The sequence below is a fragment of the Rhodoferax sp. EU05-FHT12H12 genome, assembly GCF_058791215.1.
The window spans coordinates 888,319-1,000,501 of record NZ_JBYTDI010000001.1 but is presented as its reverse complement, the minus strand read 5'-3'; the positions used below and the strand labels follow the sequence as shown (position 1 = coordinate 1,000,501).

Sequence of the window (112,183 nt, the reverse complement as noted above, 5' to 3'; positions counted from 1 at the left end):
TTCCCAGGGTTTGGTCAGAAAGCGGTAGATGGAGCCTTCGTTGATGGCGTCGGTGACAGATTGCAACTCCGTGTAGCCCGACAGCACGATGCGGACGGTGTCCGGGTGGCTGGCCTTGGCGGCCCGCAAGAACTCCACCCCGGTCATGCCGGGCATGCGCTGGTCAGAAATGATCACATCCACCTTCTGGGTGGCCAAAATGTCCAGGCCCTCCTGGCCACTGCTGGCGGTGAGGATGTTGTGCCCGTCGCGGCGGAACAGGCGCTTGAGCGAGGCCAGCACATTGGCTTCATCGTCCACCAGGAGCAGGGTGCGCTGCGGCTTTCTGAACCGCAGCAACTCGCTGGGCAGTTGCAGCGGTTGGGCGAACAGCGTTTCCATGGTCTGGGCCGGTACCGAGCGCGAAAAGAAGTAGCCCTGTATTTCGTCACACACATTGGTGCGCATGATTTCACACTGGCTCTCGGTCTCCACCCCCTCGGCAATCACCTTCAAGCCCAGGCCATGGGCCATGGACACGATCACGCGAACAATCACGATATCCGTGCGGTTGTTGGTGATGTCGCGCACAAAGGACTGGTCGATCTTCACCTTGTCAAACGGAAAGCGCTTGAGGTAGCTCAGCGAGGAGTAGCCGGTGCCGAAATCGTCCAGCGACAGGCGCAGCCCCATGGCCTTGAGCTCCTTGAGCAGCGCTTCACTGTGCTGCACATTCTCCATCAAGGCGCTTTCGGTGATTTCCAGGTAGATCTGTGACGGATCAATCTGGAAGTCGTCCAGCGCGCGCTTCACCTGCAGCAACAAGTCGCTGTCCTGAAATTGCAGGGGCGACACGTTGACCGCCACATGGGGCACCACGATGCCTTTGCGTTGCCAGTTCTGGATGTCCTCGCAGGCTTTGCGCAGTACCCATTCGCCAATTCCGATGATCAGTCCCGACTCCTCGGCCAGCGGTATGAAGTTCGCCGGTGGGATCCGGCCCAACTCGGGGTGGGTCCAGCGCAGCAGGGCCTCCATGCCGCTGATCTGGCCCGTCTGCAGGTCGGCCAGGGGCTGGTATTCCAAGCTCAGTTGGTTCAGCGCAATGGCGTTGCGCAAGGCCTTGGAGAGATGGTCATGCGCCATCACCTGCTGGTAAATGCTTTCGTTGTAAAACTGGAAACTGCCCCGGCCATTGGCCTGCGCGCGGTGCATGGCAATTTCGATGGCATTGAGCAGTGCAGGGCAGTCCGTACCGTTCTCGGGGTAGTTGGCAATGCCGATGGTGGCGCTCAGGGTCAGTGTTTGCCCATTCACCTCATAAGGTTGGCCCAGTTTCCAGAGCAGGCTGGTGGCCAGGTGTGCTGCGCCTTCGTTGTGTGTGCCAGGCAGCACCAGTACAAATTCCTTGCCGCCCATGCGGGCCAGCGTGTCCTGTTCGCGCACCGATTGCTGCAACCGCTGTGCCACCTGCTGCAGTACCTGGTCGGCGGCGGCGTAGCCCAGCGTGTCATTGATGGTCTTGAAGTGGTCTATGCCCACCATCATCATGGCCAGCGGCTGTTCGGCACGCTGCACCATGCTGATGGCGTGTGCGGTTCTGTCCTGCAGTAAGAAGCGGTTGGGCAGGCCGGTGAGCGGGTCGAAGTGGGAGAGCCAGTTGATCTTCTCCTGGTTGGCCTTTTGCTCGGAGATATCGCTGAAGGTTCCCACAAAGTTGCAGACCTCGCCCCCTGCATCGCGCACCACGCTGATCTTGAGCCATTGGGGATATTCCACCCCATTTTTACGTCGACTCCAGATTTCGCCCTGCCAGGTGCCTTGAGTCCTGACCGCGTCGGTAATGGCTTGGTGAAAATCGTCGCCATGCCGCTGCGACGCCAGCACCCGCGGCTTTTGCCCAAGCACCTCCGCCTGCGTATAGCCCGAGATATCGGTGAAGGCCTGGTTCACCAGCACCACACGGCCTTTGGCATTGGCCACCATGATGCCTTCCAGCCCTTGGGCGAAGACTTGCTCGGCCAGTTTCAGCATGGACTGCTGGGCCTTGCGCTCGGTGATGTCCAGGTGGGCCACCACCGCCCCTGCGCCCTCGGTGCCCAGGGGCGTTACGCTCATGCTGAACCAGCGCTCCTGGGTTGGGCTGTTGCACGGGTATTCCATGAAGAAGCTGGGCACACGCCCCTGCAGCACTGCCCGGATGCCGTCGCGGGCTTTCTGGCCGTTATCCGTTGCATCGGTTCGTGGCAGGTGGCGGGCCTCCAGATAATTGTCGCCGGGCCCTCCGCGTAGTGTGATGCCCTCCGGCGCACGGTTCTCCGTACAGAAACGCTGCCAGGGTGCATTCACCGCCAGGATGGTTCCCAGCGTGTCCAGCACCGCAATCTGGGCCACCACCGAATCCAGAATGGCCAGGCTGAAAGCCTGGCTGCGGCGCAACGCTTCCTCGGCCAGCTTGCGTTCTGTGATGTCGAGGCGCACACCCATGAGCCGCAGTGGTTTTCCATCAGAGTCCCGCTCCAGCACCCGGCCAATCACATGCACCCAGCGGTAGTTGCCATCGGCATGCAGAAGGCGGCCTTCGTACTGGTAGTTGTCCGAGGCCTTGTCCAGCGCGGCGCGGATCTGCGCCTCAATACCCGCGCGGTCCTCTGTGTGCACTCTGGACAGCCACAGGGCCCGGTCTCCCGGGCCTTCCTCGGGGGCATAACCCAGCATGGTGTAGTAGGTGGGCGACGCATACCAGATGTCGTGTTCGATGTCCCAATCCCACACTCCCACCGAGGCCGCGTCGGTGGACAGTTCAAAGCGGCGCGCCATGGTCTGCAGCCGTGCGGCGCTGTTGACGGTTTGCTTCCACGTCTGGCTGAGGAAATAACACAGGACCAGCACGGCGGCGGAGGCAGCGGTCCAGATCGTTGCAGCAATCCAGGCCAAACGCTCCCACGGTGCCAGCAGCAGCGGGTGCGAAATGCCAACCACCGCTACCAACTGGGGGTACTCGCGCAGTTGCCGGTAAGAAAACATGCGCGTCACCTGGTCGATCGGGCTGACACTCTGGAAATTGCCATAGGTACTGGCTGGCAGCAACGACTTGAAGAGCGGCCTGTCCCCCAAACTAACCCCCATCGCGGTAGCGTCAAATGGCGTGCGCATCATCAGCACACCCTCTTTGCTGAGGAGGGTGATCGAACCCTGGTCCCCGAGGTCGATACGCTCCCACAGCTTGTTCAGGTACTGCGGGTTGAGCCCCATGACCATCACGCCAGTGAGCGTTCCATTGGTGCTGCGCAGGGGCCGCACTGCATTCAAATGCCATTTGCCAGACACCCGCCCCTGTACTGGGGGGGCCAGGTAGAACCCCGTGTCTGCGCTGTGGCGGTAGCGCTGAAAATAGGCACGGTCCGCCAGGTCGATGCCGATGGCGTTGCCGCCCGATTCGTACTGCACCTGGCCGTTGGCATCCAGCACCACCAACTCGGACACAAAAGGGATCTGGTCCCGGCTTTCGCGCAAGGCAATACCGGCGGTGCGGTGCGTCAGGAGACCCCTGGTTTGCAGGTCCGCCAGTTTGCTGGCGGCCAGTTGCAAGCTGATGTCTACCGCTTGCAGAGAGCGTGTGGTTTGCTCCTCAATACCCAGCGCAAAAGACTCCGTCAGCTTGGCGCCTGCCTCCAGCGTCTGGGTGCGCAGGTGCAAAAGCACAAGTACCAGTCCAATCCCCGAAAACACAATGGCCACCCACGCCACCCACATGATTTTGAGTTTGACGGGGCCACGTCTCTGTGATGAATCGGAGAGTGTGCGGCGCGGGGCGCTAGGGTAGAGATGGATCATGTGCCGCTGGTTAAGCCATGGTCCACAGTCTAGGGGTATTACCTGCAAAAACCAAGGACACAAGGGTGCGATTCGTCTACGGGGTTTTACTAGCTATCTTCGTGTGATTTAACTCTGGGTTGCTATAAATATAGTAGCTGTAAGCGCAATAAATGCGGGGGCTAGAGGCCAATTCTTCTTAGATTTCCCAGAGGGCCTGCATGGTGCTCTCGAACGCCCGGGCGATGCGGTCCTGCTCCACATGGCGGCCTGCATGCACCAGCTTGTGGCCTGCCACGTACACCTCGCTGAGGGCCGACGTGTTGGTCGCAAACACCAGCGCGTCCAGCCGGTGAGTGGCGGGCACGCCCAGCAAGCCCGGCGTTTGCACATCCAGCACCAGCGCGTCGGCACGTGCGCCGCGCGTCAGTCCCCATACGCGCTGGCCCGCTGCGGGGCCACCGGCGTGCAGTGCCGCGTCGAACAGGCGCGCGGCCGTGGCTGGTTGCTGCGTGGGGGCGGCGGCCACATTGCGCTGCTGCAGGCGCAGGCGCTGGCCGTATTCCAGCCAGCGCAGTTCTTCGGCCCATTGGCGGTTCACATGGCTGTCCGAGCCCACGGCCATGGGCACGCCTGCGGCTAGCCAGGCGGGCAGGTCGGCAAAACCATCACCCAGGTTGCCCTCGGTGCTGGGGCAGATGACGATGCCCGCGCCACTGCGCGCCACGGTGTCGATCTCGGCTTGTTCGGTGTGGGTGGCGTGCACCAGCTGCCAGCGGGCGTCCATGGGCCAGCGCTGGCCCAGCCAGGCGATGGGGCGCTGGCCGGTGGCGGCCAGGCAGTCGCGCACCTCCTGCATTTGCTCGGCCACGTGGATGTGGATGGGCATATCCGCATCCCCCACCTGGGCGAGCAGCGCGTCGATGGAGTCGGCCGAGGCTGCGCGCAGCGAGTGGATGGCCACGCCCGCATTCACCCGTGGGCGGCCGCCGGTTTGCACCGTGGCCTGCAGTCGGGCAATCACGTCGGGTGTGCCGGCAAAGCGGCGCTGGTCCGGCCGCAGCGTGGGCTGGGCAAAGCCGGCGCGCTCGTACAGCACGGGCAGCACGGTCAGGCCCAGGCCGGCGTCAGCGGCCGCGTCGGCCACGGCCCAGGCCATGGTGGCCTCGTCGGCATAGGGCTGGCCGTCGGGCTGGTGGTGCAGGTAGTGGAACTCACACACCTGCGTGTAGCCGCCCTGCAGCAGCTCCACGTACAACTGCGCCGCCACGGCGCGTAGCTGTGCGGGTGTGATGCGCAGTGCCACGCCGTACATGCGGTCGCGCCAGGACCAGAAGTCGTCTGCTGCCGACTCGCGCCGCTCGGCCAGACCGGCAAACGCGCGCTGGAAGGCATGGCTGTGCGCGTTCACCAAGCCCGGCAGCACGGGGCCCGGCAGCACGGTGGCGTGGGTGGGCGGGGTAGGGACGTTGGGCGTGATGTCGGCCCAGTGGCCTTGCGTATCCACGGCCAGGCACACGTTGTGTTCCCAGTGGCCATTCAGCCAAGCCTGCGGCGCCCATAAAAGTTGTTCGCTCATGCGGGCCTCCAGCTCACCAGGGTTTGCACCAGCGCCCGCAGCACCGGCAGCACGGCTGCTGCACGCGCAGGGTCTATGGCGTAGGGCGGCTCCTCGGCCATGTAGCAGCGCCAGCACATCTCCAACTGCACGGCATGGATGTCTTGGTCCGGGCGGCCGTAGTGGCGCGTGATGTGGCCACCCTTGAAGCGGCCGTCCACCACCTGGCTGAAGTGGCTTTGGTTTTGCAATACTTTCGATAGCTGCTCGCGCAATGCGGGCGCGGCGCTGCTGCCATTTACCGTGCCCAGGTTCAGGTCGGGCAACTGGCCGTCAAACAGCCAGGGCAGCACCGAGCGGATGCTGTGCGCGTCAAACAGCACAGCGTGGCCATGCACGCTGCGCAGGCGCTGTAGTTCGGCGTTCAATGCATCGTGGTAGGGGCGCCAGTAGGTGTCCACCCGGCCCGCAATCTCGGCCTCGCTGGGCGCCTGGCCTTCACGGTACAGCGGCTCGCCGCTGAAAAAGTGTGTGGGGCACAGCTCGGTGTTGTTCACGCCGGGGTACATGGGCGCGTTCTCGGGCGGGCGGTTCAGGTCCACCACGTAGCGGGCGTAGCGCGGCACTATGGTGCCGGCGCCCATGGCGCGCACAAAGGCATACAGCGGCTCCAGGTGCCAGTCGGTGTCTTCGGTGGCCAGCGCGCGCGGCACCAGGCGGGCCTGCAGGTCGGGTGGTATCTCGGTGCCCACATGCGGAAAGCTCACCAGCAGCGGCGTGCTGCCGGGCGTGAGGGTGAAAACGGGGTGTGTCATCACGTGCGCTCCAGTCCGCCCACCACGGTGCGGCGGCAAGGGTTGTGGCCAAACCAGTAGGCCAACTCGTTGGGGTGTTCCAGGTCCCACACGCAGAAGTCGGCGCGCTGGCCGACTGCCAGCGTGCCGCGGTCGTGCAGGCCCAGGGCCCGTGCGCCGTGCACGGTGGCGCCGCGCAATGCTTCTTCGGGCGTCAGGCGGAACAGCGTGCAGGCCATGTTGAGCATGAGCAGCAGCGACAGGCCGGGCGAGGTGCCAGGGTTGTGGTCGGTGGCAATGGCCATGGGCACACCGTGGGCGCGCAGGGCGGCTATGGGCGGCAACTGCGTGTCGCGCAGAAAGTAATAGGCGCCGGGCAACAGCACGGCTACGGTGCCCGCGGCTTGCATGGCGCGGATGCCGGACTCGCTCAGGTGCTCCAGGTGGTCGCACGACAGTGCACCAAACTCGGCGGCCAGTGCGGCACCGCCCTGGTCGCTCAACTGCTCGGCATGCAGCTTGACTGGCAGGCCCAGCGCGCGTGCGGCTTCAAACACGCGCCGCGTTTGGGCAGGGGTGAAGCCAATGTTTTCGCAAAACGCATCCACGGCATCCACCAAGCCCTCGGCCTGCAGCGCGGGCATCCAGGCGCAGACGGCGTCCACATAGTCGTCGGTGCGGCCCGCAAACTCGGGTGGCACGGCGTGTGCACCCAGGTAGGTGGTGCGCACTGTCAGCGGCAGCGTCTGGCCCAGCGTGCGGGCCACGCGCAGGCAGCGGGCCTCGTCCACTTCGCTCAGGCCGTAGCCCGATTTGATTTCCACCGTGGTCACGCCCTCAGCCATCAGGCTTTGTGCGCGGCGCGTGGCACTGGCCAGCAGCTCCTCGTCGCTCGCGGCGCGTGTGGCGGCCACGGTGGAGCGGATGCCGCCGCCGGCGCGGGCAATGGCTTCGTAGCTGGCGCCCTGCAGCCGCTGCTCAAACTCGGCCGCGCGCTGGCCGCCATAGACCAGGTGCGTGTGGCAGTCCACCAGGCCCGGTGTGAGCAGGGCGCCGCCCAGGTTGTATTCGTCTTCCACCTGCTTCATCTGCGTGGCCGGCAGGGCCGATGCTTCGCCCACCCACACAATCCGGTCGCCTTGTGTGAGCAGCGTGCCGTCCTCCATCCACCCCCATGGTGTGCTGCCGTGCAGGGTGGCCAGGTTGGCGTTGCGCCAGAGGGTGAGGGCGGTCATGCGTGGCCTCCGATGGTGGTGCTGGATGAGGAGAAACCCAGCCAATAAGCGCACAGGGTGTGGGTGCTGTCGTCCGCCACAAACTGCCAGGTGGCGCTGCGCGGCGCGGCATGCCACAGCAGCGTGTGGGCGGCCAGGTGCAGCGTTTGTGTGCCATCGCTCCACAGCCCGGCCTGGCAGGTGTAGAGCCCGCATTCGCCCAGCGTGGCAGACCAGCGTTGGCCCGGCCGCACCACCTGCATATGGCCCTTGCCCTGGCGCACCATCAGGTTCAGGTCTTGCGTGGGGCCGTCCAGCAGGCGGCATGGCGGGGCCTCGGCGCCGTCAAAACACAAGGGCGCGTCGCCCGCGTGCAAGGGTTGTTCGCAACCGAGCTGCAGTGCCACGCCTGCCCCCTGCAACACCGCAAACCAGCGCTGCACACCGGGGAAGGCGGAGAAGGGCCCGTCCGCGTCAATGTCGGCGCGGCTGATGCGCAGCTGCCAGTGCGGCCCGGCAGGCCAGGCCAGCAGCTCGCGCGTCTGCCCGCCGCCATTGCGCCAGGGCTGGGGCACGCAGTCGTGTGCGTGGACGAGGTGCGGCTTCATGGCTTGAACTGCCCGTGGATCTGGTAGCGCGCACCGGGGTGCACCAGGCGCGCCAGGGTGATGGGCACATCACGGTTCATGGTGCGGCGCACGACGATGAGGCAAGGGTCTGCGGGCGTGATGCCCAACAGCTCGGCCTCGTGGGTGCTGGGCGGGCCGGCCTCGATGGAGTACTGCGCCTCCCACAGCGGGGCCACGGCCAGCAGGTAGTGCGTGGGTGTGGTCTGGGTGAAGTCCACGCCCAAATAGTCGGGTGCGCAGGCCGGGTTCACATAACGGTCTTCACACTGCAGGGGCACGCCGTTTTCGTAATGCACGATGAGCGTGTGGAACACCGGCGCCCCCAGCGGCAGGCCCAGCTGCTGGGCCAGGCCATCGGCCGTGGGCTCCGCGCGCGACAGCACCACACGTGCCTGGTGCTGGTGGCCGCGCGCCAAGATGTCTTCGTGCAAATCGGTGATGGTGAGGGTGGACGACACACGCGCCAGGTGTGCGGCAAAGGTGCCCACACCTTGCACGCGGGTCACCAGACCTTCGGCCTGCAGCTCGCGGATGGCGCGGCCCACCGTCATGCGGCTGACCTGGAACTGCACCACCAGCTCCGATTCGGATGGCATCTGCGCACCCGGCGTCCAGCGGCCGTCCGCCAGGCCTTGCTTGAGGAAATCTTTGACGCGGGTATAGGGTGCTTGGGCCATGGGATAAATTCTAGTTGCATAGACATGTCTAGACAAGTAGACTCCGCCGCATTCTTTGTTGTTTGTGAGAGAAACCCCATGCCCACCTCCAAGACACCCGCCCAAGCCCACTCCGTGCGCGCACCGCGTGGCACCGAGTTGCATTGCAAGAACTGGCTGATCGAAGCCGCCTACCGCATGCTGCAAAACAACCTGGACCCCGAAGTGGCCGAGAACCCCGACGCCCTGGTGGTGTATGGCGGCATTGGCAAGGCCGCACGCAACTGGGACTGCTACGAGGCGATTCTGGAAAGCCTGCGCCACTTGAATGAAGACGAAACCCTGCTGGTGCAAAGCGGCAAGCCCGTCGGTGTGTTCCGCAGCCATGCCGATGCCCCGCGTGTGCTGATTGCCAACTCTAACCTGGTGCCCAAGTGGGCCACCTGGGAACACTTCCACGAACTGGATAAAAAGGGCCTGATGATGTACGGCCAGATGACGGCCGGCAGCTGGATCTACATCGGCAGCCAGGGCATCGTGCAAGGCACGTACGAGACCTTTGTGGAAGCCGGCAAGCAGCACTACGGTGGCAGCCTGGCGGGCCGCTGGATCTTGACCGCGGGCTTGGGCGGCATGGGCGGCGCGCAGCCGCTGGCCGCCAGCTTTGCGGGTGCATCGTCCCTCAACATCGAGTGCCAGCAAAGCCGCATCGACTTCCGCCTGAAGACCCGCTATGTGGACGAGCAGGCCACCGATCTGGACGACGCACTGGCCCGCCTGGCCCAGTACACGGCCGAGAAGAAAGCCGTGTCTATCGCCTTGCTGGGCAACGCGGCCGACATCTTGCCCGAGCTGGTGAAGCGGGTGAAAGCTGGTGCTACTGGCGGTGTGCGCCCCGACATCGTGACCGACCAGACCTCCGCCCACGACCTGGTGAACGGCTACCTGCCCAGCGGCTGGACCGTGGCGCAGTGGCGCGCCGCACAGGCGGACGACACGCAACACGCCGCGCTGCGCCTGGCCGCCGCCAAGAGCTGCGCCGTGCATGTGCAGGCCATGCTGGACTTTCAGGCCATGGGCATTCCCACCGTGGACTATGGCAACAACATCCGCCAGGTGGCACTGGACCAGGGCGTGCAGAACGCGTTTGACTTCCCCGGCTTTGTGCCGGCCTATGTGCGCCCGCTGTTTTGCCGCGGCAAGGGCCCGTTCCGCTGGGTGGCACTGAGTGGCGACCCCGAGGACATCCGCAAGACCGACGCGAAGATGAAAGAGCTGTTCCCCGAAGACAAGGCCTTGCACCGCTGGCTGGACATGGCCGGTGAGCGCATCGCCTTCCAGGGCCTGCCCGCACGCATTTGCTGGATTGGCCTGGGCGAGCGCCACCGCGCGGGCCTGGCCTTCAACGAGATGGTGAAAAACGGTGAACTCAAAGCCCCCATCGTCATCGGCCGCGACCACCTGGACAGCGGCAGCGTGGCTTCTCCCAACCGCGAGACCGAAAGCATGCAGGACGGATCGGACGCCGTGAGCGACTGGCCCTTGCTCAACGCGCTGCTCAACACTGCCGGTGGCGCCACCTGGGTCAGCCTGCACCACGGCGGCGGCGTGGGCATGGGCTACAGCCAGCACAGCGGTGTGGTCATCGTGGCCGATGGCACCGATGCCGCGGCCAAGCGCCTGGAGCGTGTGCTGTGGAACGACCCCGGCACCGGCGTGATGCGCCATGCCGATGCGGGCTACGACATTGCCGTGCAGTGCGCCCAAGAGCAGGGCATGAACCTGCCCATGATTTCGAAATAGAAAGCACCCCTGAATCGCCTTCGGCGCTACCCCCTCAAGGGGGCGACACCAGCAGCCTGGCAAAGCCAGTTCTGCGGTGTCCCTGATACAAACCTATTCTCCGGACACATTTATGACGCAACTAATCCTCAACCCCGGCAAGATCTCGCTCGATGAGCTGGGCCTGATCCACGCGGGCGTGTGCCAGCTGAGCCTGCCCGAGTCCGCCCGCGTGGCCATGCGCGCATCACACGCGCTGGTCAAGGCCGCGGCCGATGGTGACGCGCCCGTCTACGGCGTCAACACCGGCTTTGGCAAGCTGGCCAACAAGCGCATCGACAAGGACCAGCTGGCCACCTTGCAACGCAACCTGATCCGCAGCCACAGCGTGGGCGTGGGCGAGCCGCTGGCCGCGCCCATCATGCGGCTGATGATGGCCACCAAGGCCGCCAGCCTGGCGCGCGGCTACTCCGGTTGCCGCGAACTGGTGGTGGACACGCTCTTGGCCGTGCACAACGCGGGCCTGGTGCCTTTTGTGCCCGCGCAAGGTTCGGTGGGTGCATCGGGCGACCTGGCGCCGCTCTCGCACATGACGCTGGCGCTGATGGGCGAGGGCGACATGCTGGTGGACGGTGTGCGCGTGCCCGCGTTGCAGGCGCTGCAGAAGGCCGGCATTGCCCCGCTGGAGCTGGAGGCCAAGGAAGGCCTGGCCCTCATCAACGGCACGCAGACTTCCACCGCGTTGGCGCTGCACGGTCTGCTGGCTTTTGAGCCGGTGCTGGAAGCCGCGTTGCTGATTGGCGCGCTGACGCTGGACGCAGCGCGCGGCAGCGACGGCCCGTTTGACCCGCGCATCCACGCCGTGCGCGGCCAGCCCGGCCAGATCGATGTGGCCCAGTACTACCGCGAGCTGCTGGTAGGCAGCCAGATCCGCAAGTCGCACGAAGAGGGCGATGACCGCGTGCAAGACCCGTACTGCCTGCGCTGCCAGCCGCAGGTGGTGGGCGCCTGCCTGGACCAGCTGCGCCACGCGGCGCGCGTGTTGTTGATTGAAGCGAATGCCGTCACCGACAACCCGCTGGTCTTCCCCGACGATGGCGCGATGATTTCCGGCGGCAACTTCCACGCCGAGCCGGTAGCCCTGGCCGCGGATGGCATGGCCCTGGCCATTGCCGAAGTGGGTGCCATTGCCGAGCGCCGCATTGCCATGCTGATCGACAGCGGCGTGTCGCGCCTGCCGCCTTTCCTCACCGCCGATGCGGGCCTGAACAGCGGCTTCATGATTGCGCACGTCACCGCCGCCGCATTGGCGTCCGAAAACAAATCCATGGCCCACCCCGCCAGTGTGGACAGCCTGCCCACCAGCGCCAACCAGGAGGACCATGTCTCCATGGCCACCTTCGCCGCGCGCCGCCTGCAGGGCATGATCCACAACACCGCGCACATCCTCGGCATCGAACTGTTGGCTGCCGCACAGGGCATTGAGTTTTTGCGCCCGCTGACCAGCTCACCCGTGCTGGAAGCCGTGCACGCGCTGCTGCGCAAAGACGTGCCCGCCCACCATGTGGACCGCTACCTGGCGCCCGACATTGCGCACGCCACCCAGCTGGTGCAAAGCGGCGCGGTGGCCAAGTTGTTGAAACCGCTGGCTGGTTTGCCCACGTTGTGGATTCCGGGTTGATGTGGATTTTGCTATTAAAACAGGAGCTTCTTGCGCATATTCCACGGGGGCTAGAGGCCTATTTCTTATGTAAATAGCACTCCGTCCGCCTCTTGCGCGGTCCGCACGCCCAGCGGCACCACGCACAGGCGCACGCCATCCAGCGTGAGCACCAGGCCCAGCTGACCACCCAGTTGAACCATGCCACTGGCGATGGTGTGCGGGGTGGTGGCGGCTGGGCTGACCAGCGCCGGCTGGTGTGCCACCGCGCTGATGGGCGGGTGCCGCAGCATGGCCCACAGCACGTGTGGGTCGCGCAGCTGCAGCGCCTGCAGGTAGAGCCGGAAGACGGTGTCTTCGCCAGGCTCGCGCTCTGGTGGTGTGGGGCCATCAGCCGCACCCCGTGCCTGGCGCAGCCGCAGCAGTGCGCGGCGCAGTTGCTGCCGGTTGGCGGCTTCGGTGTGGCCGCTGGCCTCGGCAATTTCAGCGTGGCCCACGTCAAACACTTCGTGCAATAGCAATGCAGCGCCATCTTCGGGTGCCAGCTGGGCCGCCAGCAGGCGCAGGGCGCGGCTGGCTTCTTGCGCCAGCGCAGCGTCCATCTCGGCGGAGGGCGATGCCTGTTCCGCATCCGCAGTCCCCATGGCCTCCAGCCACTGCTGCATCCAGCTGCGGCGGCGCAGGCGGTCGATGGCCAGGTTGCGCACCACGGTCAGCAGCCAGGCCTGGGCGGAGTTGAGTTCGCCCGGGTTCGTCTCCAGCGCGCGCACATAGGCGTCTTGCACCGCGTCTTCCGCCTCCGCCGTACCCAGCAGGCGGGCGGCGGCGCGCACCAGGCGGTGGTGGTCGGCAGGGTGCGGGGCGCCTGGCAGAGGGGAGAGGGGGCGTGCGTCGTACATGGGGGCATGGTGCCATAGGCAGATTGGGTTTGCCGTGTCACGAAAACTGCCCCGCGTTCGTCAAGGCAGTTCAACCACCAGGAGCCCCCATGGACACCCCAGACACCGCCGACACCCCCACGCCCGCCAGCGCCCCCGAGCCGCGCACCTCCTACCTGGAGGAAAAGGCCTTCAAGTCCCGCACGCTGCTAGTCTTTGGCAGCGTCACCGACGCCATGGCCGCCGACATCACACGCCGCCTCATCGCGCTGGACGCCGACAGCGCCGAGCCCATCGACATGCTGGTCAGCTCGCCCGGCGGCCACCTGGAGTCGGGCGACGCGATCCACGACATCGTGCGTTTTATTGCCGCGCCGGTGAACATGGTGGGTACCGGCTGGGTCGGCAGCGCCGCCACACACTTGTATTTGTCGGTGCCACGCGCGCGGCGCTACTGCACGCCCAACACGCGCTTTTTGATCCACCAGCCCAGCGGCGGCTCTGGTGGCCCGGCCAGCGACATTGCCATCCAGGCGCGCGAGATCGTCAAGGCGCGTGAGCGCATTGCCCGCACCATCGCGCGCGAAACCGGCAAGCCGCTGGAGACCGTGCTGGTGGATATTGAGCGCGACTACTGGATGTCGGCCGACGAGGCGGTGGCGTACGGGCTGGTGTCACGCATCATCGAACGCAAAACCGAACTGCGGGGTGCTTGAGCCCGGGTGTGCCAACACATCTGGTACAAAGGGACGACATTGTTTTTTTGAAAGGCCCGCCATGAACACCACCTCCCCCGTCGCATTGGTCACCGGTGCCGGCACCGGCATTGGGCGGGCCGTGGCCCTGGCGCTGCTGCAAGCGGGCTACCGCGTGGTATTGACCGGGCGGCGGGCCGAGCCGCTGAATGCTGTGGCCCAGGCCAGCGGCACCGACCGTGCCCACCCGGTGTGTGCAGACGTGAGCCAGCCCGAATCGGTGGACCAGCTGTTTGCCACCATCCAGGACAAGTTTGGCCGGCTGGATCTGCTGTTCAACAACGCAGGTGTGGGCGCCCCCAAGGTCAACATCGAAGACATCACGTTTGCGCAGTGGCAAACCGTGGTGGACGCCAACCTCACGGGCTCCTTCTTGTGCGCACAAGGCGCCATCCGCCTCATGAAGAGCCAGACGCCCCAAGGCGGGCGCATCATCAACAACGGCTCCATCTCCGCGCACGCGCCGCGCCCCCACTCTGCTCCCTACACCGCCACCAAACACGCCATCACCGGCCTGACCAAATCCATCTCGCTGGACTGCCGCAAGTACAACATCGCCTGCGGCCAGATCGACATTGGCAACGCGCTCACCGAGCTGTCGGCCCGCATGGCCACTGGCGTACTGCAGGCCCACGGCGAGGTGGCCGTGGAACCCATGATGGATGTGCAGGAAGTGGCCGACGCCGTGCTGCACATGGCCCGGCTGCCGCTGTCCACCAACGTGCAGTTCATGACCATCATGGCCACCAACATGCCCTTTGTGGGGCGTGGCTAAGGTCGCTCACACTGCGGCGGCGTCCACCTCACCTTTGGCGTAGCGCCCCGGCGGAACGCCTACATGGCGTGTGAAGGCAACGCCAAAGGCGCTGACGGAGCTGTAGCCCACGCGCGCTGCAATCTCGGCGATGGCGAGCTCGCGCTGTCGCAGCAGCTGTTGGGCCAGGGCCATGCGCCAGGTCTGCAGGTAGTCCATGGGCGTGACACCGACCGTGCGGCTGAAGCGGTCGAAGAAGGCCGAGCGCGACATGGCGGCTTCGCGTGCCAGCTGCGCCATGTTCCAAGGCGCTGCGGGCTGCGCATGCATGCTGCGCAGCGCCAAGGCGAGCTTGGAGTCCGACAGGCCCCGCACCAGGCCCGGTGATGCCGCCGTGCTGGCGCTGGACCGGAATGCTTCTATCAACAGCACCTCCAGCAGGCGGGCCATCACGATGTCGCGTGCGGGCCGCTCGGTGCGGGTTTCGTCGCCCAGCAGCTGTACCAGAGTGGACAGGCGCGGTTCGCTGCGCACGTGCACCCACTGGGGCAGCAGCGGCACCAGCAAGGCGGCGTCTGGCGAACCCAGCACGCAGTTGCCCACCAGCATGCGCACGTCCACCGCGCCCTCGGGGTCGCCCACGCGCGCACCGCCTGGCATGGCGGTGATGGGCGTGGTCACCACTTCGCCCGCGCGGGGCGGCAGCCGGTCCAGGCTGGAGGTCGCAAAACTGCGCGCCGCGGGGATGAGGGCAAAGTCGCCTGCGTTCAGGGTGATGGTGTCGCTGTGTGCCGGGCCGTCCACCGTGAGCTGGCAGCTGCCCTCCAGCACCACAAAGTAAAACGGCCGGCCCATCTCGGTGCGGCGCACTGCCCAGGGCGCCGAGGCCACCACCACTTTGGAGAACGGTGCTCCCGGCTGCAGCAAGGACACAACTTCTGCCAGCGGATCAACCATATTGGATCATCTCAACAAATAAACGGACATTTAAGCATAGTCAGTCCGGTTTACGGCACGTATCGTACGCAGCTCTTACCCCAAGGAGTTGTTGATGTCTGCCATTTCCACTGTTCTCATTACCGGGTGTTCGTCGGGCTTTGGCCTGGAGACGGCCCGTTTCTTTCTCGACAAAGGTTGGCGCGTGGTGGCCACCATGCGCACCCCGCGCGAAGGCCTGTTGCCCCCCTCCGACCGGCTGCGCCTGCTGGCGCTGGACGTGACCGATGCTGACAGCATCCGGCGTTGTGTGGAGGCGGCCGGCCCCATCGACGCCCTGGTCAACAACGCCGGTGTGGGCTTGCTGGCGCCGCTGGAAGGCATGGCGCTGCCCAGCGTGCGCGAGGTTTTCGAGACCAACACCTTCGGCACCATGGCGATGACGCAGGCCGTGCTGCCGCAGTTCCGGCAACGGCGCGCGGGGGTGGTGGTCAACGTCACCTCCAGCGTCACGCTCAAGCCGCTGCCGCTGCTGTCGGTCTATACCGCCAGCAAGGCGGCGGTGAATGCGTTCACCGAATCGCTGGCGCTGGAGTTGGAGCCCTTTCACGTGCGCGCCCGGCTCGTGTTGCCTGGGCGTGCGCCCAGCACCCGTTTTGGCGACAACGCCCACCCACGCATGGCAGGCAGTACCCATGAGGCCTACGCCGACTTCACACAACGCGTGTTCGCCGCCGTGCGCGACACCGCCACACCGGTGACCTACGCGCAGGATGTGGTCGAGGCTGTGTGGCGCGCCGTGACCGACCCGGCCGCGCCCATGCGCATCCCCGCGGGTGCCGATGCGGTGGCCTTGTCGCAGGCCTGATTGCTATCAAAACAGAAGCTGCTCGCGCATATTCCACCTGGGCTAGAGCCCTATTTGGCTTGTTTTTGCGCGCGGAGCGTCCAGGCCTGGAAGACAAAGCCGGCGAGGAAGATGACGACCCAGGCCAGCAGCGTGCCCTGCACCAATGGGTGCTCCGGCCCGCTGGCCAGGGGTTGCCCGGCGGGCAGGCGGGTCAGCGTCTCGTTGATGCCCGGCACCAGCGTCAGGAAGAAGCTGAACGACAGGCCAAAGGTCGCCAGGTAGGGCCGCGCCCAGCCCAAAAAGGACAGGCGCGGAATCAGCAGGCTGCCAGACACCGCCAGCAGCGCCAAGACGCCCAGGGCGTGTCCGGGGTTGAAGCCGCCGGTGCTGGACAGGCCAAACGCGGTGAGCACCGCAAGCAGCAGTCCACCCAGGTAGACCTTGCCGGACCGCGTGGCCGGTTGGATGCTGCGGTACTTGGCAAAGCTGTAGAGGCCGGCCACCACAGGCACCAGGCTGATGGCGGTGTGGACGATGCCCAGGACGGAAAGAGGGTTTGGCATGGCGAGGTTTCCTATCTATTAGTTGGTAGATTGATGAGGTAAAAAAACGAGGGAGCGACGAACTGCGGAATGCTCAGGGAGACGTCAGCCGGCGCAGCAGCGGCTGAACGATGCGGGGGAACAGGTCCGGCTCACCAAACGCGCGGGCCGAGAGCATCGCGCCGTGCACGGTGGCCATGAAGGTTCTGGCTTCTTCTTCGGGCGTGGCCTGCAGGAAGAACACTTTTTGCGCCGCGCCGCGGGTCAGCACCCCTGTGAGCCAGGCGCTCAATTCAGAAAAATGGCCACGTACTTCGTCTGCCACCTCGGCAGGGATGGCCGGCAGCTCCGCCGCCAGCATGGCGCAGATGCAAAAGGGCAGACTGCCATCCCGGATACAGGCCGACCAGTAATCCGTGTAGGCCTGCAGCTGCGCCACAGGGGCGGGCACCTGCTGCTCCAGCGCCGCCACCCCGGTGCGGATCTCTGCGCGGTAGCGCACCAGCACCACACGCACCAGCTCCGCCTTGCTGGCAAAGTGGTGGTGGATGCTGGGCTTGCTGATGGCCACGGCAGCCGACACATCGGCATAGCTAAACCCGTTGTACCCCCCAGCCGCCAATAGCGACCGCGCGCAGGCAACAATTTCGGCGGCTTTGGGGGAGAGTTCGGTGTCCATGGCGCGTAGTCTACCAACTAGTAGGTTTGTGCGTCAAGCACTTTCTGAGAAACGCCACCCGCAGGCGCCTTTGTGGTGGTGAATGCGTGTTGCAGATGCGCACGCAGCCGCACGATGTCGCCCTCAATATCGGGCTGCTTCATCACATCGAAGCACGAGAAGGAGGGCACGATGTCCATCCCGCAGAACTTGTAGTTGGCGGTGTTGGTGATGAGCACATCGTCGACTGTTCTGCCCTCAAACAGCTCCTGGCGGGCGTCTCCGAAGGCTTCAGCCGGGGCGTTCCAGGTCAGGGACATCATGTACTGCCTGCCCTGCAGCAGGCCGCCAGAGCCATACTGCTTGCTCGGGTCTTCGCGGGTGCGGCCGTCGCTGGCCAGGAACACGCCTTGCATCAGGCTGGCCGTAAACACCTCGTCGACATACTTCTTGTAGATCCATGGCATGCCGAACCAGTACACCGGTGATTGCAGGATGACGACGTCGGCCCAGAGGTGGTGCTGGACTTCGGCGTTCACGTCATAGCCTTGCTCGATGTGGGTGTGCCGTACCTCGAAGCCGAGCAGCCCCATTTCGTCTGCCAGCACGCCGGCCATGGTGGTGTTCAGTCCACCGGCCGCCATGCCTGCGTAGCGCTGGTGGGCGTGGATGATCAATGCCTTTTTCACAATTTTTCCTTGAAGTCGCCTCACCACGAGGCGTTGATGGGGTTGGGTGCTGGTGACTGTAGGTAGATCGACTTCAAAGAAAAACCCCTGAATGCTCACTACCTTGTGAAGCTAAACTTCACAATATGAAGCTCAATCAACTCGATGGACTGGTGGCGTTCTGGAAGGTGGCCGAGCATCGCGGCTTCTCTGCGGCGGCGGCCGTGCTGGAGGTGTCCCCGTCCGCACTCAGCCAGGCGATTCGGCAGCTGGAAGGCCGACTGGGCGTTCGCCTGCTGAACCGCACCACGCGCAGCATCAGCCTGACCGAAGCGGGCGAAGCCTATTTGCTGAAAATCGCGCCCGCGCTGGGCGATGTGCTCAACGCAGGCGAAGAACTCAATGCTCTCCAGGGGCGGCCATCGGGCGTGCTGCGCATCAGTGCGGCGCGCGTCTCGATTGCCATGGTGCTGCAGCCGCTGTTGGCCGGCTTCATGAAGGCCTACCCCGATGTGCACATCGAATTGTCCAGCGATGAAGGGTATGTAGACATTGTGGAGCGCGGCTTTGATGCCGGTATCCGCCTGGGCGAGAGTGTGCAGAAGGACATGGTCGCCATCCCGCTGGGTGGCCCCGTGGCGGCGGCTGTCGTCGGCTCGCCCGCGTATTTCAAGCAGCACCCTGTGCCACGCCACCCCTCCGATTTGGCGGACCACAACTGCGTGCGGTTTCGGTTTTCGGGGAGTGGGAGCATCCACAAATGGGAGTTCACGGTGGATGGCCGTACCGTGGAGCACGAGATTGGCGGACGCCTCACCATCAGCGACTCTTTGTATGCGCTGGATGCCGCGCTGGATGGCCTGGGGCTGGCCTACATCTTTGAGCAACTTGCGCTTCCCCACATTCGCACCAAGAAGCTCACGCGCGTACTCAGCGAGTTCTCGCCCACCTTTCCCGGCTTCTACCTGTACTACCCCAGCAGACGGCAGCAGCCCGCCAAGCTGAAAGCATTGGTGGAGTACGCGTTAAAGCACTTTGGGCGCGCGTGATGGCGCTGCAAGCTACAGCGCGTTGACCAAGGGCAGCAGGGCGGCCAGATGCTTGCGCCCCAGCGGCGTCACCTCCAGCGCGCGTTCGCCGGCGTGTCGGCGCAGCCAGCCGTGCTGCAGGCAGTGCGCCAGCAGTGCCTTGGGCAGCTTGCCCGCCATGTGGTCGCGTCGTTCGGACCAGTCCAGGCAGCGGTAGGCAAGGCGCTTGGATGCGGAGGGTGTGTCCATGCCGTCTACCGCAAAGCCCATCGCATCCAGCCCGGCCTTGCCCTGGGCGGTGAGCAGGTAGCCATCGCCCGCGGGGCTAAGCCATTCTTTGGACAGCAGCTGCGAAAACATATCCACACCCAGCTGCCCCGCCAGGTGCCCGTAGCAGCAGCGGGCAAAGCGCAGCCGTTGGCGCGTGGGGTTGGCCCAGGTGGCGGTGTGGGTACGGCGCTCGGCCATCAGCGCCAGCGCTTCCAGCGCGTGGGCCACCTCGTCGTCGGCCAGCTTGTAGTAGCGGTGCCGCCCGCGCTGCTCACACACCAGCAGCTCGGCCGCCATCAGCTTGCCCAGGTGCCCGCTGGCCGTGGCTGGCGATACGGACGCGGCCCGCGCCAGCTCGCCCGCGCTGGCGTAGTCCCCCGCCAGCAGGTAGCTCAGCATGCGCGCACGCGTGGCGTCCGCAATCACGGCGGCCACGCTGGCCAGCCGGGGTTCAAACGGGGCGGGGGAGGGAGACGTCATGCGGCTTCAATATAGCCGGTGGGTGCCTGCAGATAACTGGCGGGCACCGGCTGGGGGAAGGTGCGCTCTTCCTTCAGGATGAACCGCTCGCGCTGCGCAAACGCAAAGTTGGCAACGGCCTCGTCGTCGGCACGCAGGCGCTGGCGGTAGGCCTCATACGCTGCCAGGCTGGAGAAGGAGATCAGCCCCCACGCTTCGTAGTTGCTGCCCTCGTGCGGCACAAAGTAGCCCAGCAAATGCCCACCCAGGCGGGGAATGATGCGGGCCCAGTTTTCAGCATAGGCCGTGAACTGGTCTTTCTTGAACGGGTCGATTTCGTAGCGGATGAAGCAGGTGATGGGCATGGGGACTTCTCTTGTGGTGATGAGAGAAGTCTGGAGGAGGAATTCTAGGAATGCTTTGGTGAATAGCGAAATGTGTAGCGACTCAACGTAGCTATAGCGTCGTTAGTTCTTGGCACCTGAGTCCTAAAATGCCTTAGACAATCGGGAGTAAAAATTATGTCTACGCACGAAGTGGCAACGGGAGGATTGCTAGGGCCAATTCCCCTAGCTGAGGTTGATGAGGTTCTTTATCACTATTGTTCTACATCCACGTTTCAGCAGATCATTTCGAACGGGACAATTTGGCTTTCGGCGCTTACTCTTTCCAATGATTCTCTTGAGGGAAAGCTAGTTTCTGCGGTCATCAAAAGGTTAGCTGAATCCGACAAGATTGACGCTCAGAAGATTTCCTCGCTGTTGACGCGTGTTGATTTTCTAGAAGAACTATTTGAAGGACTCGGTCTATGCTTATCTAAAGAAGGCGATCTTCTAAGTCAGTGGCGTGGCTACGCTGATGACGCCAATGGCTTTTCGATAGGTTTTTCAGCCAAGTATTTGGACTGGCTTGGCAGTTTCAACTTTTTCCAACATAGGGCCGGTTTCCAACGCTTTAACGTTCTCTACGAGGAGGATGAACATGAGCGAAAGCTGAGACCTCCGTTTGAGGAAATGAAAGCGAGCTTAAGTGCTGCTGGCTTGAATCAATTGAACAAGCTCGCAGAACTACTCCGCGGCCCAAAGAGTGACGAAGATATCGCCAAAGAAAAAGCAGCAGAAGACCGACTTAGCCAATTGATTCTCTCCCTGGTTGATAAGTGGTTCTTGTTGAAAACGAATGCGTTCAGGGAGGAGCGAGAGGTTCGACTTTTAAGCTATTTAGTTCACGGTCACGATAGTGAGGACGTCAAGTATCGCGCTACTAGGAACAGCATCATTGCCTATAGAGAGTTTTCGTTGTTAGAGAAGGAGCGGATGCCAATTTCACGAGTCATACTTGGACCCAAACAGAAGACACCTTTGCGTGAAGTTGAGCATTTCCTGAGAATTTCTGGGTTTGAAAACGTTAAGGTAGAGAGATCTAAGGCCACCTATCGGTAGGCCTTACTTCATAGGGCATTCGTTTACTTCAAAACATCTAAGCCCGATGCGCATCAAACCCCGCCATCGCCCCATCCGCCACGGCTAGCTTCACATTCCCTGCAGCCCGTGCGGCATCACCACACGCAAACACATTCGGCGCGCTGGTGGCCTTGCCTTCGTCCACCTTTATGAACTGGCCCATGGGGCCGTTTTCTAGCACTGCCCAATTGTTCGTGGCGAGTTACTGCGTGCCACCTTCGCGTTGGCACACCATTTCAACTAATTGCTTCAAGAGTACTTTGGGCTCATTGGCGTTGCTCACCAGTGGAACTGCCCATGCGCCTCCCGACAACTCAAAGTGCCTTTTCCAATCCGGCAACGCAAGCAGCTCTGCCAAGGTGTAGTTCACGGAGTAACCCATCTCCGCGTGCCCGCCTCCAATAGATTCCCCAATGGCGAAAGGCTTCTCGTGGAATGGATAGAGGTAGACGCAATAGACGTGATGGCTGGGGTGCTTATCCGAAGGAGCTTGGTTCTGATAGCCCAAACGAAGGTTTTCAAACTGCAGAGACTCTGGGGGCAAGGGGACAGACTTTTCGTACAGGTAGTCAGTACCCAATATGCGACTTCCAGGCCAGTGAATCCGCTTTTCTGTGTAGACCAGATTCTTGAGTTTGTGTGGGTACGCCAGCTCCTGCCAGTCGAATTCTTCCCGTGCAATAGACGCTTTGAAGAGCCGGTGTCCGTCTTCAAATTCAATCACGAGCTCCCATTTCTCGTTGGGCAAGACAAAGCAAATACGGTGAGTCGTCTGCTGCTTTTCAAGGGCAACGGGAGTACTCCGAGGCATTGAGCCGTTCAGACGTTTGAGAAGTTTGGAAAACATCGGACAGATTGTGAACCTGTCATTCGCCCAGTGGCTTCACGAGAACATGGAAGTCCGATGTGCCCCAAACCCCGCCATCGCCCCATCCGCCACGGCTAGCGTCACATTCCCTGCCGCCCGCGCGGCATCCCCGCACGCAAACACATTCGGCACGCTGGTGGCCTTGCCTTCGTCTACCTTGATGAACACGCCCATGGGGCCATCCTCCAGCGCGCAGCCCAGTTGCTCGGCAATGGGGCTGCTCATCAGTGTGCGCGGCTGGGTGAATAGGCCGTTGAGGGTGATGGTGCGGCCGTCTTGCAGCACCACATCAGCATGGCCGTCTATGCGTTCTATCAACACGGACTCCACCTGTGTGCCACGGCGGGCGATGGCGGCCAAGTCTTCGTCGCTGGGCGTGTAGGTGCCGTTCAAAAATAGAGTGGGGCTGCCCCAGTCCAGCAGCATGAGGGCGTGGTGCAGTGCCAGGGGTGATGCGGCGATGATGCCGATGGGGCCGGCGTTCATCTCGTAGCCGTGGCAATACGGGCAGTGGAAGATGCTGCGGCCCCAGCGCTCGGCCAGGCCGGGTACGGGTGGCAGTTCGTCGCGCACGCCGGTGGCCAGGATCAGGCGGTGCGCGCTGATGGCCTCATGGCCTACGCGGAACTCCAGCCGCCCATCCGCTGCCACGCGCGCATCATCTGCGGTGCCGTGTATCCATTCCACATTGGGGTAGTTCATGAGCTGTTCGCGGGCATCGGCGGCTATCTCGGCGGGGGCGCGGCCGTCTTGCGTCAGGAAGCCGTGGGATGTTTCGCCCGCGGCATCCACAAAGCGGTTGCGCCGCTGGCCGGCGTCCACCACCAGCACTTGGCGGCGCGCGCGGGCCAGTTGCAGGGCGGCGGACAGGCCGGCGTAGCTGCCGCCGATGACGGCAAAGTCAATGTGCTTCACGATATGTGTTCCTTCAGATGGTGGGCCCCCGCGTGGCCTTGCGCTTTGTGCTGCGCCATGCGGTGGTGAAAGTCGTTGGAGAGTGTGGCCAGGGTGACGGTGCCAAAGCGTTTGAGCAGCAGGGCCTCGGCCTCTTGCGCTGCGCCAGCCAGCGCGTCGTTCACCGCTTGGGCCACCAGGCAGGTGGGCCGGTCTTCGCGGAAGCCCAGCGACACCAGCGGTGGCGCGCCCAGCGCCTGGTACACATCGCCCAGGGTGATGCGGTCCATGTCGCACGACAGCACCCAGCCGCCGCCATGGCCCTTGGCCGACACCACAAACCCGGCATCGCGCAGCCCACCCATCAGGCGGCGCAGCACCACGGGGTTGGTCTGCATGGCTGCGGCCAGTGCCTCGGAGGTGGCGGGGCCATCGCCCTCGGCCATGTGCAGCAGCACGTGCAATACGTCAGACAGTTGGCTGTTTTGTTTCATGTAACTAATATAGTTACTTGAAATAAACCTTGCCTGATTCAGGGGTTCTGCACCCGGCCCGGTGATACCAAAACGCAGCACAAGGTCTCTGCCCCGGCGCTACCATGCGCCATGGCCACCAGCGAATCCACGACCAAACGTTACTTGCCCTGGGTGGTCGCCACGGCGCTGTTCATGGAGCAGTTGGACTCCACCATCGTCAACACCGGCATTCCGTCTATGGCGGCCAGCCTGGGCGTGACGCCGCTGAGCCTGAAGGCGGTGGTGAGCAGCTACATCCTGGCGCTGGCGGTCAGCATTCCCATCAGCGGCTGGCTGGCCGAGCGTTATGGCAGCCGGCGCATCTTCATGTTTGCGGTGGCCTTGTTCACGGTGTCGTCGGTGCTGTGTGGGCTGGCGGTCAACTCCACCATGCTGATTGCCGCGCGCGTGCCGCAGGGCATTGCGGCGGCGATGATGATGCCGGTAGGCCGCATGGTCATTGTGCGCACCTTCTCCAAGGGCGAGCTGCTGCAGGCGATGAACTTCGTCATCATTCCCGCGCTGCTCGGGCCGCTGTTGGGCCCCACGGTGGGCGGGCTCATCGTGCACTGGGCGTCGTGGCGCGAGATCTTTTTTGTGAACGTGCCCGTGGGCTTGGCCGCGCTGTGGTTTGCCAGCAAACACATGCCCAATTACCAAAACGACACGCCGCGCCCGCTGGATGTGCGTGGTCTGATTTTGTTTGCCAGCGGCGCGGGGTTGCTGTCGTGGCTGCTGGAGGTGTTTGGCGAAATCAGCCTGTCCAATGAAATGGTGGCCATGCTGGTGGCCGTGTCCCTGGGGCTGCTGGCCGCCTACGGCTGGCACGCCAAGCGGGTGCCGTACCCGCTGCTGCGCCTGTCGCTGTTTTCCACGCGCACCTTCCGCGTGGGGGTGCTGGGCGGCTTTGTCACGCGGCTGGGCGTGGGCGGCATGCCGTTTTTGCTGCCGCTGCTGTACCAGTTAGGCATGGGGCTGCCGGTCTGGCAATCGGGCTTGCTGATGATGCCAGCCGCCCTGGCCGCCATGGCCATGAAGGCGCTGGCTGCGCCCATGCTCAGGCGCCTTGGCTACCGGCGCGTGCTCATCGTCAACACGCTGCTGGTGGCCTGCGCCATTGCCAGCTACGCGCTGGTGGATGCGGGTACGCCGCTGTGGGCCATCGTGGGTCTGGGGCTGGCCCTGGGTTTGTTCAATTCGCTGCAGTTTTCCAGCATGAATTCCATGGCCTATGCCGACATCAACGCCGAAGACACCGCCATGGCCAGCACTCTGGCCAGCACCTTGCAGCAAATGTCCATGAGCTTCGGGCTGGCCTTTGGCTCGCTGATCACGGGGTATTTTCTGGAAGGCCTGCCGCAGTCGGACCGGCTGGCCGTGACAGCCTCGCTGCACCACGCCTTCATCGCCCTGGCGGTGCTGACCGTGGTGTCGTCCGCTGCCTTCTGGACCCTGCGGCCGGAAGATGGTGAAAGCGTCAGCAAGGGGAGCGCGGCGCCGTCTTGAGGGACGCTAACATGGTGGCACCCCAGTGCACCCATCCCGGAACTTGCCATGTCCCTCGCGATGCTGAAAACCCTGTTTGCCCAAAAAACCTGGGCCCATGCCGAGCTGGGCGAGCTGCACTTTGCCGCGGCCGAGACGGACCAGTGGTTTGAGTCCTACCTGGCGGGCTTGAACGAAGCCACATTGGCAGAGAGCCTGCGCTTTCAATTCACCGATGGTGACGCCGGGCGACTTGCTGACCAAATTTCTCCACCAGCGCGAACCTGCCAGACGGCAGGGCTGATGGTCCTCTTTCACTGATAGACGAGCTGATGTATGACAAGCAACACACCTTATGTTTCCAATAGCGCCACCTCCGAAGCCCAAGCCTGGGAAGCACTGAAAGAACTGGGCGACGCCGCGCTGGCCCAGGGCGGCTTGCAGGCCGTGCTGCAGATGTTTGTGGGCACGCTCACCGGCGCCGAAGAAGTGGCCCGCGTGAGCGAGGAGGCCGGCCACCCCGACACCATGACGCCCGAGGTGATTGCCCAATGGGTCTACACCGACTACGCGCCCGGCATGCTGCAGGTGCTGGCGCAGGGTGCGGCAGAGTAGGGCGCGCACAGCCATGCCCCACTACACCGTGCCCTCCACCACCGTGCAAGACTACGTGCGCCAGGGCGCCGTGGTGCTGCGTGGTGTGCTCAGCCCCACCGAGGTGGCGCAACTGGCGCGCGGCATCGAGCACAACCTGACCCACCTGAGCCCGTTGGCCATGGTGGCCAGCCAGGCCGATGACCCGGGCAAGTTTGTCGAAGACTTTTGCACCTGGCAGCACAACGCCGACTATGCGGACGTGATGCAGCACAGCGCCTTGCCCAAGGTTGCCGCGCAGCTGATGCAGAGCGACACCGTGCGCATCTACCACGACCACCTGCTGGTCAAAGAGCCCGGCACGCGCCAACCCACGCCCTGGCACCAGGACCAGCCCTACTACAACGTGGCGGGGCGGCAAAACGTGAGCTTCTGGATTCCGGTAGACCCGGTTCCGCTGGAGAGCACGCTGCGTTTTGTGGCCGGCTCACACGCGGGCACCTGGTACATGCCACGCACCTTCCGCGACCAGCAGGCCAAGTGGTTTCCCGAAGGCGCGCTGGCGGAGCTGCCGCAGATTGACGCGCACCCCGAGCAGTTTGAACAACTGGGCTGGGCCCTGCAGCCGGGCGATGCGGTGGCCTTCCACATGCTCACCCTGCACGCCAGCAGCGGCGTGGGGCCGGGCACGCGGCGGCGCGTGTTCTCCGCCCGCTACTTGGGCGACGACGCGCGCCATGCGGTGCGCAGCTGGCGCACCTCGCCGCCCTTTGCCGGCCTGGCAGACCGCCTGCCCGATGGCGCGGTGATGGACGACGCACTGTTCCCCTTGCTGAACTGGCGCTAAACCGCATGGAGCTGCTGCCGCACTTGCGCTTGCTGCGCGCCCTGGCGGCCGTGGCGCAGGCGGGCAGCAGCCAGCGGGCGGCCACGCTGCTGCATGTGGCGCAGTCCTCCATCGTCCGCGCGGTGCAGCAGCTCGAAGCTGCGCTGACCAGCCCCTTGTTTGAGCGCGGCGGGCGCGGCATGTTGCCCACGGTGCGTGGCCGCCAGCTGGCGCTGCGCGCCACGCGGGCTTTGCAATTGCTGGCCGATGCGGACCGGCACCGCACACGCAGTGCCGCCACGGTCTGGACCGGTAGCCCGCTGGCGCTGGGTGTGGCCGCGCGCCACCTGCAGGTGCTGCAGGCGCTGGTGGATACCGGCAGCGAAGGGCGCGCCGCACAGCATCTGGGTGTGAGCCAGCCCGCCGTGCACCAAAGCCTGCAGCAGCTGGAGCACATGGTGGCGGCGCCGCTGTTCATCCGTTCGCGCAGCGGGCTGCGGCTGGACGACGCGGGCGAAGGCCTGCTGCTGGCCAGCCGCCTGGCGCAAGCCGAGCTGCGCCAAGCGGTGGACGAATGGCCCGAACCCGGTGCAGCCCTGCAGGGGCGGCTGGTGGTGGGCACGCTGCCGTTTTCCACCACCATGCTGCTGGCGCCTGCGGTGGAGCAGCTGCTGGCGCAGCAAGCCCATGTGCAGCTGGTGCTGATTGACGGCACCTTTGATGCGCTGGTAGCGCAGCTGCGCCATGCGGAGCTGGATTGCATCGTGGGTGCGCTGCGCAGTACGCCGCCCGCGGCCGACCTGAGCCAGGAGGTGTTGTTTGAAGACCGCCTGGCAGTGGTGGCACGTGCGGGCCATCCGCTCGCGCAGCGCCGCCGCCTGGGCTGGCCCGCTCTGCGCACGGCACAGTGGGTCATGCCCATGCCCAACACCCCGGCCGAAAAGGCATTTGCACAGATGCTGCAGGCCGCAGGCCTGCCCGCACCGGCCGGGCAGGTGCGCGCCAACAGCGCGCTGATGATGCAGGCCATGCTGCAAGACAGCGACCGCCTGGCCTTGATGTCGCCCCGCCAGGTAGCCCGCGAAATTGCGGCCGGCCTGCTGGTGGAGCTGCCCTTGCCAGTGCAGCACGCGCAGCGGCAGATTGGCGCCATGTGGCGCACTGGCTACCTGCCCACACCGGCGGCGGCACAGTGGCAGGGCATCTTGCGACAGGTGGGCGCGGCACTTGGGGATGGCGCCTAGGCATAAGCAGATTGCATAGGTCAGCAGGCCTTTGCATTGGACGCTGCTGGCCAGGAATTGCACACTGGCGCCGGACACTAAAAAAACCGGAGACAAGCCCATGGACAAACGCAATTTCATCCGCACCGCCGCGGTCACCGCACTGGCGGCCAGCTTGGGGCTGGCCTGGGCGCAAGACGCCACCTTCAAGATCGGCCTGCTGCTGCCGCTGACCGGGCCGTTTGCCTCCACCGGCAAGCAGCTGGAGAGTGCGGCGCGGCTCTACATCGCCCAGAACGGCGACACCGTGGGCGGCAAAAAAGTGCAGCTGATTGTGAAAGACGACACCGGCGTGGCCGACGTGAGCAAGCGCCTGGCGCAGGAGCTGGTGGTGAACGACAAGGTGAATGTGCTGGCCGGCTTTGGCCTCACGCCGCTGGCCATGGCCAGTGCCACCATTGCCACCCAGTCCAAAACGCCCCTGGTGGTGATGGCCGCGGCCACCTCCAGCATTACCGAGGCCTCGCCCTACATCGTGCGCACCAGCTTTACCGTGCCGCAGGTGGTGACCATCCTGGCGGACTGGGCCATCAAGAACGACATCCGCAAGGTGGTGACGCTGGTGACCGACTACGCGCCGGGCGTGGACTCCGAGACCTGGTTCAACCAGCGCTTTGTGGCGCAGGGCGGGGTGGTGGTGGAGTCGCTGCGGGTGCCGCTGCGCAGCCCGGACTTCGCGCCGTTTTTGCAGAAGGTGCGTGACGCCAAACCCGATGCGCTGTTCACCTTTGTGCCGGCCGGTGTGGGCACGGCACTCATGAAGCAGTTTGCCGAGCGCGGCATGGACAAGGCCGGTATCCGCGTGATTGCCGAAGGCAGCGTGACAGACGATGACATTCTGGACGGCATGGGCGAGGTGGCCATGGGTGTGGTGACAGCGCACCACTACTCGGCTGCGCACAACTCGGCACTCAACAAAAAGTTTGTCGAAGCCTTTGGCAAGGCCAACAGCGGCCTGCGCCCCAACTTCATGGCGGTAGGCGCGTATGACGGCATGCGTGTGATCTACGAGGCGGCCAAGGCCACGCAAGGCGGCAGCGGTGATGCGCTGCTGCAGGCCATGAAAGGCCAGAGCTTTGAGAGCCCGCGCGGCCCGGTCAGCATCGACCCGCAAACACGTGACGTGGTGCACAACATCTATGTGCGCAAGGTCGAGGAGGTGGGTGGCCAGCTGTGGAACACCGAGGTGCAGACCTTCTCCGCCGTGAAAGACCCGGCCAAGGTGGGCAAGTGAGCGTGGGCGTGCAAACCCTGGTGTTATTGCCCGGCCTGATGTGTGATGCCGGGGTGTGGGAGCCGCTCTACGCACACCTGCCCGCAGGCGCCACACCGTGGGTGGCCGACTACGGCATGGCCAACAGCCTGCAGGCCATGGCGAAGGGGGTGCTGCAGAACGCACCGGCTGATCGCTTCGCGCTGGCCGGCCATTCCATGGGAGGGCGTGTGGCCATGGAGCTGCTGCGCCAGGCACCGCAGCGCGTGACGCAGGTGGCCCTGATGGATACCGGCTACCTGCCACGCGCGGCGGGAGAGGCCGGTACCCAAGAGGCGGCCAAACGCCACGCCCTGCTGGAGGTGGCGCGCACCCAGGGCGTGCGTGCCATGGCCCAGACCTGGGTGCAGGGCATGGTGCACCCGGACCGGCTGCAGGACGCAGCGCTGATGGAAGCCGTGGTGGCCATGTTTGCGCGCAAGAGCGCCGATGTGTTTGCCGCACAGATCGAGGCCCTGCTGGCGCGGCCTGATGCGTCGGACGTGCTGCGTGCGCTGACGGTGCCCACGCTGCTGCAGTGTGGCGCGCAAGACAGCTGGTCGCCCCCCGCACAGCACGCAGACATGCAGGTGCTGGCGCCGCACGCGATGCTGGACGTGATTGGCCACGCGGGCCACATGGCCCCGATGGAGCGGCCCGTGGGTGTGGCCGCCAGCCTGGCGCGATGGCTGGCGCTGTCGGCATGAGCACGCTGGAAACCCTGGCCGCCGAAGCCGCATGCCGCGCCCTGGTGTTGCGGGGCGCCGAAGCGGTGGACGGTGGAGATGCGCAAGGCTTTGCCGCATCGTTTGCGCCCGATGGCACGCTGGTGCGGCCCGACGGCAGCGTGCTGCAGGGCCGTGCAGCCATCGCCCAAGCCTACGCCGCACGCGACCCCGACCGCCTGACCCAGCACCTGGTGTGCAACCAGCTGGTGACGGTGGATCTGCAGGCCGGCACGGCGCAGGCCCGTAGCAAAGTGCTGCTCTGGACTGGCCGGCACAGCAGCCCCTCCACCCCGCAGGGCCGCCTGGCTGACGCGATCAGCCAAGTGGGCGAGTTTGTGGACCAACTGGAGCACACCCCCGAGGGCTGGCGCATCCGCAGCCGCCGGGCGCAGTTCATTTTGTACCGTGGCGGGGCGTCATAGTTGCTATTGATTTAGTAGCTGCTCGCGCATATTCCACAAGGGGTGGTGGCACTTTTCATTCGTTTTTCCCTGTTGTGTCCTGGTAGCGCAAGCCGGTGCGGTACAGTGCCCATGCTTCGCCAATTTGGGCGGCATTCAGGGATGAATACACATGAAAATCACGCAGGGTCTGGGGCTCATCGTTTTGCTGTTGGCGCAGGCCGCACAGGCGCAAACCCATTACGAACAACTGGAAGTTGGCACCACGGTGCAGGGGGGGATTGGATTGGGCATGTTCAGCAAGCCCTATCCCTTGCCGCCAGGGTCATGGGTGGTGGCCGGACGCACCATCCACGCGATTCCCCTGATCAGCAGCCAGAGCAGGGAGCCAGCGGGCTCGGTGTCTCGCTACGACCTGACCCTGAAAAATGCGCAACCCGGCGGCATGCTGCCGCTGATGGTGGTATCCATCACTGGGCGGCTGACCAATCTGAGCCTGGGTACCAAGCCCTGCACCCCCAGTGTGGACAAAAACAAGTGGGTCGACACGCTGACCGAACGGTCCGCCCCGACCTCCGTCGGTACACAGGGGTGTGCCGTCACCGTCGGTATTTCCAACTTCAAGAAGTATGTGGCCGATGCGGGAACCAATGACAGCGCGTGGATACGCGCCGCGTTGTCTCCCATGTCTCCAGAGGCCTTCACCTTGCCCGACAACGCCCTGATGGTGAGCGTAGCGGCAGGCCGTTTCCGAGGGCACAACATCGAAGGCGCCTTCTTCGTGCGCCAAGAAGGCAACTTGTCGGACCCTGCCTATGCCCGTCATGTGCAACCCTGGGTGCGCGCAACGGGGCTGAGCCTGATGACCGTGGTGGACAACAACACTGCAACCTTGGAGCTGCCTACGCCGTTTGCAGGTGCGGCAACGGACGGCAAGCCGATCGTGATTGACAACCGTCCGATCTCCACCTTGTCGGCCGTGGTGCCGGTGGACAACCTGCAGGTGCAGAAAAAATTTGATTTGGTGGAGGTGAGCCCGGACAACTTCAAGGCGGTTCTGCTGAATTGCATCCCCGAATTTGCCAGCAACATTGCGAGCACCCAATTCCCACCCGCCGCGGTACAGCACGCCACCTACAGGGTAGGAGGGGTATCGAGGCAGTTCATCCTCAAGAAAACGGTGGGCCTGTGCCTCCAAAGCAGTTCGGCCAACTTCCCCATTTTTGCAGCGGAGGCATTTGGGGGGACGGTCACTCCCGTCGGCGTCAGTGATGACGTGGTGTCCGACTGGAATGCGCAAATTGCCCGTTGGGTGGCCACCAAGGGCAGTGCCTATGTGGCGTACCTGTATCCCAACCAGGCCGTCATGGCGGTGAAATATTGGATGGATGCCAGCAACCCCATCGTCATTCGCTACGCCACGGAGTTCAAAGCCCAGGGTAACTGGGCCCCGCAGGCATTCGACGCTGTGTTTGCAGACCCTGGCATGACGGCGGTGAAGTCCAACAACGTGAACGCCAAGGGAGAGGGCAAGAAAGACCTGCCCTTCTGAGCGGCAGTTTTTGGGCGTCTCAGAACTCCGTGATGACGGTGACGCCCGCGACCTCGAACTTGTCCATGTTCATCAGCGCGGCTATGGACTGTTGCAGGTTGATCTTTTTGCCAACCAATTTTTCGGGGGTGAGCTTGCCGGTGCGCACCATGTCCAGCATGGCGCCGTAGCGGTGGGCCTGCATGCCGTGGCTGCCCAGAATCTCCAGCTCATGGGCGATGACCTTGGCCATGGGGATGGCCGGCGTGCTGTTCTCGGCCAGCATCAGGCCCACCTGCACGTGCTTGCCACGCCGGCGCAGGTTGCTGATGGAGTTGAAGCAGGTGGTGGGGTGGCCCAGCGCGTCCAGCGACACATGCGCGCCGCCTTGGGTGATCTCCATCACCGCTTCCACCACGTTGGCCACCTGGGTGGCGTTGACGGTGGCTACCGCACCCATGGCACGCGCCATGGCAAGTTTGTCTTCCGAGATGTCGATGGCCACCACATTGGCGCCCACCGCATGGGCAATCATGATGGCCGACAGGCCCACGCCGCCGCAGCCGTGCACGGCCACCCATTGGCCGGCCGAGGTTTTGCCCTGGTCCACCACCGCGCGGAAGGAGGTGACGAAGCGGCAGCCCAGGCTGGCGGCGGTGGCAAAGTCCAGCGTCTCGGGCAGGGCCACGAGGTTCAGGTCCGCCTTGTGGATGGACACGTACTGTGCGAACGAGCCCCAGTGCGTGAAGCCGGGCTGAAACTGCTTTTCGCAGACCTGCTGGTTGCCGGAGTGGCACTCCGGGCAGCTGCCGCAGCCGCCCACAAAGGGCACGGTGACGCGGTCGCCCACCTTCCAGCGGGTCACGTCTTTGCCCACGGCTTCCACCGTGCCCGCCAGCTCGTGGCCGGGCACGTGGGGCAGCACGATGTCGGTGTCATGCCCGACCCAACCATGCCAGTCGCTGCGGCAGACGCCGGTGGCCTGCACCTTCACGACCACGCCATGCGTCTCGGGCGTCGGGTCCGGCACGGTTTGCAGCTGGGGTGGTGCAGAGAAGGCTTCGTAGACAACGGCTTGCATGTGGGGTCCTTGTGGGGGTTGGCGTGAACGGAAGAAACGAAAAATTATGGGCGCAACCGGCTGGAATTACTTTTCCTTGTTTGCTATGGTTGGGGCTTATTTGGCGGTGAACATTTCACAAAATGCAAGAAATAGAAAGAATCCCCTCCCGTGAGTGACTTTGACAAAACAGATGCCGCCATCCTGGATTGCCTGCAGCGCGATGGGCGACTCTCTAACGCCAAGCTGGCCGAGCAACTTGCGCTCAGCGAAACGCCGTGCTGGCGGCGGGTGAAACGGCTGGAAGAGCAGGGCGTGATCGAGGGGTACCAGGTCATGCTCAACCGCCGCAAACTGGGCCTGGGGGTGATGGCGTTTGTGCAGCTGTCATTCACCCAGCACACCACCGAAGCGACCGCCGCGTTTGAACGCATCATCCAGGCCAGCCCGAACGTGCTGGCCTGCCACAACACCACGGGCGATGCCGACTTCTTGTTGCAGGTGGTGGCACGGGACCTGGACGACTACAGCCGCTTTGTGGAAGAGGTGCTGCGCAAGCTGCCCTTTGTATCCAGCATCCGCTCCAACCTGTCTCTGCGGGAAATGAAGGCCTCGAACCGCTTGCCGGTGACAGACATCTTGTCGGTGTGATGTACGCCGGTCTTCCGTTGTCAATCTATTTGCTATCAAATGAATAGCTGCTAGCGCATACACCACGTGCGCTAGCAGCCATTTTTGCTTGAAATCGCCTAGAGCACCGTGCGCAGCGTCCAGATTTCGGGGAACAGCACCACGTCCAGCATCTTGCGCAGGTAGCTCACACCGCCGGTGCCGCCGGTGCCACGCTTGAAGCCGATGACGCGCTCCACGGTGGTGACGTGGCGGAAGCGCCAGAGGCGGAAGGCGTCTTCCAGGTCGGTCAACTCTTCGGCCAGTTGGTACAGGTCCCAGTGGGCCTTGGGGTCGCGGTAGACCTGCAACCAAGCGGCTTCCACTTCGGGGCTGGCGGCGTAGGGCTGGGTCCAGTCGCGTGCCAGGTGGCTGGCGGGCACGGCAATGCCGCGGCGTGCCATCAGCTTCAGGGCCTCGTCATACAAAGAAGGTGCTTCATACGCGGCTTGCACCAGTGCCAGCCGCTCGGGCGCGTGGGCGTGGGGCTTGAGCATGGCGGCGTTTTTGTTGCCCAGCGAGAACTCAATACAGCGGTACTGAAAACTCTGGAAGCCGCTGCTCTGGCCCAGGTAGGGGCGCATGGCGGTGTATTCGGGCGGCGTCATGGTGGCCAGCACGTCCCAGGCGTGCACCAACTGCTCCATGATTTTGCTCACACGCGCCAGCATCTTGAAGGCGGGCGGCAAGTCGTCCTGCGCGATGTGGCGCATGGCAGCTGTCAGCTCATGCAGCATGAGCTTCATCCACAGCTCGCTGGTCTGGTGCTGGATGATGAAGAGCAACTCGTCGTGCGTGGGCGAGAGCGTGTGCTGCGCCGACAGGATGGTGTCGATCTGCAGGTAGTCGCCATAGCTCATGGTTTTGCTGAAGTCGAGCTGGGCCTTTTCGTCGGCCACTATTTTTTCGGTAGAGGTCATAAGTAATCCAAGAGGTGGACGGGGGGCACAGGTTGGGGCCGATTTGCTGACCCGCAGGGTCTGATGAGGCCCCGGCCTGTGCCGCCCGGCTGCCTCGTGCAAGCTCCAGGGAAGTTCAGGTCACCGCATGCTTCCGGTTGAACTCCGCCTTCTTCCATTCGCCAGATTCCAACACCTGGCGCAGATGCTCCACTGCATTCCACACATCTTCAAAGCCGATGTACAGCGGCGTGAAGCCGAAGCGCAGGATGTCTTTGTGGATGCCACCGTCACCCGCGCGGTAGTCGCCAATCACGCCGCGCGCAATCAGCGCCTGCACGATCGCAAAGGCGCCGGAGCCCAGGTCACCGCCTGCCGTGTGTTCGCGCGTCAGGCACACCTGCGAGCCGCGCTGGGCGTGGTCGCGTGGGGTGGCCAAGCCCAGGCCATAGCCCTGGCAGCGTTCTTCCACCAGCTGGATGAACAGGTCGGTCAGCGCCAGCGACTTGGAGCGCAGCGCCACCATGCCGCCCAGCTTCTCGGCAGCCTCAAAGCCTTCCAGGCCACAGCCCAGCAGCGACATGCTGACGATGGGCTGGGTGCCGCACAGGTAGCGGGTGATGCCAGGGGCGGGCTGGTAGTCGGGCGTGAAGGCAAAGGGGGCTGCGTGGCCCCACCAGCCGGCCAGGGGCTGCCAGAAGCGGTCGGCGTGCTGGGGGTGCACCCACACAAAGGCCGGCGCGCCGGGGCCACCGTTGAGGTACTTGTAGCCGCAGCCTACCGAGAAGTCGGCGCCCGATGCCTTGAGCGTGACCGGCACAGCGCCTGCGCTGTGGGCCAGGTCCCAGATCATCAGGGCACCGGCTGCGTGGGCGGCGGCGGTCACGGCGGGCATGTCGTGCATGGCGCCGGTGCGGTAGTTCACGTGGGTGAGCATGAGCACGGCCACGTCGGCAGTCAGTGCTGCGGCAATCTCTTCGGGCTCCACCAGTTTCAGGGTGTAACCGCGCTCCTTGCACAGGCCTTCGGCGATGTAGAGGTCGGTGGGGAAGTTGCTGCGCTCGCTCACGATGAGCTTGCGCTCGGGCGCGTCTTGCGCGGCGATGGACAGCGCGGCGGACAGCACCTTGAACAGGTTGATGGAGGTGCTGTCAGTCGCCACCACTTCATCAGCATCGGCACCAATCAGTGGGGCAATGCGGTTGCCCAGGCGCTGGGGCAGGCTGAACCAGCCGGCGGTGTTCCAGGAGCGGATCAGGCCCTGGCCCCATTCCTGGGTGACGACTTCGGCCGCGCGGGCGGCGGCGGTTTTGGGCATCACACCCAGCGAGTTGCCGTCGAGGTAGATCACCCCTTCGGGGATGTCAAACAGATCGCGCAGCGTGCGCAGCGGCTCCGTGGCATCCAGCGTCTGGCAGTGTTGGAGGGTAAGGGAAGTGCTCATTTCAGTCCTCAAATTCATAAAGCGGCGCAAAGGTAACACTTGGTTTCAAAGCGTGGTGTCGGTTATTCCCAACAGGTCCACAATCTCACTTTTTACGCAGAAATACAGGAGTCGTTATGCGCAGTTCATTCCCATCCCCCCGCTCTCTGGGCCGCACCGCTGCGGTATGGCTCGCAGGGGCCCTTCTGGTGACCGCCGCCCAAGCAGCCAAGCCGGAGTGGGCCGGCAAAGGCAAGGGCAAACATGGTGAGGAAGAGCATCGGCAGGAGCAGGGCACCTCGGTCGAAATCCGTGTGGGTGGCTACTTTGGTGACGACCAGCGCCGTGCCGCGCAGGACTACTACGGCGCCCAGCAGGCCAAGGGAAAATGCCCGCCAGGCTTGGCCAAAAAGAACAATGGATGCCAGCCACCCGGTCAGGCCAAGAAGTGGTCGCGCGGCCAGCCACTGCCAAGGGATGTGGTCTTCTACCCGCTGCCGCGGGACATCTCGGTGCGTATCGGCCTGCCACCCGCAGGTTACAAATATGTGCGGGTGGCGAACGACATCTTGTTGATCGCTATCGGCACCAGCATGGTGGTGGACGCGATTGAAGACCTGATGCGCTGAGGACGCTCAGGGCCTCAGAGCTTGCCCAGCAGCAGGTACTCCATGAGTGCCTTCTGCACGTGCATGCGGTTTTCTGCCTCGTCCCAGACCACGCTTTGTGGGCCGTCAATGACTTCGGCCTCCACTTCTTCTCCGCGGTGGGCGGGCAGGCAGTGCATGAACAAGGCGTTGGGTGCGGCCACGGCCATCATCTTGCGGTCCACACACCAAGCGGCAAAGGCCTTGCGGCGCACTTCGTTCTCGGCCTCGTAGCCCATGCTGGTCCATACATCAGTGGTGATGAGGTCGGCGCCACGGCAGGCTTCCAGTGGGTCGCTATAAGTTTTGTAGCTGCCTGCGCCCATTCCGCCGGCGCTGGCAGCCAATTTCTCATTCACTTCGTAACCGCTGGGGGTGCTCACACGCAGGTGAAAACCCAGGATGGCGGCAGCCTGCAGCCAGGTGTTGGCCATGTTGTTGCCATCGCCCACCCAGGTCACGGTCTTGCCTTCGATAGGGCCGCGGTGTTCGATGTAGGTGAAGATGTCGGCCAAAATTTGGCAGGGGTGGAACTCGTTGGTCAGGCCGTTGATGACGGGCACGCGCGAGTTGGCGGCAAAGGCCTCCAGCTTGGTCTGCTCGTAGGTGCGGATCATCACGATGTCCGTCATGCGGCTGATGACCTTGGCACTGTCCTCGATCGGCTCGGAGCGGCCCAACTGGCTGTCGCCCGTGGTCAGGTGCACCACGCTGCCGCCGAGCTGGTACATGCCGGCCTCAAAGCTCACACGCGTGCGTGTGGAGGCTTTCTCGAAAATCATGGCCAGCGTGCGGTCCACCAGCGGGTGGTGGCGCTCAAAACGCTTGAACTTGGCTTTGATGAAGGCGGTGCGCTCCAGCAGGTAGCGGTATTCCTCGGTCGTGAAGTCGTCAAACTGCAGATAGTGCCGCACGGGCGGCGCGCCCTGGGGCAGGGTGCTGGGGACTACGGGGTTCATGCAGCCTCCTTCAGCAGGGCCGTGATCAGCGGGGCCAGGATGGCAACGATCTGGTCGGCTTCGGCCGTGGTCAATATCAGGGATGGCACCAGGCGGACCACGGTGTCGGCGGTCACGCTGATCAGCAGGCCAGCGTCTACCGCGCGCTGCACCAGGGCGCCGCAGGGTTTGGCCAGGTCAATGCCCAGCATCAGGCCTTGGCCGCGCACTTCTTTCACGCCGCCGTTGGCAATCTCGGCCTGCAGGGCTTTCTCCAGACTGGCCTTGAGGTGCTTGCCCACCTTCTCTGCGTTGGCCAGCAGGCCTTCGGCTTCCATGATGCGGATGGTCTCGACGCCGGCGCGCATGGCCAGCGGGTTGCCGCCAAAGGTGGAGCCGTGGTTGCCGGGTTGGAAGATCGTGGCGGCCTTGGGGCCCACCACGACGGCCCCGACGGGCACGCCGGAGCCCAGGCCTTTGGCCAGGGGCATCACATCCGGCTGAATACCGGCCCATTGGTGGGCAAACCACTTGCCGGTACGGCCCATGCCGCACTGCACTTCGTCAATCATCAAGAGCCAGTCGCGCTGGTCGCACAGGGCACGCACGTCGCGCAGGTAGTCCATGTGCATGGGGTTCACGCCGCCTTCGCCCTGGATGGCTTCAAAGAACACGGCCACCACATTGGGGTTGCCTTCGGTGGCCTTTTTCAGTGCCTCGATGTTGTTCACCGGTACGCGAATGAAACCTTCCACCAGCGGGCCAAAGCCGGCTTGCACCTTGGGGTTGCCGGTGGCGCTCAGGGTGGCAATGGAGCGGCCGTGGAAGGCCTTTTCGTACACCACGACTTCGGGGCGCTCAATGCCTTTGTCGTGGCCAAATTTGCGTGCCAGCTTCAGGGCGGCTTCGTTGGCTTCCAGGCCCGTAGAGCAGAAGAACACACTGCGCATGCCGGAACGCTCGACCAGCAGCTTGGCCAGCTCTTCCTGCAGGGGGATGTGGTAGTAGTTGGAGGTGTGGATCAGCTTGGTGACCTGGTCTTGCAGCGCGGCGACCAACTGGGGGTGGTTGTGGCCCACGGTGTTGACGGCAATACCGCCCAATGCATCCAGGTACTCGCGGCCATTGACGTCCCACACGCGGCAGCCTTGACCATGGCTCAGGGCGATGGGCAGTCGGCCATAGGTGTTCATCACGTGGGGTGAAGACGGCGTGGTGGCAGGCGTGGCGGCGGTCATGCAATAACTCCGGGGTTGGCTACAAAACAAGGCGGCCCAACATGAACAAAGGCAGGTTGGGCCGTTGAAGCCTGATTTTAGGCGCATGGCCGATGCCAGTTTGGTGACAAATACACATCACAGTGATGCACGCTGGCATAGCTGCTTTGTCATCTGCAAGACAGCGGAGCGGGTAGAATTCTTGTGCGGCGCAGCACGTCACAGGGCTATCGCGATTCACCGCTGCTTTTACTCTCAATCCGATGGCTTCCACACCTTCCAAAGAACTCTACATCCTGGGACTGACCTTGCAAGGCAAGACGTTTCGCCCCAGCGACTGGGCAGAGCGACTGGCCGGGGTGATGAGCCAGTTTCGACCCGGCGGCCCGCAGCCGGGCAGCCATTTGGGCTATTCCCCATGGTGTGTGCCCACCTCGATTGGGCAGGTGAAGTGCGTGATCATCCACGCTGACCTGCGCGACTACGATGTGATGGCGTGGGACTTTTGCCTGAACTTCGCGCGTGACAACGAGTTGCAGGTGAGCGAAACCCGTCCCGAAGTGCCGCCAGCCCGGCCTGCCAAGTCCGAATAGCCGATGGGAAGACAGAAACAAAAAAGCCGTTCAGATGAACGGCTTTTTTGCTTTTGCTGACAGCGCACCCACTACAAACGGCGAATCCTGACCAGCAGGATTCGTGCGATTGCCTAACGAGTTAGGCGGCGAGTGCCAAGGCTTTCACCTTGGTAGCCAAACGGCTCTTGTCGCGGGCTGCTTTGTTCTTGTGGAAGATGCCCTTGTCGGCCACGGTGTCCACCACGGCTTGCATCTTGGCAAACAGTTCACCGGCCTTGGTCTTGTCACCAGCCAGAACTGCTTTTTCCACGTTCTTCACCGCAGTGCGGTATTTGGAGCGCAGGGATGTGTTCGCTGCGTTGATTTTGACGTCCTGGCGGACGCGTTTACGGCCCGACGCCAGGCGCGGGTTCTTTTTCTTGGGTTTTCCAGATGCCATGATTTAAATTCCTTGTGTCTGCGGATGTTGTCAGCAAAGCCAAGGATTATACATCGGCGTCGGATTTCACCCCTCCAAGCGATTTCGCCCGTTCTGTTTGGCCTGGTAGAGGCGTTTGTCAGCAGAGCTGAGCATGCTATTGAGGTCGGGGGCCGCTTCGCCACACATGCCGATGCTGATGGCGATGGTAATCCCCTTGGGGGCTACCGTGGTGGCCTCGGTGGGCAGGCGTTTGCGGAAGGAGTCCAGCTGTTGTCGCACCAGGTCGGCGTCGGTGCCCGCAAAAAAAATGGCGAACTCCTCGCCCCCGATACGGGCAATCAGGTCATCCGGGAAATGCCGCTGCAGGCACTCGCTCACGTGCTGGATCACTTGATCACCATAGGCATGGCCGTAGGTGTCGTTGATGGTTTTGAAGTGGTCGATGTCGATCATGGCCGCCACCCCGGTCTGGCCCTGCTGGAGTGCGCTGCGGTGGCGTTGCTGGCCGTGCTCAAAGAAGTAGCGCCGGTTGTACAGGCCCGTCAGGTAGTCGCGGTTGGCCAGGTTGTGCAGGCTTTCCATGAGGTCCAGCATTTCCAGGTTCTGGTTGACGCGGCAGGTCATTTCTTCAAACGAGTAGGGTTTGGAAATGAAGTCGTTGGCGCCATGCTTGAGGAATTGCGCCGAGATGTCGGCCCGGTTTTCGCCCGAAATCCCAATGATGGCCAAGCGCTCCTTGCCCAGCATGCGCCTAGCCTCCAACACGAACTCAAAGCCGTCGACCAGCGGCATGTTGTAGTCCACCAGCACCAACTGGATGTCGGGTTGTTGTTGCAACAGGGTCAGGGCTTCCCGGCCATTGTGGGCGACCTGAATTTGCAGGCCCTGCATGCCCAGCATGCGTTTGATGATCTCCAGCGACGAGGGGGAATCGTCAGCGACCAGCACCTTGACGCTGCTGTTGCGGTGCAGGCGCCCGACCCACTGCACCACGTAGTCGTAGGACAGCACGCCTTTCTTCAGTACATAGTCCACGATGTGGCCCTGCGCCATCATGTGGCGGATGTCGTCGGTGATGGTGCCTGTCAAGGCGATCGCGGGAATGTGGTGTTCGCCGACCAGATCAATCACCTCGCCATACGGCGCGTCGGGCAGGTTGACATCGCAGACGGCGGCAAAAATCTCGGTGCCCCGTGCGCTCAGCAGGCTACGAGCCTCAGCCAAATTGGCGGCAACCAAGGTTTCGCAGCCCCATGTGTGCTGCAACATGGAAGCCAGCATCTCCGAGAGGGCGCGCTGGTCCTCGACGATCAACACGGGGCGGGGTGTCGACTTGCTGGTGCCGGCCAGCAGAGGGCGCTTGGTTTGTCTGAACGTAGAGGCCATGGTGGATTTCCAGGGTGCGCCTGAGGGGTATCGCCAGATTGAAGCACATCCGTGGCCAGTATTTCAAGGTGGGCACCGCTACACTCGCCGTGTGAGCTTGATCAAATCTGTATCTACCGTGTCCCTCTGGACACTGGCCTCCCGTATTACCGGCTTGGCCCGGGAACTGCTGGTGGCTGCCGCGTTTGGCGCCAGTGCCATGACCGATGCCTTCAATGTGGCATTCCGCATTCCCAATCTGTTTCGCCGCCTGTTTGCCGAGGGGGCTTTTAGCCAGGCCTTTGTGCCGGTGCTGGCGGCCAACAAGGCGCAGCATGGCGAGGCATCCACCAAACTGCTGGTGGACCGTGTGGCCAGCTTGCTGGTGCTGGCGCTGCTGCTGACCTGTGTGTTGGGTGTGGTGCTGGCACCGGTGTTGGTGTGGGCGATGGCCAGTGGGTTGCAGCAAAACGCCGCCGGGTACGACGCCGCGGTGCAGATGACCCGGTTCATGTTTCCCTACATCGGCTTCATGTCGCTGGTGGCCTTGTCCTCTGGCATTTTGAACACCTGGAAGCGGTTTGCCGTGCCGGCGGCCACCCCGGTGCTGCTGAATATGTCCATGATCACCGCCGCGTGGCTGGGCGTGCCCTGGCTGGCTGCGCGGGGCATCGAGCCCATTTACGCCATGGCGGGCGGGGTGATGCTGGGTGGTGTGCTGCAACTGGCGGTGCAAATCCCAGCCCTGGCGCGCTTGGGCATGCTGCCGCGCCTGCGACTCATGGGGCCGGCGCTGCGCGAGGCCTGGACCGATCCCGAGACCCGCCGCATTGGCAAACTCATGCTGCCCGCTCTGCTGGGCGTCAGCGTGGCGCAGATTTCCTTGCTGATCAACACCCAAATAGCCTCGCACCTGCCCACCGGCAGCGTGAGCTGGCTGACCTATGCAGACCGGCTCATGGAGTTCCCCACCGCCATGCTCGGGGTGGCGCTGGGCGTGGTGCTGATGCCGCAACTGGCGGGCGCCAAGGCGACCGGCGATGCGGACAAATACTCGGCCCTGCTGGACTGGGGGCTGCGCATTGTGGTGCTGTTGTCGGTTCCCTGCGCCATTGGGCTGTTGGCGTTTGCCAAGCCGCTGGTCGCGGTGCTTTACCACTACGGCGCCTTCACGGCCAACGATGTGCAGCAGACGACGCTGGCCCTGATGGGCTGGGGCGTCGGGCTGGTCGGGATTGTGGCCATCAAGGTGCTGGCCCCGGGGTACTACGCCAGCCAGGACATCAAGACCCCGGTGCGCATTGCGGTGGTGGTGCTGGTGGTGACCCAGTTGCTCAATATTGGCCTGGTGCCGATGTTCAAACACGCGGGCTTGTCGCTGTCGATTGGTTTGGGCGCCATGATCAATGCCCTGTGGCTGCTGATTGGCCTGCTGCGACGCGGCAGCTACCGGCCGCAGGCGGGCTGGGGGCGTTTTGTGCTGCAAGTGCTGGCGGCCAGTGCGCTGTTGGTGATCTACCTGCTGTGGGCGGCTGGCCTGGTGGACTGGGTGGCGTTGCGCAGCCACAGCCTGCTGCGCATCGGTTGGTTGACCCTGCTCTTGGGCGGTGCCATGCTGGTGTACTTGGGCGCGGCGTGGGCCGCTGGCCTGAACCTGCGGCAGATGCTGCGCCGCTAGACGGAGACCTTGCCATGGCCCTGCAGTTCGCCATTCCGACCCCGCTGGACTATTTCGGCGCCCTGGTGCGCAGCGATGGCGACTTTGCCTTGTTTGAAGCCGCGGTCACCCTGGCGCAGGATGAGTACCCGGAGACCGATGTGCAAACGGTGCTGGGCGAAGTGGACCAGCTCTTGGCCCGTGTAAAACGCCGCCTGGCAGCCGATGCGCCGCCGATCCAGCGCCTGCGCATGCTGAACCGCTTTTTCTACGACGACCTTGGCTTTGGCGGCAACCTCAATAACTACTACGACCCGGACAACAGCTTTCCCAGCGTGCTTTTGCGCACCCGTCGCGGTATTCCCATCTCCCTGGCCGTGGTCTGGATGGAGCTGGCCCAGGGCTTGGGGCTGGAGGTGTATGGCGTAGGTTTCCCGGGGCATTTCCTGGTCAAGGTCATGCTGCCCATCGGTCAGGCCGTGATTGAGCCCCTGACCGGACGCTCGTTGAGCCGCGAAGAACTGTCCGAGATGCTGGAGCCCTACCGCAAACGCAGCGGGCTGGTGGATGCCTTCGAGGCGCCGCTGGGCTTGTACCTGCAGTCGGCCACGCCCCGCGAGATCCTGGCGCGCATGCTGCGCAACCTCAAGGAAATCTACAAATCACAAGAGGATTGGCCACGTTTACTGGCGGTGCAGGAACGTCTGGTGGTCCTGTTGCCAGAGTCCTGGTCGGAGTACCGCGACCGCGGCCTGGTGCATGCCTCGCTGGGCCACCAAGCCGAGGCCTTGGCCGACTTGGAGTGTTACCTGGTGCACGCCGAAAACGTGGTGGATGTGGATGCCGTGGCCGAGCGAGTGAGTCTGATACGGCGGCAGATGCGGCTCTCTTAGCCGCGTGCCGCGCTTAGTGGCGCAGCAAGAACTGTGGCACTACGCCGCCCTGACCCGGCAGGGCACGGTTCAAGTCGACCCCTACCACGGCATCAGATTCGGTTTTAATGCCCGGGGCAAACACACTCAGGCGACTGCCATGCACCAAAGACTCCTGTGCCGGCATCAGGCTGGCGGCCCGGGAGGCATGCACGGTGCCGGGCTGGGCTGCGGGTTGGCTGGCCGTTGCAGGACGCGCGACCACCGCCGGTTGCAGGCGCGCAATGGGGCGCAGCCATTGAAGAATGGGTTCCCACTGGGCCAGGTCGGCTTGCTGGGTTGCACCCGCAGTGTCGAAGAGGGTGATGCCCGTTTCAAGTCCGCGCACATAGCCCTGGGTTTCACGCAGCACACCCAGAAAATTCAGCTTGAGGTCGTCGGCCCATTGGCGCAGCGTCTCAGCGCCCTTGGTGCGTGCGTCCAGCCGCATGCCCACTACACCCAACTGGCACCGCCCCGAGGCGACGCGGGGCAGGGCGGACAATTCCGCCAGGCAGGCGGCGGCAGATTCACGGTCGAACAGGGAGTTGCACACCGGCACCACCACCGCGTCTGCCGACATGACCACGCGGGCCAACTCAAACCCTTGCATGCCGCCCGGGGTGTCCAGCACCACGTGGGTCACGCCAGGGGGCGCTTTTAATACGTTTTTCTGGTCCAGGGCCCAAGGGGAGATGGCTGGCAGGGACGCCGAGCGGCGTTTGAGCCAGGCCTTGGTGCTTTGCTGGCGGTCCACATCACCGAGCATGACGGCCACTCCCTGCTGCGCCAGCCATGCGGCCAAGTGCGTAGCCAAGGTGCTTTTCCCACTTCCGCCCTTGCGGTTGACGATTGCGATAACCGGCATGCTGCTCCGTGTGGTAACCAAGGAAGCGCAAAGTTTGGAGCAAAAAGTGCCAAAAGTCCAGATGGTTACTGCGTGGGCAGCTATAAATTTACTAGCAAAAGCGCTAGGGACGAGGGCTGGGTGATGGCTGGAAGAGCAGCAGGGCCAGCGTCAAGGCCGCAAAACCGGCACCCGCCACGAAGGGCGCCGGCGCACCCAGGCGATCCCACAGCAAACCGGCCAGTGTGCTGGCCGCCAGCAGGACCAGGCCGCTGGCAACGTTGAGCAGGCCAAAAGCGGTGCCCCGCAACTCGGCCGGCGCGGTATTGGCGACCAGTGCAGACATCAGTCCCTGGGCCATGGCCATATGCAGGCCCCACAGCAGCACACCGGCCCAGAGGCCCAGCCCGCCCCGTGCCAGCAGGGCATGCGCGCCCATCAGCACCAGCAGGCTGGCGCCCAGCAGCAGTCGCGGATTGATGCGGTCGGACCACTGGCCAAAGGGGTAGGCCAGCCCGGCATACACCAGGTTCATGGCGATGAGCACCAAGGGCGTCCAGGCCAGTGGCAGGCCATCATGCTGCGCCCGCAGTACCAGGAAGGCTTCGCTGAAGCGGGCCAGGGTCAGGCCTGCGCCCACCGCGACCAACCACCAATAAGGGGCCTGGAGCTGCCGCAGGTTGGCCCGGGTAAGCGGGTTTTGCAGGCGCTTGCGGTCCGCGACGGCGGGTTCGGGCACGCCGAAGTACAGCAGGAACACGGCCAGCACCGCGGGCAGGGTGGCCGCCCAGAACACTGCGCGGTAGTCGTTGGCCCACAGCACCATGAGGCCCATGGCCAGCAGGGGGCCCACAAAAGCGCCGACGGTATCCAGTGCCTGGCGCAGCCCATAGGCCGCACCGCGCAGGGTTTCGGGGGTGACATCCGCGATCAGTGCGTCCCGCGGCGCGTCACGCATGCCTTTGCCGGAACGGTCCATGAGGCGGGCAGATGCGATCAGTGTGACGCTGCCCGCGGCCGCCAGCAGCGGTTTGGCGGCGGCCGACAGGCCGTAACCCAGCAGTACCAGCGGTTTTCTGCGCCCCAGGTAGTCACTGAGGCCGCCTGAGAAGGCCTTGAGCAGCATGGTTGTGGCGCCGGCGGCGCCTTCGATCATGCCAATCACCGACGCGCTGACCGCCAGTTGGGTGACCAGGAACACTGGCAGGAGCCCGCTGACCATTTCGCTGGAAATGTCGGTCAGCATGCTGACCAAGCCCAGCATCCACACACTGGCGTGGAGCCGGGTGGACGGGGCAGGATCTGGCAAGGCCTGGGTCAGGCCACTACGACGGCGGCGCTGTTCCCGATGGGGGCAATGCTGCCAATGGTGTAGACCGACTCGCCTGCGGCGCGCAGGGTGGCGGCCGTTGCTTCGGCGTTTGCCGCATCCACCACCACCACCATGCCGATGCCGTTGTTGAAGGTGCGGTTCATTTCGATGTCGTCAATGCCGGCCGTGGCTTGCAGCCAGGCAAACAGCTCGGATTGGGGCCAACTGCCCTTGACCAGGTGCGCGGCCGTGCCTTCGGGCAGCACGCGGGGAATGTTCTCCAGCAAGCCGCCACCGGTGATGTGGGCCAGGGCCTTGATGGGGTGGACGGCCAGCGCGGCCAGCACGTTTTTCACGTACAGGCGCGTGGGTTCCATGATGGCTTGCTTGAAGGGCTTGCCGTCCAGCGTGGCGGGCACGTTGCCGGCGGCTTCGGCGCGGTCAATGCACTTGCGCACCAGGCTGAAGCCGTTGGAGTGCACGCCATGGCTGGCCAGGCCCAGCACCACGTCGCCCGGTTTCACGTCAGCGCCGGTCAAAATCTTTGACTTTTCCACCGCGCCGACGGCAAAACCGGCCAGGTCGTATTCGCCGGCCGGGTACATGCCGGGCATTTCGGCCGTTTCGCCGCCGATCAGGGCGCAGCCGGAGAGCTCGCAGCCCTTGGCAATGCCACCCACGACCGCCGCTGCGGTGTCCACATCCAGCTTGCCGCAGGCAAAGTAGTCCAGGAAGAACAGAGGCTCGGCACCCTGCACCAGCACGTCGTTGACGCTCATGGCCACCAGGTCAATGCCCACGGTGTCGTGCATATTCCATTCAAACGCCAGCTTGAGCTTGGTGCCCACGCCGTCGGTGCCGCTCACCAGCACGGGTTCCTTGTAGCGCTTGGGCACCTCAAACAGGGCGCCGAAACCGCCAATGCCGGCCAGCACGCCCTCGCGCATGGTCTTTTTGGCCAGGGGTTTGATGCGTTCAACCAGCGCGTCGCCGGCCACGATGTCAACACCGGCGTCTTTGTAGGAAAGGGGAGTGGGGGAAGCAGATTGGGTCATGGGAGGTGGCTTTGGGGCAGAGCAGAGGCAGACCCCGATAGAATTTGCCCAGATTTTACGGGTTTGCTCCCGCCATTTTTTGTATGCAATTCACCCCCACCCAAAAAAGATTCACCGCCTGGCTGCTGATTGCGGGCCTGGTGGTGCTCGCGCTGTGGCTGCTGGCCCCGGTGCTGGCGCCCTTTGTGGTGGCGGCGGTGCTGGCGTATGCACTCACGCCGGTGGTGGATTGGCTGGACGACGTGGGGCGAGGCCGTATCCCGCGGCTGGTGGCGGTGGTGCTGGTGGAGTTGCTGTTTGTGGTGGCCCTGTTGGGCGTGCTGCTGCTGATCGTGCCGATATTGGCCAAAGAGCTGCCCCTGATGCGCGAACAGCTGCCGGTGCTGCTGGACAGCCTGAACACCTCGCTCAAGCCCTGGCTGGCGCAGTGGGGCCTTCACTTCTCGCTGGACGTGGCCAGCATCAAGGGCTTTGTGATGAAGTACCTCAATGCCAATGTGGAAGACGCGCTCGGCTCGGTGCTGGCCTCGGTCAAGTTGGGTGGCAGCGTGGCCTTTGCCATCATTGGCAACGCCATCCTGATCCCCGTGGCCTTGTTTTACCTGCTGATGGACTGGGACCGTTTCGTCCGCCAGGTTCGTGATTTGGTGCCGCCCCGCCTGCGCGAGGGGGTGGACGGGTTTTTGCACGAGGCCGATGAAGTGCTGGGGCAGTACCTGCGCGGCCAACTGCTGGTCATGCTGATTCTGGCGATTGCCTACAGCGTGGGGCTGGCCTTGTTTGGCCTGGACCTGGCCCTGCCGATTGGGGTGTTCACCGGCTTGGCCATTGCCGTGCCTTATCTGGGTTTTGGCGTGGGGCTGGTGCTGGCCACGTTTGCCGGTTTGTTGGAGTTTTCTGGCGGCGGCCTGGTGTACCCCTTGGCCATGGTGGCCGTGGTCTACGGCCTGGGTCAGTTGGTAGAGAGCCTGTACCTCACGCCACGCCTGGTGGGGGAGCGTATTGGACTGCACCCGCTGGCCGTGATTTTCGCCTTGCTCGCCTTCGGCCAGCTGTTTGGTTTTGTGGGCGTGCTTATCGCCTTGCCCGCCAGTGCGGTGCTGTTGGTGGCGGTGCGGCGTTTGCGTACCGGGTACCTGTCGAGCCGCTTGTATCTGGGATGAACACTTGGTAATGCAACAGATCGCGCTGGACATCGGTTTGTCCGCCGGGCCAACCGTGGCCAACTTTTTTGCCGGCCCCAACGAAGCGGCGCTCAAGCACCTGGAGCTGTGGATTGGTGCCAAAAGCAGTGCGCAGGTCCGCTCGCCTGTGCCCACCTACTTCTGGGGCCCCGAGGGCAGTGGCAAAAGCCATTTGCTCAAGGCTGCGCGCGAGGCGCTGCGCGAGCAGGGCGCACGCGTGGGCTGGATGGATGCCAATGTGCTGGAGCCGGCCGAGTTTGACGAAACCTGGGTGGCCGTGCTGATGGACGATGTGCACCTGTACACGGCGGAGCAGCAGCACATGGCCTTCAATTGGTTTGTGAACGCCCAGACCCATCAGCGCCCGGTGCTGGCCGCCGGTGAGTTGGCGCCCATCGAACTGAAGCTGCGCGACGATTTGCGCACCCGTCTGGGCTGGGGCCACATTTATGGCTTGCAGTTGCTGAGCGAGCCCGAGCGCCGTGCCGTGCTGCGCCAGGCGGCCGATGCGCGTGGCGTGTTTTTGAGCGACGAGGTCATGGATTTCATGCTCAAGCGCTTCAGCCGCGACCTGGGCAGCCTCATGGAGCTGCTGGAGCTGATGGACGGCTACGCCCTGCAAACCCAGCGCGCCATCACGATTCCCATGATCAAAGCCATGCTGGACAACCAATGACTCTCCAAACGACGCGCGTGGAGGCAAGACGCCTCGCTTTATTTGACCTGGACCACACCCTGATTCCCCTGGACTCGGACCATGCCTGGGGCGAGTTCACCACCGCCATGGGGTGGACCGACGCGACCGAATTCAAGCGCCAGAACGATGCGTTTTACGAGCACTACAAAGCCGGTACCCTGGATGTGCCGGCCTATGTGCGTTTTGCCACTGCCGCCATTGTGCGCGAGGGTGCTAGCAAATCAATAGCAGCTCACGCAGATTTCATGAGGGCTGTGATCCAAAAAGGCATCAAACCTCAGGCCCTGGAGCTGGTGCAGGCGCACCAGCGTGCGGGCGACACGGTGATCGTGGTGACCGCCACCAACGCCTTTGTCACCCGCCCCATTGCCAAGGCCTTTGGGGTGGACGAACTGATTGCTGTGGAACTGGCGATCGACACCGCGCCCGGCGGCACGGGCTGGTACACCGGCGAGATTGCTGGCACCCCGTCTTTTCGCGAAGGCAAGGTAAGCCGTGTGACCCAGTGGCTGGCCGACCATGGGCTGGACTGGAGCCAGGTGCACACCACCTTCTATTCCGACTCCATCAACGACCTGCCCTTGCTGGAAAAGGCCACCGTCCCGGTGGCCACCAATCCCGATGCGCGCCTGCGCGCCCTGGCCCAAGAGCGCGGATGGCGCATACTTGAGCTCTTTCCCTGACCCGCGGCCCTGACCGCTTGGAACCTTCTCTTGATCAAGAAATTCATCGACAAATTGCTGGGCAAGAGCCCGTCCGCCGCGGCCAAGAAGCCCCAGTTCGGCAAACGGGTGGAAGTGCCTGTGTCTGTGCACGGCATCGACCCCAAGCTGGTGGACGAACGCGCCATCCACGTCGTGCGCACCCTGCAGCAAGCCGGGTTTGAGGCCTATGTGGTGGGTGGCGCGGTGCGCGACCTGCTGGTCGGCCTGCGCCCCAAAGACTTTGACGTGGCCACCAACGCCACGCCCGAGCAGGTCAAGAGCCTGTTCCGCCGCGCCTTCATCATCGGCCGGCGTTTCCGCATCGTGCACGTGGTCTACGGCCGCGGCCGTGAGCACGAGGTGATTGAAGTCTCCACCTTCCGCGCCTACCTGGACAACGCTGCGGCCGAGCAGGTGGCAGGCAACGAACGCACCAGCAAGAACGAGCTGGCCGGCATGAAACACGCCGTGGACAGCACCGGTCGCGTGCTGCGCGACAACGTTTGGGGCCCGCAGGAAGAAGACGCGGTGCGCCGCGACTTCACCATCAACGCGATGTACTACGACCCCGAGACACAGATTGTGGTCGATTACCACAATGGCCTGAAAGACGCCAAGAGCCGCACGCTGCGCATGATTGGCGATGCCGCCACGCGTTACCGCGAAGACCCGGTGCGCATCATCCGCGCCATCCGTTTCTCCGCCAAGCTCAGTCCGCTGGGCTTCAAGCTGGAGGCCAAAACGTCCGGCCCGCTGATCAAGAGCCAGAGCCTGTTGAACGATGTGCCGCAGAGCCGCTTGTTTGATGAAATGCTCAAGCTGCTGCAGACCGGCCACGCCCTGGCCTCGGTGGAGCAACTCAAGTTTTTGGGCATGTCCCGTGGCATCTATCCCTTGCTGGATGTGGTGGTGGAGCGTGCCGAGCAGCCCTTTGTGGCCGCCGCCCTGAAGGACACCGACCGCCGCGTGGGCGAGGGCAAACCTGTGGCCCCCAGCTTCTTGCTGGCCTGTGTGTTGTGGGCGGACGTGCGTGATGGCTGGGACCAACGCGTCAAGAGCGGCCAGCACAGCCATCCGGCGCTGCAGGACGCGATCGAGGACGTGTTCAACGCCCGCATCGGTGATGTGTCGGGTCGCGGCAAGCTGGCTGGCGACATGCGCGAAATCTGGCTCATGCAGCCCCGCTTTGACAAACGCGTGGGCAGCACCCCCTTTGGCATGGTGGACCAACCGCGCTTCCGTGCCGGCTTTGACTTCATGCGCCTGCGCGCCGATGCCGGTGAGATTGATGAAGTGCTGGCTGACTGGTGGCAGGAGTTCAGCATGGCCAGCGACGATGTGCGCCAGGACATGGTGGACCAGGTGCGTACCGAACAACAGCAACAGCGCAAGCAGGCCCCGCGTGTGCACCGCGCTCCCGCCAAGGCCGCTCCGGCTGCGCCTGCCATTTCTGATGCGGCCGACGGTGCCGAGGCCGAATTCCCCTCCAATGACAACGACGCTCCACGCAAACGCCGTCGCCGCCGTCGCTCCGGTGCCGCGAAGGGCGAGGGTGGCACATCCGGCGGCAGCGCCGAATAATCCCACGCGCCACCATGCGTGCGCCGGTACTGGCCTACATCGGCCTGGGGGCCAACCTCGGCGCACCAGTGGCCGCCCTGCAGAACGCGCTGGCTGCCCTGGCCGCGCTGCCACAGTGCACGTTGCTGGGCCACTCCGCCTTGTACGGCAGCACCCCGGTGGACTCCAGCGGCCCTGACTACGTGAATGCCGTGGCCGAACTCTCCACTACGCTCACCGCCCCGGCCCTGCTGCAGGCCCTCCAGCAACTGGAGCAGGGGGCCGGGCGCGAGCGCCCCTACCGCAACGCCCCCCGCACCCTGGACCTGGACCTGCTGCTTTTTGGGGGCGCCACCATCCACAGCCCCACCCTCACTGTGCCCCACCCCCGCATGCGCGAACGCGCCTTTGTGCTGCTGCCGCTGGCCGAACTCCTGCCCGCGCACTTCAGTGCTGCTGATTTAGCGGCGGTGCAAGGCCAAGGTATTTGGCGCATGGCAGGGTAAATCCCGTCCTTTCAGTCGCTTTCCACGCGCTCCTGCATGGTTAAATTACAGAATAATTAAAGGAGATTGGAATGCGCTTTGACCGACTTCGCCTGGCCACCAAGCTGTGGGCTGCGATGGGGCTGATGGTGGTGCTGTTGGCCATCATCATTGCGTTCACCGCCCTGCAATCCCGCAAGTCCCGCGAAGCCTATGGCGCGGTCAATGCGGCCATGCTGGTGCAAATCAAGACGGCCAACCAGTGGGCCGCCCTGGTGGACGTGAACACCACCCGCGCCTATGCGGTGGTGGTGTCGGTGGACCCCGGCGTGGCCAATGCCTTCAAGGACGAGATTGCCCAGAGCAATGTCAAGATTGAAGAGCTGCAAAAAGCCATTGAGGCAGCCGATCCGACGGAGGCCGACAAAGCCCAGCTCGCCAAAATCACCGATCTGCGCAAGAAGCTGCAGGACCTGACCAGCCAGACAGCGCTGCTCAAGGTCACCAAACCTGGCGAAATGCCCGCCTTTGTGGAGACCCAGTACCGCCCGGCGGTGAAGGCCCTGCAGGACGCACACCAGCAGTTTGTGGTGATGCAGGACGCTGCCAACGAAGCCCTGCGCGAGGGCTTTGAGGCCGAGGGACGCAAACTGATTCTGATGTCTGCCGGTGGCCTGGTGGTGCTGATTGGCGGCATTCTGGTGGGCGCTGGGTTTCTGATCCGCTCCATCAAGCAGCCGCTGCTGCAGGCCAACGACCTGGCCGCACGTATTGCCGAGGGCGACCTGAGCGGCCAAGTGGACGAAAGCCGGGCAGACGAGTTTGGAGACCTGATGCGCTCGCTGGCGGCCATGAACCGCTCACTGGGCCTGATGGTGTCGCAGGTGCGCCAAAGTACCGACAGCATTGCCACCGCCAGCACCGAGATTGCCACCGGCAACAACGACCTGGCCCAGCGCACCGAACAAACCTCCAGCAACCTGGCCTCCACCGCATCCAGCATGGACAGCCTGACCCATGCGGTGCGCATGAGTTCGGACAATGCCCACCAGGCTGCCACGCTGGCCGCCAGTGCCTCTAGCGTGGCCCAGCGCGGTGGGGAGGTGGTGACCCAGGTGGTCAGCACCATGCAGGAAATTGACGCCAGCAGCAAGAAGATCAGCGACATCATCAGCGTGATCGATGGCATCGCCTTCCAGACCAACATCCTGGCCCTGAACGCAGCCGTGGAAGCCGCGCGTGCGGGTGAGCAGGGCCGTGGTTTTGCGGTGGTGGCGAGTGAAGTGCGCTCATTGGCTGGGCGCAGCGCCGAAGCGGCCAAAGAGATCAAGGGCCTGATCGGCACCTCGGTGGAGAAGGTTGAGTCGGGCACCAAGCTGGTGACCGATGCCGGTGCCACCATGCAGGAGATCGTGCAAAGTGTGCGCCGCGTGGTGGACGTGATTGGCGAAATCACCGCGGCCTCCAGCGAGCAAAGCGCGGGTATTGCCGAGGTCAACCAGTCGGTGGGCAACCTCGATCAGATGACGCAGCAGAACGCTGCGCTGGTGGAGGAAAGTGCTGCCGCGGCGGAAAGCCTGCGCGACCAGGCAGCCCAGTTGGCACAGGCCGTGGCGGTGTTCAAGGTGGCGCCGCAGTTGGCACACCCCGGGACGCAAGGCGCACCTTTGTTGCTGCACTAGTCAGCAGCATTCGCCCACAAAAAAGCGCTGCCTGGCAGCGCTTTTTTTATTGCGGTGGGCCAGTGCCCCGGTGATCAGGCCACTTCGGCGATCAGCTCAATCTCCACACACGCACCCATGGGGATTTGCGCCACGCCAAAGGCGCTGCGTGCATGCGCGCCCACTTGCGGGCCAAACACTTCGCCCAGCAGCTCGCTGCAGCCATTGGTGACCAAATGTTGTTCGGTGAAGTCGCCGGTGGAGTTGACCAGGGACATGACCTTGACGATGCGCTTCACTTTGTTCAGGTCGCCCACGGCGGCGTGCAGGGTGCCCATCAGGTCGATGGCGATGGCGCGTGCGGCAGCCTTGCCTTCTTCGGTGCTGGTGTTTTTGCCGAGTTGGCCGACCCAGGGTTTGCCGTCTTTCTTGGCGATGTGGCCGCTGAGGAAGACCAGGTTGCCGGTCTGCACAAAGGGCACATAGGCCGCTGCAGGCACGGCCACGGGCGGCAGGGTGATGTTCAGGGCGGTGAGTTTGTCGTAAATGCTCATATCGATTCCTTTGAATAAAAAGTGCCGCTAGCGCCCATGGGTAGTGCGCGAACAGCTATTTAATTGATAGCGCCCTGGCTTTGGCTCTGGCCTCCGCCCTGGGATTGGCTTTGGCTCTGGGACGCCGCAGTGGCGGGTGCAGAGTCGGTATTGTCGCCGCGGATGTCTTCCACCGTCACACCCACGGTCAGCGTGTGACTGGCCCCGCCGTGGATCACGCCGCGCAGGGGCGACACATCGCCAAAGTCGCGCCCGGTGGCCACGGTCACGTAGTCCACACCGGGGGCAAACCAGCCCCAGCGGTTGTTGGTCGGGTCCAGGTCCACCCAGCGCTGGCCCTCGGGCAGGTCGCCCACGTAGACGCTGACCCAGGCGTGTGAGGCATCACTGCCGATGAGCTTGACCTCGCCCGGCGCGGGCCGGGTCAGCAGGTAGCCGCTCACGTAGCGCGCGGGCAAGCCCATGCTGCGCAGGCAGGCCAGCATGATGTGGGCAAAGTCCTGGCACACGCCCTTGCGCTGTTCCAGCGCCTGCAGGGCGGGGGTGTTGATCTGGGTGCTTTCGCTCTCGTAGGTGAAGTCGGTGTGGATGCGCTCCATCAGGTCCACCGCCACATCCAGCACGCTGGCGTTGGCCCCAAAACTGGGCCGTGCATAACCCGCAAACTCCTGGCGGCGTGGCACAAAGGGCGAGGCGAAGACGAATTCGGACGCCGCCTCAAATGGCGTGTGGGCCTGGTAGCGCAGCCGGTCGCGCAGTTGTTCCCACGCTTGCTCGCTGGTCGGTCGGGCGTGGGCGCTGGTGGACACGATGCTCATCGCCTGCACCTCCAGCACCGTATGTGGCACCTGCAGCGAGAAGAAGCAGCGCGTGTTGCCATACACGTCCAGCGTGTTGCGCTGTTGCGCCGGCTGCGGGCTGATGGTGAGGGCGTGGCTCAGCAGGTGTTGCCCGGCATGCTGCAGCGGCTGCAGGTAGGCCACGTGCTGTGCAGTTTCGACCGCGGGCTGGTAGTCGTACCGTGTGTGGTGGGTGATTTGCAGCAGCATCAGGTGCCCACGCTGTGTTTGGTGTGGCCCGAGTGGGTGAAGTAGGTGGTGCTGATGTCCTCGGACACGGTGAACGCACACTCGCTCAAGGCGTCCAGCAGATTGCGCAGGGCCGGTGCGCTGGGTTCGCCCTGGGGCGTGTCACACAGCTGGGCCAGGTCCCAGGTATCGGGGTTGGGCACCTGCAGCGACATGGTGCTCAGTTCTCCTGCCGGGCTCAGGGCCAGTTTGGCCAGGCGTCCGCGCAGCGTGTGGGCGACCCAGCCCAGCGAACGCGGGTTGTCGCGGTCCAGCACCAGCAGGTCGGTCAGCGCGGCAATGTCGCGGCTTTGCTGGTACTGGGCATGGAAGGTGATGGTGCTGTCGAACAGCGCGAGCAGGGCCTCGAAGCCGCCGTTGCTGTCCACCGCACCGGTTTCAAAACTGCGCGCCAGGGCGTTGGCCAAAAAGTGCAGTCGTTCCACATGGCGGCCAATGCTGAGCAGGCGCCAGCCGTCGTCGCGCGTCATGCGGTCGGTCTGCGCGCCGGTGATGGCGGCCAGCTGGTCGCTCAGGTCGCCCAGCACGCGCAGCGCCTGGGCTGGGGTGTAGTCGCCCTGGGCGCTCAGGCGGGCGCACTGGGCAAACAGGGTTTCTTCGGCCCGCACGATGGTGTTCCAGTGCTCTTGCGAGAGGCGCTCGCGCACCGTGGCCGCCGCCATCTTGAGCGCGCGCACATTGAAGCCCACGCTGGTGGCACCTTCGGCCGAGGCCAGGCTGGCGACCAGCGCGCGCTCGAACACGCGGCGCGCCTGCATGGGGGATGGTGTGCCCGGCAGCACCAGGGTGTTGGCCACGGCCATCTGGCTTAGCCACTGCAGCAGCGGGGCGGAACTTTGTTCTTCGCCGCCCAGGCAGTCCAAGGTGAGTGCCGCCAGACGCACGGAGTTCTCGGAACGCTCGGTGTAGCGGCCCAGCCAGTACAGGTTCTCAGCGGCGCGGCTGGTGACCAGACGCTTGCGCTGCGCCAGCACGGCGGGCGTGAGTGCCGTGGGCAGCAGGGTGGTGGTGTCCACCTCGCCCTCGGTCAGCGCCCACACATCGGCACTGCTGCCGCCGCGCTGCATGCTGGCAATGTCGGCCGTGGTGCCGGCCACGCGGGCCAAGCCTCCGGGCAACACGCGCCAGTGCGGGCGGCCAGTGGCATCCAACCCGTCAGAGACGGCAAACACCCGCAGCAACACGGAGCGCGCCACCATGGTGCCGCGCTGGCCGGGGCCGGCGCTGTGCCAGGTGGGTATTTGTGAGAGCGGCATGTAAGCCTGCACCGTGTGGTCTTCGCTCTGGCGCATGATGCGGCCGGCCCAGGCGTCCAGCGCGGTCTGGCCCAGGGTGTTGCCAATGACGGACTCGAAACTGGTGTGGATGCTGGAGCCGGGGTAGGTCGGCTTGATGGTGTGCTCGCGCAGGCGGGCCAGTGCGTCTTCCATGGCGCTGCGCTCGCCGCACCACCAGGTCGGCAGCGCGGGCAGGCTCAGCTCTTCGCCCAGCGCATGGCGCGCCAGCGCAGGCAAAAAGCCCAGCAGCGCGGGCGATTCCAGAAACGCCGAGCCCGGCGCATTGGCCACCAGGACATTCCCGGCGCGGATGGCTTGCAAGAGGCCGGGCACACCCAGGGTGGAGTCGGGGCGCAGCTCCAGCGGGTCCAGGTACTGGTCGTCCACCCGCTTGAGCAGGCCGTGCACCGGCACCAGGCCACGCAGGGTTTTGAGGAACAGGCGCTCGTCGCGCACGATCAGGTCGCTGCCTTCCACCAGGCTCAGGCCCAGGTAGCGGGCCAGGTAGGCGTGTTCGAAATAGGTTTCGTTGTAGGGGCCGGGCGTCAGCAGGGCAATGTGGGCATCGGCACCGGCCGGGCTGTGCGCCTTGAGGCTGTCCATCAGGGCGCGGTAGGTGCTGGCCAGGCGCTGCACCTTGAGTGCCTGGAAGGCCTGTGGAAACTGGCGCGACACAGCCAGCCGGTTCTCCAGCAGGTAGCCCAGGCCGCTGGGGGCCTGGCAACGCTGGCCTACCACCCACCAGTTGCCATCGGGGCCGCGGGCCAGGTCAAAAGCGGTGACATGCAGGTGGCGCCCGCCCACGGGCCGCACGCCGGCCATGGCACGCAGGTAACCCGGGTGGCCGTGCACCAAGGCCGGGGGCAGCAGGCCCTGGGCCAGGTAGGTTTGCGGGCCATACACATCGGCCATCACGGCCTCCAGCAGGCGCATGCGCTGCTGTACGCCGGCTTCGATGTGCTGCCAGCTGGGGGCATCGACCACCAGCGGGAACAGGTCCAGCGACCAGGGGCGCTGCGGGCCCTCGGCATCGGCGTACACGTTGTAGGTCACGCCGTTGTCGCGGATCTGGCGTTGCAGGCTGGCGGCGCGGGCGTCCAGCTCGGCGCTGGTGCGGGCCTCCATATTGGCAAAGAATTGGACCCAAGCCCCCGTGAAATCTGCGCGAGCAGCTATGAAATTGCTAGCGTTTTCAGTGCCGGAGCCGTTTGGGCTGCCGGCTTTGGGGGACACGGTGGCGCGCAGCTCGTCAAAATGCCCGGCAGCGGCCATGCACAGGCGGGCCCGGGACAGCACATCGGCGTCGGTGGCGGGGCGGTTCACGGCAAGGGGATCAAGAGAGGAATTCACTGGCCTGAGTATGCCAGCGCAGGGGCCGCGGCTATGGGCGTACGGAGACGCCGGCTAGCGCGCAAACAGCTGGCCCAGGTCCTTGAACGCCTTGAACTCCAGTGCATTGCCACACGGATCCAGCAAGAACATGGTGGCCTGCTCGCCTACCTGGCCCTGGAAGCGGATGCCCGGCTCCAGCACAAAGGCGGTGTTGCGGCTTTGCAGGCGCTCGGCCAGCGCGTGCCAGGTGTCCCATTCCAGCACCACGCCAAAGTGCGGCACCGGCACATGGTGGCTGTCCACCTCGTTGGTGTGGGCGTGGGTTTGCGAGTCGTTTTTGGGCGCCAGGTGGATCACCAACTGGTGGCCGAAGAAATTGAAGTCCACCCACTGCGCGCTGCTGCGGCCCTCGGCGCAGCCAAACACCTCGCCATAAAACTGGCGGGCCAAGGCCAGGTCATAGACAGGAATGGCAAGGTGAAAGGGCTGGAGCGACATGGCAAGTTCCTTGGTGGCAATGGCAGTGGTGGATGCTAACCCAGCGTCAGCCCAGCGGCAGGGCGTCCAGGGTGGCGTAGCTGTTCTTGAGCCAGGTCTTCACCCGCTGGCGCTCCAGCATGCCCAGCGCATCGTCACCATCCTTGCGGTGAATGGCGGCCCAGAAGCTGGCGTTTTGCCGGTCGATCTTGCGCATGCTGGCCTCGTGCAGCTGCGCCAGGCTGATCACATGGCCGCCCAGGGCCATGGCCTTCTTCAGCGCAGCGGAATCCTCCAGTTGAGAAAAGTCGCTACCCCGGCCCTGGTTCTTCACCACGATGTAGTTGGGCCCGGCGCCGTAGGTGGCCACCAGACGGTCCAGCAGGTCCACCGAGTCTTTGCCGGCATCGGCCACGTGCCAGAAGTTCACCGTCACGCCCAGGCTGGCCATCAGCGAGACCAGGTCCGAGTCTTTGACCCAGCGCGCCAGCGGCGCAGCGGTCTGGGCTGCCAGATCCACGATCACATTGGGCGGCAGGCCCACCACAGGCTCTTCTTCAAACACCCCGGCAATCAGGTCCAGGCCTTCATACGTGTCCACCACCACCGGGGCTGCGTAGTCGGCATAAAAACGGGTGAACGAGGTGTGCGAACGGTCGGTGTCAAAGCCGGTGAAGGCACGCCCCTTGTCGATGAAGTACTGCGCCAGCACACGGGCCACGACCGATTTGCCGACTCCGCCTTTTTCGCCGCCAATGAAGTTTATAGAAGACATGGATTTCCTTAGGTGAGGCCCCAGAGTATGCAATTTGTATGCAAGCCCAAAGGCAGGGCCGTGGTTCGGCCCGGTGGCGACAGCCCCGCTGGAGCGTAGTTTTATAAATTTAAATAATAAAAAAGTTTATTTTTATATGGTAAAGATATACTGCAGCCCGGTGTTTCACCGGCATTTCGCTTCCCCCGCGCTGCAGCGCCACTTGATGGCCCCGCACGCTTCTCTAGAAAGGCTCTGACATGAGCAGCAAAATTTACGTGGGCAACTTGCCCTACTCCGTTACCAACGAAAGCCTGCAAAGCAATTTCGGCGAGTTTGGTGACGTGACCTCCGCCAAGGTCATGATGGACCGCGACACCGGCCGCTCCAAAGGCTTTGGCTTTGTGGAAATGGCATCCCCCGAAATGGCCCAAGCCGCCATCAATGGCCTGAACGGCCAATCGGTGGATGGTCGCTCCATCGTCGTGAACCTGGCCCGCCCCATGGAACCCCGTGGCGCCTCTGACGGCTACCGCGGCGGACGCAGCAGCTACTAAGCCGCACGCGTTCACCAAATAAAAAGGCCCCTTGATTGGGGCCTTTTTTTGTCCAAATTTTTCTTATTTGGTCGGTGTCGCGCTGCTGGGCACCACGGGTTTCTTCTTGGTGAACTTCAGCGCCGCCTCCGCCAACTTCTGCTTGCGCTCCTGGTTCAGCCGCTCCAGCTCGTGGTGCGTGCTCTTCTTCATGTTGGGGTCTTTGCCGAATACGCCTGCCATAGTGATGTTTCCTTTGGGGGCAGTCTAACTGGCTTTGCTCGTACGAGTACTTGCGGGAGGCGAGTAGTGCTGTGTTTTGTTAGGTGCGCAGAGGCGGTTCTAGACTGAGAGCGGGCATTGGCCATCAGTGGCACTTGCCAAGCCTAGTCCTGGAAGTCCCAAGGTATCTCCTTTTTGAACCTCGCAATCGACTCCTCCACAACTGAGAGAGGAACGTCCCGCTGGTATAGCGTTACTTCCCTAGCCTTTTTTGTGTCATCGCGAAAGATTTCCAGAACAATTTCGCCATCAATCTCAAGCTCAATGCCGATTCCATCGCGGTCACTGACATCGCTTGCAACCGTCCATGACGATTTTTTAGCCTCGACCATTGGAAAATCCCCTGTACTTATGTGTCCCGGTGCAAAGACCGCTTCCGCCGCGTAGCTGAGGCGCCTGCAGACTGGAAGCCGACTTTCACTGTGCTCTGAAGCGGTCGTTAAAGTTGAGTTAACCGACACGCAGATTTGCCCGCGAAGTTGAATTCTCCAACTGTATATCCGTACTCAGCGCAAATAGGATCGCTATGGTCAATTGCGCCCCGAAAAGATTTGGACAACTCAAATGCAGAAATGCTTATGAATAAACCAAGGTGAGTATCGTGAATGTCGTGATCAACAGCCATCCAGCAATCTTGCCCTTGTTGCGTGCAACCCAACCCAGCGCGCGATTGATTGCATCGTCAGATAGGTGTCTCTGAAGTGGGTGGTCTTTCGCTAATATCCGGCGCAACAACGGACCACCAAATGCAATCACTACCGAAAGGAAAATAAGAATGAGGAGAGGAAAAATTATCGCCATGAAGTCACCTAAAAGTGATTAACGAATAGTGTGTGGAAGTGTCATCAGCATCGTATCAAACTGAGTCTTGCCACGGGATGACCGCTTCCGCCGCAAAGCGGCCGTGACCCACCGTAGCCCGTCTTTCGTCAGCGCACCAACCATCTCACCCACAGAGCAGGGGGAATGGCCCCCCGCCGATTTCTGGGCGTTTGACAGTATGAGGCGGGGGGCCGTTCCCCCTGCTCTGCGCCCACACCTCACACCAAAGCATGCTATCAATCCAATAGCTGCTCGCGCATACGCCAAAAGGGCTAGAGCCCGATTTGGCTTAAAAACGCCTAGCCGCGCCGCAGATCCCGCGTAAACGGAAACTCCTTGCTGCCCGCCACGTTGATGGTGGCCGGTGGCACTACCAGCTTGCCGGGCGTGTGGCCCATGGCGGCGAAGCGGGAGAGGCGGCGGCTTTCGGCTTCGTAGCCGTTGACCGGGAAGGTCTCGTAATTGAGCCCGCCGGGGTGGGTGACAAAGTACTGGCAACCGCCCAGTGAGCGCTTCATCCAGGTGTCCACAATGTCAAATGTGAGTGGGGCGTGCATGCCGATGGTGGGGTGCAGGCTGCTCGGTGGGTTCCAGGCCTTGTAGCGTACGGCGGCCACAAACTCGCCTACGGTGCCGGTGCTCTGCATGGGCAGCGCCTGGCCGTTGCAGGTGACCACATAGCGGCTTTCGTTCAGGCCGGTCACACGCACCTCGATGCGCTCCAGGCTCGAATCCACATACCGTGCCGTGCCGCCAGCGGAGCTTTCTTCGCCCATCACATGCCAGGGCTCCAGCGCGTTGCGCAGCGTCAGTTCCACACCGGCGGCCTTGACCGCGCCGATCAGCGGGAAGCGGAACTCGTAGTGCGGCGCAAACCAGCTGCTGTCAAACGCATAGCCCGCCATGGTCATGTCGGCCATCACATCATCAAAGTCCATTTTGATGAAGGTAGGCAGCATGTAGCGGTCGTGCAGCTCGGTGCCCCAGCGGGTCACCGGCGCCTTGTACGGCGTCTTCCAGAAGCGGGCCACCAGCGCGCGCAGCAAGAGCTGTTGCACGCTGCTCATGTGCGGGTGCGGCGGCATTTCAAACGCGCGCAGTTCCAGCAGGCCCAGGCGGCCCGTGGCCGAATCGGGCGAGTACATCTTGTCGATGGAAAACTCGCTGCGGTGGGTGTTGCCGGTCACGTCGATCAGGATGTTGCGCAGCGTGCGGTCTACCAGCCAGGGCGGCATGCTCTGGCCATACAGCTCGCGGTTTTTGTAGATCTGCTCGATGGCGATTTCCAGCTCGTAGAGTTGGTCGTTGCGGGCCTCGTCCACACGCGGGGCCTGGCTGGTGGGGCCCACAAACATGCCGCTGAACAGGTAGCTCAGGCTCGGGTGGTTGTGCCAGTACAGCAGCAGGCTGGCCAGCAGCTCGGGCTTGCGCAAAAACGGGCTGTCGGCCGGTGTGGCGCCGCCCATCACAAAGTGGTTGCCGCCGCCGGTGCCGGTGTGGCGGCCATCGGTCATGAACTTCTCGGCCGACAGGCGCGACTCAAACGCCGCGTTGTACAAAAACTCGGTGTTGGTGACCAGTTCTTTCCAGTTGGTGACCGGGTGGATGTTCACTTCGATCACGCCGGGGTCGGGGGTGACTTGCAAGAGCTTGAGGCGCGGGTCGCGTGGGGGTGGGTAGCCCTCCAGCACGATCTGCATCTTCAGTTCGGTGGCGGTGGCTTCGATGGCGGCCAGCAGGTCCAGGTAGTCTTCCAGGCGCTCCAGCGGCGGCATGAAGATGTACATCACGCCGGACTTGGTGCCCACGGCCTCGGCCTTGGGGCCGCTGGCGCGGCGCGGGTCGCGCACTTCCACACACAGCGCGGTGCGGGTGATCCAGTGGGCGGATTCGAAACGGCTGGGGGCCTCGGCGTAGCGGGCGGGCTCGGGCTGGCGCGCGCTTTGGGCGGCCGTGGCGTCACCCGTGGGAACGCGGCCCTTGGCGGTTTGCATGGTGCGGCGGGCTTCGGCCGTGGCCAGGTTGCCGGCCAGGTAGGGCAGGCCGCTGGGCGACACGCTGCCGCTGGGGGTGGTGGTGGTGCCGGGCGCGCCACTTGCACCGGGTGCATACCGCGCGGCAAAACTGGTGTGGGGCGGCAGCTGGCCGCGCGCCACCGTGGGGTCGCGCTCCACCAGGTAGGGGAAGTCGCCCTCGCTGACCCAGGGCAGCGAGTCCAGCGGCAGGCGCAGGCCCATGGGCGAGTCACCGGGCATGAGGTACATGCGCTCGTCGCGGAAGAACCAGGGGCCGGTGGTCCACTCCGGGCCACCCAGGCCGGGGTTGCCGCTGGCGCCCACCTTGAGCGGCAGCACATAGCCCACCACGGAGTCCAGCTTTTGGGCGAAGACGCGGCGCAGGCGGGCGCGCTCCATCTCGTCGTCGAGCTTGGCGTTGAACGGGTCCACGTTGACCGGCAGGCGGCGCTCGCGCCACAGGTAGTACCAGGTGTCTTCATAGCCGGCTTGCACGTACTTGTCGGTCAGGCCCAGCTTGCCGGCCAGCGTGCGAATGAAGTAGCCCGCGTCTTCGGCCGAGTAGTGGGTGGGCGTGCGTTCGTCGGTGAACAGGGCGGGGTTGCCCCAGACCTTTTGCTTGTCGGCGCGCCAGTAGATGTTGAGTGCCCAGCGCGGCAGTTGCTCGCCGGGGTACCACTTGCCCTGGCCAAAGTGCAGAAAGCCGCCTTGGCCGTATTCGTCGCGCAGCTTGTGCACCAGCTCGGTGGCGAAGCCACGTTTGGTGGGGCCCAGGGCGTCGGTGTTCCACTCGGGCGCGTCGCGGTCGTTCACGGCCACAAAGGTGGGCTCGCCGCCCATGGTCAGGCGCACATCACCGGCCAGCAGGTCGGCGTCCACCTGGTCACCCAGATTCATGACGGCGGTCCACTGCTCGGGGGTGTAGGGCTTGGTGACGCGCGGCGATTCGTAGATGCGGGTGACCTGCATGTGGTGGCTGAATTCCACTTCGCTTTCGTCCACGCCGCCCTCAATAGGTGCCGCGCCGCTGGGTTGCGGGGTGCAGGCCAGGGGAATGTGGCCCTCACCGGCCAGCAGGCCGCTGGTGGCGTCCAGGCCAATCCAGCCGGCGCCGGGCAAATACACCTCGCACCAGGCGTGCAGGTCGGTGAAGTCGACCTCGGTGCCGCTGGGGCCGTCCAGCGATTTCACATCGGGGGCAAGCTGGATCAGGTAGCCCGAAACAAAGCGCGCAGCCAGGCCGCAGTTGCGCAGCAGTTGCACCAGCAGCCAGGCGGAGTCGCGACAGGAGCCGGAGCCCAGTGCCAGCGTTTCCTCCGGCGTTTGCACGCCGGGTTCCATGCGGATGGTGTAGTCCACCGACTTGTGCACCAGGGTGTTGAGGTCGACCAAGAACAGCACGCTGCGCCGCTTGGTGCGGTCGATCTTGTCGAGGTAGGCCTGCAGCAGCGGGGTCACCGGGTCTGCGGCCAGGTAGGGGGCAAGTTCCTGCTTGAGCTCGGGGGCGTAGGTGAAGGGGAACTCTTCGGCCTCGGGCTCCAAAAAGAAGTCGAACGGGTTGTAGACCGCCATCTCCACCACCAGGTCGACGGTGACCTTGAACTGGGTGGTCTTGTCAGGGAAGACCAGGCGGGCCTGGTAGTTGGCAAACGGGTCTTGCTGCCAGTTGATGAAGTGGGTGCTGGGCTCGACCTTGAGGGAGTAAGACACCACTTTGCTGCGGCAGTGGGGGGCGGGGCGCAGCCGGATGACCTGGGGACCGAGATTGACCAGACGGTCGTAGGTGTAATGGGTGACGTGGTTCAGCGCTGCGTGAATGGACATAGCCGGTCTCTCGGTAATCTCGCACTGGGTGCGGGTGCAGCGGTTGCTACACCAGCCCCATACTAACAATCGGGTTTGACGCAGGGCTTGAAGCAAGTCCCGCGCCATGCCCGGAGGCCCGGTGGGCGCGGGTTAGCATGGGGCCATGTTCTCTGCCGCCCACCGCACCAGCGCGTGGCCCCGCACGGTGTTTGCGGCGCTGCTGGGTTGGGTGTTGGGGGCGGCATTGCAGCTGCAGCAGGCGACGCTGGGTTCGCTCTGGTTTTATATGCCTTTTATGCTGCTAGCCCCCGTCTTGTATGCGCAAGCAGCTCCTGAAAAGATAGCAAAAATCACCCGCAGACCCACCCCCTTGGGGCTGGTGTCGGCGCTGGTGCTGCTGGCCGGCATGGCGTTGGGCTGGGGCAGTACCGGGGCGCGGGCCGTGGTGTTTGCCAGCACGGCGCTGGCCCCCGCCCTGGAGGGGCGTGACCTGCGCGTGACCGGTGTGGTGGAGGGCCTGCCACAGACCAGCGAAGCCGGGCTGCGTTTCACGCTGCGGGTGGAGCAGGCACTGCTGGAGGGGCTGGAGGTCACCGTGCCCGCGCGTATGGCCGTGGCCTGGTACGCCACGGGTTATGCGTTGGGGGGCGAGCAGACGGGCCTGCAGCGCGTGCCCGCCCCGTTGTCCGCAGGCGAGCGCTGGCAATTCACCCTGCGCGCGCGGGCGCCCCATGGCAGCATGAACCCGCACGGGTTTGACTACGAGCTGTGGCTGTGGGGGCAGGGTGTGCAGGCCAGCGCCTATGTGCGCGCCGGGCCCAAAGATCCCGAACCGCTGCGCCTGGGCCAGACCGGCTGGGCCCCGGTGGCTCTGGCGCGCCAGGCGCTGCGCGACCATATGGTGGCCACGGTGCAAGACCGGCGTGCCGCCGGCCTGCTGGCCGCGCTGGTCGTGGGCGACCAGGCCGCCGTGGAGCGCAGCGACTGGGATGTGTTTCGTGCCACAGGGGTGGCCCACCTCATCAGCATCTCGGGCCTGCACATCACCATGTTTGCCTGGGGCGCGGCTTGGCTCTGCGGTGCGGCGTGGCGGCGCTCGCGGCGCCTGTGTCTGGCCTTGCCCGCGTCATCGGCAGCATTGCTGGGCGGGCTGGGGCTAGCCTGTGCTTATGCGGTACTGGCGGGCTGGGGTGTGCCCGCGCAGCGCACCTGCCTGATGCTGGCCACCATCGCCGTGCTGCGCCTGGCCGGTGCCCGCTGGCCCTGGCCGCTGGTGTGGATGCTGGCCTGCGCCGTGGTGGTGGCACTGGACCCGTGGGCGCTGTTGCAGCCGGGTTTCTGGCTCAGTTTTGTGGCGGTGGGGGTGCTGTTTGCTACAGATTCAGGAGCTGCTCGCGCAGATTCCATGGGGGCTGGAGGCCTAATGAAGGGCCAATCTTCCGCCGGGCAGCCCCAAGGCTCTGAACCGCTTGGCGGTCAGCCCCGACAGGGAAGATTAGCCCCTTTGGGGGGCAGCGCACTACGCGCAGCGAGAAGCGTGGGGGCCATGTTCCGGGAGCAGTGGGTCATTACATTCGCCTTGGCGCCGCTGAGTTTGCTGCTGTTTGGCCAGCTCTCCGTTGTGGGCCTGGTGGCGAATCTGCTGGCCATTCCCTGGGTGACTTTGTTGCTCACGCCACTGGCGCTGCTGGGTGTGGTGTTGCCCGCGGTGTGGGGGCTGGCTGCGCAGGCGACCGATCTGCTGTGGTGGTGGTTGAGCATGCTGGCTGCCTGGCCTTGGGCCACCGTCAGTGGGCCATTGCCTCCCCTGGGGTGGGGTTTGTTGGCCGTGGCGGGCGGGCTGTTGTGTGCGCTGCCCGTGCCCTGGCATCTGCGCGCCCTGGGGCTGCCGCTGCTGGCACCTTTGCTGCTGTGGCACCCGGCTGTACCCGCCCCCGGAGAATTTGAGCTGTTGGCGGCTGACGTGGGGCAGGGGAATGCGGTGCTGGTGCGCACCGCGCGCCACGCTTTGCTGTTTGACGCCGGCCCGCGCTACAGCCTGGAGAGTGATGCCGGCCACCGGGTGCTGGGGCCGCTGCTCAAAGCCTTGGACATCCGGCTGGACACCGTGGTGCTGAGCCACCGCGACTCCGACCACGTGGGGGGCGCGGCGGCCGTGCTGGCCATGCAGCCGCAGGCGGCCTTGCTGAGTTCCATTGAGTCCGAGCATCCGCTGCAGCAACTGCGCACGGTGCAACGCTGCGAGGCGGGCCAGCGCTGGCTGTGGGATGGTGTGTCCTTTGAGGTCTTGCACCCGCAGGCGGCGGACTACGCGGCGCCCGCCAAGCCGAATGCGCTGTCGTGCGTGCTGCGCATTGGCACAGGTGACCACAGTGCGCTGCTGGTGGGCGACATAGAGGCCGCGCAGGAGGCGCGCCTGGTGCAAACCTGGCAGGGCACGGACCATCTGCGTGCGGCGGTGCTGCTGGTGCCGCACCACGGCAGCAAGACATCGAGCACGCCCGAGTTTCTGCAGGCCGTGGCGCCGCAGTGGGCGCTGGTGCAGGCGGGGTACCGCAACCGCTTTGGCCACCCGGCGCCGCCGGTGCTGGCGCGCTACACCGGGGCTGGCATCAATTTGGTGTCATCGCCCCAATGTGGTGCCATGCGCTGGCGCTCGGAGCAGCCCCAAAATGTGGCGTGCACACGGGAGGATGATCGCCGGTATTGGCACCATCTTGTGCCATAGTGGTGCACGCGCAAGTGAACGTGGCGGTGGCCCGAAGCTTGCATACGGTGCGATCAGAGAGGTCTTTTATGCGGAAATTCGACGAGATGTACACCCAGCTTCCCTACGAGTTTTTCACTCAGGGCAAGCAGATACGAGACCACTACAAAATTTACGACGAATGGCTGGCGCGCCAACCCGGCGACATGATGGCCAAACGCCGTGAAGAAGCGGAGATGATTTTCCGCCGCGTGGGCATCACCTTTGCCGTCTACGGCGAGAAGGACGAAGACGGCTCGGGCACCGAGCGCCTGATTCCGTTTGACCTGATTCCGCGCATCATCCCGGCCCACGAGTGGACCAGCATGGAGAAGGGCCTGACGCAGCGCGTCACCGCGCTCAACCGCTTCATCCACGACATCTACCACGACCAAGAGATTCTGAAAGCCGGCATCGTGCCGCGCGAGCAGATTGAGGGCAACGCCCAGTACCGTCCCGAGATGGTGGGCGTGGATGTGCCCAACGGCATCTACTCGCAAATTTCCGGCATCGACATCGTGCGCGCACCGGACGCCAAGGGCAATGGCGAGTACTACGTGCTGGAAGACAACCTGCGGGTGCCCAGTGGCGTGAGCTACATGCTGGAAGACCGCAAGATGATGATGCGGCTGTTCCCCGACCTGTTCAGCGCGCACCGCGTGGCGCCCATTGCGCACTACCCCGACCTGTTGCTGGAAACCCTGCGCGCCAGCAGCCCGGCCACCACGGCCGAGCCCACGGTGGTGGTGCTCACGCCCGGCATGTACAACAGCGCCTACTTTGAACACGCCTTCCTGGCGCAGCAAATGGGCGTGGAGCTGGTCGAAGGGCAAGACCTGTTTGTGAAGGACAACTTCGTCTACATGCGCACCACACGCGGCCCGCGCCGGGTGGACGTGATTTACCGCCGCGTGGACGATGACTTTTTGGACCCCACGGTGTTCCGCCCCACGTCCACGCTGGGCTGTGCGGGCCTGCTGGGCGCCTACAAGGCGGGCAATGTGACCATCTGCAACGCGGTGGGCACCGGCATTGCGGATGACAAGTCCATCTACCCCTATGTGCCCAAGATGATCGAGTTCTACCTGGGCGAAAAGCCCATTTTGAACAACGTGCCCACCTACATGTGCCGCAACAAGGACGACCTGGCCTACACGCTGGCGAACCTGAAAGACCTGGTGGTGAAAGAGGTGCACGGTGCGGGTGGCTACGGCATGCTGGTGGGGCCCGCCGCCACCAAGGCCGAGATCGAAGACTTCCGCAAGGCGGTGGAGGCCAATCCGAGTGGCTACATCGCACAACCGACACTGAGTTTGTCCAGCTGCCCCACCTTTGTGGAGAGCGGCATTGCGCCGCGCCACATTGATCTGCGACCCTACGTGCTCTCAGGCAAGACGGTGCAGATGGTGCCCGGCGGGCTGACACGCGTGGCCTTGAAAGAGGGCTCGTTGGTGGTCAACTCCTCGCAAGGCGGGGGCACCAAGGACACCTGGATTCTGGAAGACGATGCGTCGGCTGCTGCTGCCACCACGCAGACCCAAAGCCAAACCCCAAAACAATAAGCGAACTGCGGAGGTACCACCCTATGTTGTCAAGAACCGCCGACCACCTGTTCTGGATGTCCCGCTACACCGAGCGGGCCGAGAACACCGCGCGCATGCTGGACGTGAACTACCAGACTTCGCTGCTGCCGCAGAGCCAAGCGGTGGCCCAAGTGGGCTGGCAAGGCCTGCTGTCCATCAGCGAACTGCTCTATACCTACCAAGAGAAATACGGCGACATCCAGGCCCGCGAGGTGATGGACTTCATGGTCAAGGACGAGAGCAATCCGTCTTCCATCATGTCCTGCCTGAGTGCCGCGCGTGAAAACGCGCGTGCGGTGCGCGGCGCCTTGACGACCGAGGTGTGGGAAACACAGAACACCACCTGGCTCGAAGTCAAACGCATGATCAAGACGGGCGAATTTGAAAAAGACCCGGCCCAGTTTTTTGAGTGGGTGAAGTTCCGCTCGCACCTGTCGCGTGGTGTGACCGTGGGCACCATGCTCATGGACGAGGCGCTGTTTTTCATGCGCATGGGGACGTTCCTGGAGCGGGCCGACAACACGGCGCGTCTGGTGGATGTGAAGTTCCACGCGGTGCAAAGCGACTTTTTTGGCGCCGCCAGCGAGAAGGACCAAGAGTACGACTTCTACCACTGGAGCGCGATCCTGCGCAGCGTCTCCGGCTTCGAGGTCTACCGCAAAGTCTACCGCGACGTCATCAAGCCCGAGCGCGTGGCCGAGCTGCTGATCCTCAAGCCCGACATGCCGCGCTCGCTGCACGCCAGTCTCAACGAAGTGGTCAACAACCTGCGCCTGGTGGCCAGCGACCCCGGCAGCGAAACCCTGCGCCGCGCCGGCAAGCTGCGCGCCGAGCTGCAGTTTGGCCGCATCGACGAAATCCTGGCCACCGGCCTGCATGCCTACCTCACGCAGTTTTTGGACCGTGTGAACGACCTGGGCGCCCACATCAGCCGCGAGTACCTGGTGCCGGTAACCTGACGCGCTGCAGGCAGGGTAAACGCGGCCCCCCAACCAGCCCGGATTGCGCCTCACAGGGGCTGGTTTTCCGCATAATGTCTTCAACAAGGAGACAGCATGCGCGTAGCTGATATCGACCGGGAAATTGAAACCGCCAAGGCAGCGGGCACCCTGCGGGACATCGTGATCCAGCCTTGTCCGGCCTTGCTGACGGACCTGCGGGTGGAGTTCAACCGCGAAGATCCGGAGCCCGCCACCATTGCCAAAATTGCCTCGCGCGATGTGGCCATGGCGGCCGCGCTGATCCGGGTGGCCAACAGCCCCATTTATGCCCGCTCCCGCAGCGCCTCCACGGTGGCCGAGGCCGTGGCCCTGCTGGGTATTGCCCAGACCGTGTCCATCCTCACCGGCTTTTTGCTGCGCGAGACCATCACCGCCAAATCGCCGCTGCTGGAGCATTTTTGGGAAACCTCGACCCGCCGCGCCTACGCCATGGGTTACATCGCGCGCCAGATGTACGGCATCAACGCTGACATTGCCCACACCTGTGGCCTGTTTTGCCATGTGGGCTTGCCCATCATGCTGCAGGGCTTGCCGGGGTACGAGGCCACCTTGGCGCAGGCCATGCAAGACCAACAACGCACCTTCACCCAGGTGGAGAACGATGCCCACCGGACCGACCACGCGGTGGTGGGGGCCATTGTGGCCAAGACCTGGCGCTTGCCACCGATCGTCGCCATCGCCGTGCGCCTGCACCACGACTTCACCGTGCTGCGGGACGACCACATCCCTGCCGAGGTGCGCACGCTGGTCGCCATGTCCCTGCTGGCCGAACATTTGGTGGCTCTGCACGAAGGGCAAACCGAGCATGTGGAATGGGACCAGTACGGTGCAGCCTGCCTGGCCCACTTGCATGTGAGCGAGGTGGAAATCGAACACTGGCTGGACGCGCTGCAGGCCCAGTTTGAAGGACCTGCGGGCTTTTGAACCCGGCTCCGGCCGCTACTGCGGCGCGATTTGGGCGTCCAGGCCCATGGCGCGCACTTTGTCGGCCACCCGTTCAGCCTCTGCCTCGGTCTCGAAAGGGCCCACCCGTACCCGGGTGCGGGTGCCCTGGCTGGTTCTGACCGTTTGGGTGCTGGCGGGCAGGTCGGCGTCCGTCAATTGGGTGAGGGCGTTGCGGGCATTGTTTTCTTGGGCAAACAGGCCCACATTCACCACATAACGCAGTGCCTGTGCGGCGGGTGCGCTGGCTGCCGCCGTGGCGGTGTTTGCCGTGCCAGCCCTGGCGGTGGCGGACTCTGCGGCCACCGGCCGGGAAAGAATGATGATCTTGCCCGGCGCCGAGCTGCTGGCGCGCGGGGCGACTGCCACCGCGGCGGGCGCAGGCGGCGTGGCGGTGGCTCGGGGGGCGGCAGACGCAGCGGCCCGAGGTGCCGAGGCGGCTTCCACCCGTGCGGGGGCGGTCACGCTGGCCGAGGCTTGCGTTAGCGGGGTAGGCGGAACCGCGGAGGCTGTGCCCAGGGGGGCAGGGGCTGGTGCCGAGGCCGCGGCTTCTGGAGTGGGGGCTGGTGGTACCGACACATCAATGGTGCGCCCCACTGCAATGTTGCGGGCATCGGCTGCCGTGGGCGTGGGGACCGGCGCGGGTGCCCAGCCTTCAAATTGCACCCAGGCGTAGGCCAGCAGGGCCAGCACCAATGCGTTGGCGACCATCTGGGCGATCAGGCTTTGGCGGGTGGGCGCCTTGCGGCTCAGGAAGGTGCAGGCCTCGGCCACGGTGTGGGTGGCCTTGAGTGCCGCGGCCATGCGCTTGCGTGTGGCCGCATGCAAGACGGCATTGCCGCCCAAACCTGGCAGCAAGACCGACAGCAACACCAGGGCGCCCACCAGGGCCCACTGCGTGGTGTCCGAAAACTGGAACACCAGGCGCCCGATGCCAAAAATGCCCAGTGCCAAGCCCACCAGCACCCCGGCATACACCAGCGCGGCGTGCCAGAGCTGGCGAAAGGCCAGCCAGTTGAGGGTGTAGAGCGCAGCCGCACCGTTCCAGCTCAGGCCTGGGCGGTCGGCCGCTTCAAAACGTGCAAACAGCGGCAGGTAATAGGCGCTGTTGACATCGCCCACCGCCGCACGGTACAGCGCGGTCGTGGAGTGTTCGTCCGTGTTGTCCAGGGCGGTGTCGGCGGGTGTAGGCATGGTTTATTTTGGCACGCCGGGAGGGGTGGGCAAAGCGGCGGCCACCTCTTGCCCCAGCTCGATCACCGCCAGCGCGTAGTAGCTGCTCCAGTTGTAGCGGGTGATGGCGTAGAAGTTGTCGGTGCCGGCGATGTACAGCGGTGCGTCGGCACCGTTTTGCAGTTCCACCAGCGCCAGCTTGCCCGTGTGTGCGGCCGCTGCCGTGTCCAGCAGCACGCCTTTGTCCTGCATGGCCTGTGCGCTGAAGGTGGGCAGGATGTCCGGCGCCAGCAGCGTGGCCCGGTCCAGCCGGGCCAAGTCGAACTGCACCGGGTAGTGCGTGGGCTGGCCAGGCTGCCACTTGAAGGTGACGAAGTAGTTGGCCACCGAGCCAATCACATCGGCCGCACTGTGGAACAGGTCGACACGGCTGTCGCCATCAAAGTCCACCGCGTACTTGGCCCAGCTCGACGGCATGAACTGTGGCAGGCCCATGGCACCGGCGTAGCTGCCCTTGAGGGCCAGCGGGTCGGTGTTGGTGCGGGCGGTGAGGCTGAGAAAAGCCTCCAGCTCGGAGAGGAAAAACTTGGCACGATCCGCTGCACGCGGGTGGGCGGCAGGAAAGTCAAAGGCCAGGGTGCTGAGCGCGTCGATGACCCGGTAGTTGCCCGTCTGCTGGCCGTAGATGGTTTCCACCCCGATGATGCCCACGATGATTTGCGCGGGCACGCCGGTTTCGCGTTCGGCACGTTCCAGGGTGGCGCGGTTGTCCTGCCAGAACTGCACGCCGGCCTTGATGCGGATGGGGTCGATAAAACGACTGCGGTAGACGGCCCAGTTCTTGGGGGTACCCACCGTGGGCGGTGTGCTGGCGCGCTGGATGGCCGGCACCAGCCGGGCCTGGCCGATGGCCTGGCGCACCCAGGCCGGGTCCAGGTTGCGGCGCTGGGCCAGATCGTCGGCCACTTGCATGACCTCGGGGCGGGTGGCGTACAGCGGGCCGGTGGTGGCCACCTGGGCGGCGGCGGGTGCTTTGGGCCGGTGGGCCGGTTTGCCTGCAGATTTATGGCGTTTTTGGGTGCTAGCCCCCGCAGATATTGCGCAAGCAGCTATCAAAAGCGTAGCAATTAGGCGAATTGAAAAAGTCACAAGGTCCAATGTTCAGGTCAGGCGCGTGGGCCAGGGCAGTTGCCTGCATTCTCGCTGCAATGCAGCCAGGCTGGCGGGGGCTTGCGGCGCGTAGCGCCAGGCCTCCAGCCGCAGCAGCCAGGCGGCAATGGTGGTGGTGTCCGTTCGATCCGCGCCGTGGGCCTGCAGCCGTGCGGCCAGTTGGCGCGGGGTGTCTTGCGTGCCTACGGTCCACCCGGCCTGGCGCAGCCGGGCCTGGGCGCGGTGCAGCAGGCGCAGCCACGGGTCTTGGTGGTAACGCTCCCACAGCGTCCACACCGCGCCCATACTGCTGGCCAACACGACCAGGGCGATCAGCACATAGCTCAGGTCTTCCCAGCTGGGCGCGTCGAAGCCCAGATTGCGCAGCAGGTCCATTTGCTTGGACTGGCTGTAGTTCAGCACCCACTGGTTCCAGCGGTTGTTGGCCGCTTCCCACATGGCCCGCAGGTTGATGGCAAAGCCGGGGCTCACGGTGTTGAGTGCCTGGGTGAATACGTTTTGTGGCGCTTGCAGGCGGGTGAAGGTTCCGGTGCGCCCCGGTGCCACGGCCGAGGTGGGGTCCACCCGCACCCAGCCCTGGCCCGCGACCCAGACTTCGGCCCAGGCGTGGGCGTCGCTCTGGCGCACGGTCCAGAAGCCATCCACACTGTTGACCTGTCCGCCCTGGTAGCCTGTGACCACGCGGGCCGGTACATCCAGTGCACGCATCAGCAGCACGAAGCTGGACGCAATGTGTTCACAAAATCCGGCTTTGCGGTCGAACCAGAACTCGTCCGCCGTGTGGGTGCCGTAGACGCCGGGCTCCAGCGTGTACTCGTAGCCGCCGGTGCGCAGGCGTTGCATCACGGCGTCTACCAGCTGGGGCGTAGTGGCGCGTGCCAGTTCGGGGCTGCGGCGCATGTCGGCTGCCAGTTGCAGGGTGCGTGGGTTGAAGCCGCTGGGCAGGTCCACATAGTCTTGCAGGCCCACGGCCAAGCGTGTGGGCCCGTGGCGGAACTGCGGGTAACTGGTGGCGCGGTAACGCACCAGGTCGGCCATGGGCTGGTCGGCCAGCCACTGCAGGTCACTTGCCATGGTGGGGGTGTAGCCCACGATCTCGGGTTTGGTGGGCGTGGCATCCAGCACCAGCAGCCAGGGGCGGTTGTTGGCGGCCAGCGTGACTTGGTAATTCACGGGGGGACCTTGCACCTGCACATCGGCCGCCAGCTGGTAGCGGCTGGGGAAGGTGGAGCGCAATGCGCGCCACTCACGCCCGTCAAAGCTGGAGAACACCGGGCCGCGGAAGTACAGCTCGCTTTGCGCAGGCGGCGGTCCGTCAAAACGAATGCGCATGGCAATGCTGTCGTCCAGCGCCAGGCTGGCGATGGTGCCCACCTGCATCTGGCCCGAGAGGCCGCTGCGCCCGCTCATGGCGTCACCCGGCAGGCCCCACAGTGGCGCAATGCGTGGAAACAGCATGAACAACACCGCCATGATGGGGGCGCCCAGCAGTGCCATCCAGCCTGCGGTTTTGGCAGCCTGCAGCAGTGGCGGGCGGCCCACCGGCATGTGGCTGTTGACCAGTGCGGTGAGCAGACCCAGCAGCGCCACCAGCATGGCCGCTGCCGTGAGCAGGCTTTGCGAGAAAAAGAAGTTGCTGAGCATGGTGAAGAAGCCCAGGAAGAAGATCACAAAGGCGTCGCGCCGGGCGCGCATCTCCAGCGTCTTCAGCGTCAGCAACACCACGATGAGCGTGACACCCGCATCGCGCCCCAGCAGGGTTTTGTAGCTCCACCATGTGGCGGCGCTGGCCAGGGCCAGCAGGCCCAGCAACCACCAGCGCGCGGGCAGGGGCTGGCCTTGCACCGCGATGTGTCCGCGCCACAGCAGCACCACGCCGGCCATGGCGCTGCACCACAGCGGCAGGCGCTCCACCTGCGGCAGGATCACCCAGGCAATCACCGCCAGCAGAAACAGGGTGTCGCGCGCTTCGCGGGGCAGGTGGGTGAGGCGTTGCAGCATGGAACTCAATGGGGGGTGCTCAGGCCAAGGCCAGCGCCTGCAGGCAGTTCTTTTGGTGGGCGGGGCCGCTGTCGGGTGCGATCTGCTGGCTGCCCAGGCGCAGGCCATAACGCATGCCTTGTTTCTCGGCCAGCAGCACCCAGGCGCACAGGCGCGAGAGGGCGTGCTCGCGCGAGGCGCCCGCACCCTGGCCGGCGTGGGCCAGGTCTAACCACAGATCAAAGCGCTGCGACTGCTGGGCGTCGCGACTCACCAGTTCGTCGGCCTTGGCGACTTTTTTCCAGACCACCAGCTTGAGCGGGTCGCCACGCCGGTAGGCGCGCACGCCGTCGAATTCACCGGTGTGTTGCTTGTGGCTATTGGCCGCGCCACCAGCCTTCGGTTCGCCCGGAGGCAGGGGCGGCGGGTGGGCCTCGGGGGCCGGGTAGACCAGCACCTGCGCGGCCGGGCGCCACACCGTCCACACGCGGAAGGTGCCCAGCGGGAAACGGGTCTCAGCCGTCAGCGCCGGCAGGCGGTGCAGGCCGCGCTGGGTGGGGGTGAAGGCCACCTGCACCTTGGCACTGCCCTGGGCCGGCACATCAGTCCAGCTCCAATGCTGGGTGCCCAGCACGGCCAGGCCAATGCCGTAGCGCACGCGTCGGCTGTCGCTTTGCAGTTGTATGCCAATTGGCACGCTAGCCCCCATGAACTGTGCGTCAGGTGCTATCAAATGCATAGTGATTCCGCGCAGGGTGCCATGGCACACATGCATGCCAATGACGGCGCTGCCGGTCAGCAAAAAGGTCAGCACATAGCCCAGGTTGAGCTGGTAGTTGATGCTCGCCACCAGCAGCACCAAGAGCGTGAGGCCCAGCATGAGGCCGGGGCGTGTGGGCAGGATGTAGACGTTGCGCTGCGTGAGCGTGGTGCTGTCCTTGAGCGGCAGGCGCGACTCGAACCAGGCGCGGAACCGGCGCCGCATCAAAGTGACGGGGTTCCAAGTCAGGGCACCCGTGGAGCCGGCTGTGCCGGGCCACAGGGTGCGCCCCCCTGGGGGGGAGGCGCCGGAGGCGCTTCGGGGGGGCGTCATCAGGGGAGAGGAACGGCTTGCAGCATGGCTTGCACTTGCTCCACCGCGCCACGGCCCGAATCTCCCACGGGAATCAGGCGGTGGGCAATGGTCTGTGGCAGCACCGCCTGCACATCGTCGGGCGCTACATAGTCGCGTCCGCTGAGCAGGGCCTGGGCTTTGGCGGCGCGCACCACGGCAATGCCGGCGCGTGGCGACAGGCCCTGCAAAAACCACTGGCCCGAGCGGGTGGCGGCAATCAGGTCCTGCACATAGTCCAGCAAAGGGCCTGCGGCATGCACGGCCAGCACAGTGGCTTGCAATTGGGCCAGCTCGCCGTCGGCCAGCAGGCTGGGCAACTCGTCGACCATGGCGCGCCGGTCGGCACCGGCCAGCAGCGCGCGCTCGGAAGCCCGATCGGGGTAGCCCAGCGAGATGCGCATCAAAAATCGGTCCAGTTGTGATTCGGGCAGCGCGTAGGTGCCCAACTGGTCCAGCGGGTTTTGGGTGGCAATCACAAAGAAGGGCTGGGGCAGGGGGCGGGTTTCGCCTTCCACGGTGACCTGCTTTTCCTCCATGGCTTCCAGCAGCGCACTTTGCGTCTTGGGGCTGGCGCGGTTGATCTCGTCGGCCAACAGTACCTGCGCAAAGATGGGGCCGGGGTGGAACACAAATGCCTCTTTGGCGCGCTCGTAAATCGACACGCCTGACAGGTCGCTGGGCATCAGGTCCGAGGTGAACTGCACGCGCGAAAACTGCAGGCCAAAACTGCGTGCCAGTGCGTGCGCCAGCGTGGTTTTACCTACGCCCGGGACATCGTCAATCAACAGGTGGCCACCGGCCAGAAGGCAGGCGACGCAGTCCTGGATTTGCGCGGGTTTTCCCACAATCACCATGTTAAGCTGGGCCAGCAATGATTTAAGCTTGTGTTGTGCGTCCATGGCACGACGTTACCCGAAAATCCTGAATGACGAGCGCACTGGCAAACAAGACCGGATACTTTTCGCACCGCGATTGCCGCAAGCATGAGATGGGCGAGGGCCACCCCGAATGCCCCCAAAGATTGGATGCCATTGACGACCGCCTGCTGCTGAGCGGCGTGGCCGATGCGCTGGACTCGCGCGAAGCTCCTCAGGCCTCCATCACCGACCTTGAACTGGCCCATGGCCGCATGTATGTGGCCTCGTTGCGCGGCCTGACCGACAGCTTGCGCGAAGAGATGGCCGCCGGTGGCCCCACCCATGCGCAGATGGACCCCGACACCAGCCTCAATGTGCACACCTGGGATGCCGCCTTGCGCGCCGCCGGTGCTGCCGTGGCCGCCACCGATGCCGTGATGGCCGGTGAACTGGCCAATGCCTTTTGCGCCACCCGGCCGCCCGGCCACCATGCCTGCAAAGACAAGGCCATGGGCTTTTGTTTCATCAATAACGTGGCGGTAGCCGCACGCCATGCGCTGGAGCGGCATGGCCTGAAACGCGTAGCCATCGTCGACTTTGATGTGCACCACGGCAACGGCACCGAAAACATCGTGACCGGTGACCAGCGCATTCTGATGGTGAGCTTTTTTCAGCACCCGTTTTACCCTGAGGGCGGCTCGCGCTCGCATGCCAGCAACCTAGTGAATGTGCCGGTTCCGGCCTACACCAAAGGGGCCGTGGTGCGCGAGTTGGTCGCTCAGCACTGGTTGCCGCGGCTGGAGGCCTACCGTCCTGAGATGGTATTTATCAGCGCGGGTTTTGATGCCCACCGCGACGATGAGATGGCCCAGATGGGTCTGGTAGAAAATGATTACGCGTGGATCACGGCGCAGATCAAGGCGGTGGCTGATCGCCATGCGCAGGGGCGCATCGTCTCCTGCCTGGAAGGCGGCTACCACCTGGAGGCCCTGGCCCGCAGCGTAGAGGCGCATGTGCGCGTACTGGCAGATTTGCAATGAACTCTCTGAAAAACCTTCCTGCTCCCAAACCCATTGATGATTTCGAAGCCTGGTTGAGCACCTTCACGCAGCCCACGGTGCTGCTGGAGCTCTTGGCGCTGGCGCTCAGCGTGGCAATGGCCTGGGGGCTGGTGGCGGCGCTGCGCCGTACCCTGGGCATGCACGAGGAGCGGTCCATTTGGTTTGGCAAGCGGGTGGTGGACGGTGTGCTCTTTCCGTTGGCCTTGCTGTGCCTGGGCTATGTGTCGCTGGAGCTGTTGGGTAATTTTGTGCCGGTGGCGGTGTTGCGTATTGCCATTCCGGTGCTGATGTCTCTGGTCGTGATCCGTGTGGGCGTCAAGGTGCTGCAGGCCACGTTTGCCGAGTCGCGCTGGGTCAAGCCGCTGGAGCAAACCATTTCCTGGGTCGCCTGGCTGGCCATGGTGCTGTGGGTCAGTGGCTTGCTGCCGGTCATCCTGAACGAGTTGGACCTCATCACCTGGAAGGTGGGAGGCACCACGTTATCGGTGCGTACGCTGATTGAGGGTCTGATTACCGCAGGCGCGGTGCTGATCATCACCCTGTGGATATCGGCCGGTATTGAGGCGCGCTTGTTGCGTTCCGCCACGGGTGGGGAGTTGTCGCTGCGCAAGGCGGTGAGCAACGCGGCGCGTGCGCTGCTGATGTTTGTCGGCCTGATGCTGGCACTGTCTGCTGTGGGCATCGACCTGACTGCCTTGTCGGTGTTGGGCGGTGCCGTCGGCGTGGGTATCGGTTTTGGCTTGCAGAAGTTGGCGGCCAACTATGTGAGCGGGTTTGTGATCCTGGCCGAGCGCAGCATGCGCATTGGCGATGTCGTGCGGGTGGACAACTTCGAAGGCACGATCACCGAGATCAACGCGCGTTACACCGTGGTGCGTTCCCAGACCGGGCGCGAGTCCATCGTGCCCAACGAGATGCTGATCACCCAGCGCGTGGAAAACATGTCGCTGGCCGACAGCCGGGTGAACCAGGTCATCAACATTGCGGTGGGCTACGAGAGCGATGTGGAGCAGGTCATGGCCTTGCTGCTGCAGGCTGCGCTGAGCCAGCCGCGCGTGTTGCGGGAGCCGGCTCCCGCCATCAGCCTGGCCAATTTTGGCGCTGACGGGCTGGAGTTCACGGTGGGCTACTGGATCAATGACCTAGAGAACGGCCAGGGCAATCTGCGTTCCGACATCAACCTGGCCATCTTGCGCGCCCTGCGTACGCATGGCATCGACATTCCCTACCCGCAACGGGTGGTGCATACACGCACAGCACCGTGAATTTGATGAGTTGCCTCTAAGTTAAGTCACCAAAGCGCCAAATGGCGAGGCTGGCGCCGCTATAATCGAAAAAAAGCACGATCGTTCTATTTTGTGATGAGGATGGCAGAGCGCAAGCGATAGTCAGGGGCAACTCGCCGTCCCGCATAGAATCGACCAATTGACGTGCACGTCAACTAAAACTGAGCATTTTTTAACCATCTGGAGTGGCAGCAATGAAAGTCCTGGTACCCGTCAAACGTGTGGTGGACTACAACGTGAAGGTCCGAGTGAAGTCGGATGGCACGGGTGTAGACATCGCCAACGTCAAGATGAGCATGAACCCCTTTGACGAAATTGCGGTGGAAGAAGCCGTGCGTTTGAAGGAAAAAGGCGTGGTCACCGAGGTGATCGCCGTGTCCTGCGGTGTGGCCCAGTGCCAGGAAACCTTGCGTACCGCCATGGCCATCGGCGCCGACCGCGGCATCCTGGTGGAAACCACCGAAGAACTGCAGCCCCTGGCCGTGGCCAAGCTGCTCAAGGCCCTGGTGGACAAAGAGCAGCCCGGCCTGGTGATTTTGGGCAAACAAGCCATTGACGATGATTGCAACCAGACCGGCCAGATGCTGGCGGCCCTGGCCGATTTGCCCCAAGCCACCTTCGCCTCCAAGGTGGAAGTGGTGGACGGCAAGGCCCATGTGACGCGTGAAGTGGACGGTGGCCTGGAAACCCTGGCCGTGACACTGCCCGCCATCATCACCACGGACCTGCGCTTGAACGAGCCCCGCTACGTGACCTTGCCCAACATCATGAAGGCCAAGAAGAAGCAGCTCGACACCTTCAAGCCCGAAGACCTCGGCGTGAACGTGGCCCCGCGCATCAAGACTTTGAGCGTGGCCGAACCCGCCAAGCGCAGCGCGGGTATCAAGGTGCCCGATGTCGCCACGCTGGTGGACAAACTGAAGAACGTTGCAAAGGTAATCTGACCATGACCGCACTCGTAATCGCCGAACACGACAACGCCTCCATCAAGGGCGCCACCCTGAACACCGTCACTGCAGCGGCCCAAGCCGGTGGTGACGTGCATGTGCTGGTGGCTGGCAGCAATGCCGCCGCTGCCGCTGCCGCCGCTGCGCAAATTGCCGGTGTGTCCAAGGTCATCCATGCCGACAGCGCCGATCTGGCTCACGGCCTGGCCGAAAACGTGGCAGCCCAGGTGCTGGCCATCGCTGGCAACTACAGCCACATCGTGTTCCCTGCCACCGCATCGGGCAAGAACATCGCCCCCCGTGTGGCTGCCAAGCTGGACGTAGGCCAGGTGTCCGACATCACCAAGGTCCTCAGCGCCGACACGTTTGAGCGCCCCATCTACGCTGGCAACGCCATTGCCACCGTGCAGGCCACCGATGCCGTGAAAGTGCTGACCGTGCGCACCACCGGTTTTGACCCTGCTGCCGCGACCGGTGGTTCCGCCGCAGTGGAAACCATGGCCGCCGCTGCTGCCAGTGCTGGTGTGGCCTTTGTGGGTTCCGAGATCGCCAAGAACGACCGCCCCGAGCTGACCGCTGCCAAGATCATCGTGTCGGGTGGCCGCGCGTTGGGTTCCAGCGAAAAATTCATGGAAGTCATGACGCCCTTGGCCGACAAGCTGGGTGCCGCCTTGGGTGCTTCGCGCGCTGCGGTGGATGCGGGCTACGCCCCCAACGATTGGCAAGTGGGCCAGACCGGCAAGATCGTCGCGCCCCAGCTGTATGTGGCCTGCGGTATCAGCGGTGCCATCCAGCACTTGGCCGGCATGAAGGACAGCAAGGTCATCGTGGCGATCAACAAGGACCCCGAAGCACCGATCTTCAGCGTGGCCGACTTTGGCCTGGAAGCCGACCTGTTTGTGGCGGTGCCCGAACTGATTGCGGCGCTCTGATGTCCGTGTGAAAAAGGGCATCGCGTGCGATGCCCTTTTTTTTGGCCTGCAGGCCTGCGTAACCCGCTTGTAACTAGAATTTTTGGAGACTCCCATGAGCTACGTCGCCCCCGTCAAGGACATGCTGTTCAACATCCAGCACCTGGCCAATATTGAACAGATCGCGCAACTCCCCGGTTTTGAAGATGCGGGCCTGGACACTGCCCAAGCGGTGTTGGAAGAGTCTGCCAAGTTCACCGAAGGCGTGCTCGCTCCGCTGAATTGGGAAGGTGACAAGAACCCGTCGAGCTGGAAAGACGGCGTGGTCACGGCCACCCCGGGCTTCAAGGAAGCCTTCAAGCAATTCACCGACGGCGGCTGGCAAGGCCTGCAGCACCCCACCGACTTCGGTGGCCAGGGCCTGCCCAAGACGATTGGCGCCGCCTGCGGGGAAATGGTCAACAGCGCCAACATGAGCTTTGCGCTGTGCCCGTTGCTGTCTGACGGTGCGATTGAGGCATTGCTGACCGCGGGCTCTGACGAACTCAAGGCGACATATCTCGAAAACCTGGTCAGCGGCAAATGGACCGGCACCATGAACCTGACCGAGCCACAAGCTGGCAGCGATCTGGCTGCGGTGCGCAGCCGCGCCGAGCCGCAGGCCGATGGCAGCTACAAGGTGTTCGGCACCAAGATTTTCATCACCTGGGGTGAGCACGATATGGCCGAGAACATCGTCCATCTGGTGTTGGCCCGCGTGACCGGCGCGCCCGAAGGCGTGAAGGGCATCAGCCTGTTTGTGGTGCCGAAGTTCATGGTGAACAAGGACGGAAGCCTGGGTGCGCGCAACGATGTGCACTGTGTCTCCATCGAACACAAGATGGGCATCAAGGCCAGCCCGACCGCCGTGCTGCAGTACGGCGACCATGGTGGCGCCATTGGCTACCTGGTGGGCCAGGAAAACCGCGGTCTGGAGTACATGTTCATCATGATGAACGCCGCGCGCTACGGCGTGGGTGTGCAGGGCATTGCGATTGCCGAGCGCGCCTACCAAAAGGCCGTGCAGTTCTCCAAAGACCGCGTGCAAAGCCGCCCGGTGGATGGCTCCATGCCTGCCGCTGCACCCATCATTCACCACCCCGATGTGCGCCGCATGCTGATGACCATGCGCGCCTACACCGAAGGCTGCCGTGCCCTGGCCAGCGTAGGCGCCAGCGCCTACGACGCGGCCCACCACCACCCCGATGCGGATACGCGCAAGCAGAACCAGGCCTTCTATGAGTACCTGGTGCCGCTGATCAAGGGCTACAGCACCGAGATGAGTCTGGAAGTCACATCCCTGGGCGTGCAGGTGCATGGTGGCATGGGTTTCATCGAAGAAACCGGTGCGGCCCAGTACTACCGCGACGCCAAGATTCTGACCATCTACGAAGGCACGACCGCCATCCAGGCCAATGACCTGGTGGGCCGCAAGACAGCGCGTGATGGCGGCCAAACTGCCAAGGGTATTGCCGCGCAGATCGAGAAGACCGAAGCCGAACTGGTTGCCAGCGGCTCGGCCCACGCATTGGCTGTGGCCCAGCGCCTGAAGGCCGCACGCCTGGCATTCATCGACGTGGTGGACTTTGTGGCGGGCAACACCAAAGCCAGCCCCAACGCCGTGTTTGCGGGCAGCGTTCCCTACCTGATGCTGGCCGGCAACTTGATGGCAGGCTGGCAACTGGCCCGATCGCTGCTGGTGGCCGAGCAACACATTGCTGCCGGTACCGATGTGCCTTTCATGCAAGCCAAGATCACCACCGCGCGCTTTTACGCCGACCACCTGCTGAGCAAGGCCGGCGGCCTGCGCGACAGCATTGTGGAAGGTGCTGACAGCGTGACGGCGTTGTCACTGGATGCGTTCTGAGCGGAGTTCGCGCTTTATTTGCTACTGAATTGCTAGCTGCTCGCGCAGTATCCACGGGGGCTAGCGCCTGATTTCATATAAAAATTGACCCGAGGAGACCCCATGTCCAGACTGCCTGCACCGCTAGACCGCTTGCCTTTCCCCGTGATCGGCTCGCCGCTGTTCATCATCAGCAACCCCAAGCTGGTGATCGCCCAGTGCATTGCCGGTGTGGTGGGTTCCATGCCTGCGCTGAACGCCCGCCCGGCCGAGCTGCTGGAAGACTGGCTCAAGGAAATTACCGAAACGCTGGCTGCGTATAACGCCGCCCACCCCGACAAGCCTGCTGCGCCGTTTGCCATCAACCAGATCGTGCACAAGAGCAACGACCGGCTGGAGCACGACATGGCGCTGTGCGTGAAGTACAAGGTGCCCATCATCATCACGTCCTTGGGCGCGCGCGAAGAGATCAACGCCGCGGCCCACAGCTACGGTGGCGTGGTGCTGCACGACATCATCAACAACAAGCATGCACACAAGGCGATCGAGAAGGGCGCGGACGGTCTGATCGCCGTGGCTGCGGGGGCTGGTGGCCATGCGGGCGTGAAGAGCCCGTTCGCACTGATCCAGGAAATCCGCCAGTGGTTTGACGGTCCGGTCGCACTCAGCGGCTCCATTTCCACTGGCGCCGCTGTGCTGTCGGCCCAGGCCATGGGGGCGGACTTTGCCTACATCGGCTCGGCCTTCATCGCCACCGAAGAGGCACGCGCTGCACAGGAGTACAAGGACGCCATCGTGGCGAATGACTCCGATGAGATCGTCTACAGCAACCTGTTCACCGGCGTGCACGGCAACTACCTGGCACCCAGCATCCGAGCTGCGGGCCTGGATCCGGCCAACCTGCCCGAGAGCGATCCCAGCAAGATGAACTTTGGCGGTGCATCGGCCAAGGCCTGGAAGGACATCTGGGGCTGCGGCCAGGGCATTGGCGCCGTGACCAAAGTGCAGCCGGCGGGCGAGTATGTGGCCCAACTCAAACGGGAGTACGCCGCTGCCAAAGCCGAACTACTGGCCCGCAACTACGCGTAAATTGCAAAGGGTTTAAGCCTGTAGCGCCCGCGCCATCTGCGCGAGGCGCTATTTTTTTGAGAGCGCCTGTTGCGCCTCAGGCTTGCAGGCGCAACCCGTCGTCGTTGTCGGCCATGAGCCGGTTCAGCGCTCGCTCCACAATAGGTGCCTGCTCCAGCAGCTGCAGGTGGCCCAGGCGCAACATGTTGGCCACTTCGCGTTCGGAGCGCACAAAGGCGTCAAAGCCTTCCCGGTTGGTGAATAAAAAGCGTGTGCGCATGGGGCTGACCCAGCTCAGGCGGCAGCGGTGTGGCGCGGTGCCGGGCTCGGCCACTTCAAACCAGACGCCGCGCGTCAACAGCTGGGCGCTCGCATCGAAATCGTCCATAGCCGAGGGATCCTGCACCGTGAGCTGCGTGGCACGCCGCTGGTCCAGGGCTTCCATGGCGGCGTCGCCCGCGCTTTCTTCCAGTGCTGCGCTTTGGGTATCGATGGGGGGTGGCACCTTCATGCGGATGGCCAGCATGTGGGTGCCGATCAGGCGGCGCGTGAAGGTGGCGCGCGGATCACCGTACCACTCCATAGCGTCCAGCTCTACGTTCAGCGTACGCACCAGTTCGGGCAATACCGCGACCAGCGCCTTGCGGTCTTCCGGGGTGGTCTTGGGCTGGGTGCTCCAAATCAACTGGTCCATGGTCTGCAGTGCGGCATTCCAGCGGCCGGGCTCGTCGTCTTCCCGCATCCACGCCGCAGCAATGACCTGGCGCCACTGGGTCGTCAGAAACGGCTTGAGAAAGGGCACCAGCGGCAGCTTGTCGGGCAGGGCGCTGATGCGGGCATGCACGATCTCGTCGGCATGGGCCAGCGCGGCGTTCAGGGCCTCCTGGTCGCGTTCCTGATTGGCGACAGGTTCGATCTGTTGCTGCGCCTGCTGTTCGCTCTCGAACAGGAATTCGGTGAATTCGGCCAGTAGCAGGCTGAACAGGGTGAGGTCGTCTTCAAACTCGTGCAGCACACGCTGCACCGTGTGTTCGATGCGCCGGTAGAGCGGGTCTTCTTCGCCCTTTTCCGGTGTCCACGCCACTGAGGATGAGGCCAGTGTGTCCACCAGCTTGCGTGCCGGGTGCTCGCTGCTCAGGAAGAAGTCGCGGTCCATCATGGCGGCGCGCAGCACCGGGATCTGCAGGCGGCCAATCACCACCTTCATTTGCATGGGAATGGCCTGGTCGGCAAACACGTAGTCAAACACCTCGGCCAGTGCGTCCACCGTGCCGCGGTCCAGCTCGGGGGCTTGGCGGATGGCGTCCTGCTCGCGGATCTGGCGCAACACGTTCTGGTGGCCGTGCGGGCTGTCTTGCGGCTGCAAGAACTGAAACCGTGAGGCGTTGGGCCCGGCGTCTGCCTGCATTTGCCCCAGGTAATTGAGCAGGGCAGGGTCGGCTGGCGCCCTATGGCCTGCGGGCGGCAGGGCGTAGCCGCGGTCGCTGCTCTCCGCGTCGCCGTCGTCGTGCCGGGCGGTGCCTGCGGTCGGGTTGGGGGCGCCAGAACTTGTGGCACCCGTGGGGCCCGGTCCGGCCCCTACACCTAGGCGCTGCAAAAAAGCCTTGACCTGGGTGGCGATGTGCTGACCCGCGGGCGCAAGGCCGCTCCAGGCGCTGCGCGCGGGCTCTGCATCTGGGGCGGGTGTTGCGTGTGGTGTGAGCGGGGCCGGTGCGGATTGCAGGGGGGCCTGGCTGCTCTGGCCCGCATCACCCAAAGGGGCTGCACCGGACAGCGGTGCGTAGGCCGAGGACACCGATTTGCGGATGCGGTGTACGGCGTGGGCCTGGATGCCGGCTTGGGTGAGTGTCGCGCTCAGGTCGGTGTAGAGCGGTGCCAGGTCGATGGTGTGACCTGGCTCCAGCGCTTGCAGCAGGTGTTCGGTGGCCTGGGGTTCAAATTCGCCCTTGTCCCAGGCCCGCATGAAGGCCCCCAGCAGCACTACGGGACGGAAGGGATTGGACGAGAGGGACGGGGACTCGTTGCCAAACAGGGTGCCCAGCTTTTGCGTGAGAGGGGTGAGGCTGTTTTCGTAACGGGTGTTGAACTGTTGGGCCACGCGGTCCAGCAGAAGGATGCGGTGGACCTCGTCCACGTCGATCAGGCTCAGCGTCATGCCGTCCAGTGCGTGGTCGTTGGCCGGGGCGGGTTTGGCGCCCAGTTTTTCCATTTCGGGCCAAACGGTCTGGATGTCTTCCTGCAAACTTTGCTGCAGGGCATCGCGGTACAGGCGCTTGAATTTATCGGCTTGGCGGTCCAGCAGCACGGCTGCGGTGCGCAGGTTTTGGGATTGCAACAGGGGCAGCTTGCCGTCGGCCAAGTCCAGGAGGTGGGCCCGGATTTGTTTGAGCTGGGCGTCTTCGCGGTCTTCAAAATAGCCTAGCGTTTTCCCCATCATCGCGCGCACCAGCCGCAGCGCTTGCGCGCGCGACTCCGGGGTGCTATTGCTGGTGGAAAAGGGCTGAAATGCGCTCATGTACCGCTGAAAGGTGCCGCCGCCCCGTGAGGCTGGCGGCTCCTTCGTCCATCGACTGAATTTGTGATGCGGAATGATCGCATGGACCGTGGGCCATCCCTAGCCCTTGACAGGACCGGGTGCCCAGATTTACCCACTTGATACACAGTTTCTCGTAACGAGTTGTAAATTTCCCTCAAGGGGGTGGAAAAATCACTGTGGCCTGCCCAGGTGCCCACGCGGGTTGTTTGTCCATGGTGCACAGGTAGCTTGTGGATTGCTCGAACTGCACCAGCCAGGCTTGCAATGCGGGCCAGTCCTGCTGGGCAAACCACAGCGCATCAGTGTGCGAAAACTGGCGCACAAAGGGGGCCAAGGCAGCATCGGCCAAACCAAAGTGCGGGCCCGAGAGAAAGGCTTGTGCCACCAATGTCGCGTTGAGGGTTTGCAAAAACACGGCACCTGCAGCCCGGTGGGCCAGTCCGTCGGGCAGGGCGTAGCGGTGGGGGTATTTGTAACGGTCCAGGGCGTGTTTGAAAGGACCGTCGTTTTCGGCAATCCAGGCGTGCGTGCGCTCCCACTGGGTCTCGGTGCGGGGCAGCCAGTGTTCCGGATCACGGGCCTGCAAGGCCCAGCGCATGATGTCCAGGCTTTGGTCGATGACCGTGCCATCAACCAGCACCAGGACCGGTACCGTGCCTTTGGGGGATGCCAGCAGCAGTTCTGCCGGTTTGTGGGCCAACACCACCTCGCGCAGCTCACAGGGTTGCTGGCTCACTGCCACCGCCATGCGGGCCCGCATGGCGTAGGGGCAACGCCGGAACGAATACAGCACCGGCAGTGGCATGCGGACCTCAGCCGGTCACTGGCTTGGGCAGCACGGCGCCTATGTGCACCTGCTGACGCGTTTTGGCCAACTCCCACTGGCGTTGGCGTTCGCGGGCACTGGCTTTCTGGGTGTCGCTGGTGGTGGCGTGGCAGCGCGGGCAGCTGACGCCGGCCTCAAACAGGGGCGATGCGGTGGCGCCATCTTCCAGCGGCTGGCGGCAGGCCCGGCACAAGCCGTGCTGGCCGGGCACCAGGCCGTGCCCCACGGACACGCGCTCATCAAAGACAAAGCACTCACCTTGCCACAAACTCTTTGCCGGGGGGACGGTTTCCAGATACTTGAGGATGCCGCCTTCGAGGTGGTAGACCTCGTCGTAGCCCTGTGCCCGCATGTAGGCGGTGGATTTTTCGCAGCGGATGCCGCCGGTGCAAAACATCGCGACTTTCGGTTTTTTGCCATCTTGAGGACGTAGCCGCTCGGATTGCTGCACCCATCCGGGCAGTTCGGCAAAGGTCTTGATGTGGGGATTGATGGCACCGCTGAAGGTGCCAATGTCCACCTCGTAGTCGTTGCGGGTGTCCACCACCACCACGTCGGGATCGGAGATCAGCGCATTCCAGTCTTCGGGTTTGACGTAGGTGCCCGCCATCTGCGTGGGGCTGATGCCATCCACCTGCATGGTGACGATTTCCTTCTTGAGGCGTACTTTCATGCGGTAGAACGGCGCCTTGCTGGCAAACGATTCCTTGTGCTGCAAATCGGCCAGCAGCGGGTCAGTCCGCAAGTAGGCGAGGACGGCATGTACATCGTCGGGCGCCCCGGCGATGGTGCTGTTGATACCCTCACGGGCCAGCAAAATCAGGCCCTTGACCTTGTGTGCCTCGCACAATGCCAGCAGCGCTGGCTTGCGCTCGGCGTAGTCGGGCAGGTCGACAAATTTGTAAAACGCAGCGGTCAGGTAGCGGGTGGGAGACATCGTGCAATTGTGCCTTGGGGCAGGGCGGTGTGTGGGCTTCAGCAGGGCCAGGTAGAGCCATGCTCAGGCACGAGCGCGCGCCAGTGCAGTTCGTGTTCGATGCGTCCGCGCAAAGTGTCTGCAGCTTCCATGTCGCCATGCACCACATAGACCTGGTCTGGCCGACTCGGGCTGCTACGCAGCCAGTCCAGCAGCTGGTTGGCATCGGCGTGGGCCGAAGCCGATTCCAGCTGCACGATTTCGGCGTGCACCTCCACCTCGCGGCCATGGATGCGCACGCTGTGGGCACCGCTGGCCAGCGTGGCGCCGCGTGTGCCGGGCGACTGGTAGCCCGTGAGGATGACCATGTTGCGGTGGTTGCCCGCGTGGTGGGCCAAGTGGTGCAACACCCGACCTCCGGTGGCCATACCACTGGCCGACAGAATCACCATGGGGCCGTGGCGTGCGGCCAGCGCTTTGGACTCGTCGGTGCTGTTGACCATGGTGGCCGCATGGGTCATGGCATGCACCGCGTCGCGGCTCAGGCGGTGCTCTCCGGGATGCTGTTCAAACAGATGGGTGGTGTGCACCGCCATGGGGCTGTCCAGAAATACCGGTAGCCCGTGGGGCAAGGTGCCTTGGGCCTTGAGCTGGGCAATGGCATGCAGCAGGGCCTGTGCGCGACCGACCGCAAAGACGGGTACCACAGCCACACCCCCGCGCGCCGCCAGGCGCTGTAGCGCAGGCCCCAGTTCGGCCAGCAGATTGTCCTGGGGGTGGGTGCGGTCTCCGTAGGTGGATTCGATCAGCACTGTGTCCGCCTGCGGTGCGGGGGCCGGTGGGTTCATCAGGGAGTCATCGGGTCGACCCAGATCACCCGAGAACAGAATGCGGCGGCCCGCTACCTCCAGCAGGATGCTGGAGGCGCCCAGGATATGGCCGGCAGGCTGGAAGGTGGCGCGCCAGTTGGGAAGCGGCTGGAACGTACTTCCGTGGTGTACGGTCTTGATCAGTGGCAGGCAGTCTAACGCATCCTGACGGGTGTAGAGCGGCAGCGCGGGCGAGTGTTTGGAGAAGCCATGGCGGTTGGCAAAGGCGGCATCTTCTTCCTGGATATGGCCGCTATCGGGCAGCAGCACCCGGCACAAATCACGCGTGCCGGTTGAGGCGTAAATTGGCCCGCGGTAGCCTTCTTTGGCCAGCAGCGGCAGGTAGCCACTGTGGTCCAGGTGGGCATGGGTAAGCAATACCGCATCCACTTGGTCGGGGACGATGGGCAAGGGCGCCCAGTTGCGCAGGCGCAGCGGCTTGTAGCCCTGGAACAGGCCGCAGTCCACCAGCAGGCACTGGTCGCCGTGCCGTACCAGGTATTTGGAGCCGGTGACCGTGCCCGCTGCGCCGAGAAAGGTGATGGAAACGCCCATGGAGTCCTCCAGAAAAAAAGCCGCTGGGTCGTTTATAGACCGAGCGGCTTGTAGAAGGGACGGAGAGGTCCCGATTTTCTTGACCTGTATCAGCTAAAGAAGCTCTTCAAGCGATCGGTCCAGCTGTCACCCGAGGGCGAGTGTTTGCTGCCGCCTTTCTTGAAGGACTCGTCCAGCTCCTTGAGCAACTTTCGCTGGTGCTCGCTGAGTTTGACCGGGGTTTCCACCGCAATGTGGCAGTACAGGTCGCCGGGGTAGCTGGAGCGCACGCCCTTGATGCCTTTGCCGCGCAGGCGGAACTGTTTGCCGGTCTGGGTGCCTTCGGGAATGTCGATGGCAGCTTTGCCGGCCAGCGTGGGCACATCAATTTCACCGCCCAGCGAGGCTGTGACGATGCTGATGGGCACCGAGCAATGCAGGTCGTCACCATCGCGCTCAAAGATGTCGTGTTTCTTCAGGCGAATCTCGATGTACAGGTCGCCAGGGGGACCACCATTGGTGCCCGGTTCACCGTTGCCCGCGCTGCGGATGCGCATGCCACCGTCGATACCTGCGGGGATTTTGACTTCCAGCGTCTTCTGGCGTTTGATCTTGCCCTGGCCGCTGCAGGCAGTGCAGGGTTCGGGGATGACCTTGCCATTGCCGCGGCAGGTGGGGCAGTTTTGCTGCACGCTGAAGAAGCCCTGGCGCATTTGCACGGTGCCAGCGCCATTGCAGGTGCCGCAGGTTTTGACCTGGGTGCCGGGCTTGGCACCACTGCCTTTGCAGGTGTCGCAGCTGTCCCAGCTGGGAATTCGGATTTGCGCATCTTTGCCGCGGGCGGCTTCTTCCAGCGTCACTTCCATGGCGTAGCTCAGGTCGCTGCCACGGTAGACCTGGCGACCTCCGCGCGCACCGCCGCCACGCTGCTGGCCGAACATGTCGCCGAAAATGTCGCCAAAGGCCTCGGCAAACCCGCCGTAGCCTTCGCCCCCCCCACCGCCACCGCGGTTGGGATCCACGCCGGCGTGGCCGTACTGGTCGTAGGCAGCGCGTTTCTGCGCGTCCGACAGCATCTCGTAGGCTTCTTTGCCTTCCTTGAACTTCTCTTCGGCGGCCTTGGCCGCATCACCCTGGTTGCGGTCAGGGTGGTGCTTCATCGCCAGCTTGCGATAGGCCTTTTTGATCTCTTCTTCCGAAGCGGTTTTGGAAACGCCCAGAATTTCGTAATAGTCTCGTTTGGCCATGTGTGTCTCTGTGCCCGTTTACAACAGAAAAGCCGCGTTGAACCCCAGCTGGCGTTCAACGCGGCATCTTTCAGCTGCGCGTGTCAGCGCAATCAGCCTTTTTTGACTTCCTTGACTTCGGCGTCCACGACGTTGTCGTCGTCTGCAGGCTTGGAGGCCTGTGCGCCTTGGTCCGCAGCGGGCTGCTCGCCACTTTCGGCAGCCTGCTTGGCTTGCATGTCGGCGTACATCTTTTCGCCCAGTTTCTGGCTGGCCGCCATCAGCGCGTCGCTCTTGGCCTTGATCGCGTCCTTGTCGTCGCCCTTGAGGGTGTCTTCCAGGTCCTTGATAGCGGCTTCGATCGCACTCTTTTCAGCGGCTTCGAGCTTGTCGCCATATTCGGTCAGGCTCTTCTTGACGCTGTGGACATTGGCATCGGCTTCGTTTTTGGTCTGCACCAGTTCCAGTTTCTTTTTGTCGTCGGCGGCATTCAGCTCGGCGTCTTTCACCATTTGCTGGATTTCGTCTTCAGACAGACCCGAGTTGGCCTTGATGGTGATCTTGTTTTCCTTGCCGGTGCCCTTGTCCTTGGCACCCACGTGCAAGATGCCGTTGGCGTCGATGTCAAACGACACTTCGATCTGTGGCGTGCCACGGGCTGCGGGCGGGATGCCTTCGAGGTTGAACTCACCCAGCATCTTGTTCACGGCGGCGATTTCGCGCTCGCCCTGGAACACCTTGATCGTCACGGCCGGCTGGTTGTCTTCTGCGGTCGAGAAGGTCTGCGCGAACTTGGTCGGGATGGTGGTGTTCTTGGTGATCATCTTGGTCATCACACCGCCCAGGGTTTCAATGCCCAGGGACAAGGGTGTCACGTCCAGCAGCAGCACGTCCTTGCGGTCGCCGCTCAAAACCTGTCCCTGAATGGCGGCGCCCACGGCCACAGCTTCGTCAGGGTTCACGTCCTTGCGGGGTTCCTTGCCGAACAGTTCCTTGACCTTTTCTTGCACCTTGGGCATGCGGGTCATGCCGCCGACCAGGATCACGTCATGGATCTCGGAGGCCGATACGCCTGCGTCTTTCAGCGCGGTGCGGATCGGGGCGATGGTGCGCTCGATCAGTTCTTCCACCAGGGCTTCCAGCTTGGCGCGGGTGAGCTTGATGTTCAGGTGCTTGGGGCCGGATGCATCCGCCGTGATGTAGGGCAGGTTGATGTCGGTCTGCGAGCTGCTGGAGAGTTCGATCTTGGCCTTTTCAGCGGCTTCTTTCAGACGTTGCAGGGCCAGCACGTCCTTGGACAGGTCGACGCCTTGCTCTTTCTTGAACTCGGAAATGATGAAGTCGATCACGCGCTGGTCGAAATCTTCACCGCCCAGGAAGGTGTCGCCGTTGGTGGACAGCACTTCAAATTGTTTCTCGCCGTCCACGTCAGCGATTTCAATGATGGACACGTCAAATGTGCCGCCACCCAAGTCGTACACGGCGATCTTGCGGTCGCCCTTTTCATTCTTGTCCATACCGAATGCCAGTGCAGCAGCGGTAGGTTCGTTGATGATGCGCTTGACGTCCAGACCAGCAATACGGCCAGCGTCCTTGGTGGCTTGGCGCTGTGCGTCATTGAAGTAGGCGGGCACGGTGATCACGGCCTCGGTCACTTCTTCGCCCAGGTAGTCTTCCGCCGTTTTCTTCATCTTGCGCAGAATGTCGGCGCTGACCTGCTGGGGAGCCATGCGGTTGCCACGCACTTCCACCCAAGCGTCGCCGTTATCGGCTGCAGCGATGGTGTAGGGCATCAGGTCGATGTCCTTCTGCACTTCTTTCTCGGAGAACTTGCGTCCGATCAGGCGTTTGACCGCGTACAGGGTGTTCTTGGGGTTGGTCACCGACTGGCGCTTGGCGGACGCACCCACCAGCACTTCGCCGTCTTCCTGGTACGCAATGATGGAGGGCGTGGTACGAGCACCTTCCGCGTTTTCGATCACTTTGGCCGTGTTGCCTTCCATGATGGCGACGCAGCTGTTGGTGGTACCCAAGTCAATGCCGATGATTCTTCCCATGATTTACTCCTGCTAACTTAAAAATTCAGATGTGGATAAGGTGTGGGCTACTGTCTGGCTTTCAAGAGCCCACATTCCTCAAAGTGGTATTTTTTAGGGTGCTTGCTTTATTTCGCAGCGGCCACGGTCACCAGTGCCGGGCGCAGCACGCGGTCGGCGATCGAATAGCCTTTTTGCAGTACGCTGACCACGGTGTTGGCTTCCTGGTCTGCAGGTACCACGCTGATCGCCTGGTGCTGGTGTGGGTCAAACTTGGTGCCCGCAGCGGGAGCAATGGCAATCACCTTGTTGCGCTCCAGTGCAGCCACCAACTGGCGCAGGGTGGCCTGGGCGCCTTCGCGGATTTGCTCGGGCGTGGCGTCCTTGATCACCAGACCGGCTTCTAGGCTGTCCGCCACGGGCAGCAAGCTTTCGGCGAACGACTCGACGGCAAACTTGCGGGCTTTGGAGATTTCGTCTTCGGCGCGGCGGCGGGCGTTTTCGGCCTCGGCCTTGGCGCGCAGGAATTGGTCGGCCAGCTCGCTGCTCTTGGCTTGCAAGGTGGCCAGTTCGGCTTGCGCCTGGGTCAGGGCATCCGCCTCGTTGGCGGCCTGGGCTGCAACCATCTCCTCGGTGCTCTGGTAGTTGGCGGCCGTGGGATTGGGGGTAGGGGAGGAGGAAGTGTCAGACATGCGTTTGGATCGAAGTTAGGCGGGTTTGCGCCCCAGTTGGTGTCCCGGGGCGCAGTTTCAAGGGGCTTTAGCCCGATACGCCGAGCAATTCCACATCAAACTTGAGTGTGGCATTGGGCGGAATCACACCACCGGCGCCGCGGGCGCCGTAGCCCAGTGCGGCGGGGATGATCAGGGTGCGGGCACCGCCCACTTTCATACCGGCTACGCCTTCGTCCCAGCCGCGGATCACCATACCGGCGCCCAAGCTGAACACAAAGGGGTCATTGCGGTCTTTGCTGGAGTCGAACTTGGCGCCCTGGACGCCGTCGTTGTAGAGCCAGCCGGTGTAATGCACGGTCACGCTCTGGCCTTTGGTGGCCACAGCGCCGGTGCCTTCGGTGATGTCTTCAAATTGCAGGCCGCTGGCGGTGGTTTGCATGGGGAGTTCCTTGTTTGCTATAAAAAGAGTAGCTGCTGGCGCACATGGGACGTGCGCTGGAGGGCAGAAAAGCCCTAAATTATGCCGCAGACGAAAAAAAGACAGGCCAAGCCTGTCTGGTGGGTACTTGCCGTCGGCTTCTGCCGACCCGGTTTACTTGGCCTTTTTGGCCAGGCTGGTGGACCACTTGACGGCAAAGGCCTGCAGGTCGCCCAGGCGTTTGAGCAGGTCGGCGCCGGCGGCGGTGACTACATAGCCGTCACTGCCGTGCGTCAGCAGGCCGGCTTCGCGCAATTCCTTGATCCGGGTGTTCAGGGTGTTGGGGGTGATACCGCCCACGCTGTCCTGCAGCAGGCGGAAGGTTTGTGCATGGCCGTCGCGCAAGGCCCACAAAACGCGAATCGCATACCGGGATTCCAGCAATCCCAACAGTTGTCCCACTGCGATCGATTCTTTTGCACTCATTACCTTGCCCTTTGTCTGTACCGTAACAGATTGCGCCCGTGGGGCCGCAACCGCTGAAATGAGCGGAAACTATAGCGCAGATTTTCGGCTGCTACAAGTTTCATAGCTGGTGACGCATGTTTTTCGGGCAATCCCTCCTAAAAACGCCACTATTGTTGTGCCGTCCGGGCAGTCTTGCAGCCCTTGCCAGTGCGCAGGGGAGGTGCTAACGTTCTTGGCAAGACCCCCTCTGGGGTGAGCATCTTGCGGAGACCGTCATGAATTTCAATTTCGAACAAGTCCACAATTATTACGAACGCCTGGTGTTCGAGGAGGTGGTACGCCGGGCCCAGGCGTTTCCCGATTTCAGCAACGACATGCTGGCCGATGTGGCGTGCGTGGCGCTGAACCGCCTGCCCGCGCGCTATGTGCGCCACGATGTGGACATGATGTTCTACCTGACGGAGCAGGAGCGCCATGCCATTGAGCTCTCGCTCGAAGAAGTGTTGCAGTTCGCCTTTGGTTTTGTACAGGAACGCGCTCCCAAGTCCCCCCGCTAGGCCCTAAAAGCTGGCCAGTACCTTCTCCATCAGGGGGGGGGAGATGGCTGGCAGCGGACCAAACCATGCTTCAAACGCCGGGCGTGCCTGGTTGAGTAGCATGCCCAGTCCGTTGACGGTGGCGTTCCCCCGGGCTTTGGCTGCCACCAGCAATGGCGTTTCCAAGGGAACATAAACGATGTCCGACACCAGCGCGGTGGCGGGCAGTGCGTCCAGTCGCAAATCCAGTGCCTCTTGACCGTGCATTCCCTGGTTGGTGGTGTTCACCAGCAGGGCAACGCCTTCCAGCGCTGCATGGCGTTCTGCCCAGGGTACTGCACGCACCCGTGGGCCAAACTCCTGGGCCATGTCCATCGCCTTGGCATCACTGCGGTTGCTCAGGCGAATTTCGCTAGCCCCTTCGTCCAGCAGTCCCGCCATGACGGCGCGCGCCGCGCCACCGGCACCCACTACGCAGGCAGGGCCCGCATCGGCGCGCCAGCCGGGTTGCGCATCGCGCAGACTCTGGATAAAGCCATAGGCGTCAGTGTTGCGGCCGGTGAGCGCTCCGTCTGCCCCGACGACGATGGTGTTGGCCGCACCAATGCGCTGCGCCAGCGGTTCCAGATGGTCTACGATGGCCATGGCGGCCACCTTGTGCGGGATCGTCAGGTTGCAACCGGCAAAGCCCAGCACGGGCAGGGCACGCAGGGCCTGTTCAATCTTATCGGGTTGCACCGGCAGCAGCACGTAGGCGCCGCGCAGGCCGTGCTCGGCAATCCAGTGGTTGTGCAAGAGGGGCGAGCGGGAGTGGGCGACGGGCCATCCCATCACACCGGCGAGTCGGTACGCTTGTTCGTTGGCCATGGGAGCAATACAGATTTATCTACTATCAAAAAAATAGCGCCCCGCGCACATTCCATGTGGGCTGGGGCGCTAAATGGCTTGCAAAAGCCGGATGGCTTTACAGCGTGTCGGTGAAGCTGCGCAGCTTGTCCGAGCGGCTGGGGTGCTTGAGCTTGCGCAGTGCCTTGGCTTCGATTTGGCGGATGCGTTCGCGGGTCACGTCGAACTGCTTGCCCACCTCTTCCAGCGTGTGGTCAGAGGTCATTTCGATACCGAAGCGCATGCGCAGCACCTTGGCTTCGCGCGGCGTCAAGCTGTCGAGGATGTCCTTGACCACATCACGCAAGCCGGCTTGCATGGCGGCTTCCATGGGTGCGGTGTTGGCGCTGTCCTCGATGAAGTCGCCCAAGTGGCTGTCGTCATCGTCACCGATCGGCGTTTCCATGGAGATCGGCTCTTTGGCGATCTTCATGATCTTGCGGATCTTGTCTTCCGGAATTTCCATCTTTGCGGCCAATACCGAGGCATCGGGCTCAAAGCCAAACTCCTGCAGGTGCTGACGGCTGATGCGGTTCATCTTGTTGATGGTTTCGATCATGTGCACCGGAATCCGGATGGTGCGTGCCTGGTCCGCGATGGAGCGCGTGATGGCCTGGCGGATCCACCAAGTGGCGTAGGTCGAGAACTTGTAGCCGCGGCGGTATTCAAACTTGTCCACCGCCTTCATCAGGCCGATGTTGCCTTCCTGGATCAGGTCCAGGAACTGCAGACCACGGTTGGTGTACTTCTTAGCAATGGAGATCACGAGGCGCAAGTTGGCCTCGATCATTTCCTTCTTGGCTGCACGCGACGAGTACTCGCCTTCGTTCATGCGCTTATTGATGTCTTTCAGCTGGTCCAAGGGCACCACCACCTGGGCTTGCAGATCCATCAGCTTTTGCTGCAGGTCTTGCACCGGCGGAATGTTGCGTCCCATGACGGCTGCCCAGGGCTTGCCGGAAGCGGCCTGCTTCTCGATCCACTTGAGGTTCAGCAAGTTGGAAGCCACCTTGTTACCCGCTTTGTCGCGACCGCTGAAATCGGCAATGAAGTGTTCTTGCGGGTAGCCGCACTTGTCCACAATGATGCGACGCAGCTCGCGCTCCTTCTTGCGCACATCGTCGACCTGGCTGCGCACCATGTCGCACAGCTTTTCAATCGCCTTGGCGGTGAAACGGATGGTCATGAGTTCTTCGCTCAGGGCCGTTTGCGCCTTTACGTAGGCGGGAGTGCCGTAGCCTTCCTTGTCGTATACCTTGTGCACCTTCTCAAAGAGCTCGCGCATCTTGTCGAAGCGCTCCAGCGCTTGCTTCTTCAACTCTTCGAGCTTCTTGGTCAGTGCCTTGGAGCCGCCCTTGCCGTCGTCATCGTCGGCTTCGTCGAATTCGTCGAAGTCTTCTTCGGCCACATAGTCGTCGGCTTCGTTGGGGTTGGAGAAGCCGTCCACGATGGTGGTGATGACGACCTTGCCTTCGCGGATGTCTTCACCCAGGCGCAGGATTTCCGCGATGGTGGCGGGGGAGGCGGAGATCGCCTCCATCATGGCCATCAGACCGCCTTCGATGCGCTTGGCAATTTCAATTTCGCCTTCGCGAGTCAGCAACTCGACCGTACCCATTTCGCGCATGTACATGCGCACGGGGTCGGTGGTGCGGCCGAATTCGCTGTCCACCGTAGACAGGGCAGCTTCCGCTTCCTCTTCGGCTTCTTCCACCGTGGCTGCGGTGGACACGTTGTTGTTCAGCAGCAGGGTCTCTGCGTCCGGCGTTTGCTCGTACACCGCCACGCCCATGTCGTTCAACATGGAGATCACCACTTCCAGCGTTTCCGCATCGACCAGCTTGTCGGGCAAGTGGTCGGAGATTTCGCCGTGGGTCAGGTAGCCGCGGGTCTTGCCCAGCGTGATCAGGGCCTTGAGGCGCGCGCGGCGCTTGGCCATGTCTTCTTCGGAGAGGACGGTTTCATCCAGGCCGAATTCCTTCATCAAGGCGCGTTCTTTTGCCTTGCTGATCTTCATGCGCAGAGGCTTGACCTTTTCCCCCGGTGCGGCGGCGACTTCGGGCTCTCCGGCCAAATCGGCTTCGATGTCCGACATGTCCATGTCATCACCACTGGACTCGGTGGCAGCCTTGGGTTTGCGGCCGCGCTTGGCGCCAGTGGTGGCCTTGGCTGGGGCGCTGGATTCTGCCGCTGCGGCCTTGGCTGGACGGCCAGCTTTTTTCTTGGCGGGCGTATCTGCGGCGGCCAGGAGCGCGTCGGCAGCCTCTTTTAACTGGGCGGCTTTGGATTTTGGTGCGGGCACGGAGGAGGCTTTCTTATCGGTCTTCGGGGCGGACTTGCTGGCGGACTGGACAGGCTTGGCAGATTTTGAAGCGGGCATGCAAAAACCTCAGGTCAACAAAAAAACAGGCAAACAGATCAGGCGCCAGCTACGTCACGCGGTGGGCGAAGTAGGTGGCAAGACGGGGCGGTAATACCCCTGTGGCAAGATGGGAGGGCGATCATTTGGGGTGCAGTCCTTGCGGTGAGGTGGCCGGTTGTGACTTGGTGTCAACGTGTGGCCTAGCCCGGAGGTGCTGCTGTCGCTCTTGCCGAAATAATCCAGCATTATAGTTGTTAAATGTATTTATTCAATGGTGTTCTGCTTCTGGCTGCCCTGCTCGCGGGCGGGCCATGGGCTTCTGCACAGCCCCAGGCGCCCACTTTGCAGGCGCTGACGGAGTCGCTCCCCCCGCTGAACTACGAACACGAGGGCAAGATCACCGGTTTTGCCAGCGAGTTGCTGGACCTGATGGCTGCCGAGGCTGGCATCCCCCTGCAAAAGCAGCTGCTTCCCTGGGTACGGGCCTATGACCGCGCCACCAAACCCGGTGACACGGTGTTGTACTCATTGGTGCGTACGCCGGAGCGGGAGTCCCTGTTCCGATGGGTGGGGCCCATCGGGCCGCGGCGCATCCTGTTCTACAAATGGGCAGACCGCAGCGACATCCAGCTCAAGTCGCTGGACGACGCCCGGGCCTACCGCATCGGTACCACGCTGGAGTCGGCAGCGACCAAAAACCTCATCAAGCAGGGCTTTGTGCCCATGCCCATGGACGGTGCCGTCTCGGGGCTGGAGCAGGGCGTGAACGACGAGCAGAACATGCGCAAGTTCATCGCCAAGCGTTTTGACCTGCTGGTGTCGCTGGACTGGGCCGCTGCCTACAACGCCAAAAATGCCGGCATTGACCCCGCGGACCTGGTGCCCGCGCTGGTGCTGGATGACAGCCTCAATTACTGGTACGGACTGAACCTGTCGGTAGACCCGGACGTCGCCAAGCGTCTGAATGCGGCCTTGCAGAAGCTGCGCAACGACGGACGCTACACCCAGTTGCGGCAAAAGTACCTGCTCAAGGCCGCCAAATAGCCCCACGGCTGCTGGTGCGCTGGCGGCGTTTAACCTGCGGCCGCCGCGTTGGGCTGCACGGCCAGCTCCAGCTGCTTGCGGCGCAGTTGCAGCTCCCGGTAGCGCTGCAGGGCGCTGGTGTCATGGCTGGCGGCGGCAATGGCCTCGGTTTCCAGCTCTTTGATGCGGTCAATCAGCATGCGGTTGAGCAGGTCACGCAGCTCGGGGCCCGATTCCGCCAGCGGCTCGCTAGCCAGTGTGGGGCCCGCCATGAGGCGCAGCGCCAAGTCCTCGGCCTGGTGGCCCACGATGGCATCGCGCAGGGTGCCGCGTGACACCGGCCCGTGTTCGTGCAATTGGCCCTCCAGCCAGATGAACAGATCGCCGTGTGGCGAGGGCAGCTCGCACAGCAGGCCGTGGTCTTCGCTGGTCAACACCTCCCACAGTTCGCTGTGGCTTAGCAAAATGCGCGCGGCGTGGTCGGCGCGGCTGTCCAGTTTGGCGCGCGGGCCGCTGGGGCGGGGCTCGCGGGCGCCAAAGCGGCTGCCGCCTTTGCCTTCCCACTTTCCCTCCCATTTGCCGCTGCGTGGCGTCCAGCCGTCCTTTTTCCAGTCGGTTTTCTTCTTCCACTCTTCCTGCGGAATCCAGGGCTCGGCCGGCTCTTCGTAGACAAAGTGGCCGTCATCCGGTGCGCCGTCGTACTGCGGGGGCGGTGCACTCTTGCGACGCTGGGGCTCGGCGGCCGGTTTTCCGGTAGCGCTGCTGGCCCACAGTGCGCCCAGTTCGGCGCTGTTGAGTTGTACCAAGTGCGCGATTTCGGCCAGCAGCTGCAGCTTGAGTGCGCCGTCGGGCAACTGCGTCCACAGTGGCTTGGCGTTGCTGGACATATGGGCGCGGCCTTCGGCGGTCGTGAGGTCGCAACCCTCTTGGGCCGCCTCCACCAGAAACCGGCTCAGCGGCGTGGCCTTGGACACGTAGTCGGCAAACGCCTCATTGCCATGGGCGCGGATGAAGCTGTCGGGGTCGTGCTCAGCGGGCAGGAACAGAAACTTGATGCTGCGCACATCGGTGGCAAAGGGCAGGGCGCCGTCCAGCGCCTTGCGTGCGGCGCGGCGCCCTGCGGCGTCACCGTCAAAGCTGAAGACCACCGCATCGGTGAAGCGGAACAGCTTTTGCACATGCTCGTTGGTACAGGCCGTGCCCAGCGTGGCCACCGCGTTGGGAAAACCCAGCTGCGCCAGCGCCACCACGTCCATATACCCTTCGGTGACCAGCACGTAGCCAAACTCGCGCAGTGAGCTGCGGGCCTCGAACAGGCCATAGAGCTCGCGGCCCTTGCTGAAAACCGGGGTTTCCGGTGAATTGAGGTACTTGGGCTTTTCGTCGCCCAGCACGCGGCCGCCAAAACCAATGCACTCACCTTTGATGTTGCGGATGGGGAACATCACGCGGTCGCGGAAGCGGTCGTAGCGCTTTTCTTCACCACCGTTTTCGGCCTCGTGCAGGATGACCAGGCCGCTTTCCACCAGCAGCGGGTCGTCGTACTGCGGGAAGATGCTGGCCAGGCTGCGCCAGCCCTCGGGGGCGTAGCCCAGGCCAAACTGCTTGGCGATCTCGCCCGAGAGGCCGCGACCCTTCAGGTAATCAATAGCGCGCGGCGACTCCTTCAGTCCACGCTTGTAGGCGTCGCCGGCTTTCTCCAGCACGCTGGTCAGGGTGTTTTGTTTTTGGCGCTGCTCCTGGGCGCGGGCGCGGTCTTGCGGGCTGCCTTCTTCTTCCGGGATCACCATGCCGTACTGGCCGGCCAGGTCCTTCACCGCTTCAATAAAAGTCATACCGGCGTGGTCCATCAGAAAGCTGATGGCGTTGCCGTTTTTGCCGCAGCCAAAGCAGTGGTAGAACTGTTTGGCGGGGCTGACCGAGAACGAGGGCGATTTCTCGCCATGGAAGGGGCACAGGCCCATGAAATTGGCGCCGCCCTTTTTGAGCTGCACATAACGCCCCACGATCTCCACCACGTCCGTGCGCGCAAGCAGTTCCTGGATGAAGGTTTGGGGGATGGCCATGGGGTGATTGTAGGAACGTGGCCCCCACGTTCCGCCGCTACGCGGGTCGTTGCCCCCTAAAGAGGCTAATTGCCTAGCGGCGCTGGCCGCCAAGCGGTCCAGAACCGCTGGGGGCGGCCCGGCGCGGAATCGCAGGCTCGGTTCTGAATTTGCTATGGTTTATATAGCTGCTTGCGCAATATCTGTGGGGGCTAGGTGCCAATTTGGCTTGTAAAAATCAATCCCCCAGCACCACACCCTCACGCCGCGGATCGGCACCACCGAAATAACCGCCCGGCGTGCGCTGGATGGCTTGCAGCCCGCTAGGCATGGGAATTTCCACCACCGTGTGGCCACGTGCCTGTAGGGCATTGAGGGTGGCGGCATCAAAGCGCTTCTCCTCCAGCAGCGTGGGCCCGTTCAGCGAGGCGAAGTTGGGCAGGTCAATCGCCTGCTGGGTGCTCAGGCCCCAGTGCAGCACGCCGTACAGCGTCTTGGCCGTGAAGTGGATGATGAGCGCGCCGCCCGGGCTGCCACCGCTCATGACCAGTTGCCCGGTAGCCTTGTTGAACACCAGCGTGGGCGACATGCTGGAGCGTGGCCGCTTACCCGGCTCCACTCGGTTCGCTACGGGTCGGCCGTCGGTGCCTGTGGGGCTGAAGCTGAAGTCGGTGAGCTGGTTGTTCAGCAAAAAGCCACCGGCCAGGCCCACGCCGCGGTTCACCATCTGGCGCGAACCCCAGGCGTCTTCAATGGTGGTGGTCATGGCCAGTGCGTTGCCATAGGCGTCCACCACCGAGATGTGCGAAGTGCCGTACTCCAGTTGGTGGGGCATGGGCGCATAGGCCACGGGTGTGGCGCCCGGGTTGCCGGGTGGGGCCGTTTGCATGCTTTTGCCAGCTGGTCCCGTGTCGATGGCCTGAGCGCGGCGGGCCAGGTAGGCCGGATCCAGCAGGCTCAGCCAACTGCCCGCAGGCGCCTGCACAAAGGCCGGGTCGGCCACAAACTGTGCGCGGTCGGCAAAGGCGAGACGCGAGGCCTCGGTGTACAGGTGCAACCAGTCGGCGGTGGGCTGGCCTTGGGCCAGGGGCAGGCGGTCGGCCGGGGTGTTGTCCAGCAACCTGAGGATTTGGCCGATGGCAATGGCGCCCGAGCTGGGCGGTGGCATGCCGCAGATGCGGTAGTCCCGGGCAGCGGCGTTCACGGCGTAGTCAAAACACAGCGGCTCGCGCACCAGCGGCTGGTAGCCAGCCAGGTCTTGGGTATTCAAGGTGCCGGGGTTGCTGGGGTGGCCTTGCACCTTGCGGGCGATAGCCTGGGCCACCTCGCCTTGCAGCAAAGCCGCAGGCCCCTCGTTGGCGATGCGTTGCAGTACCGCAGCCAGCTCCGGGTTGCGCAGCACGTGGCCGGCAGGCCAGGGCTTGCCAGCCGTGTCGTAAAAATAGGCGGCGGCCACCGGGTCTTTCTTCAAGTGTGGCTCGCTGGCCAGCAGCGTGGCCATGCGCGGGCTGATGGCAAAGCCTTGCGTGGCCAGTGTGATGGCCGGGGTGAAGAGCTGGGCCCAGGGCAGGCGCCCGTGCTGCTGGTGAGCCCGGGCCAACATGGCCACCGCACCCGGCACGCCAACAGAACGACCGCCCACCACCGCATCTGCAAACTTGAGGGCTTGGCCACTGTCGTCCAGAAACAGCCTCGGTGTGGCACCGGCGGGGGCGGTCTCGCGGCCGTCAAAGGCCTGCGTTGTCTGGCCATCGAAGTGCAGCAGAAATGCGCCGCCACCAATGCCACTGCTTTGTGGCTCCACCAGGGCCAGCACCATTTGCACTGCAATGGCCGCGTCCACCGCGCTGCCACCGGCGCGCAGCACTTGATGGCCGGCGTCAGTTGCCAGCGGGTTGGCGGCGGCCACGGCGTAGCTGCGGGTGGCCCAGCCGGGTTTGGCAGTGCTGCCACTGGCGCCTTCGGGCTGTACGGGCACTGCGTACTGCCAGGCCGTGGGTGCGCTGGTGCAGCCCGCCAGGGCGGCAACCAGAAGAGCAAGGCCGACACGGGTGTTTGGGCGTGCGCGCAACATAGCGCTTACTTGGCCTTGGGCACCCGGCCCAGCAGATAAAACTCGGGGTTGGGCATCATGCTGGTGACATTGGCCATGCGGTTACTCAGGCCAAAAAACGCGGTGATACCGGTAATGTCCCAGATGTCCTCGTCATCAAAGCCGTGGGCGTGCAGCGCCGCAAAGTCGGCGTCTTCCACGGTGTGGCTCTCCAGGCAGACCTTCATCGCAAAGTCCAGCATGGCGCGTTGGCGGGGTGTGATGTCGGCCTTGCGGTAGTTCACTGCCACCTGGTCGGCCACCAGCGGTTTCTTCTCATAGATGCGCAAAATCGCGCCGTGCGCCACCACGCAATAGAGGCAGTGGTTGGCCGCGCTGGTGGTGGTGATGATCATCTCGCGCTCGCCCTTGGTGAGGCTGCTGTCCTCACGCAGCATCAGGGCATCGTGGTAGGCAAAGAAGGCGCGCCATTCGGCCGGGCGGCGGGCAAAGGCCAGAAACACGTTGGGCACAAATCCCGACTTCTCCTGTACCTCCAAAATCTTGGCGCGGATGTCCTCTGGCAGGGTGTTCAGATCGGGCAAGGGGTAACGCGTGCTGGCCATGGGGTGTCTCCTGTTTTTGTAAAAGCTATTGCGGCAATGTGATTAATCGAATGTACATATGGGGTGCACATTCCTACCATTCATCCTACTGCGAACCCCCTTCCACCACCGGAGCACACACCATGGCACAACTTCAAAAAACTCTGGGCCTCTCTATCTGGAGCAGTGGCCTCGTCGTCACCCTGGCCAACTTGGCGCAATGGCATGGCGGCTAACATCCAGGGCATCGCCACCTTGCCCTGATGGAGCCTCGCATGCCCCTGGACCCCAACCGCTTGCCCCCTTCGAACCAAGCTGAAGCCTTCGACAAAGGCCTGGCCATGCGCACGCAGGTGATGGGCGAGGCCTTTGTGGAGGCAGCCTTTGCCAACGCCACACCATTCACCGCCCCCATCCAAGAGCACATCACACGTGCCGCCTGGGGCGACGTGTGGCAGCGCCCGGGGCTGGATCTGAAAACCCGCAGCCTCATCACCGTGGCCATGCTCACGGCGCTGGGCAAACAGAACGAACTCAAGGGACACGTGCGCGGCGCGCTCAATAATGGCGCTACGGCGGCAGAGATTCAAGAGGTGCTGCTGCACGCCGCGGTGTACTGCGGCGTGCCCGCATCGGTGGAAGCGTTTCGCACTGCCAACGAGGTCGTGGGCGGGCAGGTCTGAGACCGCCCCCGGCAGCAGCCGGGGCTGCAGGGCGTTCATCGGCATCTCTGGGGTGGGAATGGCCCAGCGGCAAAGGCCGGGTACGAAAGTCACAGCATTGCCTGCCCCCAGGGTTTAGCAATGCGCCCATGTATGTCTTCGGCAGATGTCGACCCAAAGCGGAAATCGACAAGCTCAGACTCGTTGCTCGATAGGAGACATTTAGGACTGGCATGCCAAGCAGGTACGATGGACAGCCGATATGCGGCGTTACCAGTCTTTGGTGAAAGTCAGCTTACGGGTAGTCAGTCTGTGTGCCAGTAAGTGGGCAATCGTAGACTTCAAGTTTGCCGCGGAAGCTGCCGTTCGAGGTGATCTTTCGGTTTGAACGGAGCCTAGCCAAACTGAGCTAAGCTAGCCGTCGACTTTGTCGTTTTCACCATACCTGTACATCTATCTAGTTTCTTTTCGCAGGCGACTGATTCTCATGATGAATTCCAAAATTTCGGTGCCACGTAATCTGACTGGCTCCCGTGTTATCCCGCAAATCTGCGGGATATATCAATAGTTAGGCCTCGAATGCGGCATCTACTGAAGCTCAAATTGACAATCTATGCGCTGCTGGGACTGACCGTCCACGCCGCTTCGGCAGACAGCTCGCACTTTGTCTGCGTTATTACGAAAAAGCAGCACTATCGCGCTGACGACCCTACGTTGATCGACGGGCCAAACGGCACTCTGCCGGGTAGGCCTGGAACTCAGTTCACGGTAAACCGGATAACAGGCGAAATCGCTGGCTTTAACAGTCATCTTGGCACCTTCTCGAAGCCGGTCTTCATGGAAACAGCCAGCAGAGACAAGATCTTCTTTGTCTACTATGCGGAAGCCATTGACGGTATCGTCCCGGTCCTGAGCGTCAACATTTTTCCGAACGTTTCGGCCACCAAGAAGCCATTGACAGTTCTGCTTGGTCGGCTAGTTTTCGAGGGTGAATGCGAATGATTAAATGGCCCAACCTCGCATTCGTGTGGGACGGCTTTGCCGCCCAACATCTTGTACGTTGACCTGCCATTTAATTCCCACTTCGAAGTGGTGGAAAAGCCAGCAATTAGCCCATGACTGCAGCTCACTAAGATGAACAACTTGCCACGAAGCAACCCCTAGAACGTGGATGCCAATGTCCGTTCTGGCGCTGGCCGGGTAACAATGGCTAGGACAGCATTCAGTCTGCAGGCGCCTCTGCTCTGGGGTGGAAGCAGACCTTTAAAAATCACCCGTTTAGGGGATATTTTGAAGCTGACAAATCGGTATAAATCTGAACCGAAACACCTCTAAAACCCGAGCGGCACTGCAACTTGGGAGGCAATGGTCTGTAAAAGGACTGAGCCAGTGCTATTCATCAGCCAAAAATTTGGACAAGAGTGGCTGCAGCGCATCAATCAGAGGTTCTGGTGATGCAACCATTCCATTTGTAGACCAACAAGCCTGAAATTCAGAAATTTCAAGTCCGACGAGTTCGTTCTTTGCTAAAACTGTCGCTGCTTGCTGCAAATCGGCCACCGTCAGACCACCAGGTACTAGATATTCTGTTGGCACAGTGCCGGGCTCCAGAACATCGCAGTCAATGTGCACATACACCGGTCTGTCCCCGATGGCCTCAGCTAGTCGCTGGGCCAAATCGCTGCCTGCTTTCACCAGCATTAGTTGTTTGCTATCAATCAGTAATTGTTCACCAGCATCAATGTCACGCGCCCCGACCAGTACGACGTTGTGGAGCTTCAAACCTCCGGGTAAACCGGTATGCCAAAGACCGGCGGCGCCAGTCAGCACTAGACCGCCGAGATAACCAGATTCCGAGGTGCTTGGCAGGTTGCTGTCCGCATGTGCGTCAAACCACACAACGACCGCATCCGGACGATATCGCGACACCACGGGTAGCGTGCCCAAGGATGCGGCGCACCGTCCCAGTGTTGTTACAGGAATTTCACCGCGCTCGAAAGTCTGCGCCAGTGAAGACGATAGCGCAGTCAGTCCGGGGCGTGCAGCTTCCAGCTCAATATCCCATTTGGCAGACAACGGTGGCGCGGGAGTCCCCAGCGTATTTGGCGTCAATCCAATTCGCAGCGCCAAAGCCTCTCCTAAATGCTTTGAACCAAGCATGCCCAATGGGTTGCGGTCACCCACCCGCCCCAAGAACATGGTCAGAGATGCCGGTTTACTTGGATGCCTTTTTGCATGAATGTTGGAATTTTGCATATCTATTTTCAATGGTCGCGCAGGTATTATGCAAAGCAATATGCACGACCATTCGTCCCAAACTGCAAATACAACAAGAAGTTCTGCCATTCAATTGCATTACTTTCCCAGTGCCGCCAGCATGGCGCCGCATATTCTTTTGGAGGAGTTGGAAATCCCGTTCGAGTTGATAAAAATTGACAAAGACGGCGGCGGCCTTGATTCTGAAGCGTACCGCGCACTCAACCCTAACGGACTTATTCCGGTGCTGGTGGAAGGCGATCTGGTGTTGTACGAGACTGCTGCGATCTGCTTGCATCTGGCCGACACTCACCCAGATGCGGGATTGATGCCCAGAATGGGAAGCGTAGAGCGTGCACATGCATATAAGTGGCTCAGTTGGTTTTCGACTACTTTGCAGCAAGCGCTAATCGTGTACTTTTACCCAGAGCGCTGGGCCGATTCCGTTCATGCCATTGAGCAGATCAAATCACATGCACAGCAGCGTGTTCTGTTCTTGTTGGAACAAATTGAAATGCACCTTGCTACAACAGCGGCACCTTGGATGTTGGGCACGACGTTCAGCGTACTAGACGTGTACGGGATGATGCTGTGTCGTTGGACCCGCAATTTTGAAGGACGCAAGGCAAGGGATTTTTCGCACATTGGTCCATGGTTAGCGCGCGTTCTGGCTCGTCCGGCAGTACAGCGAGCATTTGACAAAGAGGAGTTGCCGCTGCCTTGGGTGTAGAAACTGCCAATGGCCACCTCAGCCTGATGCTTGTGACAACTTCCAATTTGGGGCTTGATTTGAATCGACCCGGTTCAAATTGACATTTTGAAACATTGTCGAGACCAGAAAGCAGTCACTCACCAACGCCGGCAACTGGCCCATTGCGTCACTTAAATGTGAGTACGCATGTCTGGCTTTCAGCTGCAAGCAGCGACTCAACCTGTGTCGCTGCCGAAGGTTCTAGTCCGGGGTAGTCAAAAGCGAGATAGTCAATCACAGCATCATGCTCCCATGGACCGAGTGAAGCCTTGTACTCCGCATATCGGTCTTGTATCTCACGCCACGTTGGGAAGCTCTCCTTCGAAAGGAGCATTTCCGTTTCTGTGTAAATGATGTGAAGTTCCATGCCTCGAACGTGATGGTGCAACCGATTGGTTGTAGTCCGAATCTACCACCCGATAGTAGACGTTGGGCAACGCCGGCTCCTGGCCCACTGCCGAATTTCAACAAATGACACCGCCTCAGTGGCCAGCCCTGCCGACCTGATCAACCCAGCTCACACCTGCTCAGTTCGTACCTTGGTGTCGGTTTGTAATGCATGGCACACACCGCTGGCGCTGGCGTGGGCGGACATGAGCAGCTGTGCCCAGTCTGCCTGTTCGGCCTGCCACACGCCCAGGCCGCGCTCGTAGGCCTCGGGCATCGAGGCTAACAGGCTGGCCACCCGCTGTGGCGCACGTTTGGCCATGGCCAGGGCGACCAGGCAGCCAGCGGGCACTTGCTCCGGGCCGGCATCACGTGCAATGCCTTTGGCCAGGGTGCCCAGGCTGCCAATCAGCAGGCCCACATCGCAACCCAGCGCCACCCAGGCGTCGCGCTGGGTGTGCCAGGGAGCTGCGGGCACAGCCAGATCCAGGCGCTGGGCGACATCACGCACCACATCGGCCCCGTGTTCTGGGCTTTGCGCCAGCGTGCCACCCAGTTGCACTGCCAGCGCATCCGTCGCGCTATGCGCCAGCCGTTGCAGCCCCCGCAACAGGGGGGCAGCTGCATCTGAGGCGCCCAGCGTCTGCAGGATGTGCGCGCAGCGTTGCACATCGCCGCGCAGCCGCTCCAGCACATCGCGCGTGATGAGCACCGTGGCCGTGTCCACCAAGTCTTGTTTGGTGCAGGCAAAGTGCACATAGGGCACCGCCTCGGGGTTGAACAGGCCTACCGTTTCCTTGAGGCTTTTGACCAGGGGTATGGCCAGGCTGCCCGCACGGCCGCTGTCGCGCACGATGCGGGGCGCATCAAACAGGTCGACCTTGCAGGTGCCAACGATAGACTGTGCGGCCGAGGCCGGAATCATGCCGCAATGGGCCTGCGCTTGGGCCAGCGCGGATTCCACGCGCAGCATGGCCGCCACAAAGCGCTGGGCGCCAAAGGCATCCAGCACCTCGGGCGGGTGCAAGAAGTCGTCAAACACACTGCTCATGGCATTCAGCGCACGGCTTGTTTCAGGCGCAGCTGGTTGGGCAGGGGCACGGAACGGCGCAGCACGTCTTCACCCAGCCACAGCGCAGCACGGCGTGCGCGTGCGGCCACGGTCTCCAGCGGCATCTGCTGGTAGTCGTCGTTGAACACTTCAAAGCTGTAGTCGCCGCGGTAGCCCAGCTGGTGCAGCTTGAGTACCAGCTCGGCCAGGGCCTCGCTGTGCACGCCTTCGCCGGGGAACACGCGGAAGGTGCGTGCTGTGGTGATGCGCTCTTCCACGGTCTTGATTTCGTTCCACATGAAATCGGCCAGCTGCACCAGGAAGATCTTGCTGGGGTCCAGAATCTCCAGATCCTCCAGCGGCGTCTTGGTGGCGAACATATGGAAGGAGTCAAAGCCCAGGCCCAGGTTGGGCATGTCGGCCTGCATGATGAGGTCCCAGGCCTGCGGAAACTCGTTGATGGTGCGGCCCCAGGACAGCGCCTCAAACGCGATCTTGATGTTCATGGGGATGGCCAGCATCGCCAGCTTGCGCAGGTCTTTGACCAAGGCGTCGGTGTCGCCGGTGGCGTGGGTGGACGTGCTGGAGCAGGCCAGCATGACACGGCAGTCCAGTGCGGCGCACATCTCCATCATGCTCTTGGCGATGTCCATCTTGTACGCGTGCAGGTGGCCACTCAGGCCCTCAAAGTCGCGCAGCACCTGAAAACCGGTGACGCGCAGGCCGCTGTCTTTCACTTCCTGCACGGCGGCTTGCCAGCCATCGGGGTGGCCCACCAGATCACGCGCCAGCAGCATCACCTGGGTGAAGCCGGCGGCCTTCATGGCGGAGAGCTTGGCCTTGAGTGGACCCGCCAGCGAGATGGTGTCCATCCCGAAGTCGTCAAATTTGCCTTCGAATTGGCTCATGGTGGTCTAGCTCCGCACGTGGTGAACCAGCTCGAACATGGCGTTGCCCATGGTGGGGCGGGTGAGCGCGCCCTTGTCGTCCTGCGTCGGGTCTTTGGACGGCACAAAGTCCACGCCGCGCGCGCGCAGTGCGGCGACGGTGGCTTTCACATCGGGGGTGCCCAGGCCCACGCGCTGGAAACATTCATCGTCCTCCACATCCAGCACGCCGGGTTCGGGCTCGATGAGCTGCAGATAGAAGGTCTTGCAGGGGCTTTGCAGAATACGCCCCTTGGGCAAGATGCCAAAGCGGGTTTCGGGCTCCAGCGCAGTAAAGCCAAACAGGGCACCATAAAACTCGGTCCAGTCGTCCACGCGGTCGTTGCCGATGTACTGCACCACCCCAAAGAAGTGCAGGCCGGTGATGGCGGGCGGTTTTTTTTCTACCGCGGGCACGGGGGTGAAGTCCACGTCGTAGATGGAGAACTCGCGGTGGCGGTCGACAAAGTAGATGCGGCTGTTGCCCACGCCATGCACGGCCGGGATGTGCAGCTCCATCACCTCTACCTGCACCGGCACGGCCCAGGCACCACGCTCCAGCGCGCGGCGGTAGGCGGCGGTGGCGTCCTGCACGCGCAAGGCGATGGCGGCAATCACCGGTTTCTCGGTCAGCGCCGCGCCGCGGCCGTGGGCGTTGACGATGACGTTGATGTCGCCCTGGCGGTACAACAGCACCTCGCGCGAGCGATGGCGCGCAATCGGGCGAAAACCCATGGCCTCCAGCACCTGACCCAGGGCCTGTGGCTTGGAGGTGGTGTACTCGATGAATTCGATGCCTTCCAGCCCCAGGGGGTTGGGGCCTTCGTCGATGTGTTCGCGGTCAGCGCCGCTGGGGCGTGTGGAGGTGTCGGCCATAAAGTCTCCCGTGGACAAAAAAAATTAAACAGTGGTCGCAGCCGTGGTGTGCGCGCCACCCAAAAACAAGCGCTCGATGTTGGGGTCTGCCAGCAATTCCGATGCCGGCTTTTGCAGCACCAGGCGGCCCGACTCCAACGCAATGGCTTCGTCCGAAATCTTCAGCGCGCTCTTCACGTTCTGCTCCACCATGAGCACCGTCGTTCCCTGGTCGGCCAGTTTGCGCAAGAGTTTGAACACATCGGCCACCACCATGGGCGAGAGGCCGATGGAGGGCTCGTCGATCAGGATGACCTTGGGGCGCAGCAGCAGTGCGCGGCCAATCTCCAGCTGCTTTTGCTCGCCACCCGACAAGGCTGATGCCGCCGAGTGCAGGCGCTCCTTCACGCGCGGAAAGAACTCCAGCACCTCGGGAATGCGCTCGTGGGTGGTCTTCATGCCCAGCGTAATGCCGCCCAGCTCCAGGTTCTCCCACACGCTGAGTTGGCCAAACAGGTTGCGCCCCTGCGGCACAAAGGCAATGCCCTGGGCCAGCAGCGCCTTCTGGCTGGCGCCGGCCACGCTCACGCCGTCCAGCAATATGTCGCCCTGGCGTGGTTTGAGCAGGCCAAACAAAGTTTTGAGCACCGTGGACTTGCCCGCGCCATTGGGGCCCAGCAGCAGGGTGATGGTGCCGCGCTTGGCTTTGAACGACAGGTTGTTCAGGATCATGAAATCCTTGTAGCCCGCCACCACGTCCTTGAATTCAATGCAGGTGTCTGTGGTCATGCTTCAGCTCCCGAGGTAGGCGTCCAGCACCTGTTTGTTGCTGCGGATTTCTTCCGGTGTACCGATGGCCAGCACTTGGCCTTCCACCATCACCATGATGCGGTGGCACAGGTCCATCACAAAGTCCATGTTGTGCTCGATGACGACGAAGGAACTCTTCTTGCCGAACTTTGGGTTGCGGTTGAGCTCCTTCAGCAAGGTGCTGATGCCGCCCACCAGACTGGGGTTCACACCTGCGCAGGGTTCGTCCAGCAACACCAGGTCGGGCTCGCTCATGAATGCCATGGCAATGTCCACCAGCTTTTGCTGGCCGTAGCTCAGCTCGCCCGCTTTTTTGTCGGCCACGTGGCGGATGCGGAACTGGTCGATCAGCGCATCGGCCTTGGCGCCCAGGCCCGAATCGCTGGGGGCAAACATGCGGCTCAGCATGCTGCCTTGGTGTTCCTGCGCGGCCACGATGAGGTTGTCGCGCACGGTCATCTTGCCAAACACCTGCAGGGTTTGGAAGGTGCGGCCCACACCCAGGCGGTTGAGCTCCAGCGGACCGGCGTGGGTCACGTCTTTGCCCTTGAGTTCGATTTTTCCGGCGTCCGGCGTGATCTGGCCCAGCATGCTGTTGAATAGCGTGGTCTTGCCTGAGCCATTGGGTCCGATGACACCAAAGATTTCTCCGGGCATGACTTCGAAGGACACACCGCCCACCGCCTGGATGGCGCCGTAGGCCTTTTTGATATTGCTGACTTTGAGGACAGGCTGGCTCATCACTTGGCTCCCTGTTGTTGGGCGGCGGCCGCGCGTGCGGCGCTGGCTTCGCGCGCCTGGCGCTTGGCCTTGA

General features: G+C 63.4%; 104 protein-coding genes (2 of these 104 running past the window's edge). 43 read left to right on the top strand and 61 right to left on the bottom strand.

Annotation, left to right across the window (positions count from 1 at the left end; translation table 11 throughout):
• The 6 genes from AC3WS7_RS04665 to hutC form a co-directional block, all read right to left on the bottom strand.
• On the bottom strand, nt 1-3,684 hold the 5' portion of the coding sequence (locus tag AC3WS7_RS04665; RefSeq protein ID WP_492655526.1) for an EAL domain-containing protein. It extends 486 nt beyond the left edge of the window; 3,684 of the gene's 4,170 nt are visible here — the first part of the coding sequence; its start codon is at nt 3,682-3,684; its stop codon lies beyond the left edge, outside the window.
• 310 nt (nt 3,685-3,994) lie between these two features.
• Complete coding sequence (locus tag AC3WS7_RS04660) at nt 3,995-5,374, bottom strand: formimidoylglutamate deiminase (protein ID WP_492655525.1); 1,380 nt, start codon at nt 5,372-5,374, stop codon at nt 3,995-3,997.
• The gene (hutG, locus tag AC3WS7_RS04655; protein WP_296471604.1) at nt 5,371-6,168 is read right to left on the bottom strand and encodes an N-formylglutamate deformylase; all 798 of its coding nucleotides are present in this window, start codon (nt 6,166-6,168) and stop codon (nt 5,371-5,373) included. The genes AC3WS7_RS04660 and hutG overlap by 4 nt, the downstream gene beginning before the upstream one ends.
• Complete coding sequence (gene hutI, locus AC3WS7_RS04650; RefSeq protein WP_492655524.1) at nt 6,168-7,382, bottom strand: imidazolonepropionase; 1,215 nt, start codon at nt 7,380-7,382, stop codon at nt 6,168-6,170. The genes hutG and hutI overlap by 1 nt, the downstream gene beginning before the upstream one ends.
• Nucleotides 7,379-7,969, bottom strand: a complete 591-nt coding sequence (locus AC3WS7_RS04645; RefSeq protein WP_492655523.1) for a HutD/Ves family protein — start codon at nt 7,967-7,969, stop codon at nt 7,379-7,381. The genes hutI and AC3WS7_RS04645 overlap by 4 nt, the downstream gene beginning before the upstream one ends.
• Complete coding sequence (hutC, locus tag AC3WS7_RS04640; protein WP_492655522.1) at nt 7,966-8,667, bottom strand: histidine utilization transcriptional repressor HutC; 702 nt, start codon at nt 8,665-8,667, stop codon at nt 7,966-7,968. The genes AC3WS7_RS04645 and hutC overlap by 4 nt, the downstream gene beginning before the upstream one ends.
• A 78-nt stretch (nt 8,668-8,745) precedes the next feature.
• Here hutC and hutU point away from each other — a divergent pair, with 78 nt between their 5' ends.
• Both hutU and hutH read left to right on the top strand, forming a co-directional pair.
• Nucleotides 8,746-10,449: a urocanate hydratase gene (gene hutU / locus AC3WS7_RS04635; RefSeq protein ID WP_492655521.1), complete on the top strand. Its 1,704-nt coding sequence runs from the start codon at nt 8,746-8,748 to the stop codon at nt 10,447-10,449.
• A 112-nt stretch (nt 10,450-10,561) separates the two neighbouring features.
• Nucleotides 10,562-12,109, top strand: coding sequence for a histidine ammonia-lyase (gene hutH / locus AC3WS7_RS04630; protein WP_492655520.1), 1,548 nt, complete (start codon nt 10,562-10,564; stop codon nt 12,107-12,109).
• 65 nt (nt 12,110-12,174) lie between these two features.
• Here the strand turns inward: hutH and AC3WS7_RS04625 are convergent, their stop codons facing one another.
• Nucleotides 12,175-12,987 (bottom strand): sigma-70 family RNA polymerase sigma factor, encoded by an 813-nt coding sequence (locus AC3WS7_RS04625; protein ID WP_492655519.1) that lies wholly within the window; start codon nt 12,985-12,987, stop codon nt 12,175-12,177.
• Nucleotides 12,988-13,076: 89 nt separating this feature from the next.
• Here AC3WS7_RS04625 and AC3WS7_RS04620 point away from each other — a divergent pair, with 89 nt between their 5' ends.
• Together AC3WS7_RS04620 and AC3WS7_RS04615 are read left to right on the top strand one after the other, a co-directional pair.
• Nucleotides 13,077-13,682, top strand: coding sequence for an ATP-dependent Clp protease proteolytic subunit (locus AC3WS7_RS04620; RefSeq protein ID WP_492655518.1), 606 nt, complete (start codon nt 13,077-13,079; stop codon nt 13,680-13,682).
• 61 nt (nt 13,683-13,743) lie between these two features.
• Nucleotides 13,744-14,496 carry an SDR family oxidoreductase gene (locus AC3WS7_RS04615; RefSeq protein ID WP_296471575.1) on the top strand — a complete coding sequence of 251 codons (753 nt, stop codon included), beginning with the start codon at nt 13,744-13,746 and terminating at the stop codon, nt 14,494-14,496.
• Between the two features lie 6 nt (nt 14,497-14,502).
• On the opposite strand, the gene AC3WS7_RS04610 is transcribed toward AC3WS7_RS04615, so the two are convergent.
• On the bottom strand, nt 14,503-15,432 hold the full coding sequence (locus AC3WS7_RS04610; RefSeq protein ID WP_492655517.1) for an AraC family transcriptional regulator: 930 nt from the start codon (nt 15,430-15,432) through the stop codon (nt 14,503-14,505).
• 103 nt (nt 15,433-15,535) lie between these two features.
• Between AC3WS7_RS04610 and AC3WS7_RS04605 the strand changes: the two genes are divergently transcribed.
• The gene (locus AC3WS7_RS04605; protein ID WP_492655560.1) at nt 15,536-16,279 is read left to right on the top strand and encodes an SDR family oxidoreductase; all 744 of its coding nucleotides are present in this window, start codon (nt 15,536-15,538) and stop codon (nt 16,277-16,279) included.
• Between the two features lie 50 nt (nt 16,280-16,329).
• On the opposite strand, the gene AC3WS7_RS04600 is transcribed toward AC3WS7_RS04605, so the two are convergent.
• The 3 genes from AC3WS7_RS04600 to AC3WS7_RS04590 form a co-directional block, all read right to left on the bottom strand.
• A complete protein-coding gene (locus tag AC3WS7_RS04600) occupies nt 16,330-16,824 on the bottom strand; it encodes a hypothetical protein (protein ID WP_492655516.1) in 495 nt (164 codons plus the stop codon).
• 73 nt (nt 16,825-16,897) lie between these two features.
• Complete coding sequence (locus tag AC3WS7_RS04595) at nt 16,898-17,482, bottom strand: TetR/AcrR family transcriptional regulator (protein WP_492655515.1); 585 nt, start codon at nt 17,480-17,482, stop codon at nt 16,898-16,900.
• A 17-nt stretch (nt 17,483-17,499) separates the two neighbouring features.
• Entirely contained in the window at nt 17,500-18,150 is a 651-nt protein-coding gene (locus AC3WS7_RS04590; protein ID WP_492655514.1) for an NAD(P)H-dependent oxidoreductase, read from the bottom strand.
• 125 nt (nt 18,151-18,275) lie between these two features.
• Between AC3WS7_RS04590 and AC3WS7_RS04585 the strand changes: the two genes are divergently transcribed.
• The gene (locus AC3WS7_RS04585; protein ID WP_492655513.1) at nt 18,276-19,178 is read left to right on the top strand and encodes a LysR family transcriptional regulator; all 903 of its coding nucleotides are present in this window, start codon (nt 18,276-18,278) and stop codon (nt 19,176-19,178) included.
• A gap of 12 nt (nt 19,179-19,190) precedes the next feature.
• Here the strand turns inward: AC3WS7_RS04585 and AC3WS7_RS04580 are convergent, their stop codons facing one another.
• Together AC3WS7_RS04580 and AC3WS7_RS04575 are read right to left on the bottom strand one after the other, a co-directional pair.
• Entirely contained in the window at nt 19,191-19,907 is a 717-nt protein-coding gene (locus tag AC3WS7_RS04580) for an ArsR/SmtB family transcription factor (protein WP_492655512.1), read from the bottom strand.
• Nucleotides 19,904-20,251, bottom strand: a complete 348-nt coding sequence (locus tag AC3WS7_RS04575) for an NIPSNAP family protein (RefSeq protein WP_492655511.1) — start codon at nt 20,249-20,251, stop codon at nt 19,904-19,906. The genes AC3WS7_RS04580 and AC3WS7_RS04575 overlap by 4 nt, the downstream gene beginning before the upstream one ends.
• 156 nt (nt 20,252-20,407) lie before the next feature.
• Between AC3WS7_RS04575 and AC3WS7_RS04570 the strand changes: the two genes are divergently transcribed.
• The gene (locus AC3WS7_RS04570) at nt 20,408-21,328 is read left to right on the top strand and encodes a DUF2971 domain-containing protein (protein WP_296471560.1); all 921 of its coding nucleotides are present in this window, start codon (nt 20,408-20,410) and stop codon (nt 21,326-21,328) included.
• A 37-nt stretch (nt 21,329-21,365) separates the two neighbouring features.
• Here the strand turns inward: AC3WS7_RS04570 and AC3WS7_RS04565 are convergent, their stop codons facing one another.
• Genes AC3WS7_RS04565 through AC3WS7_RS04550 form a run of 4 tightly spaced genes read right to left on the bottom strand, consistent with a single transcriptional unit; the run spans nt 21,366 to nt 23,605 of the window.
• The gene (locus tag AC3WS7_RS04565) at nt 21,366-21,512 is read right to left on the bottom strand and encodes a hypothetical protein (RefSeq protein ID WP_492655510.1); all 147 of its coding nucleotides are present in this window, start codon (nt 21,510-21,512) and stop codon (nt 21,366-21,368) included.
• Between the two features lie 39 nt (nt 21,513-21,551).
• Nucleotides 21,552-22,196 carry a hypothetical protein gene (locus AC3WS7_RS04560; protein ID WP_492655509.1) on the bottom strand — a complete coding sequence of 215 codons (645 nt, stop codon included), beginning with the start codon at nt 22,194-22,196 and terminating at the stop codon, nt 21,552-21,554.
• Between the two features lie 36 nt (nt 22,197-22,232).
• Nucleotides 22,233-23,132 carry an NAD(P)/FAD-dependent oxidoreductase gene (locus AC3WS7_RS04555; RefSeq protein WP_492655508.1) on the bottom strand — a complete coding sequence of 300 codons (900 nt, stop codon included), beginning with the start codon at nt 23,130-23,132 and terminating at the stop codon, nt 22,233-22,235.
• Nucleotides 23,129-23,605 carry an Rrf2 family transcriptional regulator gene (locus AC3WS7_RS04550; protein ID WP_492655507.1) on the bottom strand — a complete coding sequence of 159 codons (477 nt, stop codon included), beginning with the start codon at nt 23,603-23,605 and terminating at the stop codon, nt 23,129-23,131. Before AC3WS7_RS04550 ends, AC3WS7_RS04555 begins: the two co-directional genes overlap by 4 nt.
• Before the next feature lie 111 nt (nt 23,606-23,716).
• Between AC3WS7_RS04550 and AC3WS7_RS04545 the strand changes: the two genes are divergently transcribed.
• The 9 genes from AC3WS7_RS04545 to AC3WS7_RS04505 all read left to right on the top strand — a co-directional run bounded on the left by AC3WS7_RS04545 (nt 23,717) and on the right by AC3WS7_RS04505 (nt 31,747).
• A complete protein-coding gene (locus tag AC3WS7_RS04545; RefSeq protein ID WP_492655506.1) occupies nt 23,717-25,132 on the top strand; it encodes a DHA2 family efflux MFS transporter permease subunit in 1,416 nt (471 codons plus the stop codon).
• Nucleotides 25,133-25,180: 48 nt separating this feature from the next.
• Nucleotides 25,181-25,432, top strand: coding sequence for a hypothetical protein (locus AC3WS7_RS04540; RefSeq protein ID WP_492655505.1), 252 nt, complete (start codon nt 25,181-25,183; stop codon nt 25,430-25,432).
• A 15-nt stretch (nt 25,433-25,447) separates the two neighbouring features.
• On the top strand, nt 25,448-25,726 hold the full coding sequence (locus AC3WS7_RS04535) for a hypothetical protein (RefSeq protein WP_492655504.1): 279 nt from the start codon (nt 25,448-25,450) through the stop codon (nt 25,724-25,726).
• 13 nt (nt 25,727-25,739) lie between these two features.
• Nucleotides 25,740-26,552 carry a phytanoyl-CoA dioxygenase family protein gene (locus AC3WS7_RS04530; RefSeq protein WP_492655503.1) on the top strand — a complete coding sequence of 271 codons (813 nt, stop codon included), beginning with the start codon at nt 25,740-25,742 and terminating at the stop codon, nt 26,550-26,552.
• Between the two features lie 5 nt (nt 26,553-26,557).
• Nucleotides 26,558-27,775 (top strand): LysR family transcriptional regulator, encoded by a 1,218-nt coding sequence (locus AC3WS7_RS04525; protein ID WP_492655502.1) that lies wholly within the window; start codon nt 26,558-26,560, stop codon nt 27,773-27,775.
• A 100-nt stretch (nt 27,776-27,875) separates the two neighbouring features.
• Nucleotides 27,876-29,048, top strand: coding sequence for an ABC transporter substrate-binding protein (locus tag AC3WS7_RS04520; RefSeq protein ID WP_492655501.1), 1,173 nt, complete (start codon nt 27,876-27,878; stop codon nt 29,046-29,048).
• Nucleotides 29,045-29,773, top strand: a complete 729-nt coding sequence (locus AC3WS7_RS04515; RefSeq protein ID WP_492655500.1) for an alpha/beta fold hydrolase — start codon at nt 29,045-29,047, stop codon at nt 29,771-29,773. Before AC3WS7_RS04520 ends, AC3WS7_RS04515 begins: the two co-directional genes overlap by 4 nt.
• Entirely contained in the window at nt 29,770-30,216 is a 447-nt protein-coding gene (locus AC3WS7_RS04510; protein WP_492655499.1) for a nuclear transport factor 2 family protein, read from the top strand. Before AC3WS7_RS04515 ends, AC3WS7_RS04510 begins: the two co-directional genes overlap by 4 nt.
• Before the next feature lie 151 nt (nt 30,217-30,367).
• Nucleotides 30,368-31,747 carry a hypothetical protein gene (locus AC3WS7_RS04505; protein WP_492655498.1) on the top strand — a complete coding sequence of 460 codons (1,380 nt, stop codon included), beginning with the start codon at nt 30,368-30,370 and terminating at the stop codon, nt 31,745-31,747.
• 19 nt (nt 31,748-31,766) lie between these two features.
• Here AC3WS7_RS04505 and AC3WS7_RS04500 read toward each other — a convergent pair whose 3' ends face one another.
• Entirely contained in the window at nt 31,767-32,807 is a 1,041-nt protein-coding gene (locus tag AC3WS7_RS04500; RefSeq protein ID WP_492655497.1) for a zinc-dependent alcohol dehydrogenase family protein, read from the bottom strand.
• A gap of 150 nt (nt 32,808-32,957) precedes the next feature.
• Here AC3WS7_RS04500 and AC3WS7_RS04495 point away from each other — a divergent pair, with 150 nt between their 5' ends.
• Entirely contained in the window at nt 32,958-33,437 is a 480-nt protein-coding gene (locus tag AC3WS7_RS04495; RefSeq protein ID WP_492655496.1) for an Lrp/AsnC family transcriptional regulator, read from the top strand.
• A 98-nt stretch (nt 33,438-33,535) separates the two neighbouring features.
• On the opposite strand, the gene kynA is transcribed toward AC3WS7_RS04495, so the two are convergent.
• Both kynA and kynU read right to left on the bottom strand, forming a co-directional pair.
• Nucleotides 33,536-34,375: a tryptophan 2,3-dioxygenase gene (kynA, locus tag AC3WS7_RS04490; protein WP_492655495.1), complete on the bottom strand. Its 840-nt coding sequence runs from the start codon at nt 34,373-34,375 to the stop codon at nt 33,536-33,538.
• Nucleotides 34,376-34,490: 115 nt separating this feature from the next.
• Nucleotides 34,491-35,798 carry a kynureninase gene (gene kynU, locus AC3WS7_RS04485; protein ID WP_492655494.1) on the bottom strand — a complete coding sequence of 436 codons (1,308 nt, stop codon included), beginning with the start codon at nt 35,796-35,798 and terminating at the stop codon, nt 34,491-34,493.
• A 116-nt stretch (nt 35,799-35,914) separates the two neighbouring features.
• Here kynU and AC3WS7_RS04480 point away from each other — a divergent pair, with 116 nt between their 5' ends.
• Nucleotides 35,915-36,406, top strand: coding sequence for a hypothetical protein (locus AC3WS7_RS04480; RefSeq protein WP_492655493.1), 492 nt, complete (start codon nt 35,915-35,917; stop codon nt 36,404-36,406).
• Between the two features lie 14 nt (nt 36,407-36,420).
• Here the strand turns inward: AC3WS7_RS04480 and argF are convergent, their stop codons facing one another.
• Nucleotides 36,421-37,383 carry an ornithine carbamoyltransferase gene (argF, locus tag AC3WS7_RS04475; protein WP_296471527.1) on the bottom strand — a complete coding sequence of 321 codons (963 nt, stop codon included), beginning with the start codon at nt 37,381-37,383 and terminating at the stop codon, nt 36,421-36,423.
• The gene (locus AC3WS7_RS04470) at nt 37,380-38,600 is read right to left on the bottom strand and encodes an aspartate aminotransferase family protein (protein ID WP_492655492.1); all 1,221 of its coding nucleotides are present in this window, start codon (nt 38,598-38,600) and stop codon (nt 37,380-37,382) included. The genes argF and AC3WS7_RS04470 overlap by 4 nt, the downstream gene beginning before the upstream one ends.
• Nucleotides 38,601-38,842: 242 nt before the next feature.
• Here AC3WS7_RS04470 and AC3WS7_RS04465 point away from each other — a divergent pair, with 242 nt between their 5' ends.
• Nucleotides 38,843-39,172 (top strand): DUF3579 domain-containing protein, encoded by a 330-nt coding sequence (locus AC3WS7_RS04465; protein ID WP_296471523.1) that lies wholly within the window; start codon nt 38,843-38,845, stop codon nt 39,170-39,172.
• A gap of 121 nt (nt 39,173-39,293) precedes the next feature.
• On the opposite strand, the gene rpsT is transcribed toward AC3WS7_RS04465, so the two are convergent.
• Nucleotides 39,294-39,593 carry a 30S ribosomal protein S20 gene (rpsT, locus tag AC3WS7_RS04460; RefSeq protein ID WP_105261031.1) on the bottom strand — a complete coding sequence of 100 codons (300 nt, stop codon included), beginning with the start codon at nt 39,591-39,593 and terminating at the stop codon, nt 39,294-39,296.
• Between the two features lie 66 nt (nt 39,594-39,659).
• The gene (locus AC3WS7_RS04455; protein ID WP_492655491.1) at nt 39,660-40,961 is read right to left on the bottom strand and encodes a diguanylate cyclase; all 1,302 of its coding nucleotides are present in this window, start codon (nt 40,959-40,961) and stop codon (nt 39,660-39,662) included.
• Nucleotides 40,962-41,052: 91 nt separating this feature from the next.
• Here AC3WS7_RS04455 and murJ point away from each other — a divergent pair, with 91 nt between their 5' ends.
• Together murJ and AC3WS7_RS04445 are read left to right on the top strand one after the other, a co-directional pair.
• On the top strand, nt 41,053-42,618 hold the full coding sequence (gene murJ / locus AC3WS7_RS04450; protein WP_492655490.1) for a murein biosynthesis integral membrane protein MurJ: 1,566 nt from the start codon (nt 41,053-41,055) through the stop codon (nt 42,616-42,618).
• Between the two features lie 14 nt (nt 42,619-42,632).
• A complete protein-coding gene (locus tag AC3WS7_RS04445; protein WP_296471518.1) occupies nt 42,633-43,490 on the top strand; it encodes a SirB1 family protein in 858 nt (285 codons plus the stop codon).
• Between the two features lie 13 nt (nt 43,491-43,503).
• On the opposite strand, the gene AC3WS7_RS04440 is transcribed toward AC3WS7_RS04445, so the two are convergent.
• The 3 genes from AC3WS7_RS04440 to purM all read right to left on the bottom strand — a co-directional run bounded on the left by AC3WS7_RS04440 (nt 43,504) and on the right by purM (nt 46,722).
• Nucleotides 43,504-44,376, bottom strand: a complete 873-nt coding sequence (locus AC3WS7_RS04440; RefSeq protein WP_492655489.1) for a ParA family protein — start codon at nt 44,374-44,376, stop codon at nt 43,504-43,506.
• Nucleotides 44,377-44,479: 103 nt separating this feature from the next.
• On the bottom strand, nt 44,480-45,619 hold the full coding sequence (locus AC3WS7_RS04435) for an MFS transporter (RefSeq protein ID WP_296471847.1): 1,140 nt from the start codon (nt 45,617-45,619) through the stop codon (nt 44,480-44,482).
• Between the two features lie 53 nt (nt 45,620-45,672).
• On the bottom strand, nt 45,673-46,722 hold the full coding sequence (purM, locus tag AC3WS7_RS04430; protein ID WP_296471514.1) for a phosphoribosylformylglycinamidine cyclo-ligase: 1,050 nt from the start codon (nt 46,720-46,722) through the stop codon (nt 45,673-45,675).
• 83 nt (nt 46,723-46,805) lie between these two features.
• Here purM and AC3WS7_RS04425 point away from each other — a divergent pair, with 83 nt between their 5' ends.
• The 6 genes from AC3WS7_RS04425 (at nt 46,806) to AC3WS7_RS04400 (ending at nt 53,034) form a co-directional block, all read left to right on the top strand.
• Entirely contained in the window at nt 46,806-47,885 is a 1,080-nt protein-coding gene (locus AC3WS7_RS04425) for an AI-2E family transporter (protein ID WP_296471512.1), read from the top strand.
• Nucleotides 47,886-47,895: 10 nt separating this feature from the next.
• Nucleotides 47,896-48,582, top strand: coding sequence for a DnaA regulatory inactivator Hda (gene hda / locus AC3WS7_RS04420; protein ID WP_296471510.1), 687 nt, complete (start codon nt 47,896-47,898; stop codon nt 48,580-48,582).
• Nucleotides 48,579-49,286, top strand: a complete 708-nt coding sequence (locus tag AC3WS7_RS04415; protein WP_296471509.1) for a histidinol-phosphatase — start codon at nt 48,579-48,581, stop codon at nt 49,284-49,286. The genes hda and AC3WS7_RS04415 overlap by 4 nt, the downstream gene beginning before the upstream one ends.
• 30 nt (nt 49,287-49,316) lie before the next feature.
• Nucleotides 49,317-50,888, top strand: a complete 1,572-nt coding sequence (pcnB, locus tag AC3WS7_RS04410; protein ID WP_492655488.1) for a polynucleotide adenylyltransferase PcnB — start codon at nt 49,317-49,319, stop codon at nt 50,886-50,888.
• Nucleotides 50,889-50,902: 14 nt separating this feature from the next.
• Nucleotides 50,903-51,373: a 2-amino-4-hydroxy-6-hydroxymethyldihydropteridine diphosphokinase gene (gene folK, locus AC3WS7_RS04405; protein ID WP_492655487.1), complete on the top strand. Its 471-nt coding sequence runs from the start codon at nt 50,903-50,905 to the stop codon at nt 51,371-51,373.
• Between the two features lie 71 nt (nt 51,374-51,444).
• Complete coding sequence (locus AC3WS7_RS04400) at nt 51,445-53,034, top strand: methyl-accepting chemotaxis protein (RefSeq protein WP_492655486.1); 1,590 nt, start codon at nt 51,445-51,447, stop codon at nt 53,032-53,034.
• Between the two features lie 74 nt (nt 53,035-53,108).
• Here AC3WS7_RS04400 and AC3WS7_RS04395 read toward each other — a convergent pair whose 3' ends face one another.
• The 5 genes from AC3WS7_RS04395 to AC3WS7_RS04375 form a co-directional block, all read right to left on the bottom strand.
• Entirely contained in the window at nt 53,109-53,567 is a 459-nt protein-coding gene (locus AC3WS7_RS04395) for a RidA family protein (protein WP_296468388.1), read from the bottom strand.
• A 59-nt stretch (nt 53,568-53,626) separates the two neighbouring features.
• On the bottom strand, nt 53,627-54,616 hold the full coding sequence (locus AC3WS7_RS04390; RefSeq protein WP_492655485.1) for a transglutaminase family protein: 990 nt from the start codon (nt 54,614-54,616) through the stop codon (nt 53,627-53,629).
• The gene (locus tag AC3WS7_RS04385) at nt 54,616-57,204 is read right to left on the bottom strand and encodes a circularly permuted type 2 ATP-grasp protein (RefSeq protein WP_492655559.1); all 2,589 of its coding nucleotides are present in this window, start codon (nt 57,202-57,204) and stop codon (nt 54,616-54,618) included. The genes AC3WS7_RS04390 and AC3WS7_RS04385 overlap by 1 nt, the downstream gene beginning before the upstream one ends.
• A 132-nt stretch (nt 57,205-57,336) precedes the next feature.
• Nucleotides 57,337-57,762 (bottom strand): VOC family protein, encoded by a 426-nt coding sequence (locus tag AC3WS7_RS04380; protein ID WP_296468386.1) that lies wholly within the window; start codon nt 57,760-57,762, stop codon nt 57,337-57,339.
• Between the two features lie 46 nt (nt 57,763-57,808).
• Nucleotides 57,809-58,516 (bottom strand): P-loop NTPase family protein, encoded by a 708-nt coding sequence (locus AC3WS7_RS04375; protein ID WP_492655484.1) that lies wholly within the window; start codon nt 58,514-58,516, stop codon nt 57,809-57,811.
• Between the two features lie 239 nt (nt 58,517-58,755).
• Between AC3WS7_RS04375 and rbp the strand changes: the two genes are divergently transcribed.
• Nucleotides 58,756-59,052: an RNA-binding regulator gene (gene rbp, locus AC3WS7_RS04370; RefSeq protein ID WP_296468383.1), complete on the top strand. Its 297-nt coding sequence runs from the start codon at nt 58,756-58,758 to the stop codon at nt 59,050-59,052.
• Between the two features lie 63 nt (nt 59,053-59,115).
• Here the strand turns inward: rbp and AC3WS7_RS04365 are convergent, their stop codons facing one another.
• From AC3WS7_RS04365 to AC3WS7_RS04355, 3 genes are all read right to left on the bottom strand, one after another.
• Nucleotides 59,116-59,274 (bottom strand): hypothetical protein, encoded by a 159-nt coding sequence (locus tag AC3WS7_RS04365; protein ID WP_322579710.1) that lies wholly within the window; start codon nt 59,272-59,274, stop codon nt 59,116-59,118.
• A gap of 143 nt (nt 59,275-59,417) precedes the next feature.
• The gene (locus AC3WS7_RS04360; RefSeq protein ID WP_492655483.1) at nt 59,418-59,774 is read right to left on the bottom strand and encodes a hypothetical protein; all 357 of its coding nucleotides are present in this window, start codon (nt 59,772-59,774) and stop codon (nt 59,418-59,420) included.
• A gap of 660 nt (nt 59,775-60,434) precedes the next feature.
• The gene (locus AC3WS7_RS04355) at nt 60,435-63,974 is read right to left on the bottom strand and encodes a transglutaminase family protein (RefSeq protein ID WP_492655482.1); all 3,540 of its coding nucleotides are present in this window, start codon (nt 63,972-63,974) and stop codon (nt 60,435-60,437) included.
• Between the two features lie 145 nt (nt 63,975-64,119).
• On the opposite strand from AC3WS7_RS04355, the gene AC3WS7_RS04350 reads away from it, so the two are divergent.
• From AC3WS7_RS04350 to AC3WS7_RS04335, 4 genes are all read left to right on the top strand, one after another.
• Complete coding sequence (locus AC3WS7_RS04350) at nt 64,120-66,684, top strand: DNA internalization-related competence protein ComEC/Rec2 (RefSeq protein WP_492655481.1); 2,565 nt, start codon at nt 64,120-64,122, stop codon at nt 66,682-66,684.
• A 68-nt stretch (nt 66,685-66,752) separates the two neighbouring features.
• Nucleotides 66,753-68,264, top strand: a complete 1,512-nt coding sequence (locus tag AC3WS7_RS04345) for a circularly permuted type 2 ATP-grasp protein (RefSeq protein WP_296468368.1) — start codon at nt 66,753-66,755, stop codon at nt 68,262-68,264.
• A gap of 23 nt (nt 68,265-68,287) precedes the next feature.
• A complete protein-coding gene (locus tag AC3WS7_RS04340; RefSeq protein ID WP_296468366.1) occupies nt 68,288-69,244 on the top strand; it encodes an alpha-E domain-containing protein in 957 nt (318 codons plus the stop codon).
• A gap of 96 nt (nt 69,245-69,340) precedes the next feature.
• Nucleotides 69,341-70,210 (top strand): HDOD domain-containing protein, encoded by an 870-nt coding sequence (locus AC3WS7_RS04335; protein ID WP_296468364.1) that lies wholly within the window; start codon nt 69,341-69,343, stop codon nt 70,208-70,210.
• Nucleotides 70,211-70,225: 15 nt separating this feature from the next.
• Here the strand turns inward: AC3WS7_RS04335 and AC3WS7_RS04330 are convergent, their stop codons facing one another.
• From AC3WS7_RS04330 to AC3WS7_RS04310, 5 genes are read right to left on the bottom strand one after another with little or no spacing between them, the layout of a single operon-like run.
• Entirely contained in the window at nt 70,226-71,422 is a 1,197-nt protein-coding gene (locus AC3WS7_RS04330; protein ID WP_492655480.1) for an SPOR domain-containing protein, read from the bottom strand.
• Nucleotides 71,423-71,425: 3 nt separating this feature from the next.
• Nucleotides 71,426-72,550 carry a lytic murein transglycosylase B gene (gene mltB, locus AC3WS7_RS04325; protein ID WP_492655479.1) on the bottom strand — a complete coding sequence of 375 codons (1,125 nt, stop codon included), beginning with the start codon at nt 72,548-72,550 and terminating at the stop codon, nt 71,426-71,428.
• 12 nt (nt 72,551-72,562) lie between these two features.
• Nucleotides 72,563-74,572, bottom strand: a complete 2,010-nt coding sequence (locus AC3WS7_RS04320) for a transglutaminase TgpA family protein (RefSeq protein WP_492655478.1) — start codon at nt 74,570-74,572, stop codon at nt 72,563-72,565.
• Nucleotides 74,573-74,591: 19 nt separating this feature from the next.
• Nucleotides 74,592-75,644, bottom strand: a complete 1,053-nt coding sequence (locus AC3WS7_RS04315; protein ID WP_492655477.1) for a DUF58 domain-containing protein — start codon at nt 75,642-75,644, stop codon at nt 74,592-74,594.
• Nucleotides 75,644-76,564, bottom strand: a complete 921-nt coding sequence (locus AC3WS7_RS04310) for an AAA family ATPase (protein WP_296468358.1) — start codon at nt 76,562-76,564, stop codon at nt 75,644-75,646. The genes AC3WS7_RS04315 and AC3WS7_RS04310 overlap by 1 nt, the downstream gene beginning before the upstream one ends.
• Nucleotides 76,565-76,590: 26 nt before the next feature.
• On the opposite strand from AC3WS7_RS04310, the gene AC3WS7_RS04305 reads away from it, so the two are divergent.
• From AC3WS7_RS04305 to AC3WS7_RS04280, 6 genes are all read left to right on the top strand, one after another.
• Entirely contained in the window at nt 76,591-77,562 is a 972-nt protein-coding gene (locus AC3WS7_RS04305) for a histone deacetylase family protein (protein WP_492655476.1), read from the top strand.
• Nucleotides 77,559-78,848, top strand: a complete 1,290-nt coding sequence (locus AC3WS7_RS04300; protein ID WP_296468354.1) for a mechanosensitive ion channel family protein — start codon at nt 77,559-77,561, stop codon at nt 78,846-78,848. Before AC3WS7_RS04305 ends, AC3WS7_RS04300 begins: the two co-directional genes overlap by 4 nt.
• Before the next feature lie 215 nt (nt 78,849-79,063).
• Nucleotides 79,064-79,813 (top strand): electron transfer flavoprotein subunit beta/FixA family protein, encoded by a 750-nt coding sequence (locus AC3WS7_RS04295; protein ID WP_296468352.1) that lies wholly within the window; start codon nt 79,064-79,066, stop codon nt 79,811-79,813.
• Nucleotides 79,814-79,815: 2 nt separating this feature from the next.
• Nucleotides 79,816-80,748, top strand: a complete 933-nt coding sequence (locus AC3WS7_RS04290; protein ID WP_296468351.1) for an electron transfer flavoprotein subunit alpha/FixB family protein — start codon at nt 79,816-79,818, stop codon at nt 80,746-80,748.
• A gap of 94 nt (nt 80,749-80,842) precedes the next feature.
• Entirely contained in the window at nt 80,843-82,633 is a 1,791-nt protein-coding gene (locus tag AC3WS7_RS04285) for an acyl-CoA dehydrogenase (RefSeq protein WP_492655475.1), read from the top strand.
• A gap of 102 nt (nt 82,634-82,735) precedes the next feature.
• Entirely contained in the window at nt 82,736-83,701 is a 966-nt protein-coding gene (locus AC3WS7_RS04280; protein WP_492655474.1) for an NAD(P)H-dependent flavin oxidoreductase, read from the top strand.
• 76 nt (nt 83,702-83,777) lie between these two features.
• Here AC3WS7_RS04280 and AC3WS7_RS04275 read toward each other — a convergent pair whose 3' ends face one another.
• The 9 genes from AC3WS7_RS04275 to AC3WS7_RS04235 all read right to left on the bottom strand — a co-directional run bounded on the left by AC3WS7_RS04275 (nt 83,778) and on the right by AC3WS7_RS04235 (nt 94,201).
• Nucleotides 83,778-86,195 carry a DUF1631 family protein gene (locus tag AC3WS7_RS04275; RefSeq protein ID WP_492655473.1) on the bottom strand — a complete coding sequence of 806 codons (2,418 nt, stop codon included), beginning with the start codon at nt 86,193-86,195 and terminating at the stop codon, nt 83,778-83,780.
• Between the two features lie 175 nt (nt 86,196-86,370).
• A complete protein-coding gene (locus tag AC3WS7_RS04270; protein ID WP_492655472.1) occupies nt 86,371-87,021 on the bottom strand; it encodes a glutathione S-transferase in 651 nt (216 codons plus the stop codon).
• Between the two features lie 7 nt (nt 87,022-87,028).
• A complete protein-coding gene (trhO, locus tag AC3WS7_RS04265; protein WP_492655471.1) occupies nt 87,029-87,979 on the bottom strand; it encodes an oxygen-dependent tRNA uridine(34) hydroxylase TrhO in 951 nt (316 codons plus the stop codon).
• Nucleotides 87,980-88,017: 38 nt separating this feature from the next.
• A complete protein-coding gene (locus tag AC3WS7_RS04260; RefSeq protein WP_296468341.1) occupies nt 88,018-89,382 on the bottom strand; it encodes an MBL fold metallo-hydrolase RNA specificity domain-containing protein in 1,365 nt (454 codons plus the stop codon).
• Nucleotides 89,383-89,471: 89 nt separating this feature from the next.
• On the bottom strand, nt 89,472-90,608 hold the full coding sequence (dnaJ, locus tag AC3WS7_RS04255) for a molecular chaperone DnaJ (protein WP_296468339.1): 1,137 nt from the start codon (nt 90,606-90,608) through the stop codon (nt 89,472-89,474).
• A 92-nt stretch (nt 90,609-90,700) separates the two neighbouring features.
• Nucleotides 90,701-92,644 (bottom strand): molecular chaperone DnaK, encoded by a 1,944-nt coding sequence (dnaK, locus tag AC3WS7_RS04250; RefSeq protein WP_492655470.1) that lies wholly within the window; start codon nt 92,642-92,644, stop codon nt 90,701-90,703.
• A 107-nt stretch (nt 92,645-92,751) separates the two neighbouring features.
• The gene (grpE, locus tag AC3WS7_RS04245; protein WP_296468335.1) at nt 92,752-93,315 is read right to left on the bottom strand and encodes a nucleotide exchange factor GrpE; all 564 of its coding nucleotides are present in this window, start codon (nt 93,313-93,315) and stop codon (nt 92,752-92,754) included.
• Nucleotides 93,316-93,382: 67 nt separating this feature from the next.
• Nucleotides 93,383-93,736, bottom strand: a complete 354-nt coding sequence (locus AC3WS7_RS04240) for an FKBP-type peptidyl-prolyl cis-trans isomerase (protein WP_492655469.1) — start codon at nt 93,734-93,736, stop codon at nt 93,383-93,385.
• A gap of 153 nt (nt 93,737-93,889) precedes the next feature.
• Complete coding sequence (locus AC3WS7_RS04235) at nt 93,890-94,201, bottom strand: winged helix-turn-helix transcriptional regulator (protein ID WP_296468331.1); 312 nt, start codon at nt 94,199-94,201, stop codon at nt 93,890-93,892.
• A gap of 257 nt (nt 94,202-94,458) precedes the next feature.
• Here AC3WS7_RS04235 and AC3WS7_RS04230 point away from each other — a divergent pair, with 257 nt between their 5' ends.
• A complete protein-coding gene (locus tag AC3WS7_RS04230; RefSeq protein WP_296468329.1) occupies nt 94,459-94,740 on the top strand; it encodes a late competence development ComFB family protein in 282 nt (93 codons plus the stop codon).
• 3 nt (nt 94,741-94,743) lie between these two features.
• Here the strand turns inward: AC3WS7_RS04230 and AC3WS7_RS04225 are convergent, their stop codons facing one another.
• Both AC3WS7_RS04225 and rpoD read right to left on the bottom strand, forming a co-directional pair.
• Nucleotides 94,744-95,586, bottom strand: coding sequence for a shikimate dehydrogenase (locus AC3WS7_RS04225; protein WP_492655468.1), 843 nt, complete (start codon nt 95,584-95,586; stop codon nt 94,744-94,746).
• A 97-nt stretch (nt 95,587-95,683) separates the two neighbouring features.
• Nucleotides 95,684-97,984: an RNA polymerase sigma factor RpoD gene (rpoD, locus tag AC3WS7_RS04220; RefSeq protein WP_492655467.1), complete on the bottom strand. Its 2,301-nt coding sequence runs from the start codon at nt 97,982-97,984 to the stop codon at nt 95,684-95,686.
• Between the two features lie 240 nt (nt 97,985-98,224).
• Here rpoD and AC3WS7_RS04215 point away from each other — a divergent pair, with 240 nt between their 5' ends.
• Nucleotides 98,225-99,010: a substrate-binding periplasmic protein gene (locus AC3WS7_RS04215; RefSeq protein ID WP_492655466.1), complete on the top strand. Its 786-nt coding sequence runs from the start codon at nt 98,225-98,227 to the stop codon at nt 99,008-99,010.
• A gap of 29 nt (nt 99,011-99,039) precedes the next feature.
• On the opposite strand, the gene dnaG is transcribed toward AC3WS7_RS04215, so the two are convergent.
• The 3 genes from dnaG to AC3WS7_RS04200 form a co-directional block, all read right to left on the bottom strand.
• Nucleotides 99,040-101,055 (bottom strand): DNA primase, encoded by a 2,016-nt coding sequence (gene dnaG, locus AC3WS7_RS04210; protein WP_492655465.1) that lies wholly within the window; start codon nt 101,053-101,055, stop codon nt 99,040-99,042.
• Nucleotides 101,056-101,272: 217 nt separating this feature from the next.
• Nucleotides 101,273-103,108: a gamma-glutamyltransferase gene (ggt, locus tag AC3WS7_RS04205; protein ID WP_296469965.1), complete on the bottom strand. Its 1,836-nt coding sequence runs from the start codon at nt 103,106-103,108 to the stop codon at nt 101,273-101,275.
• 5 nt (nt 103,109-103,113) lie between these two features.
• On the bottom strand, nt 103,114-103,692 hold the full coding sequence (locus tag AC3WS7_RS04200; protein ID WP_296469963.1) for a peroxidase-related enzyme: 579 nt from the start codon (nt 103,690-103,692) through the stop codon (nt 103,114-103,116).
• A gap of 254 nt (nt 103,693-103,946) precedes the next feature.
• Here AC3WS7_RS04200 and AC3WS7_RS04195 point away from each other — a divergent pair, with 254 nt between their 5' ends.
• Nucleotides 103,947-104,354 (top strand): carboxymuconolactone decarboxylase family protein, encoded by a 408-nt coding sequence (locus AC3WS7_RS04195; protein WP_296469962.1) that lies wholly within the window; start codon nt 103,947-103,949, stop codon nt 104,352-104,354.
• A 582-nt stretch (nt 104,355-104,936) separates the two neighbouring features.
• Nucleotides 104,937-105,335, top strand: a complete 399-nt coding sequence (locus tag AC3WS7_RS04190) for a hypothetical protein (protein ID WP_296469960.1) — start codon at nt 104,937-104,939, stop codon at nt 105,333-105,335.
• 390 nt (nt 105,336-105,725) lie between these two features.
• Here AC3WS7_RS04190 and AC3WS7_RS04185 read toward each other — a convergent pair whose 3' ends face one another.
• Nucleotides 105,726-106,589, bottom strand: a complete 864-nt coding sequence (locus tag AC3WS7_RS04185) for an arginase family protein (protein WP_296469959.1) — start codon at nt 106,587-106,589, stop codon at nt 105,726-105,728.
• A 40-nt stretch (nt 106,590-106,629) separates the two neighbouring features.
• Here AC3WS7_RS04185 and AC3WS7_RS04180 point away from each other — a divergent pair, with 40 nt between their 5' ends.
• Entirely contained in the window at nt 106,630-107,319 is a 690-nt protein-coding gene (locus AC3WS7_RS04180; RefSeq protein WP_296469957.1) for a glutathione S-transferase family protein, read from the top strand.
• Between the two features lie 538 nt (nt 107,320-107,857).
• Here AC3WS7_RS04180 and AC3WS7_RS04175 read toward each other — a convergent pair.
• The 6 genes in view from AC3WS7_RS04175 to AC3WS7_RS04150 are tightly spaced (at most 24 nt apart) and all read right to left on the bottom strand, a layout consistent with a single transcriptional unit that may run on beyond the window.
• Nucleotides 107,858-108,778 (bottom strand): lyase family protein, encoded by a 921-nt coding sequence (locus AC3WS7_RS04175; protein WP_296469955.1) that lies wholly within the window; start codon nt 108,776-108,778, stop codon nt 107,858-107,860.
• A 5-nt stretch (nt 108,779-108,783) separates the two neighbouring features.
• On the bottom strand, nt 108,784-109,686 hold the full coding sequence (locus tag AC3WS7_RS04170; RefSeq protein ID WP_296469953.1) for a sugar phosphate isomerase/epimerase family protein: 903 nt from the start codon (nt 109,684-109,686) through the stop codon (nt 108,784-108,786).
• Between the two features lie 6 nt (nt 109,687-109,692).
• Nucleotides 109,693-110,580 (bottom strand): 4-hydroxyphenylpyruvate dioxygenase, encoded by an 888-nt coding sequence (locus tag AC3WS7_RS04165; RefSeq protein WP_492655464.1) that lies wholly within the window; start codon nt 110,578-110,580, stop codon nt 109,693-109,695.
• A gap of 24 nt (nt 110,581-110,604) precedes the next feature.
• Nucleotides 110,605-111,348 carry an ABC transporter ATP-binding protein gene (locus AC3WS7_RS04160; RefSeq protein WP_296469949.1) on the bottom strand — a complete coding sequence of 248 codons (744 nt, stop codon included), beginning with the start codon at nt 111,346-111,348 and terminating at the stop codon, nt 110,605-110,607.
• A gap of 3 nt (nt 111,349-111,351) precedes the next feature.
• Entirely contained in the window at nt 111,352-112,110 is a 759-nt protein-coding gene (locus AC3WS7_RS04155) for an ABC transporter ATP-binding protein (RefSeq protein WP_296469947.1), read from the bottom strand.
• Nucleotides 112,110-112,183 carry the 3' end of a branched-chain amino acid ABC transporter permease gene (locus AC3WS7_RS04150; RefSeq protein WP_492655463.1) on the bottom strand. It continues 910 nt past the right edge of the window, so only the last 74 of its 984 coding nucleotides appear in the window; the start codon falls outside the window, past its right edge; the stop codon is at nt 112,110-112,112. The genes AC3WS7_RS04155 and AC3WS7_RS04150 overlap by 1 nt, the downstream gene beginning before the upstream one ends.

Bases quoted from the DNA above. Each gene is read 5' to 3' on its own strand.
- AC3WS7_RS04660 (WP_492655525.1), bottom strand. From the start codon at position 5,374: ATGAGCGAACAACTTTTATGGGCGCCGCAGGCTTGGCTGAATGGCCAC.
- hutG (WP_296471604.1), bottom strand. From the start codon at position 6,168: ATGACACACCCCGTTTTCACCCTCACGCCCGGCAGCACGCCGCTGCTG.
- hutI (WP_492655524.1), bottom strand. From the start codon at position 7,382: ATGACCGCCCTCACCCTCTGGCGCAACGCCAACCTGGCCACCCTGCAC.
- AC3WS7_RS04645 (WP_492655523.1), bottom strand. From the start codon at position 7,969: ATGAAGCCGCACCTCGTCCACGCACACGACTGCGTGCCCCAGCCCTGG.
- hutC (WP_492655522.1), bottom strand. From the start codon at position 8,667: ATGGCCCAAGCACCCTATACCCGCGTCAAAGATTTCCTCAAGCAAGGC.
- hutU (WP_492655521.1), top strand. From the start codon at position 8,746: ATGCCCACCTCCAAGACACCCGCCCAAGCCCACTCCGTGCGCGCACCG.
- hutH (WP_492655520.1), top strand. From the start codon at position 10,562: ATGACGCAACTAATCCTCAACCCCGGCAAGATCTCGCTCGATGAGCTG.
- AC3WS7_RS04625 (WP_492655519.1), bottom strand. From the start codon at position 12,987: ATGTACGACGCACGCCCCCTCTCCCCTCTGCCAGGCGCCCCGCACCCT.
- AC3WS7_RS04620 (WP_492655518.1), top strand. From the start codon at position 13,077: ATGGACACCCCAGACACCGCCGACACCCCCACGCCCGCCAGCGCCCCC.
- AC3WS7_RS04615 (WP_296471575.1), top strand. From the start codon at position 13,744: ATGAACACCACCTCCCCCGTCGCATTGGTCACCGGTGCCGGCACCGGC.
- AC3WS7_RS04610 (WP_492655517.1), bottom strand. From the start codon at position 15,432: ATGGTTGATCCGCTGGCAGAAGTTGTGTCCTTGCTGCAGCCGGGAGCA.
- AC3WS7_RS04600 (WP_492655516.1), bottom strand. From the start codon at position 16,824: ATGCCAAACCCTCTTTCCGTCCTGGGCATCGTCCACACCGCCATCAGC.
- AC3WS7_RS04595 (WP_492655515.1), bottom strand. From the start codon at position 17,482: ATGGACACCGAACTCTCCCCCAAAGCCGCCGAAATTGTTGCCTGCGCG.
- AC3WS7_RS04585 (WP_492655513.1), top strand. From the start codon at position 18,276: ATGAAGCTCAATCAACTCGATGGACTGGTGGCGTTCTGGAAGGTGGCC.
- AC3WS7_RS04580 (WP_492655512.1), bottom strand. From the start codon at position 19,907: ATGACGTCTCCCTCCCCCGCCCCGTTTGAACCCCGGCTGGCCAGCGTG.
- AC3WS7_RS04575 (WP_492655511.1), bottom strand. From the start codon at position 20,251: ATGCCCATCACCTGCTTCATCCGCTACGAAATCGACCCGTTCAAGAAA.
- AC3WS7_RS04570 (WP_296471560.1), top strand. From the start codon at position 20,408: ATGTCTACGCACGAAGTGGCAACGGGAGGATTGCTAGGGCCAATTCCC.
- AC3WS7_RS04565 (WP_492655510.1), bottom strand. From the start codon at position 21,512: ATGGGCCAGTTCATAAAGGTGGACGAAGGCAAGGCCACCAGCGCGCCG.
- AC3WS7_RS04560 (WP_492655509.1), bottom strand. From the start codon at position 22,196: ATGTTTTCCAAACTTCTCAAACGTCTGAACGGCTCAATGCCTCGGAGT.
- AC3WS7_RS04550 (WP_492655507.1), bottom strand. From the start codon at position 23,605: ATGAAACAAAACAGCCAACTGTCTGACGTATTGCACGTGCTGCTGCAC.
- AC3WS7_RS04545 (WP_492655506.1), top strand. From the start codon at position 23,717: ATGGCCACCAGCGAATCCACGACCAAACGTTACTTGCCCTGGGTGGTC.
- AC3WS7_RS04540 (WP_492655505.1), top strand. From the start codon at position 25,181: ATGTCCCTCGCGATGCTGAAAACCCTGTTTGCCCAAAAAACCTGGGCC.
- AC3WS7_RS04535 (WP_492655504.1), top strand. From the start codon at position 25,448: ATGACAAGCAACACACCTTATGTTTCCAATAGCGCCACCTCCGAAGCC.
- AC3WS7_RS04530 (WP_492655503.1), top strand. From the start codon at position 25,740: ATGCCCCACTACACCGTGCCCTCCACCACCGTGCAAGACTACGTGCGC.
- AC3WS7_RS04525 (WP_492655502.1), top strand. From the start codon at position 26,558: ATGGAGCTGCTGCCGCACTTGCGCTTGCTGCGCGCCCTGGCGGCCGTG.
- AC3WS7_RS04520 (WP_492655501.1), top strand. From the start codon at position 27,876: ATGGACAAACGCAATTTCATCCGCACCGCCGCGGTCACCGCACTGGCG.
- AC3WS7_RS04510 (WP_492655499.1), top strand. From the start codon at position 29,770: ATGAGCACGCTGGAAACCCTGGCCGCCGAAGCCGCATGCCGCGCCCTG.
- AC3WS7_RS04505 (WP_492655498.1), top strand. From the start codon at position 30,368: ATGAAAATCACGCAGGGTCTGGGGCTCATCGTTTTGCTGTTGGCGCAG.
- AC3WS7_RS04500 (WP_492655497.1), bottom strand. From the start codon at position 32,807: ATGCAAGCCGTTGTCTACGAAGCCTTCTCTGCACCACCCCAGCTGCAA.
- kynA (WP_492655495.1), bottom strand. From the start codon at position 34,375: ATGACCTCTACCGAAAAAATAGTGGCCGACGAAAAGGCCCAGCTCGAC.
- kynU (WP_492655494.1), bottom strand. From the start codon at position 35,798: ATGAGCACTTCCCTTACCCTCCAACACTGCCAGACGCTGGATGCCACG.
- AC3WS7_RS04480 (WP_492655493.1), top strand. From the start codon at position 35,915: ATGCGCAGTTCATTCCCATCCCCCCGCTCTCTGGGCCGCACCGCTGCG.
- argF (WP_296471527.1), bottom strand. From the start codon at position 37,383: ATGAACCCCGTAGTCCCCAGCACCCTGCCCCAGGGCGCGCCGCCCGTG.
- AC3WS7_RS04470 (WP_492655492.1), bottom strand. From the start codon at position 38,600: ATGACCGCCGCCACGCCTGCCACCACGCCGTCTTCACCCCACGTGATG.
- AC3WS7_RS04465 (WP_296471523.1), top strand. From the start codon at position 38,843: ATGGCTTCCACACCTTCCAAAGAACTCTACATCCTGGGACTGACCTTG.
- rpsT (WP_105261031.1), bottom strand. From the start codon at position 39,593: ATGGCATCTGGAAAACCCAAGAAAAAGAACCCGCGCCTGGCGTCGGGC.
- AC3WS7_RS04455 (WP_492655491.1), bottom strand. From the start codon at position 40,961: ATGGCCTCTACGTTCAGACAAACCAAGCGCCCTCTGCTGGCCGGCACC.
- AC3WS7_RS04445 (WP_296471518.1), top strand. From the start codon at position 42,633: ATGGCCCTGCAGTTCGCCATTCCGACCCCGCTGGACTATTTCGGCGCC.
- AC3WS7_RS04440 (WP_492655489.1), bottom strand. From the start codon at position 44,376: ATGCCGGTTATCGCAATCGTCAACCGCAAGGGCGGAAGTGGGAAAAGC.
- AC3WS7_RS04435 (WP_296471847.1), bottom strand. From the start codon at position 45,619: ATGCTGGGCTTGGTCAGCATGCTGACCGACATTTCCAGCGAAATGGTC.
- purM (WP_296471514.1), bottom strand. From the start codon at position 46,722: ATGACCCAATCTGCTTCCCCCACTCCCCTTTCCTACAAAGACGCCGGT.
- AC3WS7_RS04425 (WP_296471512.1), top strand. From the start codon at position 46,806: ATGCAATTCACCCCCACCCAAAAAAGATTCACCGCCTGGCTGCTGATT.
- hda (WP_296471510.1), top strand. From the start codon at position 47,896: ATGCAACAGATCGCGCTGGACATCGGTTTGTCCGCCGGGCCAACCGTG.
- AC3WS7_RS04415 (WP_296471509.1), top strand. From the start codon at position 48,579: ATGACTCTCCAAACGACGCGCGTGGAGGCAAGACGCCTCGCTTTATTT.
- folK (WP_492655487.1), top strand. From the start codon at position 50,903: ATGCGTGCGCCGGTACTGGCCTACATCGGCCTGGGGGCCAACCTCGGC.
- AC3WS7_RS04400 (WP_492655486.1), top strand. From the start codon at position 51,445: ATGCGCTTTGACCGACTTCGCCTGGCCACCAAGCTGTGGGCTGCGATG.
- AC3WS7_RS04395 (WP_296468388.1), bottom strand. From the start codon at position 53,567: ATGAGCATTTACGACAAACTCACCGCCCTGAACATCACCCTGCCGCCC.
- AC3WS7_RS04390 (WP_492655485.1), bottom strand. From the start codon at position 54,616: ATGCTGCTGCAAATCACCCACCACACACGGTACGACTACCAGCCCGCG.
- AC3WS7_RS04385 (WP_492655559.1), bottom strand. From the start codon at position 57,204: ATGGCCGCTGCCGGGCATTTTGACGAGCTGCGCGCCACCGTGTCCCCC.
- AC3WS7_RS04380 (WP_296468386.1), bottom strand. From the start codon at position 57,762: ATGTCGCTCCAGCCCTTTCACCTTGCCATTCCTGTCTATGACCTGGCC.
- AC3WS7_RS04375 (WP_492655484.1), bottom strand. From the start codon at position 58,516: ATGTCTTCTATAAACTTCATTGGCGGCGAAAAAGGCGGAGTCGGCAAA.
- rbp (WP_296468383.1), top strand. From the start codon at position 58,756: ATGAGCAGCAAAATTTACGTGGGCAACTTGCCCTACTCCGTTACCAAC.
- AC3WS7_RS04365 (WP_322579710.1), bottom strand. From the start codon at position 59,274: ATGGCAGGCGTATTCGGCAAAGACCCCAACATGAAGAAGAGCACGCAC.
- AC3WS7_RS04355 (WP_492655482.1), bottom strand. From the start codon at position 63,974: ATGTCCATTCACGCAGCGCTGAACCACGTCACCCATTACACCTACGAC.
- AC3WS7_RS04350 (WP_492655481.1), top strand. From the start codon at position 64,120: ATGTTCTCTGCCGCCCACCGCACCAGCGCGTGGCCCCGCACGGTGTTT.
- AC3WS7_RS04345 (WP_296468368.1), top strand. From the start codon at position 66,753: ATGCGGAAATTCGACGAGATGTACACCCAGCTTCCCTACGAGTTTTTC.
- AC3WS7_RS04340 (WP_296468366.1), top strand. From the start codon at position 68,288: ATGTTGTCAAGAACCGCCGACCACCTGTTCTGGATGTCCCGCTACACC.
- AC3WS7_RS04335 (WP_296468364.1), top strand. From the start codon at position 69,341: ATGCGCGTAGCTGATATCGACCGGGAAATTGAAACCGCCAAGGCAGCG.
- AC3WS7_RS04330 (WP_492655480.1), bottom strand. From the start codon at position 71,422: ATGCCTACACCCGCCGACACCGCCCTGGACAACACGGACGAACACTCC.
- AC3WS7_RS04320 (WP_492655478.1), bottom strand. From the start codon at position 74,572: ATGCTGCAACGCCTCACCCACCTGCCCCGCGAAGCGCGCGACACCCTG.
- AC3WS7_RS04315 (WP_492655477.1), bottom strand. From the start codon at position 75,644: ATGACGCCCCCCCGAAGCGCCTCCGGCGCCTCCCCCCCAGGGGGGCGC.
- AC3WS7_RS04310 (WP_296468358.1), bottom strand. From the start codon at position 76,564: ATGGACGCACAACACAAGCTTAAATCATTGCTGGCCCAGCTTAACATG.
- AC3WS7_RS04305 (WP_492655476.1), top strand. From the start codon at position 76,591: ATGACGAGCGCACTGGCAAACAAGACCGGATACTTTTCGCACCGCGAT.
- AC3WS7_RS04300 (WP_296468354.1), top strand. From the start codon at position 77,559: ATGAACTCTCTGAAAAACCTTCCTGCTCCCAAACCCATTGATGATTTC.
- AC3WS7_RS04295 (WP_296468352.1), top strand. From the start codon at position 79,064: ATGAAAGTCCTGGTACCCGTCAAACGTGTGGTGGACTACAACGTGAAG.
- AC3WS7_RS04290 (WP_296468351.1), top strand. From the start codon at position 79,816: ATGACCGCACTCGTAATCGCCGAACACGACAACGCCTCCATCAAGGGC.
- AC3WS7_RS04285 (WP_492655475.1), top strand. From the start codon at position 80,843: ATGAGCTACGTCGCCCCCGTCAAGGACATGCTGTTCAACATCCAGCAC.
- AC3WS7_RS04280 (WP_492655474.1), top strand. From the start codon at position 82,736: ATGTCCAGACTGCCTGCACCGCTAGACCGCTTGCCTTTCCCCGTGATC.
- AC3WS7_RS04275 (WP_492655473.1), bottom strand. From the start codon at position 86,195: ATGAGCGCATTTCAGCCCTTTTCCACCAGCAATAGCACCCCGGAGTCG.
- AC3WS7_RS04270 (WP_492655472.1), bottom strand. From the start codon at position 87,021: ATGCCACTGCCGGTGCTGTATTCGTTCCGGCGTTGCCCCTACGCCATG.
- trhO (WP_492655471.1), bottom strand. From the start codon at position 87,979: ATGTCTCCCACCCGCTACCTGACCGCTGCGTTTTACAAATTTGTCGAC.
- AC3WS7_RS04260 (WP_296468341.1), bottom strand. From the start codon at position 89,382: ATGGGCGTTTCCATCACCTTTCTCGGCGCAGCGGGCACGGTCACCGGC.
- dnaJ (WP_296468339.1), bottom strand. From the start codon at position 90,608: ATGGCCAAACGAGACTATTACGAAATTCTGGGCGTTTCCAAAACCGCT.
- dnaK (WP_492655470.1), bottom strand. From the start codon at position 92,644: ATGGGAAGAATCATCGGCATTGACTTGGGTACCACCAACAGCTGCGTC.
- grpE (WP_296468335.1), bottom strand. From the start codon at position 93,315: ATGTCTGACACTTCCTCCTCCCCTACCCCCAATCCCACGGCCGCCAAC.
- AC3WS7_RS04240 (WP_492655469.1), bottom strand. From the start codon at position 93,736: ATGCAAACCACCGCCAGCGGCCTGCAATTTGAAGACATCACCGAAGGC.
- AC3WS7_RS04235 (WP_296468331.1), bottom strand. From the start codon at position 94,201: ATGAGTGCAAAAGAATCGATCGCAGTGGGACAACTGTTGGGATTGCTG.
- AC3WS7_RS04230 (WP_296468329.1), top strand. From the start codon at position 94,459: ATGAATTTCAATTTCGAACAAGTCCACAATTATTACGAACGCCTGGTG.
- AC3WS7_RS04225 (WP_492655468.1), bottom strand. From the start codon at position 95,586: ATGGCCAACGAACAAGCGTACCGACTCGCCGGTGTGATGGGATGGCCC.
- rpoD (WP_492655467.1), bottom strand. From the start codon at position 97,984: ATGCCCGCTTCAAAATCTGCCAAGCCTGTCCAGTCCGCCAGCAAGTCC.
- AC3WS7_RS04215 (WP_492655466.1), top strand. From the start codon at position 98,225: ATGTATTTATTCAATGGTGTTCTGCTTCTGGCTGCCCTGCTCGCGGGC.
- dnaG (WP_492655465.1), bottom strand. From the start codon at position 101,055: ATGGCCATCCCCCAAACCTTCATCCAGGAACTGCTTGCGCGCACGGAC.
- ggt (WP_296469965.1), bottom strand. From the start codon at position 103,108: ATGTTGCGCGCACGCCCAAACACCCGTGTCGGCCTTGCTCTTCTGGTT.
- AC3WS7_RS04200 (WP_296469963.1), bottom strand. From the start codon at position 103,692: ATGGCCAGCACGCGTTACCCCTTGCCCGATCTGAACACCCTGCCAGAG.
- AC3WS7_RS04195 (WP_296469962.1), top strand. From the start codon at position 103,947: ATGCCCCTGGACCCCAACCGCTTGCCCCCTTCGAACCAAGCTGAAGCC.
- AC3WS7_RS04185 (WP_296469959.1), bottom strand. From the start codon at position 106,589: ATGCAAAATTCCAACATTCATGCAAAAAGGCATCCAAGTAAACCGGCA.
- AC3WS7_RS04180 (WP_296469957.1), top strand. From the start codon at position 106,630: ATGCACGACCATTCGTCCCAAACTGCAAATACAACAAGAAGTTCTGCC.
- AC3WS7_RS04175 (WP_296469955.1), bottom strand. From the start codon at position 108,778: ATGAGCAGTGTGTTTGACGACTTCTTGCACCCGCCCGAGGTGCTGGAT.
- AC3WS7_RS04170 (WP_296469953.1), bottom strand. From the start codon at position 109,686: ATGAGCCAATTCGAAGGCAAATTTGACGACTTCGGGATGGACACCATC.
- AC3WS7_RS04165 (WP_492655464.1), bottom strand. From the start codon at position 110,580: ATGGCCGACACCTCCACACGCCCCAGCGGCGCTGACCGCGAACACATC.
- AC3WS7_RS04160 (WP_296469949.1), bottom strand. From the start codon at position 111,348: ATGACCACAGACACCTGCATTGAATTCAAGGACGTGGTGGCGGGCTAC.
- AC3WS7_RS04155 (WP_296469947.1), bottom strand. From the start codon at position 112,110: ATGAGCCAGCCTGTCCTCAAAGTCAGCAATATCAAAAAGGCCTACGGC.